Origin of the sequence: Lacrimispora sp. 38-1, assembly GCF_049890855.1 — a bacterium.
Taxonomy (GTDB): domain Bacteria; phylum Bacillota; class Clostridia; order Lachnospirales; family Lachnospiraceae; genus Lacrimispora.
Genome location: NZ_JBANEW010000001.1, coordinates 1 through 99,581 on the forward strand (window position 1 = coordinate 1; position 99,581 = coordinate 99,581).

The 99,581-nt window shown below is 40.0% G+C and carries 92 protein-coding genes; 74 read left to right on the forward strand and 18 right to left on the reverse strand.

Annotated elements, in window-relative coordinates; all coding sequences use genetic code 11:
* The first annotated feature begins 116 nt into the window (after positions 1-116).
* The 16 genes from add to V7D18_RS00080 all read left to right on the forward strand — a co-directional run bounded on the left by add (position 117) and on the right by V7D18_RS00080 (position 20,385).
* Positions 117-1,109, forward strand: a complete 993-nt coding sequence (gene add, locus V7D18_RS00005; protein ID WP_426150216.1) for an adenosine deaminase — start codon at positions 117-119, stop codon at positions 1,107-1,109.
* 72 nt (positions 1,110-1,181) lie between these two features.
* Positions 1,182-3,488, forward strand: a complete 2,307-nt coding sequence (locus V7D18_RS00010; RefSeq protein WP_426150367.1) for a RelA/SpoT family protein — start codon at positions 1,182-1,184, stop codon at positions 3,486-3,488.
* Positions 3,463-4,536, forward strand: coding sequence for a CatB-related O-acetyltransferase (locus tag V7D18_RS00015; protein WP_426150218.1), 1,074 nt, complete (start codon positions 3,463-3,465; stop codon positions 4,534-4,536). Before V7D18_RS00010 ends, V7D18_RS00015 begins: the two co-directional genes overlap by 26 nt.
* A gap of 41 nt (positions 4,537-4,577) precedes the next feature.
* Positions 4,578-5,222, forward strand: coding sequence for an MBL fold metallo-hydrolase (locus V7D18_RS00020; RefSeq protein ID WP_426150220.1), 645 nt, complete (start codon positions 4,578-4,580; stop codon positions 5,220-5,222).
* Positions 5,223-5,231: 9 nt separating this feature from the next.
* Complete coding sequence (hemZ, locus tag V7D18_RS00025) at positions 5,232-6,686, forward strand: coproporphyrinogen dehydrogenase HemZ (protein ID WP_426150222.1); 1,455 nt, start codon at positions 5,232-5,234, stop codon at positions 6,684-6,686.
* Between the two features lie 68 nt (positions 6,687-6,754).
* Positions 6,755-8,023 (forward strand): histidine--tRNA ligase, encoded by a 1,269-nt coding sequence (gene hisS, locus V7D18_RS00030; RefSeq protein ID WP_426150224.1) that lies wholly within the window; start codon positions 6,755-6,757, stop codon positions 8,021-8,023.
* A 9-nt stretch (positions 8,024-8,032) separates the two neighbouring features.
* On the forward strand, positions 8,033-9,826 hold the full coding sequence (gene aspS / locus V7D18_RS00035) for an aspartate--tRNA ligase (RefSeq protein WP_426150226.1): 1,794 nt from the start codon (positions 8,033-8,035) through the stop codon (positions 9,824-9,826).
* Between the two features lie 164 nt (positions 9,827-9,990).
* Positions 9,991-11,820, forward strand: coding sequence for a 5'-nucleotidase C-terminal domain-containing protein (locus V7D18_RS00040; protein WP_426150228.1), 1,830 nt, complete (start codon positions 9,991-9,993; stop codon positions 11,818-11,820).
* Between the two features lie 170 nt (positions 11,821-11,990).
* Positions 11,991-12,518 carry a GNAT family N-acetyltransferase gene (locus V7D18_RS00045; protein WP_426150230.1) on the forward strand — a complete coding sequence of 176 codons (528 nt, stop codon included), beginning with the start codon at positions 11,991-11,993 and terminating at the stop codon, positions 12,516-12,518.
* A 93-nt stretch (positions 12,519-12,611) separates the two neighbouring features.
* On the forward strand, positions 12,612-13,724 hold the full coding sequence (locus V7D18_RS00050; RefSeq protein ID WP_426150232.1) for a tetratricopeptide repeat-containing glycosyltransferase: 1,113 nt from the start codon (positions 12,612-12,614) through the stop codon (positions 13,722-13,724).
* Positions 13,721-14,833: a tetratricopeptide repeat-containing glycosyltransferase gene (locus tag V7D18_RS00055; protein ID WP_426150234.1), complete on the forward strand. Its 1,113-nt coding sequence runs from the start codon at positions 13,721-13,723 to the stop codon at positions 14,831-14,833. The genes V7D18_RS00050 and V7D18_RS00055 overlap by 4 nt, the downstream gene beginning before the upstream one ends.
* A gap of 200 nt (positions 14,834-15,033) precedes the next feature.
* Positions 15,034-16,776, forward strand: coding sequence for a cache domain-containing protein (locus V7D18_RS00060; protein WP_426150236.1), 1,743 nt, complete (start codon positions 15,034-15,036; stop codon positions 16,774-16,776).
* Between the two features lie 79 nt (positions 16,777-16,855).
* Complete coding sequence (kduI, locus tag V7D18_RS00065) at positions 16,856-17,698, forward strand: 5-dehydro-4-deoxy-D-glucuronate isomerase (RefSeq protein WP_117415650.1); 843 nt, start codon at positions 16,856-16,858, stop codon at positions 17,696-17,698.
* Between the two features lie 179 nt (positions 17,699-17,877).
* Positions 17,878-18,552 (forward strand): response regulator transcription factor, encoded by a 675-nt coding sequence (locus V7D18_RS00070; protein ID WP_117415651.1) that lies wholly within the window; start codon positions 17,878-17,880, stop codon positions 18,550-18,552.
* 17 nt (positions 18,553-18,569) lie between these two features.
* Positions 18,570-20,108 (forward strand): sensor histidine kinase, encoded by a 1,539-nt coding sequence (locus V7D18_RS00075; protein WP_426150239.1) that lies wholly within the window; start codon positions 18,570-18,572, stop codon positions 20,106-20,108.
* 85 nt (positions 20,109-20,193) lie between these two features.
* Positions 20,194-20,385, forward strand: a complete 192-nt coding sequence (locus V7D18_RS00080) for a YjfB family protein (protein WP_117415653.1) — start codon at positions 20,194-20,196, stop codon at positions 20,383-20,385.
* A 74-nt stretch (positions 20,386-20,459) separates the two neighbouring features.
* Here the strand turns inward: V7D18_RS00080 and V7D18_RS00085 are convergent, their stop codons facing one another.
* A complete protein-coding gene (locus tag V7D18_RS00085; RefSeq protein ID WP_426150240.1) occupies positions 20,460-22,274 on the reverse strand; it encodes a glycosyltransferase family 2 protein in 1,815 nt (604 codons plus the stop codon).
* A 418-nt stretch (positions 22,275-22,692) separates the two neighbouring features.
* Here V7D18_RS00085 and V7D18_RS00090 point away from each other — a divergent pair, with 418 nt between their 5' ends.
* The 17 genes from V7D18_RS00090 (at position 22,693) to V7D18_RS00170 (ending at position 44,180) form a co-directional block, all read left to right on the forward strand.
* On the forward strand, positions 22,693-23,961 hold the full coding sequence (locus tag V7D18_RS00090; protein ID WP_426150242.1) for a flagellin: 1,269 nt from the start codon (positions 22,693-22,695) through the stop codon (positions 23,959-23,961).
* 89 nt (positions 23,962-24,050) lie between these two features.
* Positions 24,051-25,373, forward strand: coding sequence for a glycosyltransferase (locus V7D18_RS00095; RefSeq protein ID WP_426150244.1), 1,323 nt, complete (start codon positions 24,051-24,053; stop codon positions 25,371-25,373).
* A 1,049-nt stretch (positions 25,374-26,422) separates the two neighbouring features.
* On the forward strand, positions 26,423-27,322 hold the full coding sequence (locus tag V7D18_RS00100) for a glycosyltransferase family 2 protein (protein WP_426150246.1): 900 nt from the start codon (positions 26,423-26,425) through the stop codon (positions 27,320-27,322).
* Between the two features lie 122 nt (positions 27,323-27,444).
* On the forward strand, positions 27,445-28,536 hold the full coding sequence (locus V7D18_RS00105; RefSeq protein WP_426150248.1) for an FkbM family methyltransferase: 1,092 nt from the start codon (positions 27,445-27,447) through the stop codon (positions 28,534-28,536).
* Between the two features lie 18 nt (positions 28,537-28,554).
* Complete coding sequence (locus V7D18_RS00110) at positions 28,555-29,565, forward strand: radical SAM protein (RefSeq protein ID WP_426150250.1); 1,011 nt, start codon at positions 28,555-28,557, stop codon at positions 29,563-29,565.
* 4 nt (positions 29,566-29,569) lie between these two features.
* Positions 29,570-30,775 carry a hypothetical protein gene (locus tag V7D18_RS00115; protein ID WP_426150252.1) on the forward strand — a complete coding sequence of 402 codons (1,206 nt, stop codon included), beginning with the start codon at positions 29,570-29,572 and terminating at the stop codon, positions 30,773-30,775.
* A gap of 40 nt (positions 30,776-30,815) precedes the next feature.
* Entirely contained in the window at positions 30,816-32,324 is a 1,509-nt protein-coding gene (locus tag V7D18_RS00120; protein WP_426150254.1) for an amino acid adenylation domain-containing protein, read from the forward strand.
* A complete protein-coding gene (locus V7D18_RS00125; RefSeq protein WP_426150256.1) occupies positions 32,321-33,148 on the forward strand; it encodes a radical SAM protein in 828 nt (275 codons plus the stop codon). Before V7D18_RS00120 ends, V7D18_RS00125 begins: the two co-directional genes overlap by 4 nt.
* Positions 33,141-34,211, forward strand: a complete 1,071-nt coding sequence (locus V7D18_RS00130; RefSeq protein WP_426150258.1) for a radical SAM protein — start codon at positions 33,141-33,143, stop codon at positions 34,209-34,211. Before V7D18_RS00125 ends, V7D18_RS00130 begins: the two co-directional genes overlap by 8 nt.
* Complete coding sequence (locus V7D18_RS00135; protein WP_426150260.1) at positions 34,201-35,064, forward strand: hypothetical protein; 864 nt, start codon at positions 34,201-34,203, stop codon at positions 35,062-35,064. Before V7D18_RS00130 ends, V7D18_RS00135 begins: the two co-directional genes overlap by 11 nt.
* Complete coding sequence (locus tag V7D18_RS00140) at positions 35,065-35,955, forward strand: hypothetical protein (protein WP_426150262.1); 891 nt, start codon at positions 35,065-35,067, stop codon at positions 35,953-35,955.
* A 25-nt stretch (positions 35,956-35,980) separates the two neighbouring features.
* Positions 35,981-36,850, forward strand: a complete 870-nt coding sequence (locus V7D18_RS00145; protein ID WP_314462281.1) for a hypothetical protein — start codon at positions 35,981-35,983, stop codon at positions 36,848-36,850.
* Between the two features lie 20 nt (positions 36,851-36,870).
* Complete coding sequence (locus V7D18_RS00150) at positions 36,871-37,719, forward strand: hypothetical protein (RefSeq protein WP_426150264.1); 849 nt, start codon at positions 36,871-36,873, stop codon at positions 37,717-37,719.
* A gap of 20 nt (positions 37,720-37,739) precedes the next feature.
* Complete coding sequence (locus V7D18_RS00155; RefSeq protein ID WP_426150266.1) at positions 37,740-38,588, forward strand: hypothetical protein; 849 nt, start codon at positions 37,740-37,742, stop codon at positions 38,586-38,588.
* A 10-nt stretch (positions 38,589-38,598) separates the two neighbouring features.
* Positions 38,599-39,939 (forward strand): hypothetical protein, encoded by a 1,341-nt coding sequence (locus V7D18_RS00160; protein ID WP_426150268.1) that lies wholly within the window; start codon positions 38,599-38,601, stop codon positions 39,937-39,939.
* Positions 39,936-41,639 carry a glycosyltransferase gene (locus V7D18_RS00165; RefSeq protein WP_426150270.1) on the forward strand — a complete coding sequence of 568 codons (1,704 nt, stop codon included), beginning with the start codon at positions 39,936-39,938 and terminating at the stop codon, positions 41,637-41,639. Before V7D18_RS00160 ends, V7D18_RS00165 begins: the two co-directional genes overlap by 4 nt.
* Before the next feature lie 141 nt (positions 41,640-41,780).
* Positions 41,781-44,180, forward strand: a complete 2,400-nt coding sequence (locus V7D18_RS00170; RefSeq protein ID WP_426150272.1) for a glycosyltransferase — start codon at positions 41,781-41,783, stop codon at positions 44,178-44,180.
* Between the two features lie 306 nt (positions 44,181-44,486).
* On the opposite strand, the gene V7D18_RS00175 is transcribed toward V7D18_RS00170, so the two are convergent.
* Entirely contained in the window at positions 44,487-46,496 is a 2,010-nt protein-coding gene (locus V7D18_RS00175; protein ID WP_426150274.1) for an adenylyltransferase/cytidyltransferase family protein, read from the reverse strand.
* 641 nt (positions 46,497-47,137) lie between these two features.
* Between V7D18_RS00175 and flgB the strand changes: the two genes are divergently transcribed.
* The 31 genes from flgB (at position 47,138) to V7D18_RS00330 (ending at position 73,495) form a co-directional block, all read left to right on the forward strand.
* Positions 47,138-47,518, forward strand: a complete 381-nt coding sequence (gene flgB / locus V7D18_RS00180) for a flagellar basal body rod protein FlgB (protein ID WP_117415666.1) — start codon at positions 47,138-47,140, stop codon at positions 47,516-47,518.
* 17 nt (positions 47,519-47,535) lie between these two features.
* Positions 47,536-47,847: a flagellar hook-basal body complex protein FliE gene (gene fliE, locus V7D18_RS00185; RefSeq protein ID WP_426150276.1), complete on the forward strand. Its 312-nt coding sequence runs from the start codon at positions 47,536-47,538 to the stop codon at positions 47,845-47,847.
* 26 nt (positions 47,848-47,873) lie between these two features.
* On the forward strand, positions 47,874-49,469 hold the full coding sequence (fliF, locus tag V7D18_RS00190) for a flagellar basal-body MS-ring/collar protein FliF (protein ID WP_426150278.1): 1,596 nt from the start codon (positions 47,874-47,876) through the stop codon (positions 49,467-49,469).
* The gene (gene fliG, locus V7D18_RS00195) at positions 49,459-50,463 is read left to right on the forward strand and encodes a flagellar motor switch protein FliG (RefSeq protein ID WP_426150280.1); all 1,005 of its coding nucleotides are present in this window, start codon (positions 49,459-49,461) and stop codon (positions 50,461-50,463) included. Before fliF ends, fliG begins: the two co-directional genes overlap by 11 nt.
* Entirely contained in the window at positions 50,456-51,217 is a 762-nt protein-coding gene (locus V7D18_RS00200) for a FliH/SctL family protein (protein ID WP_426150282.1), read from the forward strand. The genes fliG and V7D18_RS00200 overlap by 8 nt, the downstream gene beginning before the upstream one ends.
* A gap of 14 nt (positions 51,218-51,231) precedes the next feature.
* Positions 51,232-52,533 (forward strand): flagellar protein export ATPase FliI, encoded by a 1,302-nt coding sequence (fliI, locus tag V7D18_RS00205; protein WP_314462302.1) that lies wholly within the window; start codon positions 51,232-51,234, stop codon positions 52,531-52,533.
* 22 nt (positions 52,534-52,555) lie between these two features.
* Complete coding sequence (gene fliJ, locus V7D18_RS00210) at positions 52,556-53,005, forward strand: flagellar export protein FliJ (protein WP_426150284.1); 450 nt, start codon at positions 52,556-52,558, stop codon at positions 53,003-53,005.
* A gap of 74 nt (positions 53,006-53,079) precedes the next feature.
* Positions 53,080-54,330, forward strand: a complete 1,251-nt coding sequence (locus V7D18_RS00215; protein ID WP_426150286.1) for a flagellar hook-length control protein FliK — start codon at positions 53,080-53,082, stop codon at positions 54,328-54,330.
* Positions 54,331-54,351: 21 nt separating this feature from the next.
* Positions 54,352-54,918 carry a flagellar hook assembly protein FlgD gene (locus V7D18_RS00220; protein WP_426150288.1) on the forward strand — a complete coding sequence of 189 codons (567 nt, stop codon included), beginning with the start codon at positions 54,352-54,354 and terminating at the stop codon, positions 54,916-54,918.
* A 54-nt stretch (positions 54,919-54,972) separates the two neighbouring features.
* Positions 54,973-55,347 carry a TIGR02530 family flagellar biosynthesis protein gene (locus V7D18_RS00225; RefSeq protein ID WP_426150290.1) on the forward strand — a complete coding sequence of 125 codons (375 nt, stop codon included), beginning with the start codon at positions 54,973-54,975 and terminating at the stop codon, positions 55,345-55,347.
* An 83-nt stretch (positions 55,348-55,430) separates the two neighbouring features.
* Positions 55,431-57,029: a flagellar hook-basal body complex protein gene (locus V7D18_RS00230; protein WP_426150292.1), complete on the forward strand. Its 1,599-nt coding sequence runs from the start codon at positions 55,431-55,433 to the stop codon at positions 57,027-57,029.
* Between the two features lie 64 nt (positions 57,030-57,093).
* Entirely contained in the window at positions 57,094-57,297 is a 204-nt protein-coding gene (locus V7D18_RS00235) for a flagellar FlbD family protein (RefSeq protein ID WP_117415677.1), read from the forward strand.
* 33 nt (positions 57,298-57,330) lie between these two features.
* Positions 57,331-58,146 carry a motility protein A gene (locus tag V7D18_RS00240; RefSeq protein ID WP_426150294.1) on the forward strand — a complete coding sequence of 272 codons (816 nt, stop codon included), beginning with the start codon at positions 57,331-57,333 and terminating at the stop codon, positions 58,144-58,146.
* A 51-nt stretch (positions 58,147-58,197) separates the two neighbouring features.
* Entirely contained in the window at positions 58,198-58,983 is a 786-nt protein-coding gene (locus tag V7D18_RS00245) for an OmpA/MotB family protein (protein WP_426150296.1), read from the forward strand.
* 22 nt (positions 58,984-59,005) lie between these two features.
* Positions 59,006-60,046 (forward strand): flagellar motor switch protein FliM, encoded by a 1,041-nt coding sequence (gene fliM, locus V7D18_RS00250; protein ID WP_426150298.1) that lies wholly within the window; start codon positions 59,006-59,008, stop codon positions 60,044-60,046.
* Positions 60,047-60,094: 48 nt separating this feature from the next.
* Positions 60,095-60,454, forward strand: a complete 360-nt coding sequence (locus V7D18_RS00255) for a response regulator (protein ID WP_104438793.1) — start codon at positions 60,095-60,097, stop codon at positions 60,452-60,454.
* 24 nt (positions 60,455-60,478) lie between these two features.
* Positions 60,479-60,925, forward strand: a complete 447-nt coding sequence (gene flgC / locus V7D18_RS00260) for a flagellar basal body rod protein FlgC (RefSeq protein ID WP_117415681.1) — start codon at positions 60,479-60,481, stop codon at positions 60,923-60,925.
* Positions 60,926-60,975: 50 nt separating this feature from the next.
* The gene (gene fliN, locus V7D18_RS00265) at positions 60,976-62,346 is read left to right on the forward strand and encodes a flagellar motor switch protein FliN (protein ID WP_426150301.1); all 1,371 of its coding nucleotides are present in this window, start codon (positions 60,976-60,978) and stop codon (positions 62,344-62,346) included.
* A 17-nt stretch (positions 62,347-62,363) separates the two neighbouring features.
* Entirely contained in the window at positions 62,364-62,720 is a 357-nt protein-coding gene (locus V7D18_RS00270; protein ID WP_426150303.1) for a flagellar biosynthetic protein FliO, read from the forward strand.
* A gap of 10 nt (positions 62,721-62,730) precedes the next feature.
* Positions 62,731-63,390, forward strand: coding sequence for a flagellar type III secretion system pore protein FliP (gene fliP, locus V7D18_RS00275; RefSeq protein ID WP_426150305.1), 660 nt, complete (start codon positions 62,731-62,733; stop codon positions 63,388-63,390).
* Between the two features lie 17 nt (positions 63,391-63,407).
* Entirely contained in the window at positions 63,408-63,668 is a 261-nt protein-coding gene (locus V7D18_RS00280) for a flagellar biosynthetic protein FliQ (protein ID WP_426150307.1), read from the forward strand.
* A 27-nt stretch (positions 63,669-63,695) separates the two neighbouring features.
* On the forward strand, positions 63,696-64,457 hold the full coding sequence (gene fliR / locus V7D18_RS00285) for a flagellar biosynthetic protein FliR (protein WP_426150309.1): 762 nt from the start codon (positions 63,696-63,698) through the stop codon (positions 64,455-64,457).
* Positions 64,458-64,480: 23 nt separating this feature from the next.
* Positions 64,481-65,542 carry a flagellar biosynthesis protein FlhB gene (gene flhB, locus V7D18_RS00290; protein WP_117415687.1) on the forward strand — a complete coding sequence of 354 codons (1,062 nt, stop codon included), beginning with the start codon at positions 64,481-64,483 and terminating at the stop codon, positions 65,540-65,542.
* Positions 65,543-65,583: 41 nt separating this feature from the next.
* Positions 65,584-67,656 (forward strand): flagellar biosynthesis protein FlhA, encoded by a 2,073-nt coding sequence (gene flhA / locus V7D18_RS00295; RefSeq protein WP_426150312.1) that lies wholly within the window; start codon positions 65,584-65,586, stop codon positions 67,654-67,656.
* Complete coding sequence (locus V7D18_RS00300) at positions 67,653-68,468, forward strand: sigma-70 family RNA polymerase sigma factor (protein WP_242996381.1); 816 nt, start codon at positions 67,653-67,655, stop codon at positions 68,466-68,468. The genes flhA and V7D18_RS00300 overlap by 4 nt, the downstream gene beginning before the upstream one ends.
* A gap of 17 nt (positions 68,469-68,485) precedes the next feature.
* On the forward strand, positions 68,486-69,289 hold the full coding sequence (locus V7D18_RS00305) for a flagellar hook-basal body protein (protein ID WP_426150314.1): 804 nt from the start codon (positions 68,486-68,488) through the stop codon (positions 69,287-69,289).
* A 14-nt stretch (positions 69,290-69,303) separates the two neighbouring features.
* On the forward strand, positions 69,304-70,077 hold the full coding sequence (locus V7D18_RS00310) for a flagellar hook-basal body protein (RefSeq protein ID WP_426150316.1): 774 nt from the start codon (positions 69,304-69,306) through the stop codon (positions 70,075-70,077).
* 33 nt (positions 70,078-70,110) lie between these two features.
* Positions 70,111-70,737 carry a chemotaxis protein CheC gene (locus tag V7D18_RS00315; RefSeq protein WP_117415691.1) on the forward strand — a complete coding sequence of 209 codons (627 nt, stop codon included), beginning with the start codon at positions 70,111-70,113 and terminating at the stop codon, positions 70,735-70,737.
* Positions 70,730-71,212, forward strand: coding sequence for a chemotaxis protein CheD (locus tag V7D18_RS00320; RefSeq protein ID WP_288825990.1), 483 nt, complete (start codon positions 70,730-70,732; stop codon positions 71,210-71,212). Before V7D18_RS00315 ends, V7D18_RS00320 begins: the two co-directional genes overlap by 8 nt.
* An 83-nt stretch (positions 71,213-71,295) precedes the next feature.
* Entirely contained in the window at positions 71,296-72,216 is a 921-nt protein-coding gene (locus V7D18_RS00325; protein WP_117415693.1) for a chemotaxis protein, read from the forward strand.
* Complete coding sequence (locus V7D18_RS00330; RefSeq protein WP_426150319.1) at positions 72,209-73,495, forward strand: EAL and HDOD domain-containing protein; 1,287 nt, start codon at positions 72,209-72,211, stop codon at positions 73,493-73,495. The genes V7D18_RS00325 and V7D18_RS00330 overlap by 8 nt, the downstream gene beginning before the upstream one ends.
* Here V7D18_RS00330 and V7D18_RS00335 read toward each other — a convergent pair.
* Positions 73,492-74,442, reverse strand: a complete 951-nt coding sequence (locus V7D18_RS00335) for a late competence development ComFB family protein (RefSeq protein WP_426150321.1) — start codon at positions 74,440-74,442, stop codon at positions 73,492-73,494. The genes V7D18_RS00330 and V7D18_RS00335 overlap by 4 nt on opposite strands.
* Positions 74,443-74,468: 26 nt before the next feature.
* A complete protein-coding gene (locus V7D18_RS00340; protein ID WP_426150323.1) occupies positions 74,469-75,239 on the reverse strand; it encodes a ParA family protein in 771 nt (256 codons plus the stop codon).
* Between the two features lie 145 nt (positions 75,240-75,384).
* On the opposite strand from V7D18_RS00340, the gene fliD reads away from it, so the two are divergent.
* The 3 genes from fliD (at position 75,385) to V7D18_RS00355 (ending at position 78,923) form a co-directional block, all read left to right on the forward strand.
* Positions 75,385-78,072, forward strand: a complete 2,688-nt coding sequence (fliD, locus tag V7D18_RS00345; protein ID WP_426150325.1) for a flagellar filament capping protein FliD — start codon at positions 75,385-75,387, stop codon at positions 78,070-78,072.
* A 15-nt stretch (positions 78,073-78,087) separates the two neighbouring features.
* Positions 78,088-78,456, forward strand: a complete 369-nt coding sequence (gene fliS, locus V7D18_RS00350) for a flagellar export chaperone FliS (RefSeq protein ID WP_426150327.1) — start codon at positions 78,088-78,090, stop codon at positions 78,454-78,456.
* Between the two features lie 71 nt (positions 78,457-78,527).
* Positions 78,528-78,923: a hypothetical protein gene (locus tag V7D18_RS00355; protein WP_426150329.1), complete on the forward strand. Its 396-nt coding sequence runs from the start codon at positions 78,528-78,530 to the stop codon at positions 78,921-78,923.
* Between the two features lie 10 nt (positions 78,924-78,933).
* Here V7D18_RS00355 and V7D18_RS00360 read toward each other — a convergent pair whose 3' ends face one another.
* A complete protein-coding gene (locus V7D18_RS00360; protein WP_426150331.1) occupies positions 78,934-79,647 on the reverse strand; it encodes a C39 family peptidase in 714 nt (237 codons plus the stop codon).
* Between the two features lie 157 nt (positions 79,648-79,804).
* Here V7D18_RS00360 and V7D18_RS00365 point away from each other — a divergent pair, with 157 nt between their 5' ends.
* The gene (locus V7D18_RS00365; RefSeq protein WP_426150333.1) at positions 79,805-81,046 is read left to right on the forward strand and encodes a nucleotidyltransferase domain-containing protein; all 1,242 of its coding nucleotides are present in this window, start codon (positions 79,805-79,807) and stop codon (positions 81,044-81,046) included.
* A gap of 2 nt (positions 81,047-81,048) precedes the next feature.
* On the opposite strand, the gene V7D18_RS00370 is transcribed toward V7D18_RS00365, so the two are convergent.
* The 11 genes from V7D18_RS00370 to V7D18_RS00420 form a co-directional block, all read right to left on the reverse strand.
* Positions 81,049-81,303: a carbon storage regulator gene (locus tag V7D18_RS00370; protein WP_117415702.1), complete on the reverse strand. Its 255-nt coding sequence runs from the start codon at positions 81,301-81,303 to the stop codon at positions 81,049-81,051.
* A gap of 1 nt (position 81,304) precedes the next feature.
* Complete coding sequence (gene fliW / locus V7D18_RS00375) at positions 81,305-81,751, reverse strand: flagellar assembly protein FliW (RefSeq protein WP_117415703.1); 447 nt, start codon at positions 81,749-81,751, stop codon at positions 81,305-81,307.
* A gap of 20 nt (positions 81,752-81,771) precedes the next feature.
* Positions 81,772-82,380: a DUF6470 family protein gene (locus V7D18_RS00380; protein WP_426150335.1), complete on the reverse strand. Its 609-nt coding sequence runs from the start codon at positions 82,378-82,380 to the stop codon at positions 81,772-81,774.
* 21 nt (positions 82,381-82,401) lie between these two features.
* Complete coding sequence (locus V7D18_RS00385; RefSeq protein ID WP_426150337.1) at positions 82,402-83,412, reverse strand: flagellin; 1,011 nt, start codon at positions 83,410-83,412, stop codon at positions 82,402-82,404.
* A gap of 14 nt (positions 83,413-83,426) precedes the next feature.
* Complete coding sequence (locus tag V7D18_RS00390) at positions 83,427-85,469, reverse strand: flagellar hook-associated protein FlgK (RefSeq protein ID WP_426150339.1); 2,043 nt, start codon at positions 85,467-85,469, stop codon at positions 83,427-83,429.
* Positions 85,466-85,891, reverse strand: a complete 426-nt coding sequence (gene flgN / locus V7D18_RS00395; protein ID WP_426150341.1) for a flagellar export chaperone FlgN — start codon at positions 85,889-85,891, stop codon at positions 85,466-85,468. Before flgN ends, V7D18_RS00390 begins: the two co-directional genes overlap by 4 nt.
* Positions 85,884-86,204 (reverse strand): flagellar biosynthesis anti-sigma factor FlgM, encoded by a 321-nt coding sequence (locus V7D18_RS00400; protein WP_426150343.1) that lies wholly within the window; start codon positions 86,202-86,204, stop codon positions 85,884-85,886. The genes flgN and V7D18_RS00400 overlap by 8 nt, the downstream gene beginning before the upstream one ends.
* Before the next feature lie 106 nt (positions 86,205-86,310).
* A complete protein-coding gene (locus tag V7D18_RS00405; protein WP_426150345.1) occupies positions 86,311-87,357 on the reverse strand; it encodes a protein-glutamate methylesterase/protein-glutamine glutaminase in 1,047 nt (348 codons plus the stop codon).
* Positions 87,358-87,497: 140 nt separating this feature from the next.
* Positions 87,498-88,310 carry a CheR family methyltransferase gene (locus V7D18_RS00410; protein ID WP_117415710.1) on the reverse strand — a complete coding sequence of 271 codons (813 nt, stop codon included), beginning with the start codon at positions 88,308-88,310 and terminating at the stop codon, positions 87,498-87,500.
* A gap of 13 nt (positions 88,311-88,323) precedes the next feature.
* Positions 88,324-88,821, reverse strand: a complete 498-nt coding sequence (locus tag V7D18_RS00415) for a chemotaxis protein CheW (protein ID WP_426150347.1) — start codon at positions 88,819-88,821, stop codon at positions 88,324-88,326.
* Between the two features lie 26 nt (positions 88,822-88,847).
* Complete coding sequence (locus V7D18_RS00420; RefSeq protein ID WP_426150349.1) at positions 88,848-90,968, reverse strand: chemotaxis protein CheW; 2,121 nt, start codon at positions 90,966-90,968, stop codon at positions 88,848-88,850.
* A gap of 127 nt (positions 90,969-91,095) precedes the next feature.
* Between V7D18_RS00420 and V7D18_RS00425 the strand changes: the two genes are divergently transcribed.
* The 6 genes from V7D18_RS00425 (at position 91,096) to V7D18_RS00450 (ending at position 96,835) form a co-directional block, all read left to right on the forward strand.
* Entirely contained in the window at positions 91,096-92,517 is a 1,422-nt protein-coding gene (locus V7D18_RS00425) for a hypothetical protein (protein WP_426150351.1), read from the forward strand.
* Positions 92,504-92,851 (forward strand): EscU/YscU/HrcU family type III secretion system export apparatus switch protein, encoded by a 348-nt coding sequence (locus tag V7D18_RS00430; RefSeq protein WP_426150353.1) that lies wholly within the window; start codon positions 92,504-92,506, stop codon positions 92,849-92,851. Before V7D18_RS00425 ends, V7D18_RS00430 begins: the two co-directional genes overlap by 14 nt.
* A 3-nt stretch (positions 92,852-92,854) precedes the next feature.
* Positions 92,855-93,502 carry a PilZ domain-containing protein gene (locus tag V7D18_RS00435; RefSeq protein WP_426150355.1) on the forward strand — a complete coding sequence of 216 codons (648 nt, stop codon included), beginning with the start codon at positions 92,855-92,857 and terminating at the stop codon, positions 93,500-93,502.
* Positions 93,503-93,586: 84 nt separating this feature from the next.
* Positions 93,587-94,954, forward strand: coding sequence for an N-acetylmuramoyl-L-alanine amidase family protein (locus tag V7D18_RS00440; protein ID WP_426150357.1), 1,368 nt, complete (start codon positions 93,587-93,589; stop codon positions 94,952-94,954).
* On the forward strand, positions 94,942-96,012 hold the full coding sequence (locus tag V7D18_RS00445) for an N-acetylmuramoyl-L-alanine amidase family protein (RefSeq protein ID WP_426150359.1): 1,071 nt from the start codon (positions 94,942-94,944) through the stop codon (positions 96,010-96,012). The genes V7D18_RS00440 and V7D18_RS00445 overlap by 13 nt, the downstream gene beginning before the upstream one ends.
* A gap of 28 nt (positions 96,013-96,040) precedes the next feature.
* Positions 96,041-96,835: a lytic transglycosylase domain-containing protein gene (locus V7D18_RS00450; protein ID WP_426150361.1), complete on the forward strand. Its 795-nt coding sequence runs from the start codon at positions 96,041-96,043 to the stop codon at positions 96,833-96,835.
* Positions 96,836-96,960: 125 nt separating this feature from the next.
* Here the strand turns inward: V7D18_RS00450 and V7D18_RS00455 are convergent, their stop codons facing one another.
* Together V7D18_RS00455 and V7D18_RS00460 are read right to left on the reverse strand one after the other, a co-directional pair.
* The gene (locus V7D18_RS00455) at positions 96,961-97,362 is read right to left on the reverse strand and encodes a response regulator transcription factor (RefSeq protein WP_426150363.1); all 402 of its coding nucleotides are present in this window, start codon (positions 97,360-97,362) and stop codon (positions 96,961-96,963) included.
* Between the two features lie 20 nt (positions 97,363-97,382).
* Entirely contained in the window at positions 97,383-99,125 is a 1,743-nt protein-coding gene (locus V7D18_RS00460; protein ID WP_426150365.1) for a DUF342 domain-containing protein, read from the reverse strand.
* Between the last annotated feature and the right edge of the window lie 456 nt (positions 99,126-99,581).

Genomic DNA, 99,581 nt, shown 5'->3' on the forward strand with positions numbered 1-99,581 from the left:
TTCGGGCAGTTTTTTCTTTGCCGGCATCATAAAAGAATGCTAATGCCAAAATAAATAATTGTTGCTTTCCTTATTATATGGTAGAATGTTTCCATTGAATGAAGGAGGGATCAATTATGAAGCGACCGGAAACTGACCTCCATCTGCATCTTGACGGGTCTTTATCGATTGATGTGGTAAGACTTTTGGCAGCGCAGATTGGATATGATTTTGAAGGACAGGATATAAAGGATAGTGTATCAGTGGGGGAAAACTGTGAAAGCCTTGTGGATTATCTGAAATGTTTCGATTTACCAGGGCAGCTTCTGCAGACAGAGGAAGCTCTTACACTGGCATGTGAGGACTTAACCAGACGACTTGCTGACCAGGGACTTATTTACAGTGAAATCCGTTTTGCACCTCAGCTTCATATGAGAAAAGGACTTTCGAAAGAAAAGGTTTTGGAAGCCGTTATAAAGGGAATGAATAAAGGAATGGAAGGCACCGCACTGAAAGCAGGACTTCTGCTATGCGCTATGGTAAACGGATCGGATAAGGAAAATGAGGAGACCTTTGAGCTGGCTTCTTCCTATCTTGGCAAGGGCGTTGTGGGCGTTGATATCGCAGGACCGGAAGGCCTTGTCCCCATGGCTCATTTTGAACCTCTCTTTAAAAAAGCCGGGCAGAAGAATGTTCCATTTACCATACATGCAGGAGAATGCGGAGACTGTGAGAATATAATAAAAGCCGTATCCTATGGAGCAAAGAGAATCGGACACGGCTGTGCGGCAATTCAGTCCCAGTCCTGTATGGACCTCTTAAAAAAGGAAAAAATCACCTTAGAGATGTGTGTGATCAGCAACCTTCAGACGAAAGCGGTTCCCTCCATTGAAAAGCATCCGTTAAAAGCGTTTTATGACTATGGAATTCCGGTAACCTATAATACGGACAACATGACGGTATCGGACACGACTCTGGAAAAAGAGGCGGAGCTGATTCAGAAGTATATGGGATTTACGGAAGCAGACTTAAGGCAGATGAACCGCTATGCGCTGGAAGCCGCGTTTATGGGAGCGGAAGAGAAAGAAAAAATAATTGCTTTTTTCGACAATAATACGTATAATGTATGATAACTACGTTTAAAAATCGGTGAAAACAGGAATGTTACAAAAAGGTGACGGCATATGGCAGATAATCCAATGATGGAGAAACACAAGTTGACTGAATATGATAAAGAACATAAAGAAATGAAGAAAGTAGACATTGATCTGGAGGCGCCCGCTGATTTTACAAGTCCGCAAGCGCTTTATGAAGAACTGGTTGCGAGCATAAAGAGATATCATCCTTCCGATGATATTTCCATGATAGAAAAGGCGTATCATATCGCTGCCGATGCCCATAAAGACCAGGTGCGCAAATCCGGAGAGCCCTACATCATTCATCCTCTTTGTGTTGCTATTATTCTGGCTGACTTAGAGATGGACAAAGAGACCATAGCCGCTGGGATCCTCCATGATGTGGTAGAGGATACCATTATGTCCTTAGATGAACTGAAGGCGGAATTCGGGGAAGAGGTGGCTCTTCTGGTTGACGGAGTTACCAAGCTGACCCAGATTTCCTGGTCTATGGATAAGATGGAGATTCAGGCAGAGAACTTGAGAAAAATGTTCTTAGCGATGGCGAAGGACATTCGTGTCATTATCATCAAGCTGTCGGACCGCCTTCACAATATGCGGACGCTTCAGTACATGAGACCTGAAAAGCAAAAGGAAAAGGCCAAGGAGACCATGGAGATTTATGCTCCCATCGCCCACCGCCTTGGTATTTCCAAAATCAAGATTGAGCTTGACGATCTGTCTTTAAAATACTTAGAGCCGGACACCTATTATGAGCTGGCCGAAAAAATATCACTAAAAAAAGATGCCAGGGAATATTTTGTAAAGAGCATTGTTGATGAGGTGGAGGAACATTTAAAGGAAGCTGGAATTGAAGCAAGAGTGGACGGACGTGTCAAACATTTCTTCAGCATCTATAAAAAAATGGTCAACCAGAATAAAACACTGGATCAGATCTATGACTTGTTTGCAGTGCGCATTATTGTTGACAATGTAAAAGACTGTTATGCTGCCCTTGGTGTGATACATGAACTGTATAAGCCCATTCCGGGGCGTTTCAAGGATTATATCGCCATGCCAAAGCCCAACATGTATCAGTCTCTTCATACTACGCTCATCGGCAACAACGGTCAGCCCTTTGAGATTCAGATCCGTACGTATGAGATGCACCGTACTGCAGAATACGGAATTGCTGCACACTGGAAGTATAAAGAAAGCGGAAGCGGTCAGGTTGCTGCCGGCAAAGAGCAGGAGAAGCTAAGCTGGCTCCGTCAGATTTTAGAATGGCAGAAGGACATGTCCGACAACAAGGAATTCTTAAACATGGTTAAGGGTGACTTAGACTTGTTCTCCGACAGTGTTTACTGCTTTACTCCGTCTGGGGACGTGAAGAATCTTCCCAGCGGTTCAACCCCCATTGATTTTGCATACTCCATACACAGTGCAGTTGGTAACAAGATGGTGGGTGCCAGAGTCAATGGCAAGCTGGTGAACATTGAGTATGTCATCGAGAATGGCGACCAGGTGGAGATCATCACCTCCCAGAACAGCAAAGGCCCCAGCCGCGACTGGCTGAATGTGGTGAAAAGCACCCAGGCAAAAAATAAAATCAACCAATGGTTTAAGACAGAGCTGAAGGAAGACAATATTCTCCGCGGTAAGGAGATGGTGGACCGCTACTGTAAGGCCAAAGGAATTAATTATTCTGAGATCAACAAGCCGGAATATCAGGGTAAGGTTATGAAACGCTATGCCTTCCGCGACTGGGATTCTGTGCTTGCCTCCATCGGCCACGGCGGTTTAAAAGAAGGCCAGGTCATCAATAAGATGGTGGATGAAAAGGATAAGAAATTAAAGAAGGATGTAACCGACACCACCATATTAAATGACATTGAGGATATGGGCAGCAGACTGCCTATTAAGAGACGTTCCGGCAGCGGAATCGTTGTAAAAGGAATTCACGATCTCGCAGTTCGTTTTTCCAAATGCTGTTCTCCGGTACCGGGTGACGAGATTGTGGGATTTGTAACAAGGGGAAGAGGCATTTCCATTCACAGAACAGACTGTGTCAATGTTTTAAATCTGCCGGAAGATGAGAGAAACCGCTTAATCGATGCAGAGTGGCAGGAGTCGGAAGGCGACAGCACAAAAGAACGTTATTCTACGGAAATCAAAATTTTTGCCAATAACAGGATCGGTATGTTTGTTGACATTTCCAAGGTATTTACTGAGAGGCAGATTGATATCACTTCCATGAATTCCAGAACCAACAAACAGGGGAAAGCCACCATTACCATGACCTTTGAGACCCATGGAGTGGAAGAGCTTGGAAAACTGGTTGATAAACTGAGACAAATCGAAGGTGTAATTGACATTGAGAGGACTGCGGGATAACGCAGTTTTTCTCTTTTTTATCGGAAAGGTGTTGTGGATCGTGGTATATCCTGTAAAATATCTTCCACAGACAGTGAAAAGCTTAACCAGACTTACCATGCCTGTTACAGGCTCAGAGGATCGTTTTCCCTTTATGCAGATCGATAAAGACAGCTATATCGTGGGAGCGGAAATACAGTCAGGATTAAACTTTAACGTTGCGGAGGGTGTTCACTGTATTCAGATCGGGAAGTACTGCGCACTCGCTGATAAAATTACATTTCTTGTTAATTTAAATCATAATTACAAATCCATTTTTCAGGGGAGCCCTTCTTTTATGACGATGCCGGTTCCTGAAAGGACCAGAAGAAAAGGCTCCGTGCTGATTGGAAATGATGTGTGGATCGGCAATGGAGCAACGATTATGAGCGGTGCTGCCATCCATAACGGCGCTGTGATCGGGGCGGAGAGCGTGGTAACAAAATCAGTGCCTCCCTATGCCATGGCAGCAGGCAATCCGGCTAAAATCATCGGTTACCGGTTTGATGAGGAGCAGAGAAAGGCTTTAAACCGGATTGGCTGGTGGAACTGGCCGGAGGAAAAGCTGGTTGAAAATCAAAAGGAGTTTCTGCTGCCGGTGGAAGCTTTTATAGAAAAGTTTGACCGGAGAGAAGAATGGGATCATGTAGAACCGGTGATTCCCACAACTGACAGGAAGACTATTCTTCTTATTGCAGATCTTTTCAGACCATTTTCCCTCTGGAAGAAAATTTTAACGGAATATGCGGATTCAGATTCTGATGATACAAGGCTTTTTATTTATATCAGTCCGTCTGCCGGTGAAGAAGGATACCGGGAGGTTTCGGGAGTTCTTAAGAACCTAAAAGCAGGCGGTAAAGAGATTATGGTGAAATTGGGTTCAATGGAAGATGATGTAAGATGTCTGTTTGCAGCAGCCGATTATTTTGTCACCACAAGGAGTGAAGACAATATTCTTTTTATGGAGTATGCGGATTATTATCAGGCAACACTTTTGTATGGGACGGATATTCCGGTATTTACCATTTAACTGGCAGATTAGAATGAACGATTGAAACAGGAGATAAGAAAATGAGCGATTTCAGAATTAAAACATACCCGGTAGGGGAGATTGGAACCAACTGTTATATTATTTTCCGGGAACATTTAAATAAGGCGATCATTGTGGATCCCGGGGATGAGGGGGCATATATCCTGGATCAGTGCAGGAAGCTTTCTGTTACACCGGAAGTTATTTTATTAACCCATGGTCATTTTGACCATATTATGGCGGTTGAGGAAATCAAACAGGCATTTCCAGAGGTAGTTGTCTGTGCGGGAGAAAAGGAAAAGATGCTGCTTACAGATCCGTCTGTGAATCTTTCCGCCAACATGGGCAGAACGTGTTCTCTTGATGCAGACCGGTATGTAACTGACGGGGAGACTTTGGAATCAGCCGGGATTTTGGCTCATGTGATAGCCACTCCAGGTCATACGGAAGGCTGCGTCTGCTATTATATAAAAGAGGAAGATGTTTTAATCAGCGGTGACACACTGTTTCTGGGATCCCTTGGACGTACAGATCTGCCTACCGGAGACCAGTTTAAGATCATAAAATCCATTCGGCAAAAGCTGTTTCCTCTTCCCGGAGACACCATGGTTTATCCGGGACATGGGGACGTAACTACCATCGGTCATGAAAAATCGTATAATCCGGTGGCATCATACAGAGGATAGGGAATAAAAATGATAGGATTAATATTAGATGATCAATCCTTTGAACAGGACATCAGGGAACTGCTTATGGCATTTTATCCGGGAGAGCGGTTTTTACATGAGGAGAATCCGGATGAAGAATTCCGGCTTCTTGTACGTGGAGTGACGGGAGAGGATTTCTTCCGGCTGAGTCTTGAAGACAGGGAGCATGGAATAACGAAAACCTCCACAACAGAGGCAGACTTTTCAGACCGCTTTGAAACGAAAAACAGGATCAAGCGGATGCTTTATGGTATGGCAGGAGAACTGACTGGCAGGGAACTTCCCTGGGGAACCCTTACCGGAATCCGTCCGGTTAAAATAGCCATGACGAAGCTTCTTTCCGGCAGCAAAGAAGATGAAGTTTCCGGATATATGAAGAAGACGTATTTAACCAGTGATCAGAAAGTGGATTTAAGCCTTGAGATTGCAAAAAGAGAGTTAAATCTGCTGTCTTCCATTGACTATGAAAATGGATACAGCCTTTATATCGGAATTCCGTTCTGCCCCACCACCTGTCTGTATTGTTCTTTCACATCATTTCCCATCAGTCAGTGGGAAAAGCGAATGGATGATTATCTGGAAGCCTTGTTTAAAGAGATGGAGTTTACAGCCAGGCGAATGGCTGGAAAAATCCTGGACACGGTGTATGTGGGAGGCGGAACACCCACATCACTCAGTGCAGAACATTTGGAAAAGCTGATGGAAAGGCTGAAGGAAACCTTTGATTTTACAAATGTAAAGGAATTTACCGTGGAAGCGGGAAGGCCGGACAGCATTACAGAAGAGAAATTAAAGGTATTAAAGAAATACGGTGTGACACGTATTTCCATTAATCCCCAGACAATGAAAGAAGAGACACTTAAGATAATCGGCCGCCGCCACACGGTAGAGATGGTAAAGGACCGGTTTTGGTCAGCCAGGTCACTGGGATTTGATAATATCAATATGGATTTAATTATCGGACTGCCTGGAGAAGATTTAGAAGATGTGAGAAGGACCATGGAGGAAATTAAGTCTCTGGGACCTGACGGCATCACGGTTCACACTCTGGCGATTAAGCGGGCAGCACGTCTTAACATGTATAAGGAACAGTACGGAGATCTAAAAATAACGGGAACTCAGGATATGATTGATTTAACAGCTTCCTATGCCCGAAGCATGGGGCAGGAGCCCTATTATCTCTACCGACAGAAAAATATGGCCGGTAACTTTGAGAATGTGGGATACTCGGTTCCTGGTAAAGCCTGTATCTACAACATTCTGATTATGGAGGAAAAGCAGACCATCGCAGCCTGCGGAGCGGGAACTACGACGAAAGTGGTATTTCCTTCGGAGAATCGGTTAGAGAGGGTGGAAAATGTCAAGGATGTGGAACAGTACATCGCCCGAATCGATGAAATGATTGAAAGAAAAGAAAAAATGCTTGCAAAATCAGAAATGTAATTTAAAATAGAAAGCATGATTTGCGATTTCCATGAAAGATAGAAAATATAATAAACGGAGTGAAAAAAATGTCATTAAAAAAGAAACCGGTTACCGGAATGAAGGACATACTTCCTGCTGAAATGCAGGTGCGGGAATATGTAATGAACCAGATTCGGGAGACATACGGCGGATTTGGATTTAATTCAATTGAAACTCCCTGCGTGGAACACATCGAAAACCTGACCAGCAAGCAGGGCGGCGACAATGAAAAGCTGATTTTCAAGATTATGAAGCGTGGAGAAAAGCTGAATCTGGAAACAGCGCAGATGGAGAATGATCTGGTAGACAGCGGTCTGCGCTATGATCTTACCGTTCCCCTTTCCAGATATTATTCCAACAATGCGGCGGTTCTTCCGTCCCCATTTAAATCCCTTCAGATGGGAAGCGTCTGGAGAGCAGACCGCCCCCAGAGAGGGCGTTTCAGACAGTTCGTCCAGTGCGACATTGATATCCTGGGAGATCCCACCAGACTGGCGGAGATCGAACTGATTCTTGCGACGACCACCCTGCTTGGCAAGGTAGGATTTAAAGGATATACAGTGAGAATCAACGACCGGAACATTTTAAAGGGAATGGCAGCACACTGCGGATTTTCAGAAGAATCTTACGATCAGGTCTTTATTATTCTGGATAAGATGGACAAGATCGGCATGGATGGCGTGGCAGGAGAGTTAAAAGAAGCCGGTTATCCGGAAGAGAATATTAAAAAATATTTATCCCTGTTTGAGACAGTGACCAGGGATGCAGCCGGTGTAAGAAGTCTGAAGGAAGTATTAAAAGATGCCATGGATCCGGAGCAGGCAGAGAATCTGGCGGCTATCATTGACAGTGTAAGCGAGATTACCACCAGCCAGTTTAAGATCGAATTCGACCCCACTCTGGTGCGCGGAATGTCCTACTACACAGGAACCATCTTTGAGATTCTGGTAGACGGTTTCCCCGGTTCCGTCGGCGGAGGCGGCCGTTATGATAAGATGATCGGCAAATTTACCGGAATGGATACGCCTGCATGCGGTTTTTCCATTGGTTTTGAGCGGATTATCACCATTCTCATGGAAGAGGGCTTTACTGTACCGGGAAGTGAGGAGAGGCTTGCATTCCTGATTGAAAAGGGAGTGAGCGATGCGGTCATGAATGAGGCTGTGAAAGAGGCCATGAGTGAGCGTGCCAAGGGTAAGACAGTACTGGTATCCCAGATGAATAAAAATAAAAAGTTCCAGAAGGAAAGCCTTCAGAAAGAAGGATATACCCAGTTTAAGGAATTTTATAAAGAAGCACTGAAGGAAACATTTTAGGAGGAAATTATGGCAGAGTCAATGTTGGGTTTAAAAAGATCCCATAGATGTACGGAAGTTACAGCAGCCTGTGCAGGAAAAGAAGTCACAGTAATGGGCTGGGTTCAGAAAAGCAGAAACAAGGGCGGAATTATTTTCGTTGATTTAAGAGACCGTTCCGGTATTCTGCAGATTATCTTCGAAGAAAGCGACTGCGGAGCGGAGAATTTTGCAAAAGCGGAGAAACTGAGAAGTGAGTTTGTTATTGCTGTTACCGGTGTTGTGGAGAACAGAGCAGGCGGTGTCAACGAGAACCTGGCAACCGGCGCGATCGAAGTCCGTGCAAATGGTCTGCGTATTCTTTCCGAGTCTGAAACGCCTCCTTTCCCGGTTGAGGAAAACAGCAAGACAAAAGAAGAACTGAGATTAAAATACCGTTATCTGGATTTAAGAAGACCGGACATTCAGAAAAATATCATGATCAGAAGTCAGGTTGCCACATTAACAAGAGCATTTCTGGCAGAAGAGGGCTTTTTAGAGATCGAGACTCCTACCCTGATTAAGAGTACACCGGAAGGCGCAAGAGATTATCTGGTACCAAGCCGTGTTCATCCCGGTTCCTTTTATGCGCTTCCCCAGTCTCCCCAGCTCTTTAAGCAGCTTCTTATGTGCTCCGGTTATGACCGTTATTTCCAGCTGGCAAGATGTTACCGTGATGAAGATTTACGTGCAGACAGACAGCCGGAATTCACACAGATCGATATGGAGCTGTCCTTTGTAGACGTGGAAGATGTGCTGGCAGTGAATGAAAGACTGCTGAAAAAGCTGTTTAAGGAAATCTGCAACTACGACATTGAGCTGCCTATCACACGTATGACGTGGAGAGAGGCTATGGACCGTTTTGGTTCCGATAAACCGGATATGCGTTTTGGAATGGAACTGAAAAATGTATCGGACGTTGTAAAGGATACGGAGTTTGCAGTTTTTAAGGGAGCTTTGGAAAACGGCGGATCTGTCCGCGGCATTAATGCAAAGGGACAGGCAGCCATGCCAAGGAAAAAGATCGATGCTCTTGTGGAATATGCAAAGGGCTTCGGCGCAAAGGGTCTTGCTTATCTGGCAGTGAATGAAGACGGAACCTACAAATGTTCCTTCTCCAAATTTATGTCAGAGGAAGAACTTGAAACACTGGCAAAGGCCATGGATGGACAGCCGGGAGATCTCCTTTTATTTGCGGCAGACAGAGATAAGGTTGTCTTTGACGTACTTGGCAACCTTCGTCTGGAACTGGCAAGACAGCTGGAGCTTTTGAAGAAAGACGTATTTAAATTCTTATGGGTAACAGAATTCCCGTTGCTTGAGTATTCCGAGGAACAGGGACGTTTTACAGCCATGCACCACCCATTTACCATGCCGATGGAAGAAGACTGGGCGCTGATCGACACCGATCCGGGTGCTGTACGTGCAAAAGCTTACGATATCGTGCTAAACGGTACGGAGCTGGGCGGCGGATCTGTCCGTATCCATCAGGGCGATATTCAGTCCAAGATGTTTGAGGTACTGGGCTTTACCAAGGAGCAGGCAAACGAACAGTTCGGTTTCCTTTTGGATGCATTCCGTTTTGGTGTGCCTCCTCACGCAGGACTGGCTTATGGTCTTGACCGAGTCGTCATGCTTATGGTAGGAGCAGACAGCATCCGCGACGTAATAGCATTCCCCAAGGTAAAAGATGCCTCCTGCTTAATGTCTGAGGCACCGGCTCCTGTAGATCCAAGACAGCTGGAAGATCTTGGTATTAAAGTGACTGAAGAAGCAGAATCCTAATAAAAATAAGCAGACCTCTCTGTAAGCAGAAAAGCGAAAACAGAGAGGTTTTTTTATGAAATAAAGAATCAGATAAATGGAAAATATTAACAAAATAATATGGAAATTTTACATTGATCTGATATAATATAGGAAAAAGCACATGTTAAAGGAGGATTCAAGCAATGAAAGGAAGTACAAAAAGAAGGTTTCTGTCTCTTTGCCTGTCCATGCTCATGGTTTTGTCCCTTGTCACAGGTCTTTCGTTTCCGGCCAGGGCTGCAGATCAGGATATTGTGATTCTGTATACCAACGATGTTCACTGCGGAATTGATGACAAGATCGGGTATGCAGGCCTTTCTCTTTATAAAAAAGAGATGCAGGCCCAGACACCCTATGTAACTCTTGTTGATGCAGGTGATGCCATTCAGGGAGCCCCCATCGGAACACTTTCAGACGGCGGATATATCATTGACATCATGAATCAGGTGGGATATGACTTTGCCGTACCGGGCAATCATGAATATGACTACGGTATGCCACGCTTTTTAGAACTGGCAGGCAAATTAAGCTGCGGATATTATTCCAGCAACTTTATGGATTTAAAGACCAATACCCCTGTATTTGCTCCTTATAAGATGTTTACATACGGCAGCACAAAGGTTGCCCTGGTGGGAGCAACCACACCGGAAAGCTTTACCAAATCAACACCTGCCTATTTCCAGGACGGAAGCGGCAATTACATTTACGGCTTCTGTGAAGATGAAACCGGTAAGAAACTTTACGATCAGATCCAGCAGTCAGTAAACAGTGCCAGAACAGAGGGCGCCCAGTATGTAATTTTAGTGGGCCATTTAGGGGAGAACGGCACAACTGACCGATGGACCTCTGATCATGTAATTAAGAATACAAATGGAATTGATGCGTTAATTGACGGTCATTCTCATGAAGAATATACGAAATATTTAAAAAATAAGGATGGGAAGGACGTGCTCCTTACCCAGACCGGAACCAAGTTAAAGAACATCGGAAAGCTGACTATTCGTACAGATGGCACTCTTGCCAATGAGATGGTTGCCCAGGTGCCTGCGGCTTCAGTATCCAGTACCTACACCGTAAAAAAAGGCGATTCTCTCAGCCGCATTGCAAAGAGAGAATTAGGTTCCTATGACCGCTGGAGAGAAATCTATGATGCCAACCGGGACAAGATTAAAGATCCAAACGTTCTTACCCTGGGAAGCCAGCTTGTAATTCCGGGGAAAACTGCAGTATCAAAGGACGGAAAAGCCCTGGATTATGATACAGACCAGTTTATTAAAAATATCCAGGCTCAGTATAATGAATCCTTAAAAGTAGTGCTGGGTCATACAGATGTAGAACTGACCATTAACAATCCTGCAACCGGAGAGCGTGCAGTCAGAAACGGAGAAACCAACTTAGGCGATCTTTGTGCAGATGCATACCGTCAGGTGCTTGGAGCAGACATTGGTATTGTTAACGGCGGCGGTGTCCGTGCAGGTATTAAACCTGGAAATATTACATATAACGATACCCTTACTGTACATCCCTTTGGCAACATGGGCTGTGTCGTAGAGGCTACCGGACAGCAGATTAAGGATGCATTAGAGATGGCTTCCCGTAACTATCCAAAGGAAAACGGCGGATTTTTACAGGTGTCCGGTTTAAAATACACCATTAAGACTTCCGTTCCCTCCAGTGTACAGGTAGATGAAAAAGGCAATTTTGTAAAAGTGGCCGGAGCATACCGGGTAACAGATATTATGATAGGAGATTCTCCTCTTGATACTGCCAAAGTATATACCGTAGCTTCTCACAATTACATGTTAAAAATGGCTGGTGACGGTATGACAATGTTTAAAAACAGCAAGGTGATCCGTGATGATGTAATGACAGACGTGGATATTCTGTCAGCCTTTGTCCGCAGCAATTTAGGCGGCAATGTAGGTGCTGACTATGCAAATCCGTCAGGACAGGGAAGAATCACCATTCAGTAATTATAGGAAACAGCGAGTTTCAAAATCTGCGCCCTGCCCGGGTAATTTTCCTGTCTGAATACAGGAGAGACCCTGGCAGGGCGTTTTTGTCTGCAAATATGGAAAATCTATGATACAATTATAAGGTTAGTGTTAAAAAAAGTATTAAAAAAGAGCAATAGGAGATAAAAATGTTAATTACAAAACCACTGAAACACTTTGAAGAAATATATGCCATTTACGAGGAATCATTTCCAGACCAGGAAAGACGTACGAAGGAAGGTCAAAGGAATGTGTCTGGAAATCCAGCCTATCAGATCCGGGCAGTGGAAGAACAGGGGAAGATTTTGGCGTTTCTTGGATACTGGGATTTGCCAGGGTGCGTATTTTTTGAGCACCTGGCTACAGCAAAGGTTTCAAGGGGGAAGGGCTATGGCAGGCTTCTGATAGAAGAAGCAGTGAAAGAAACAGAAAAACCCATATTTCTGGAAATAGAGCCTGTGACGCAGGAAAACCCCATTACAGGCAAAAGGGCGTTATTTTATGAACGGTTGGGATTTTATGTCAATCATTTTTACTATGAGCAGATGCCCTTAAAGCCCCAGGACAGTCCTATGCAGTTATGGGTCACCAGCTATGGAGCTCCAATCTCCGAAGAGGCATTTCTGCCCTACAAGAAAGAAATCTATGAAATTGTATACGGAGTGAGTTTTTCATAAAGAAACCGGATTGTCTTATTTTTATCACGGGACAGGCTGTTTTTGCATATATTGTATCTAGCAATCAGAATATTCTAAAAGGAGTTGGTTTGATTGAACCCATATAAGATATGCGTTTATGCGATCAGCAAAAATGAGGAGCAGTTTGTGGACCGGTGGATGGATTCGGTATCTGAGGCTGATGAAGTAATTGTGACCGATACAGGCTCTACAGACGGCACGGTTGAAAAACTAAGAGCAAGAGGGGCAACTGTATATGAGGAAACTATTTCTCCGTGGAGGTTTGACACAGCCCGCAATATTGCTCTCAGTCATGTGCCGGAGGATGCGGATATCTGTGTATCCAATGATTTAGATGAAGTATTTATACCCGGCTGGAGGAAACTCTTAGAGTCTGTCTGGAAGCCGGACCAGACCCGGGCCAGATATTTATTCACATTTACCATGAATCCTGACGGAACACCAAAGAAGCAGTACCCCATGGAAAAGATTCATAAACGCCATGGTTACCGCTGGATTCATCCGGTTCATGAGATATTGGAATACAGCGGATCAGAGCCGGAAAAATCGGGATGGGTGAACGGGCTTGTATTAAATCATTACCCGGATAATTCAAAACCGAGAAGTCAGTATCTGCCCCTTCTGGAATTATCAGTAAAAGAAAATTCCTCTGATGACAGAGCCATGTTCTGGCTTGGAAGAGAATATGTATTCTACGGAAATTATGATCAGGCTATCGAGACACTAAAGAAACATCTTTCCATGCCGTCTGCCAGATGGGCAGAGGAACGAAGCGCCTCCATGCGTTTTATCGCTCACTCTTATGCAGAAAAGGGGAATAAGGAACAAGAGCTGGCCTGGCTGTACCGGGCTCTTGCAGAATGTCCGGAGGTGAGAGAGCCTTACCATGCATTAGCAAAATTCGGCTATCTGGAATCCAACTGGCCCTTATGCTTTGCCATGGCCCAAAAGGGGCTGCAAATTAAGGTAAGCACAGGAAGTTATCTGGTGGACGCTGCAAGCTGGGGATATGCATTATACGATTATGCCGCAATCAGCGCTTACCAGATGGGTATGTATGAAACAGCCAAAGATTACGCAGTCCAGGCGTTAAAGACAGATCCGGAAAATAAAAGGCTTCAAAGCAATCTTACGCTGATTCAGCAAAAAAGCAGGGAGCAGGCGGCTGAGGGGGAATCCTTATGAGCAGTCTGAAAATATGTGTTTATGCAATTTGTAAAAACGAAGCGCCATTTGTAGATAAATGGATAGATTCCATGAACGAGGCAGATCTCATAGTTGTCACAGACACCGGATCAGAGGATGATACGGTAGAAAAGCTGAAAGAGCGGGGGGCCGTAGTATATGTGGATGTTGTAAAGCCATGGCGGTTTGATGTGGCAAGAAATATCTCTCTGGACCACGTACCGGAAGATGTGGATATCTGTGTCTGCACAGATCTTGATGAAAGGTTTGAACCAGGCTGGAGAAGCCGCCTGGAAGAAGCATGGCTGAACCATAAACCCCGCAAGCAGGGAGCTGTTGCAAAAACCGGCCGTTATCTTTATAACTGGAGCTTAAAGGAGGACGGAACTCCGGACATACAGTTTAATTATTTTAAGGTGCATGAACGTAAGAATTTCCGGTGGAAATGCCCGGTTCATGAGTTTATCCAGTACTGCGGAAGTCTGCCTCTTGAGACCGTATATATTGATGGAATGGTATTAAACCATTACCCCGATCCCACCAAATCAAGAGGTTCTTATCTGCCTCTTCTGGAGCTGGCAGTAAAGGAAGCGCCGGGGGACGAACGGATGCGGTACTATCTGGGCAGAGAATATATGTATAAGAGCAAGTGGCTGGAAAGCATTAAAACCCTGAACGAGTACTTGCTGCTTCCAACTGCAAAATGGAGTGATGAACGTTGTGCAGCCATGCGCTGGATTGCCAGATCGTACTATAGACTGGGGAAAATAAAAGAGGCGTATCAGTGGTATTTCAAAGCAATTGCAGAGGTTCCCGGCATGCGGGATCCTTATGTGGAATTTGCCAAAATCTGCTATGAGCAGAGTGACTGGCCGATGGTTTATTATCTGACCCTGGAAGCTTTGAAGGTAAAAGAGAAGTCAAGGACCTTTGTTAATATGGGCTATTCATGGGATTATACACCGGATGACCTTTGTGCAATTGCGGCTTACCGGCTGGGTCTGCTTCATGAATCCCTGGAACATGCAAAAGCAGCTCTTCATTTTGCTCCTGGTCATGAACGGCTGAAAAGTAATTTAAAACTGATACAGGCAGCTCAGAAAGATTAAGAATAGAATTCCGGAAGAAAGATACAGGTTTCAAAATGCCAAATTTGTCTCTTTTTTCTGGAATTTTTTTAATTGTTTAAAATCTGACAAATATTTTACAAAAATTTAATAAACTTTCTGTAAACATCGGTTGCGGGATTTGAGATTACCGTGTATGCTAATCCATATTGAATTAATTTGCAATCAGAAAGGGGTATTACATGAAGAGACGAAAGAGTAAGAGATTGCAGGTAACTGGAAAGCTGGTTTTATTTGTGAGTGTTATGGTAATGCTGATTATATTCACACTGACAGCCATTTTTTATACCAGTCTGGATCGGGTTTATCAAAACTGGATTGATTCCAGCTACCAGAATTATGATTTAAATATCAAGACGGCTGCTGAAAATCTGGTAAGTGTTCTGAATGTTAATTATGAACGGTATCAGTCTGGTGAAATAACGGAAAAAGAGGCGCTTGACAATGCCAAAGCCATTGTTCGCAATACGCGGTATAGCGATGGAAACGGTTATTTCTGGGCGGACACTTCCACTGGTCTTTGCGCAGTTCATATGAATCCAGAATATGAAGGAAAAGAGCGTTACGATGAAAAGGATCTGGCAGGAGATTACTATATCCGTAATTTTATTAAAAACGGATCCCAGCCAGGCGGCGGATTTACCAATTACTATTTTACAAAGCCAGGGCAGGAAGGAACATTTGCAAAACGGGCCTATACCTTAAAATTTGAGCCTTATGACTGGTATATCAGTACAGGAAATTACATAGATGATATTGACCATGCTGTTGCAGGATATCAAAGGGAGAAAATACTTAATATTATACTGCTGGCGGTTGTATCCCTGGTAATATGTATGACAGGTCTGTTTATTCTTAACAGATTTCTGCACCGGATAACAGCGCCTTTAAGCCCCATTGCCGAAAGGCTGAGACTTCTGTCAGATGGAGATGTACATACGCCTCCCGTTGCAGTTGTTAAGACCGGAGACGAGATGCAGGTGCTCTCCCAGGCGACAGATGAACTGATTGGCCAGATGAAAGAAGTGGTAGGTGATATTACGGTACACTTAAAACGTATGGCTGAGGGAGACATGACACTTCCTGTAACCAGGGAGTATGCCGGTGATTTTTCCTCCATCCACGATTCTCTCATACTGATTTACAAGCAGTTAAACCGCACATTAGGCATGATCCGGGAGTCCGCCGAGCAGGTGAATGCAGGTTCCTCCCAGGTGGCAGATGCGGCATCTGCGCTGGCAGCAGGAGCGACGGAACAGGCGGGGACCATTGACCAGCTTTCTTCTGCCATAACAGAGATTACGGAGAAGGCGGAGCAAAGCTCAGCCCAGATTGGACAGGCCGCCGGGTATGCAGAACAGACTGTAGCGCGTGTGGAAGACAGCAACAAAAAGATGAAACAGATGCTTTTGGCTATGGATGAGATTAAGAATACTTCCGATGAAATCGGAAAGATCACAAAAGATGTAGATGCAATTGCCTCCCAGACGAATCTTCTGGCGCTGAATGCAGCTGTGGAAGCAGCCCGTGCAGGAGAAGCGGGCAAAGGATTTGCTGTGGTAGCAGACGAAGTCCGCAGCCTGGCGGCCAAATCCGCAGAAGCTGCTAAACGGACAGCCCTGCTTGTTGAAAATGCAGCCCGTGCAGTGACTGAGGGGATGGGGACTGCAAAAGAAAATGCGGAAATTCTGGCAGATGTCAGGGAGCAGGCAGATCGTGCCAGAGGACTCATGGAATCTGTGGAGCAGGCCTCCAGGGAGCAGACCATTGCCATGGTTAATGTCAGCGAGGGAATTAATGAAATCTCTTATGTTGTGCAAAGCAATGCGGCTACGGCAGAAGAAAGCTCCGCTTCCAGTGAGGAATTATCCGCTCAGGCAGCTCTTCTTAGGAAAGAAGTGGATAAATTTAAAATAATCCAATAAGATGTTGAATTAAAAACTGCCTTATGATACCATGGAGATGGTCAGTTATTTCAAATACAAATAAGGAGGCTTTTTATAAATGGATATTCGTTACTCTGCAAATCAGAAAGATTTCAAGCGTTACACAACAGAAGAAACCAGAAACGAATTTTTAATTGAGAACTTATACGTTGCCAATGAAGTGGTAGCTGTTTACTCCCATGTAGACCGTATGGTAACACTGGGCTGTATGCCAACAACAGAAACCGTTTCCATTGACAAGGGAATTGATATCTGGAAAAACTTTGGTACAGGCTTTTTCCTGGAGAGACGTGAGATCGGTATCTTCAACATCGGAGGATCAGGAAAGATCAAGGCTGATGGAGAAGAATTCACCATGGGTTATAAGGACTGCTTATACATCACAAAGGGAACCAAGGAAGTTTTATTCTCCAGCGATGATGCAAAGAACCCGGCTAAGTTTTATATGGTAAGTGCTCCGGCTCATAAGGCATGCAAGACAACCTTTATTCCGATTGAAAAGGCTGCCAAGAAGCCGCTGGGTGCAATGGAAACCTCTAATAAGCGTGTGATCAACCAGTTCATCCATCCGGATGTACTTGAGACCTGCCAGTTATCCATGGGAATGACAGTACTGGATCCGGGCAGTGTATGGAACACCATGCCTTCTCATACTCATGAGAGACGTATGGAAATCTATATGTACTTTGAGATTCCGGAGAACAATGTGGTATTCCACATGATGGGCGAAGGCAATGAGACCAGACACATCGTTATGCAGAATGAGCAGGCAGTCATCAGCCCATCCTGGAGCATCCATTCCGGAGCAGGTACAAGCAATTATACCTTCATCTGGGCAATGGGCGGTGAGAACCAGGCGTTTGATGATATGGACACCATTCCTACAACAGAATTAAGATAAGATTAGATTGGACAGGCAGATGCTTTTGTATGGGCAGCTGCCTGTTTTTTGCATTTTCGGAAGTAAATCGGGAAATGGTGTGAAATCTCTGTGAAAATGTAGATATCCTGCCTGCAATTTGGTACAATATGTTTCAGAAATATAGGAAAACAGTTGAGATCTGATTTCGGGAGGTTTTTATGGAACAGTTAAAAATATTAGTGGTAGATGACGAAGCAAGAATGAGAAAGCTGGTAAAGGATTTCCTCAGTGTAAAAGGATTTACCGTTGTGGAAGCATCAAACGGAGAGGAAGCAGTTGATTTATTTTTTGAGCAGAAAGATATTGTGCTGATTATACTGGATGTTATGATGCCGAAGATGGATGGATGGGAGACTTGTAAGACCATCCGCAAATACTCCCAGGTTCCGATTATAATGCTGACAGCCAGAACAGAAGAACGGGATGAGCTTCAGGGCTTCGATTTAGGCGTGGATGAATATATTGCAAAGCCATTCAGCCCCAAGATCCTGGTTGCACGTGTAGAAGCCATATTAAGACGCAGTAATGCCGTTAATACGGATTCCGTGGAGATCGGAGGTATCTGCATTGATAAGGTGGCACATCAGGTAACGATTGATGGAAAGGACATTGAATTAAGCTATAAAGAATTTGAGCTATTGGCATATTTCCTGGAAAATCAGGGAATAGCTCTTTCCAGAGAGAAAATTCTAAATAATGTATGGAATTATGATTATTTTGGTGATGCAAGAACCATTGACACTCATGTGAAGAAATTAAGGAGTAAGATGGGAGAAAAAGGAGATTACATCAGGACAATCTGGGGAATGGGATATAAATTTGAAGTGACATAATCGTTAGAGGTGAGTGAATGAAACATTCCATAAAGGCGCGTTTTGCCATAGTATTTGTCTGTCTGATGGCATTTGTTCTTCTGACTACCTGGTGCGTCAACAACTGGTTTTTAGAGGGATTTTATACCAGAGCCAAGGTCCATATACTGGAAATGGCCTATACAGAGATTGATCAGGTAGTCGCCCAGGCCAATGAAAGCGGAAAAGGAATTATCGAGTATTACCATGATTCCTATGATCCCGATTTTAAAAATGAGGGACCCGTGCAGAAAATGTTCCGGACAATGGGCGAAAAATATAATTTGATGATGATTTTAATCGACAGTTCAACTGACGAGTACCTGATGTCTACAAGCGGTGATCGGCAGTTCTTAAAAAACAGGGTGGAAGATTACATTTTCGGCAAAGATATGCCCCAGGCCAGCGTTTTGAAAAAGCATGACAATTATATTGTTCAGAAAACTTATGATAAACGTTCAGATTCCTATTATCTGGAAAGCTGGGGATATTTTTCTGATAATAAAACCATTTTTCTTATTTCAATTCCGTTGTCGAGCATCCGGGACAGTGTGGCTTTGTCAAACCGTTTCCTGGCATATGTAGGGTCTATGGCATTGTTTATAGGCAGTTTGTTTATCTATTTTACGACCAAGCGGATCACAACTCCAATCCTTCAGCTGGCAAATTTATCTGAGAAGATGTCCAGTCTGGACTTTGAGGCGAAATACACCGGTAATGAAAAAGATGAAATTGGTGTTTTGGGCAACAGCATGAATCAGCTGTCAGACAAACTTAAGGATACAATCGGACAGCTTCGTAGTGCTAATGAGGAATTGCAGAAGGATATTGCAGAAAAAGTAAAGATCGATGAGATGCGAAAGGATTTCATTGCAAATGTTTCCCATGAGTTAAAAACACCTATAGCTCTCATTCAGGGGTATGCGGAAGGTTTAACGGAGGGAATGGCAGAAGATCCGGAGAGCAGGGATTATTACTGTGAGGTGATAATGGATGAGGCCAATAAGATGAATAAAATGGTCCGGCAGCTGTTAAATCTCACTGCGCTGGAATTCGGAAATGATGATCTGCAGTTGGAAAGCTTTGATTTAACTGAACTCATTCGTGGAGTGATTGGATCTGCAGGCATTTTGATTCAGCAAAAGGAAGCGAATGTGAAATTGGAGACCTTTGATACCATCCGTGTCTATGCTGATGAATTTAAAATAGAAGAAGTGATTACCAATTATTTAAATAATGCACTTAATCATCTGGGCGGAGAGCGGGAGATTATTATTACCGCAGAAGAGAATGGAAAAGAGGCACTTGTAACTGTATTTAATACTGGACAGAGTATACCGGAAGAAGATTTACCAAAGCTGTGGACGAAGTTTTTCAAAGTGGATAAGGCGCATACACGGGAGTATGGAGGCAGCGGCATAGGTCTTTCCATTGTAAAAGCTATTATTGACTCTCACAATAAGTCCTGTGGAGTACGCAATGTAGAAGGCGGAGTCGAATTCTGGTTTACTCTGGATTGTTATCAGGAACAGGGATAACCACTTATGCGTTCAATGATAATAGCCGATATAAATAGTGTTGGACCATGATTTCTTATGACATGTTATGTGAAAGGAGAAAGATATGGATATTGCAGCAATGAGTATGCAGTTAAGTTCTGCTAAAATTCAACAGAGTGCCAGCTTAAGCGTTACCAAAAAGGCAATGGATAACCAGGAAGCACAGGCAGCCGATCTTTTAAAGATGATGGATGCGGCAGTGCCAAACCAGATTAAGACAACTGGTTTAGGACAGTATGTTGATGTAAGAGCGTAAGAAAAAAAGTTAAGGAGCTGAACCAGTTTATTGGTTTTGCTCCTTAACTTTTTTGTATGCATGGAAAGTGAAGGTTAGCTTTGTTTTTCGCAAATCAAAAAATAACGGTCCAGGTGTTCCGTATAACCGCCTTTTTGCTCAGCCGGTGGTGCAGTTTCCAGAATCGCTCTTAACTGTGGTTTTAAATTGAGACTGATAAGAAACGGCAAAAGTTCCTGTATATTAATAAGTGTGAGGGAAGCTTTCCCGTTCAGTATCCGTTCTTCGGAAAGTTCCCGCTTCAGATGGTAAGCATAGGGATTTGATACATAAAAATATATGAAACCTCCTGTTCTAAGATGTGCCGAGCATTCTTTAAGCAGTTCTTTGTAATCGGGATAAACGGATAAATCTTTACCCAGACTTATATAGTTGTAGGAGCCTTCCGGAATATGCTTATGTGTCTCTAAAACAGAAGGAGACACAATGACAGTGCTGTTAAACGGATTTAAGTCGTCTTTCAGACCAGCGTCATTGATCAGAAATGAAAATGAACTCTTTTTCTCCCGCCTTCTAAGCTGTGTTTTAAACTTCAGCACATCTGCACCAAATCCGGGATCAATGGCCAGCATGGAAACGTCCGCAGGCTGCTGTGGGATGGTAGGCTCAATGTGAGATAACTGGTAGGGATCATAACAAAAGTTATTTCCCCAGGGATCAATGCCATATTTTGTCTGAAACAGCACTCTGCCGTTGAAAATGGTCCTGTTTTTGATCTGGTCAGCCTTACCAGAAATACTTCCATAATGATAACACCAAGTATCCAGACAGAGAATCTGCTGAAAGCCAGCTCTTCTCGCACGCAGACTGAAATCATCATCCCAGAATTCCATAGTGTGGAAATAGCGGTCCGCGAATCCAAAGGTATTCACCTTCTCCACATCATACAATGCGATTACTGGCATGAGTCTGCACCGCTCTTCCCAAAGGTATGGACAGGGACGGTTATGGGCTTTTGCTACTTCCTCTGCGTTTTCCGGTGTAAATTCGGCAATCATGCCCTGACGGTTGCTGGTGTTTGGCGTACTGGGGACAGACATGACTGCGTTAGGGTAAAACTGTAGGCAGGTGAGCAGATTATCCAGCCAATGTTCTGTAAGAATGGTGTCGTTATTGACAAATGCTGTATATTTTCCTTCACAAACCCGGAATAAGAGTGAAAAGATCATTGCTTTTACATTTTCCTTCAGATTTATTACCTTCGTTATTCCCAGACTTTCAAAGTATTCTTCAGTCCCATCGGTGGAGCCGTCATTTAACAAAATCAGTTCACAGGGGTATTTGGTGAGGTCGGTATTTCGAAAGAGACTCTCCAGACATCTTTTGGTATATTCCAGTTTGTTGAAAACAGGTATCATAATGGAAATAAGATATTTTTCACCTCTGTTGCTGTAGGTGTTTTTGTGATTCTCCGCAAATTCAGTTTCATAGTATTCCTTCATTTTTTCTTTATCAGGATAGATGAGAGTCCAGAAGTAGGTGTCTTCCAGCCATTCCTGAAGAAATGGAATCAGCTGATATTCTGTCAGTGCGGCGGCTTTTTCCCGGTTGCTGCTTAAACTCAGTGATGTAAGCCGGTCAACAGTGCTGCTTACGTTGTGGTACATGGCCTGGAAAGAGATTGGTATATTTTGTATTGCAGGGTTGGTTATTGCAGGTTCTAAGTCAGCGATCAGGAATTCCATTATCTTTAGCTGACTGATCAGGAGGCGGTCTTCCTGATGGGGCAGCATGGGAAGCAGGGTTGTGGCTATATGCAGTAGGAAATTCTGGTTTTGAATTACCCGCTTCCAGAAATTTATTGGGTCATCGTAAGAAATTGTATCTATGTCTAAAAGTTTATGCGTCATAATAGATTCCTTCTTAAATATAAGGCGGCGTCAGGTAAGAAAAAAGGTTTAATGACGCTGCCTGGTATACAGGTTTCACTTTATTATATGGCTGTTGTCCGGGTTCTTTGAATTTTTAAAAAATATTTTAAATTTCTACAAAAAATGACTTAACTTTTTAAGCCTCCCACTCGATAAAGTATGTGAAAGGAAGATGATGATGATTTTCTTCTGCAAAGCGGTTTTAACCTGATTTTGCGGCGGCAGTTCATTGGACAGGCTTCTTGAAGACACAAGTGTCAGATTTTTACGAAACCCGCTAAGCGGCCGGTACCCCGCTGAGGTTTCAAACATCTTAACGCTTATCTGGAAAACCAGAAAGCGTCCTATCATCCAGGGAAAAGGATTTCCCTGATACATATTCAAGGAGGAAAAACACATGAGAATTCAGCACAATATCGCAGCATTAAACTCTTACAGACAGTTAGGAAGCAACAACGGTGCAGTATCTAAGAACCTTGAGAAATTATCTTCTGGTTACAGAATTAACCGCGCAGGTGATGACGCAGCTGGTCTTGCTATTTCTGAGAAGATGAGAGCACAGATCACAGGTCTTGAGACAGCTTCCAAGAACGCAAACGACGGCATTTCTTTAGTTCAGACAGCTGAAGGTGCTTTAACAGAAGTTCACTCTATGTTAAACCGTATGGTTGAGCTGGCTACACAGTCTGCAAACGGAACTTATCAGGATAACGTTGACCGTGAGAACCTTAAGAAAGAGGTTGACTCTTTAAAGAGCGAAATCGACCGTATTTCTGAAGGTACAAACTTCAATGGAATCAACCTGTTAGATGGCAGCCTTGGTAAGACAACAGGTGCACCAACTACTATGGTTGTGGTTGGAAGTACTCTTGGAGCTTCAATTGTAACAAGTGTAGCTGGTGCTTCTCTTGCTGTGGATGACCCAAATACAGTTACCCCCAATGAATCTCAGTCTGTTGGAATTACTGCTAACGCAGACACAATTATAGTTACAGTTACTAATAATATAGATGGTTCCTCAAAAACTTCAGTTCTTGATCTTAAGGATATAACTACAAGAACTAATGGAGCAAGTGCTGGAACTGCTTTAGCAGGTGGTACTCTGGCAGCAGGTGAGACAGCAAATATTGATTTAACAAGTGTAGGACTTGGTACAATTGGTATTACTGGAACAGGCGCAGGAGTGAATGCTGGTGCCCTTGCAGGTGCATTAGGATCTGGTACTGCAATTACTGGTCAGGGAACCAATCCTGGGGCAACTATAGGTAGTGGTTTGACATTGCAGATTGGAGACTCAGGAGAAAGCTTTAATAATCTGACTGTAAGTGTTGGCTCCATGAGTTCTAAAGCGCTTGGTCTTGACAGTGTAGATGTTCAGACTCAGAGCGGTGCACAAGCTGCTATTAAGACAATCAAGAGTGCAATTAATACTGTATCTTCAACCCGTGGTGACTTAGGTGCTTTACAGAACCGTCTTGAGCATACAATCAATAACTTAGGCGTAACAACTGAGAATATGTCTGCAGCTGAGAGCCGTATTCGCGACGTTGACATGGCGAAAGAGATGATGAACTATACTAAGAATAACATTCTGGTTCAGTCTTCTCAGGCTATGCTTGCTCAGGCAAATCAGCTTCCTCAGGGTGTATTACAGTTATTAAAATAATATAAGACTACTGGATTGTAAAAAAATTATCCCTCGAAAAGATTGGTTCTTTTCGAGGGATATTCTATAGAATTAGTGAGGTTCCTGACATGGTACATTCTGTACGGCTATCTCAATGTATGATAGTCAAAAATGAAGAAAAGAACATCAGGAGGGCATTAGAGTGGGGCAAAGGAACTGTTTTTGAGCAGATTGTTGTTGACACTGGCTCTAATGACCGTACTGTTGAAATAGCCAGGGAGATGGGGGCTACAGTTTATCATTTCACGTGGATTAATGATTTCTCTGCAGCAAAGAATTTTGCAATTAGTAAGGCAAAAGGTGATTGGATTGTGTTTTTGGATGCCGATGAATACTATTCACAGGATAGTACAGCAAAGATTATTCCCATACTGATGCGTATTGAAAACGGGTCTGATAAAAAAGCAAGGCCGCATGCAGTAAGAAGTTCACTGGTTAATTTAGATGATGACGGTCGAGCTTTTTCGACAGGAATACAGGACAGAATATTTCGTAATACTTCGTTACTGTGTTACCATAATCGAATTCATGAGACCTTGTATAATAAAGATGATAGTGATGTGATTGTAGTAGATGCATCAAAAGAACTAACAATATACCATACAGGATATACAAGACAGGTATATCGGGAATCAGATAAACTACAGCGTAATATTCGTATACTAAAAAACGAAGTTGCAGAACGTCCGGATGATTATAATGCATGGTCGTATCTGGGTGATGCTTTGTTTGCGGTATACTTGTTTGGTGAAGCAGAGCAGGCATATCGTTGTGTGATTGATAATGCAGACCGGGTTCTTTCGGAAGCTAGAAAAGAGGCGGCTTTCTGTAGTTTAATTAAGTTAAAATACATAAGCAATACAGGAACTGAAGAAGAACTATTGGATATATATGATAAAGCAAAGCTTTCAGGGTGTGTATCGCCTGATTTGGAGTATTGGTTAGGATATTGGCATTATAAAAATTATATTAAAGAGGGTGCTGTTTTATACTTTGAAAAAGCATTGCAGTTGCTTGACCAATATCAAGGTGGTAGCTTTTTAGATATAACAGGTGGTCTGGTGGAAGTGTATCAAATGTTATTTTGTACTTATCGGGAATTAGGACTGGTTTCTAACATGATTCGGTATGGTGTACTGGCTCTTAGATTAAACTTATATCAAATGCCCATCCTTCAGGATATTATACACCTTTTAGTGAAGGAGAATGGAGAGATACAATCCGCAAATCTTACATTTGATTTTCTGCAAAAACTTTATGATACTACTTCTTTGAAGAATAAATTATTTTTATTAAAAGCTTCTAAGATGGCAGACTTTCCTGCTTTAGAAAATAAAGTATATGAGTTATTTTCGGTTGAAGAAAAAGAAGCGTTGGAAAATATTGATTAATATCTTAATATAATTTTTTCATAGTTCGGGAGGAAGTCAGTTGGAAAAACACAATTTATTTTGAATATTACGGTTACACTTCGCTATAAACTTTATGTGACCGATATTGCTAAATAGATACTCCTCCACATTTTGAGAAGGAGTATTTATTTGATGTGATTGACCGTTGCTTTTCTATTGTTGAATGGTTTCAGTTAAGTGGAGGGGAACCTTTACTACATAAAGATTTTGGAGAAATTTTTGACAAGTCGATGCAGTATAGAGATTGTTTTCATAAATTAGGTATTTTTACAAATGGTGCTTTATTACCAAAACAAAATTTGATTAACCAGATTATTAGTTATGGCTGTAATTAAAAATTTATGATTATGAGAAAAATTCTCCTAAGGCTAAAGAATTTACAGCTACACTTGAAAATGCGGGAATACCGTATGATATTAAGGATTACAGCGGTCTAGCCCAACATGCAGGAGGCTGGGTTGATTATGGAGATTTTATAAACTAGTTATGGGTAATGGATCAAGTGACAACGTTTTGCTCATAATGATAAGCGGATTATACTTTTGCAAAATATCAGTAAGAATCAGTGGTTTGAGGGCAGTAAATGGCTTGATTTCTTATGGAATCATAATGAAGATGATTACTTTTGTATATTAGATGCAGATAACGAATATAAATTTTTTCATTTTATGAATTAACTGAATGCATTGTAAGGAAAAAATTGGATGAAGCATTCAATTTAATTTAGAAGTATGATAGAGAGAAGAAGATATTCCGGAAGTATATGTGGAACAATTTTTAGATCTGGGTCTCAGTCTATCTGCGAAATTAGAAAAAAATAAAGATTTTATTTACTTAAAAAAATAAATATCCAATATCTAATAAATGAATCAAAGCCTGAATTCGCATTAGAAGAACTTTCAGACTGGGATAAAATACTTCCAGAGGATGTTGACTTTGCGCTGTTCAGATCTTTATTAAACAAATAGCGAAAATGGTACAACGCCGGTAATCTTGTTGTTTCAGCAGCCGGCTGCCAGGGAGGATTTATGATCTCAGTAATAATGTTGACTTATAACAGAGAATTACTTGTTGGAAGAGCGATTGAAAGTATACTGACACAGAGCTTTCGGGATTTTGAATTTATCATAGTTGACAATGGTTCAACTGATCAAAGTGGTAAAATAGCAGACGAATATGCTCAAAAGGATTCTCGCATTCGTGTTATTCATCGGGAGAGAGGAAATATTGGAAGTGGCCGAAACGCAGGAATGAGTGTGGCTCAGGGGGATTATATCACGTTTATTGATGACGATGATTGGGCTGAGCCGGATTTTTTAGAGTTCTTGTTTAATTTGGCAATCGAAAATAGTGCAGATGTAGCTATTTGCGGAGCAGCAGATAAAAATTTTGATGAAAAGAGAGTCATGAGTGCGGAGGAAGCGCTTATTGAATTAATGTGGAGAAGACGTTATAATATGGCATTTCCTACAAAGCTATTTCATCGTGAGCTTGCTAAAAAACTCAGGTTTCCTGAATCTGGAAAGTATGATGATATTGCATTGATGTATAAATTACTTGCACTGGCAGGCAAGGTGGCATATCATGGTCTTCCTAAATATACTTTTTACCGGCATGATGGTAATATTTCGGCTTGGACCACCAATCATAGTCTCCTTACACCGGAAACTCTTGCGGAGTATCTAGACGCATATAGGACACGTACACAGTGGCTGTGTGAGTTGTTTCCTGAAAGTGCGCCTGCTTTTTGCTACTTTGAATGGTCTTTTATGATTTCTATGGTAGAAAAAATAAACCGGTTAGAGATAAGCGGCTGCGAAAAACTGCTTAATATAATGATTAAAGAGTTAAGAGAGAAACGAAGAGAGTTTATGGAAGGAAACTATATACTTGAGTTTGAGAAAGATTGGATGCAGAAATATGTTTAAAGGGTAAGAGTAAATTAAATGCGAATATCCTTCCTATAGATTTTGTTCCATAATTATAGATAAGAAATGCAAGAGTTGTGATTGATATAAGAATTTAATAGAGTGTAGGTGAATGAACACGTATGAGAGACTTTGCTGAGGAACTTTCAGAAATTAAAAAAATATGTAATAGTAAAGAATATAAATATGAAATTCAAAACACGATGAATATTTTATCCCAAAAGCCTATCGTTTTATACGGTGCGGGTGAATTAGGATATTCTGTTTATATAACTTTAAAACAGCATGGTGTTGATGTGTCTTGCTTTTGTGATAAAAATAAATATGGCGCACATGAAAAAACTGGATTACCCATTATTGCTCCAAAGGCACTTAAAAATGAGTATTCAGATACAAATATCATTATATGTTCCGTAAATTATGCAAATGAAATGAAACAAGAATTAAATATGCTCGGAATAAATCCTAAAAGGATATTTGAACGAGGTTTTTTGAATCTGCACGAAATGACTCCCAGGTCGATTGAACCATACCTTGAAGGTTATGAACGTGCATATTACTTATTAGATGATGAAAAATCAAGACAAGTTTTATTAAATAGAATAAGGCGTTGTCTCTTATCTTCTTCACTTTTACATTCGACCCCTATACTTCAGTATTTTGACCCTGAAATCATAACTCTTGGCTGTGACGAAGTTTTCGTCGATGGTGGTATGTATGTGGGGGATACTGCCGAGCAGTTTTTCAAATATGTTAACGGAAATTATAATCATTACTATGGTTTTGAACCAGATGTAGAAAATTCACATAAGGCAAAGAAAAGCCTGCAAGGAAAGAGCAATATAACTATTATTGAAAAAGGCTTGTGGAGTAACGAAACACAACTTTGTTTTAGTGGAAGTTTCGAAAGCAGTTCCAAATTAGATAATTGTGGTGCCAGTGTTGTCGAAGTGACATCACTTGACATATATTTCAAAGATAAAATTCCGCCTTCATTTATAAAAATGGATGTAGAAGGAGCAGAATTAGAATCACTGAAAGGTTCTCGTAATTTAATAATTGAAAACAAACCTAAACTGGCTATTTGTGCATATCACAAACCTGAAGATATTTATACATTGCCAGAGTTGATAAAAACTTATCGTGATGATTATAAATTCTTTCTTAGGCACTATTCTGATTCGATTTATGAAACTGTATTATATGCTATTTAATACGTGGAGGTTTTTAGCATGGCCCAAATAAAAGAATCATATAATACTGAACGGTTGTGTCTTGGTGAGAAATTACCTTTAGATACACCATTATCGGTTATTATTGATTTAAGTGAACGTTGCAATTTTAGATGTAATTATTGCTTTCGCTCTGGCGAAAAAAACGAAAGCTGGGGATATACGGTTAAAAATGAATTGATGACAATGGAAGTATTTGAAACTGTAGTCCAGCAGATTTCACAGTTTCCGCAACCAATAAAAGTAGTATCACTTTCAGGACATGGCGAGCCGCTTTGCAATCCTAATATAGCCAGAATGATTAATTTGTTGAGAGTATCTACAACGGTTGAGCGTATAGAAATGCACACAAATGCATCATTGCTTACGGAGGAAAGTATTGTAAAAATCCAGAAAGCGGGACTTTCCCGTATTGTTGTGTCGCTGCAAGGATTGGATTCAAGCACATATGAACATGTTTGTGGCGCAAAAATAAATTGGGAAAAATTTTATAATAACCTGAAGAGACTTTATGAAAATAAAGAAGAGTTGGAAATACACATTAAAATTTCAGAAGCAGCACTTGATAAAAATCAGTATTCCAGAGAGGAAGAAAAGTTTTACAAACTTTTTGGAGACATAGCGGATTCTATTTTTATTGAAAAAGTAACACCTCTTTGGAAAAATATTAAGTTTGATATGGATGAAACAAAGAACAAATTTGGAGGAGATCTTGGACAAATAAATTATTGTCCGATTGTGTTTTATAAAATTTGGATAGCACCGGATGGTGAAATATTTCCTTGTACAGCTTTACCGCCACCAATCAGTCTTGGTAACGTACGCGATACTTCATTACAAAATGCATGGAATAGCATAGAAAGACGTAATTTTTTAATAGAACATTTGCAATTAAATAGATATAATTATTCACTTTGTAAAGATTGCTTTGTTCCGGTTAATACTGTTGTTTCAAAAAAAGATATTATCGACTCGTATAAAGATGAAATACTAAGGCATTTGGAGGAATAAAATTATGACTGAAAAAATTAACTATGCATGGCCTGTCACTTCAGAAAATGCGAGTGTATATAATTATTTTTTGAAAAAAATCGAAAATATTAAAGGCCTTTTGTCAGATAAGAGAATTGGCATTTTTGGCTCAGGTATCCGTGGATGCTGCATCTTGAAAATATTAGAGATGAACGGGTTTAAAAATATTATTTTCATAGATAACAATACAGAAAAACAAAATAATTTGATAAATGATTATGATATTGTATCATTTGAAGAAGCACTAAATTATAAACAAGAACAAGTTTTTCTTGTATCTCCAGAAGGCTGTAATAAAATTCATGATCAATTAAGAGAGGCTGGGTTACAAGAAAATAAGGAGTGGTTTTCTTTTAGCGTATCAGCTTATGATAGTTATATTGAGGAATACAAACGACCGCTCCAAGATTACCTTTTGGTGATGGGAGATTGTGCATTCACACATATAGCTCTCGATGATAGTAATTTTGATTCGCTGGGCACTATGATTAGAAATAAAGCAGGTGAAGCTAGTTGCAAGGTTCTTGATATGCATGGCATGGGGCAACAAGCCTATTATCATATTGCACATTCTTTAATTGAATGTAATCAAAAGCCATCCGCATTTTTACTTTTATTAATGATAGAAACGATGGCACCAAAAGTTCCTATCATGCCTCGAACCCAACATCCTTGGTTAATTAAATCTCTTTCAGATATTTCAAATAACAGAGAATTTTCAGAATACGCAAAACTTACACAAGAGCGTTTTGAGCGTTTTCAAGTAGAAGCATTTTCCTCTTTTGATAATAAAATAGGAAAAGATACCGAAAAAGAAAAACTTTACATGAATATCAACTATTTATTTAAATTTAGAGAGACAACTGAAGGGGTTGTTTATCTAAAAAAAACCATAAGAATGATGAATGAAGAAAATATTCCTGTTATCCTCTACATCCCACCTGTTAATTATTTTCAGGGTGAGCGATTATTTGGGGCGGATTTCAAACAAAAATACGAAACAAACTTTATAAAGTTATATGAAACTTTGGAGAAAGACAATTTAAAATACGAAGTTGTCGATGCCAGCTATTTATTGGAATTGGAAGATTTTGCAGCACCGAATACTATAGACGAAACATGTAACTATAACGGAAGATTGAAATCAATTCAATATCTCAGTAAGTTTGCACCATTAAATAGATATTGATTGCAATTTGCAAAAAATTGAAGGTTAGGGATAGTGACATATGTTCAACAATATTATATTTTATTTAAAAAATTCAGCGAAGCGTTTTCCAGATAAAGTAGCGTTTAGAGATGGTGAAAAGGAAATTACTTTTTCTGAACTAGATAGAAATGCACGCCTGTTAGCCAGTAATATAAATTACAGGCTGAATGGTTTGGTAAAGCAGCCCATCGGTATATATCTGCCCAAAGGTGTTGATGCTGTTATCGCTTTTATGGCTACGATATACAGTGGCAATTTTTATACACCAATTGATCCAACTATGCCAAGGTTACGATTGGAAAAGTTGTTGGGAATTTTAAATCCTGCGATGATTATAACAAATAATAAATACAAAAATGATTTGTTATCTGAATCGATTTTAATTGATGAAATCAAACCAGAGGGCATGGATGATAATTTACTTGACAGTATTGCAAATGAGGTAATAGATACAGATATCCTTTATGTCATGTTCACATCTGGTTCAACAGGTGACCCCAAAGGCGTAATTATTAGCCATAGAGCTGTCATTGATTATATCGACTGGCTAACAGATGTTTTTGAATTTAACGAAAGTACTATATTTGGTAATCAGGCACCGTTTTCTTTTGATAATTCTGTTCTTGATCTATACAGTACTATTAAGAATGGGTGTGAAACAGTAATTATACCTGAGGAAATGTTTTTATCGAGTAGAAGATTATGTACATTTATCAATGAAAATAAGATAAATACTATTTTTTGGGTTCCATCTGCGATGATATTAGTGGCAAATTCACATATTTTAGAAAAAGTATCTATGAATCAACTAACTAAAATTATGTTTGCTGGAGAGGTTATGCCTACAAAACAGTTAAACGTATGGCGGCGTTTTGTACCTAACGCACTATATGCAAATCTTTATGGCCCCACTGAAATAGCAGTTGACTGTACATATTATATAGTAGACCGTGAGTTTGGTGATGAGGAAAGCCTGCCAATTGGAGCCGCTTGTAAAAACACTGATGTTTTAGTGTTAAATGAAAAAGATGAATTGGTTTCTGAGGGAGAAATAGGAGAGTTATGTGTACGAGGAAGTTGTCTCGCACATGGTTATTATGGGAATCCTCAGAAGACAAAAGAAGTATTCGTTCAAAATCCTCTTAATCATAAATATCCCGAAAGAATCTATCGAACTGGTGACCTGGTGAAATACAACGAGTATAAAGAAATAATTTATATTGGAAGAAAAGATACTCAAATAAAACATCGTGGATACAGAATTGAACTCGGTGAGATCGAAACAGCGGTATCGTCTGCCTTGGAAATTGAACAATGTTGTGCTATATATGACAACGCTAACAAGCAAATAGTTATCTTTGTAACGCCAGAAAATATTAATAAAAATGCACTGTATGCACATATAAAAAGCATGCTTCCCAATTATATGCTGCCAGGATTAATCGTATCTAGGGCATCAATGCCGCTAAATCTAAATGGTAAAATCGATAGATTAGCTTTAACATACAGTTTGAAGGAGATATTATGAAGAAACTAATAATGGATAGAGTTTCGTGCCATGTAACGGCTAAATGTAATCTTCGTTGTAAAAAATGTGCAGTTTATATCCCAAAACTTTATGAAAGCGGAAATGTACCAGAATACAGCATAGATGATATTAAGAAAAGCTTTAGAATTTATTTTAGTTTGGTTGAACAAGTAAGATTGATTTCTTTAACTGGTGGTGAACCGCTTTTATATCCTCATTTGTCTGAGTTAATAGAATATTTATTAGAATATGAGAAATCGTTTCAAAAATTGGAAGTGTTTACGAATGGAGCGACTGCTATTTCAGATATGCTTTTGAAGACTATGTCAAAATCTGAAAAGGTATCTCTTTTCATTGATAATTACGGACCTAAAATATCAACAAAAGTTGATGAAATTGAGCAAAATTGTAAAAAATTCAATGTCAAATATAATATTCGAAATTATTCTGGCGAGGACGTCTACTTGGGCGGCTGGGTAGACAGAAGTATATTATCTGAAAAATTAGACGATGAAATAGCAAAGGAACATTTTACTAAATGTGTTGTGGCAAAACCAGGTGGTCGATTATTTACCATTTTTGGCAGGTTGTTAGCGTTTTGTGCAACACCATATTGCGGTTACCGAGTAGGGAAAATACCTGAAAAAGATGTGTTGTGTATTGATTTGTGTGATGATAACACAACGCTTGAGGAAATGGGCAGTAAGTTATTTGAAATGGATAAGGTTGAATTTAATCCAGGCTGTGCTTGGTGCAATGGCTTAGGCATTTATAAAGACGTAGAAAGGTTTACTCCAGGAGAGCAGGTGGAAATTGATGGGTGATAGAATTCTTAATCGTTTAGCGATTCATCTTACATGGAAATGTACATTAAGATGTGAAAAATGTGGAGCATTTATACCGGAGTCATATGAAAAAAAACTTGATTATGATTATGATTATGATGAAATTATACAAAGTTTAACCACCATATTTGCAATAACCGATACAATAAATGTTATCACACTTACAGGTGGTGAGGCAATTCTACATAAAAATATTGTTGAAATTTGTGAGTTTTTACTTAAAAATGAAAACAAATTTAACCGTTTAGATTTTCAAACAAATGGAACTATACCTTTTTCCGAAAAGCTTTTGAAAGTCATGGCTAAGTCAAGTAAGTTTAATTTGTTTATTGACCATTACGGTCCTGATATTTCTACAAATGTTGAACAAAATACATTGCTTTGTTCAACATTAGGGGTGAAATATCAAGTACGTAAGTATTTTGGTGAAGATGCCCATATGAACGGTTGGATTGATTGGTCTCCTAGAAAAGAAAAGATTGATATGGAAACAGCAAAAAAACAGTTCCTAAAGTGTGCGAATGGGCAGCCAACGAAGCGTCCATTTGTTTTATATGGCACTAAATTGACATTATGTGCTATGCCATTTTGCAGATACCGTGTAGGCTGGCAGCCGTTAGAAGATATATTAATGCTGGATTTAGCAGACGAACAATTGTCATTAAAAGAGAAAGAAATCCGCTTGTTGGAAATGCACAATACAGAATTCAACCCAGGGTGTCAATATTGTTACGGATTAGGTGTTGATCCAAATGCAGAACGCTTTCAAGCAGGAAAGCAAATAGAAAATAATCATTACTTGAATATAGTAAAATTAATAAATCAAATTAGCCCATATGTTGAAATAAATAAAAACACACAATTGTTAGATGAGGGTATTTTAGATTCAATGGCAATCTTGGGATTTATTACACTATTGGAAGACGAGTTTGAAATTGATATTCCTGATGATGAAATAAAACGTGAAAATTTTGCATCTATTAAGAGCATAAGTACCTTAATTCGTAATTTGAAAATAAAAAGTGAAAAAAATGATAATTGAGCCTAGAGATTCAGCCCAATTAGTAGCCACTTTGAAAGCTGCTCCCCTTGTTTTATATGGAATGGGTGGTGCGAGTGTTCTCATTGCAAAGTGGTGCGACGAGAATAAAGTGGATTATGTTTTTGCCGATCAGGATATCCGCAAAAGACAAACGAGAGTAGATAAAATTGTTATTTCACCTGAAAGATTAAGAAAAGATTATCCTAATGCAAATATTGTGATATCTTCGATAATTTATTACGATGAAATCGAGAAAAAGCTATTAAGCTTAGGAATAGATCAAAAACATATTTTATCTTATGATTTATTTATGAAAGATAACGTTACATGGAAAGATTTGGAATATAAGATTCCATGGGGAGAACATATTGGTCGGGTAAAAATGATATCTGAGTGGGTCTCCGATGATGCACAATCTGTTGCAGACTACGGAGAAGGAAAACTAAGTTTAAAAAATTTTATAAACCCAGGTATAATATACTATCCTATTGATTATATTAAGCGTTCAAATGAAACGATTCTTTGTGACTTTAATAATGATGAATTTCCAAAACTACAAACAGATATTTCTGTTTGTACTGCAACATTAGTTTTTATTACGAAAGCAGACTCCTTGCTAAATCATATATGTAAAAATACATCTCGAATCATCATACTTTCATATGTTACAATTGATATTTTTTCTAATATAAAAGGCAGACGTGCCTCAGGATATGTTAATGATTTTACACAAGAAGACATTGTGAATATCTGTTTAGCACACGGATTTATTTTAAAAGAGAAACGCTCAGACCCCTCAAACAAAATTGACACTTTATTTTTATTTGAAAAAACTAAAGTAGGAGAAATTTAAATGATAATCAAACCTGAAAATCCCCAACATCTTATTAACTTCCTTAAAGCAGCCCCACTTGTCTTATATGGAATGGGTGGTGCCGGAATGCGTATTGCAAAATGGTGTGATGAAAATAAAATAGATTATATTTTTGCAGACCGTGATGCTGAAAAAAAACAACAATTGGTAAACAATGTAGTTGTGTCCCCGCAAGTACTAGAAGTAGAATACAAAAATGCAAATATTGTTATCTCTTCTATTATCTATTTTGATGAAATTAAAAAAGAACTATTAAAACTTGGGGTTAATGAAAAACGTATTGTGTCATATAATTTGTTTATGCCTCAAGATATTGTTTGGTCAGACTTAGATGAAAATATTGATTGGGATTTAATGCGTTTTCGTGTTGAAATGTTTTCGGAGTGGATTACATCAGAGATACGATCTGTTAGTGACTATGGTGCTGGGAAAATGTTTTTACAAGAATACTTGAATTCAGATGTTAAATATTTTCCTATAGATTATATAAGACGCAATGAACAGACAATTTTGTGTGACTTAAATTTAGGAGAGTTTCCAGAGATTCAAACGGATGCTACAGTTTGTTCTGGTGTCCTTGAATTTATCCATACTGCTGAAAAATTATTAGAACATGTATGCAGGAATACAAATAAAATGGTTATTCTTTCATATCTTACAGCAGATCAATTTCCAAATATCGAAGGAAGAAGAGCTTCTGCATATGTTAGCGATTTGACCGATAAACAAATTGTAGATTTAATGGAATCAAATAATTTCTACTTAGAAAAAAAACTTCCTGATCCGATCAACAAGGCATGTACCGTTTATTTGTTTAAGGCAAGACCCAATATGTTACTGAATTTTCTCAAAGAGCAAGAGAAGATGTAGTCTTATTATAAAGAGGAGAATTTAAATGATAATTAGACCGAATAATCCAGAAGAGCTTGTATGTTTTTTAAAGACAAAGCCACTTATTATATATGCAATGGGAGGTATAGGGCTTCGCATATCGAAGTGGTGTGATGAACAAGGTATTGACTATATATTTTCAGATAAAAATGCACTTGAATTACAGCCAACTTCAGAAAAGAAAATCATAACACCAGAAAGTATTCTCAATGAACACAAAGACGCTAATATTATTATTTCATCAATTGTATATTACAAAGAAATCATGGAAGAATTGTTACAAATAGGGATCGATAAGAAACAAATTTTTTCTTATTCTTTGTTCATGCCAGACGAAGTTTCATGGTTGGAGATGGAAGATAATAAACTTACTGACTGGGAAGTAATGAGCAAAAGATATGAGATGATTTCGGAATGGAATTGGATTCCATACGATGTAAAAACAGTGGCTGATTACGGTGCTGGCCAAAAGTATATTAAAAAACATCTTCCTGCATCTACGGAATATTATCCTATTGATTATATAGATCGGGGAGATAATACGATTATCTGTGATTTTAATGAAGGGTGTTTCCCGAATATTGTTACTGAACTTTCTGTTTGTACTGGCACATTGATGTATGTTAAACCCGCAAAAGAGTTGATTTCTCATATATGTAAACATACTTTACATACGGTTATTTTTTCCTATGTTGTACTGGAAGGATTCTCAGATCTTAATGCGCGTAGACACTTAAGTATGTGCAATGATTTCACCGCACAAGAAATCATTGATATGTTTTCTTCCAACCAGTTTGAGGTTCAAGATAGAAAAGATGACAATAAGAGCAATTTCCCCATGCCTTTATTCCTGTTTAAAAAAAAGGGAACGTGAAATGAATTTAGGAGACTTAAATGATAGTTAAACCCAATAATCCAGAAGAACTTATATGCTTTTTAAAGACAAGACCATTTATTATATATGGTATGGGGTATGTAGGTAAACTCATAGCAGAATGGTGCAATTTAAATGAAGTAACGTATACTTTTTGTGATATTAATGCATATAAGATGGAAAAACAAACGAACCAAGAAGTCATTTCACCAATTCAACTTATGGAAAGATATTCCGATGCAAATGTCGTCATAGCGTCAATCAATCATTATGAAGAAATCAAATTCAATTTAATGCAAATAGGATTTGATGACAACAACATATTTTCTTATTTACTTTTTTGGCCAAAAAAAATATCGTGGAAAGAATTGGAGGAAAGTGTCGATTGGAATGCAGTAAAAGAAAGAGCTAAGATTTTTGCAGGATGGGTTGATAAATCAGCTAAATCAGTTTTTGATTATAGTGCGGAAAGAAATTTTTTGAAAGAGTTTCTACCGGCAAACACTATATATTATGCTCCAGATTATATTAATTACAATGAGAATATGCTATTTGCTGACGTTGTTAGGGTAAATCAATCCATTCAAGCTGAAGTTTCATCATGCTTAGCGGTATTGATGAGTTTTGAAAACCCGGAAGAACTAATTGAACATATTTGTAATTCAACTTCAAAGTCAATTATACTGTCATATGTAACACTAGAAAAATTACCCGATACTAATTTTAGAAGAAGTATAAACTATGTCAATGATTTTACAGAGGATCAGCTAATAAATATGTTATTTGAAAAAGGTTTCTTGCTTAAAAAGAAGGCAGTTGATCCTTTTGACGAAGTACATACAGTCTATTTATTTGATCGAAAAAAGTAACTTTTAATTGGAGAAATCGTATGGTTATTAAAGTTGAAGATATAGAAGAATTGAAAAAAAAATTAACATTGAAACCACTTATCTTGTATGGAATGGGAACCATTGGAATGGAAATTTCATATTGGCTGGATTCACAACAAATTGAATATACCTTTGTAGACAGAAATGCCATAGAAAAGCAAAAGTTAGTTGACAAACCAGTTGTGACACCTGAAAGCTTAAAAACCGACTTTATGAATGCGAATATTATAGTTTCAACAAATATATACTTTGATGAAATTAAAACAAAATTGCTAGAAACTGGATTTAGTGAAAGCCAAATTATACCATATACTTTGTTTGTACCACAAAATATCGTTTGGCCAGACTTGGAAGATAATATAAACTGGGATTTAATGAAACCTAGTGTTGAGCTGTTTTCAAAATGGATTGATGAAAATATGAAGTCAGTTGTAGACTATGGTGCTGGACAAATGTATTTAAAGACTTTTCTATCGAAGGATGTAAAATACTATCCGATTGATTACATGAAACGTTTTGACGATACAATAGTATGTGATTTAAACAAGGGTAATTTTCCTGATTTGCAAGCAGATGTGGCCGTCCTTAATGGAGTGCTGGAATTTTTGATAACAGCTGAAGACTTAATAAAACATGTTTGTGAAAAAACTAAAAACATGATTATTATATCTTATATGACTGTCGATAAATTTCCCAATATAACTGGTCGACGTACCTCGGGATACCTCAGTGATTTGACTGAATTGAAAATCATTCATTTACTTGATGATGGCGGATTCAAATTAGTCAAAAAAGAATCAGATCCATTGGATAACACAGATACAATCTATCTATTTGAGAAAAAATAAGGGGTGCAAGATGAAATACGCCAACTTTTGCGATACAGGCAGAAATAATATAAATATTGGTGATTATTTGCAATTTTTGGCAACGGATTATTTATATAGCCTGTTAGATATATCACCAGATGAAATTGTTTATTTAGGTTTTAAAGAATTGGAGAATTACAATGGAGAGGAAGTTGTTTTTCCTTTTTGCTATTCAATTATTGATTTTGTAGTGAATGGAAAAATTGCTATTTCAGAGAAAATTAAACCTGTTTTTTTTTGTGTGACGTTATCAACAATAGATAAATTCATGGATTTAGATGAATTTCTTAGTGATGAGTACAATTTCAAATATCTTCTTGAACATTCACCAGTGGGGTGCAGAGATGAAATAACTTACAATATATTGACAAAATACTCCATACCTGCCTATATTAATGGGTGTATGACTGCAGTATTTCCAAAATATTCAGGTGATTCAGGTAAAAAAGTTATTTTCGTAGATGCACCTAAAGCTTTATTACCATTAGTGCCGGATTCTTTACTCGATGATTGTGAGTTTTCTACACAACAATATCATTTCAGTGACTCTGATATAACTGACTATCGTAAAATTTTTAACTTTGTAAAAACTAAATATGATTATTACAAAAAAAATGCAAAAATAGCTATTACTTCACGTTTGCATGTTGCACTCCCGCTAGCTGCATATGGAATCCCTGTTGTCTTAGCAAAAGATAATGTAGATGGAAGATTTTCTTTTATTGAAAAATATATTTCAATTTATGACAAAGATAACTACTATAAAATTGATTGGAATCCTAGTGTCCAAGATTTTGAAGGAGTAAAAGAACTGCTTATTCGACATGCTTTAGGACGAATTCAAAACAATATTGACAAGGTTGTTTTAGAAAGAATGGAGCAAGAATTAACAGACTTTTTTAAACAACGTACAATTACTACAGAATATAGAGAATCACATAAGATAACACATAAGAATGGGCATAAATTTGATGAATATGCAGAAGAATTTTGGAATAAAAACGCCCCTATAAAATATGCACTTTGGGGTGTAAGCGAGAATAATTCGCTATATTGGAAGAATCATATAGAATCAAATTACCCTAATGCAAAATTAGTGGCTGTGTTTGATAGTTTTCGAGAAGGTGAACTTTTTGGACTTAAATACCAACACCCTAAAAAAATCACAGAATATGCCGATGTTTGCGTAATAGTTTGTTCGGTAGGAGCAGGGGGAGCAGCAGTGCAGCTTTTTAAAAAGTTTAATGTTGATAAAAGTCGATATTGTGTGACATCTGATTGTTTTATAACCGAGAATGATATTAGGAAAGTGAGAATTATTGCAGAATGATTTATATACGAACAGTTGCTTATAACGCAGAGCAAACACTTAAACGTGCAGTAGACAGTATACTAAATCAGACATATGGTGATTTCAAATATTACTTGTGCGATAATGGTTCTACCGATAATGGCAAAACTCGAGAAATTATCGAAGAATACGCGAAGGCTGATAATCGAATCATACCATTTTATAATGAAAAGAATCATGTTTGGGACAATAATCTCGAAGTTATAACACTTGTCCATGATATTGATGATGAGGATATTTTTTGTATCCTTGATGCTGATGATGAGTATAGTGTAACGTTTTTGGAAGAAATGCTTGCATTTATGAATGAACAGGATTTGGATATTGCGGCTTGCGGAAATGATTTTATTAATGCTGGAGACAATAAATTAGTAGGATATAGAATTTTATCTCAAAATCTAATATTACAAGGAAATGATTTTGCAAACCACTTGCCAGTATACCATCAATTTATAAGGACTATATGGGGTAAATTATTTAAAGGTAAAACAACGAAAAAGACGATTTTAGGTATTGATCCTAATGAACTTATACCACGTACATATGGCAATGATACCTTTTTTACTATGTGTGCTTTAAAAGGTGCTAACCGAGTAGGTATTTTAGCTAAATCTTTACACAAATATTATATTTCAAATAAATCCACTTCTAGTAATTTTGATCCTGATCGTATAAAATGTGATATCATTCTTCATGAGGCCGCACTTGATCTGCTCAAACCTTATGGAGTAGTCAGCTTAGCAAATTTAAATTTTTTATATGCAGTTTATTATAATGCAACTAAGGATACATTGAATGTATTAGTTAATTCTAATCGGTCAATATTAGAAAAAATGCAATTTATTCGGGAAGTATTTGTAAGCAAATATATGAATACAGTGCTGATTTATGTTCTTAATAATGATAATTTGTTTCATTATAAATTGTTACGTAAAAATCTGCTAAAATTCTTGATCACTCAGAATGATGCTCGCGGCTCAAAATGTGCCCACTTAATTGCCGAAATTATCGGGTTGATGTACATAGATTTTCAAAAATCAATTAGCAACAATTGTTTTGAGTACTTGATAATGAAAATGCCTGAACAGGTTGAATGCCTAATTAATAAGGATTATTTTAGAGTATTGAAAAACCTTGATATATGGTATAAAAAGCATAATAAGCATAATAAGGACAACCATCTAATAACAGAATTAGAGCTTGTTGCATTATCATATTTGGATACTCCTGATGATGAATTTTTTGACTTTTTAATAGAAGTTCAAAAAAAACGACCTATTTCTAGCAAGGAATTACAAGTTGATGAGCAAATTATTAAACTGCTGTCAAAATATCCTTTATTGGAGAATCTAAGCCCCAGTTTAGCACGTGATTTCAATATTCCTGTCCGTTGGGTTATGAGAAATAATATACCTCAAGCATTTGATGCTTTTATTTCTATTGATAATGTGTATGTTAATAACGCTGATTTGGAATCTTATATTATGCTAGGACAAAATCTCTCTGCTTTTGCAGAAAATATGGACGCATTTATATACTTTAAGAAAATGATGATATCCTATTTTATAAATGATTCTCGCATTGAAGAAGCAACCCTAGAATTTGATGAATATGAATCACTCTTACCTAACGATAGTGACTTTGCAGAATTTAGAAAGAAATTGCGAAAAGATGAATGATAACTATTTCATAAAATTGTAACTAGACTACCTGATAAGTACATCTATTGTAGTAACCGCTTCAAAACAAGGTGAAGTCTCATGCTGAGTCATAATAAGTATATCAGTTAGAAATAGCCTTTCTAGAAAGAGGAAAATGAAATGATATATATAATTACAACAACCCATAACTCCCATAAAATGTTGAATCGAGCTGTCGATAGCGTACTTAGCCAATCATATAGTGATTTTGTGTATTACCTTATAGACTGTGCATCAACAGATGATACAAGGGAAATGATTTGTAACTATGCATTAAAGGACAACCGAATCCGAGTGTTTTATGATAATGATAGCTCAAATATAGAAAATATACTGCCGCGTACATTTTCTGAAAATGATTATATCTGCGCTCTTGATGTCAATCATGCATACGATCCAGCATTTCTAGAAACGATGTTGCAGTTTGCGTCTGAACATGATCTAGATATTGCATGTTGTGGTAGCGATAAGTTCGGTACTGCAGAAGAAGATAATTCCACAGTAAGTGTAGACAAAACACTTGTATTAAAAGCTGAAGAATTCTCCACGTTTTTCACAGAATACTTTGAGTTTATGAAGTTTACTGAAGGCAAGCTATACAGGGCGACGTTAGGGAGTAAATGTATTGAGAAAAATAAAGATTCACTAGGGAAATGTAAAGACTTTGATGATTTTGAAAGAGTATCATCTGCGTTTCAAAACTCACAACGTGTCGGATTTTTTTCAAAAATATTGCATTATGAATATGCTAACCCAGAAGTAATCACAAACACAAAAAAATTAGATTATTTTCAAAAAGATAATCGTCGCTATGAACAAGTTTATAAATATCTTATGCAGATTAAAGCCGATTGCCCACGTAATATTGAGTTTTTACTCTATCTATACATGAACGGGCTGGAAGAAACACTTCAAACATTGCTGACAAAAACTATTAAGGATTCCGGAAAAATTGACATTCTATTTGAAATTCTTATGTGTCCAGCCTCAATAAAATTAGTATCAGAATCACAATTAGGTTCGCATTTCGGTCAATATGAGCAATGGACCGCAAGACGTAAACAGATATTTCTTACTTTGAGTGATTGGTTGCTCTCGCGTGAGGAAGTGCCGGATGAGCAGGTTGAACGTTATTGTGCTATTGGAGAAATCGCAGCCGCAATAACGGAAACTTCAGATGCATGGGTATTGTTCAAAAAAATTCGTGTGCAATTTTTGATGGAAAATAAACGCTACGGGGAAGCAAATACATATATAAAAGAACTTAGAGAGTTAATACCGCAGGATTCTGAGGTGGCTTCCATTAACTATGAATTAGAATCAATTATGTCTAAACAGTCAAAAAAAGTAGCGATTATAGGCGTAAATAATCATGGAATGATCCTTAAACAGAGAATTGACCAAAGTGGTGATGAATATAAACTTATCGTTTTCTGTGATGAGACAGGGAAAAATATAGATAAGTATTTAGAAAATAAGAAAATAGTATCATTAGAAGTTCTCACTAGAATGTATAAAAATCTAGAAATTGACACTATTATTATTGCTAATGTTTGTTATGCATATCGAGCGATACAAAATGCGCTTCGTTTACTTGGAGTTCCGGAATTCTATGTAGTAAACCAGTTTTATTACATGAGGGACGTTGAAAAAGGTGACTTGGCAAGCGAACTGATTAGAGTAGATGTCAGTAAGCCGGATTTAAAATACTATGAGACACACGTTGCAGATCATTGCAACCTAAATTGTAAGGCCTGTAGTCACTATTGTAATTTGGTTAAAGAACCTAAAATGTGCGATTTGGAACAGTATCATAAGGATGTACGGAAGCTGGGTGATCTTTGGTGGAATGTATCAAGGTTAAGGCTCATGGGTGGTGAGCCATTACTGAATCCTGAGCTGCAAGAATGGATTAAGGTTACACGTGAGGTGTTTCCGGCAGCCGATATGTCGGTTGTTACTAATGGATTACTTCTTGGCGAGCATCTGGCTCCGTTATTTGAAGTTATGAGAAACTATCGCTGTGTATTTCATATCTCGGCATATCCTCCGATCTATGAAAAACGTGAACAAGTTACTGCCCTTCTAAAAAAGCATGGTGTATATGGGGAGTGGAGCGGTGATACTATCCCGATACAATCCTTCAACAAGTCCGTTATACTGAATGAATCGTATGTTGGAGATCCTGTTGATTCGTGGACACGTAGAAAATGCGGCTCAACTATATTATGTAATTTTTTGCGTGATGGTTACCTATATCCTTGTGGTTCTGGTCCACTAAATTACATATTTGAAGATTGCTATGGGGTAAAAACGAATCAGTTATCCGATACCGAAGTATCAAAGCTCAGGATTGACTTACATAATACTAAGCTTGATGGATGGGAGCTAAATAATATACTAGATAAACCGCATGAGGCATGCAGATACTGTAACCCTGATCGAAAAATTGAAACTGTCCCTTGGACAGCACGTGGAAAATTTGATGTACCAATGAGTGATTGGGTGATCGATTGCTAAGCAAAATGCGAAAAAGTGTGTAAGTGCTCCAAAAGATGGTGTCCTATTCGGTTTTCATTATACATGATAGTAAGTGCTTCAAAGATGACGTATAATTAAATTTGCGAAATTAATTATACGTCATCAATACTGATTTAGAAGTTCTGGGTGTTTGAGATGATGTAAATGGTAAATTTACCATTTACGTTTTTGACGGGGCTGTACCACACTTTTCACATGTAGATAGCATATTAATGATGGCGTCTGAGTCTTATTGTGTCTTGGTAGTAACTAAGGCACTGGAAAACTTCAGAATTTAGTGTTTCCCTAAACCTCTTCTATCATAAAACGTTTTTTTAGATATTCAAACGTTGTTGCTGGTACCAGAGAAGGTAGAACATCAAAGTTTTTTTCTTCTATTAATCTTCTAACACGAGAAGCACTGATTGCTATACCACCGGATTCTCTTCTCGGAATTTCTATAAACTCAATCCCATATTGCGGTAAAACCGCTCGCATGGCATCGTTATATTGTCGCGTTACATTATCAAAGGGCTCCTCACCTGCAAATCGAACAGATATATTCAAACAAGGTGCAATCTCACATGCAAAAAGAGTTAAATCAAGGGATGAATCAATAATGCGATCTTGTAATTCTGCTTTATTAAAATACTCAGAGAATGTTAATGATGAGATAATAAAATTCCCGCTAGGTATTACAGTGACATTTTTTAAATCCGATGTACCCTCATCAACTAGTTTAAGCCTGTCATTAAATGAAAAAATCGATTTATCCTCTTGAACAAGAAATATCATTAAGTGATCGCACTGTAAAAGAGCTTGTTCAATCAAATAACGATGTCCCAAGGTAAAAGGGTTACAATTCATTACGATAGCGCCAATTCTAATGTAGAACAATGAGTCATAAAATTCGTAAAGTATATTTTTATATTTCTCAAGTTTATCTAGATCACTGTTATTCAATCCGGCATATTTTTGCTTAAGTTTCGATTGATTGGTAGGTATAAAATATTCATTTTCTGTCATTCTACTAAAAAAATCATGATGATTGAGACAGTCGAATATTTTATCTGCAATTAAACAGTTCCCATCTTCAGTATAATGCATCATATCGAAGAATACTTCTCCATAATTATGTGGACGGGTTGCTGCGGTAGAAAGATCAAAGAAAGGAAAACCCTCCGTTTGTTCAAAAGGGAATAAAATTATATCACCTGGTTTAGTAGGTAAAGAATTAAGAATTAAAAATTCTTCTCCGGTAGCTAAACCTGTTAAATCAGAGAGGTAATAACCATAGTTATGAACAATAAACCCTAGTTCTTCCATATGTTTATTCAGTAGCGATTGCAATTGGGATGCAATAGTCCCATTATCAGATGAACCTACTCCGAAAATTGTGCATCCTCCCAAAATAAATATGGAACGTTTGTATTCCTGGGGTTGAGATGTTGTAATTCGAATGCCATTAGAAGTATTGACGTATTTGCCGTGTGTATCTTCAAAACGACGTATACCATAAATATCCAGATACGATTTGGGTGGACTTAACACCTCTGTAATGTCTTCTTTATTAGTAAAATATTTGTTTAACGCAAACACATGTTTTTCCAGATTATTCATAATTAATCCGATGGAAAGAGAATTTTGAGTTATAAAAGTCTCAATAATACTTAAATTTTCTTTTGGAAAATTAGGCATGTTAAAACAAACAACAGTAACATCAGGATGGTTTTTTTTATAATCCTTCAAAGCTTCTATCTTTTCTGATGGTCGATGACAATTAAAATGAGAATCATATGTATCAAAACAACAAGAATCTAGAATTGTTTTTGTTACAGAATCAAACAATACAAAATTAAATCCACGCAAATTTGGAGCATAGTCTTTACCATCAATACATAGAGTAGCAGTATTTGGATTTTTATTAGCATTCCAGCCAGAACTGAAAATTTCTACATTACATTCTCCTATACAGTTTTGCCATTCTACTGTATCAGCAGGTGAAGGTGACATGCACTCCATCAAAAGTTCACCTGCATCTATAACTGCTGCATAAGCATAACGAAAACGATTGAATAAGTTTATATTTAGACCTAAATCCATAATTTCAGCAGCGGTCTCTTGCGTAAAGTACGGACCGCAAGGAGTATTATTAACAGAAATTAAAAGTGTATATCTTTTTGAAAAAGTTTTCAACAATTTTAAGTACGAAATAAAATTCTTTTCTTTTCTTAATTCATTAATCGATAATCCTTTGCCACGTAAATCATAAAAATTATCGGTCTGTTCGTTTTCTATCATGTTATTTGATTTCATACCTTTACCTCCTCAGTGCGACACCATTTTGTGAAACAACAAAAATATTGGATAATCGTTAAAAATGATTTGTATTGGAATATTCATTAAGAACTGTCGAAAAACAACAAAATTACAAATAATTATTCATAAAATTATACTTGCAAAAGTAAAATAGGTCAAGCTTGATTTTCATTATGAAAGTTGACAAATTATCTATACAATTCCAAAGACTTATTATACGCGTAAAATTATCGTAATTTCAAAGTAAAAACGTTACATAAGTCAATATAATAATAATATAAAGCTAGAATCAGTAACTACAAACTGAATAAAATACGCAAAATTTGCCAAAGAATTAACCCATATTTACCCATCTGCAATAAAAAATATAGTAAAATTTAGCTCTCCCAATCCCCAAAAACCCCGTAAATACGGGGTTTTCTGCTATTTCCTAATTTTTCCTTACGAAAAACCGTGTCGAATTCTTAGAACTTTCTTGACAATAATTGTAATAAAATGTAAAATGGAGTAAGAAAATTACAAAAAATGAATGATTTTGCATCTGACTGTTAAAATTTAACTATTTTTTCCATTTTGTAACAGTCCGAATACGTCATAATGGCAGATTGCCGGTAGAAATGAAAGTGAGGAACAATCCGATGAATGCAATTTTTGGGAACAGCATTTCCATGGCGGAAAAATCTCTGGATTATTTGTGGTCAAAGCAGCAGACGACACTTAATAATATCGCGAATGGTGAAACCCCCGGCTATAAGGCCAAGTATGTGACCTTCGAAGACGAATTTCGCAACAGGCTGTCGGCAGCGAGGAGAGGTACTTCTGCGGAAATCGGTAAGATTATTAATGGCTCCAGATATTATGTACGAAACACCAACGATGAATCTGCAAGATTAGACGGCAATAATGTCAATACAGATGTAGAGAATGTGGAACTGGCAAGGACTACCCTGCAGTACCAATACGAACTGAATTCTTTAAACAGTGATATCAGCAGACTTCGTACAATTATTAAAGGTTAAAACGGGAGGCACATAAGATGGAACAGATGTTCATAACGCCCATTCGCTCATTGGATTCCATTGGGGATATAGGAGCAGCTAAAAAGGCAGTATCCGGACAGAATGGAGGCCCTTCATTTCAGGATATTTTTAAAGAGGCAGTTGAGAATGTAAATACAACGGAATCAGACTTAACCAGACAGCAGTATCTTCTGTCCACCGGACAGATTGATGACGCACATACAGTGCCAGCTGCAGCGGCAAAGGCCCAGTTATCCGTAGAACTTTTAACGGCACTTAGGAATAAGGCATTGGAAGCTTATACGGAAATAATTCGTATTAGTATTTAAAACAGATAGCAGGGCGGACGTACGCGATGATGGAAAAAATTAAAGATTTGTTGGGTAAACTAAGTGATAAGACGAAAAAGATTATTATTGCGGGAGTAATTGGCGTATTGGTGATCAGCGGTGCAGTCGTTGCAGCACTGTCCATGCGGCAGAAACCGTATGAAGTTATGTTTACCGGGGTGAGTAGTGAAGAAGCAAAACAGATTATTGGAAAACTGCAGGAAGATGGGGTCGATTATCAGTACGACAACGGTGATATAAAAGTTCCTACTGAGAAGATGGACACCACAAGAGCCAAGCTGGTGTCAGAAGGATATCCCAAGAGCGGTTTTACATATGACGTTTTCAGAAACAATGTTAATCTTATGACTACAGATTCAGATCGTCAGACATTTAAGCTGTATGATCTGGAGACAAGAATTGGATCTACGATTCAAATTTTTGATGGAGTAAAAGAAGCATACGTTACGATAGCCCTGGGAGAAACTTCTAAATATGCACTGTCCGAAGACAGCGCAAAGGAAGCGAGTGCCCAGGCTGTTGTCGTTATGAAGGACGGGGGATCGCCGACGGAAGAACAGGCGAAATCCATTCAGCTATTAATTTCAAAAAGTATTCCCGGAATGGTAATCGATAATGTTTCTGTCTTTGACGGCAACGGACGTGAGGTATCAACCAATTCCGATGACAGTGATGCAGATTCCGGAAAAGCAGCCGATGAGATATCTAAGCTGATCGAAGATCAGATCTCTGCAAAGGTTATGAATGTACTGGGACCGGTATACGGAAACGGCAATGTGCGGGTATCCGTTAAAGGCACAGTGAACATGGAAAAGCTGATCCGGGAAAGTATCGTCTATAATACACCGGAAAAGATTGATGAGAAGGATAAAACGGGTCTTACTTCTGAGGAATCCATTTTCAAGGAATATTCCGGAGATGGACAGACTGCATCAGGAGTTGCCGGCTCAGAGGCCAATGCGGATATTCCCCAGTATAATGCAGGCGGGCAAAACTCAGATAATGCATATGGATCCAGCAGCTTAAACAGAAAATACTTATTAAACCAGATCAAGGAACAGGGACAGGTTAATCCTGGAAGTATCGAGAACCTTACTGTTTCTGTAGTAGTCAATGGCAATGACTTTGGTTCACTGTCTGTAGATGATATACGCAATCTTGCGGGGAATGCTGCGGGAATTGCTCAGGCAGACCGGGCTGAAAAGATTACGGCTGTAGCAGCGCCATTCTACACAATTGATGTGCCGAAAGAACCGGATCAGCCTGCAGAGGCAAGCACCAATGGTATTCTTATTAATCAGTGGATTCTCATTGGAGCATTGGCTGGAGTACTGCTTCTTCTGGTTATTATTATTCTTATTATTCGGCGCAGAAGAAGGAAAAGAGCGCTTGCTGAAGAGCTGGAAGACAGTCAGGAAGATATGCCGATTCTTCCGCAGATGTCTGATACAGAGGAAAAGGAGATCGAGGTCCTTGCTCCTGAAGAGGACAAAGTTGCGGAACTGCGTGAAAGCGTCCGTGAATTTGCAGAACAGAATCCTGAAATTTCAGCACAGCTATTAAAGACCTGGTTAAATGGAGGAAACAATAATGACGACTAATCTAACGCCGGAACAGAAAGCGGCAACAGTTATTGTTTCACTCGGCGTGGATAAGGCTTCCAAAATATATAAGTATCTGAGTGAAGAGGAGATTGAAAAATTAACCGTCGAAGTTGCAAAGCTCGGACATGTTGAGTCAGAAACCACCCATGCCGTATTGGATGAGTTTTATAAAACCTGTTTAACACAGAAGGTGGTAACAGACGGCGGACTGGAATATGCAAGAACCGTTTTGGAAAAGGCATTTGGAGAGAGCACAGCCAACAGCCTGCTTCAGAAAGTAACCCAGTCCCTTAAATCCAGATCCTTTGGCTTTATCCGGAAGAGTGATTCCAAGAATCTTTTCTCTATTCTTCAGCATGAGAGAGCACAGACCATCGCGCTGGTTTTATCCTATACCAATGAAGAGATGACAGCACAGCTCATCTCTGAGCTTCCTCCTGAGAAGCGCCTTCAGGTAGTGGAATCCATTGCCAGAATGGAAAGTGCTTCTCCGGAAGCCATTAAGATTGTAGAGAATGAGATTAAGAAGAAATTCTCCGGTATACTTACAACGGATTACACAACCGTTGGCGGTATCGATTACATAGCAAACGTAATGAACCATATGGACAGAGGAAACGAAAAACTTATCTTCGACGAATTGGGAAGAAAAGATGCAGAACTGGCAGATACCATCCGCAAGAAGATGTTCGTTTTCGAAGACATTATTACAATGGACGACAGATCCATTCAGCGTTTTATCCGCGAATGCGATATGAAGGATATGGTTTATGCGCTTAAGAATGCAAATAAGCAGATTACAGATGTTATTTTCAACAATATGTCAACCCGTATGAAAGAAAGCATTCAGTCCGACATGGAAGTTACGGTTAATGTACGTCTGAAAGATGTAGAAGAGGCACAGCAGAGAATTGTTGGCATTATCAGACGTCTGGAAGAAGAGGGCGAGCTGATAATCAGCAAGGGCGGAAAGGATGATATCATTGCCTAATATTATCAAGGGTCCTGAGGCTGCGGATCGGGTACTGGAATATGGATTTAAAGAAAAATTCGAAGATATAATGGTGAAAAAAGAAGTAGCCGGTCCGGAAGCAGAACAGTTTGAGACGGATGAAGAAGATGAGTATCTTCAGGTCGCTGAGATTTTTGAAAAAGCATCTGAACGGGCCGAGGAGATTGTAAGGCAGGCAAAGGAAGAAGCGGAAAAGATACTCACAGATGCCAGAGAAAACGGTTATCAGGACGGCTATGAAGCCGGATTGCAGGAAGGACGCACGGCTGCGTACGAAGAGCATAAGGAAGAACTGGATTTGCGGATGAAGGAATTCCGTGAAACCATTAAATCAACCATCGAAAGTGTTACAGAAGAAAAAAACAGGATTCTGGAAACCTACATTGATGATTTAAAACGGGTCACTTTAACCATAGCGGAAAAGGTGATACAGACCAGCTTGAAATCAAGCGGTGAGATTATTAAAAGAATGATAGTCGCTGCTGCAGGAAAACTGAAAAAAACTCAGTGGGTGAAAATTTACGTGTCCCAAAAGGATGCAGGAATGATGATCCAGGGAGATGTGGGACTGTTAAATGAACTCTCCCATATATCCGGAAATATCAAGATTATTGCCATGGACCATTCAGAAGAAGGGACCTGCATTATCGAACTTCCGGAAGAGATTATTGATGTCAGCGTAAATACCCAGATAGAAAATATTAAGGGAATTCTCAATAACGCAAGACTGTAGCAGGAGGAATCCGTATGTTCAAAGATTTATCGGACTTAATCATGAAAACAGAGACCATAGACCATATCGGCAAGATTGAAAATATTGTTGGTATGTCTATGGAAGCATCCGGAGGAAAGGCCAGCATTGGGGATATCGCTTATATTTACAATGAGGACAGGAAAGAACAGATCCCTGTGGAAGTGGTTGGATTTAAAGATGATAAGATTCAGCTCATGGCCTATGAAAACATGAGCGGAATAGCAGCAGGAAGTTTTGTAAGAAATACAAGAAGACGTTTGAAGATCCCTGTGGGAGATTTTTTAAGAGGCCGGATTATAGATGCCAAGGGAGAACCCATGGATGGGAAAGGACCTTTTGAAAATCCCAAGTATTATTATGTTGAGAATCCTTATATCAATCCCATGACCCGCCCCCCCATTACGGATCCGCTGGAATTCGGTGTCAAGGCAATCGATGGTATGAATACCATCGGTAAGGGCCAGCGTATCGGTATCTTTGCAGGCAGCGGTGTTGGAAAAAGTACATTGCTTGGAATGATCGCCAGAAATGTCAAGGCAGATATCAATGTTGTGGCACTGGTTGGAGAGCGAGGCCGTGAGGTAAGAGAGTTTATTGAAAAGGACTTGGGTCCGGAAGGAATGAAACGATCTGTTTTGATTGTGGCGACTTCGGATCAGCCGGCCATGCTTCGTATGAAATGCCCGCTGGTCGCTACCACGATCGCAGAGTATTTCAAAAACCAGGGAAAAGATGTACTCCTTATGATGGATTCTCTGACCCGTTTTGCCATGGCTCAGAGAGAGATTGGTCTTGCCATCGGTGAACCTCCGGTAGCGAGAGGGTATACACCCTCCATATATGCTGAATTTCCAAAACTTCTGGAAAGAAGCGGTAATTTTAAAGAAGGCTCCATTACCGGAATTTACACAGTTCTGGTGGAAGGTGATGACACCAACGAACCCATTGCCGATACCGTGCGCGGTATTGTAGACGGCCATATTGTACTGAGCAGAAAACTGGCCAATGCCAACCATTTTCCGGCAATCGATGTAAGTGCCAGTATATCCCGTCTTATGACCAATATTGTATCAGACGAGCACAGAAAGATGGCATCTGAAATCAGGGATATTTTGAGCCTGTATGAAAAGAATGAAGATTTAATTTCCATTGGCGCCTACAAGTCGGGAACCAACCCGAAACTGGATGTTGCCATAGCAAAGATAGAGAAGATTAACCGGTTTTTATGCCAGGGGATCAATGAGAATGACAGCTATGAAGAAATACTTGAGAAGATGAGAGCAATTTTAAAGTAAACTCTGTGAAAGAAGGCTGAAGATGAAAAAATTCAATTTTCCTCTTGATACTGTTTTAAATTATAAAGACCAGGTGCTTGAGAATCTCAAAACGGAACATGCGCAGATTCTTGCCGGTGTAGCACAGCAGGAAAGGCGGATCGAGGAATTGATGGAGAAGAGCCAGAGTGCGGCTGTCCGTTACAGGGAAGATACCCTATGCGGTGTTACTGTCAATATTATGAGAGAATACGAACGCTATATAACATTCATTCAGCAAAGAATTGTTACGGAACAGGGGATACTCTTAAAGCTTAAGAAAAAAGAGGAACAAAAGCGCATCGAAGTGATTGAGGCTAAAAAAGAAAAAGCCTCCATTGACAAGTTAAAAGAGAAAAAACTGGATCAATACAACAAAGATGTGTTAAAAAGTGAAGAACTGTTTATCGAAGAGTTTGTTTCCAATACGATGTCAGTTCGCAGCAGCAGGTAGTCCTGTCGGATCAAAAGCCGGCAGTTACCATAAAATCAATGCCTGACGGCAGAATAGAGAAAGGAGGGAAAACAATGGAGATGAAAACAAACAGTGTGGAAGTTTTAATCAGGCAGATGCCAAAATCTCAGAAAACGGAAGATACATCAGTTTATAATAGTTCCGGTTTTAAGAAAATGATGAGAGAAAAAGATTTAAAGAAAGACACTGGAAGCAAGGACAAGAAGGATTTGAATAAGGATCTTGAGACTGCAGCTTCAAACGCAGGGGTACCCCAGGCTCAGCAGGATGGAAAGACCCGTGAAATGGTTGATACTCCTGATCAGCAGAAAAAAGATGCACTGATTGCAGGTCTGGAATCTTTAAAAGGTCAGATGCCAGTTTCCTTAGATTCAAAGGAAGAATCCGGGGATACGAAATCTATGGATTCATTTCAGCTGCTTAAAGAATTTCGCCTTAAGAACTGGAATCCGAAGGATGACAGTACTTTGATTAAGGAAAAGGAAGACTTCAATGCATTAAACAGTCTGATGCCCAAAAAGACGGTGCCGGATTCCCAAATCGGGCTGGCAGCACAGGAAGAAAATGCTGCTCCGCTCAAAGATGGAAAAAAGGAAGAAGTAAAGGGACCTGGAGAAGCACTTTTAAAAATGAGCGGACAGGAAAATACTGTGTCAGAGAAGGTTATTACAGAGTATGGCCCCGGTGTGACAGAGAAAAAACTGGCGCGGGCTGATGGACCAGGCTATCGGTTGAAAACAGCTGAAAAGGACCGTCTAAATGACGAAGATACCGCACAGGATAAGATCCCTGGTATGTTTCAGGAGAAGCTCATTGCACCGAGACAAATGTCTGAATTAAGTACCCACAAAGCTGAAACAGCTGATACTACCTTACCGGTTCAGAATCTGGAAGAACTGAATGCAAAGCTTTCAGAAAAAATTATATCACAGATTGAAACAGGCAGGAAGAGTCTGGAAGTGCAGCTGGAACCACATAACCTGGGAAAGATTCTTATTAAAGTTGCATATGAGAAAGATCAGGTGAGTGTATCTGTTGTCTGTACGGAAAGCAAGACCTTAAAGATGCTGTCCCAGTCAGCCGGAGAATTAGGAAATATCCTGGAAAACAACTTAGAACGTCCCATTCATGTGATTGTAGACAAACAGCAGCCGGATTACTTAAATAATAACCAGGAACATCAGGGCAATGGGAGAGAACAGCAGGAACACCGGAAAAATCAATCCGATGATTTTGGAGATGATTTTATCCAAAAGCTGAGACTTGGTATATCAGACCTTGATTCTGATGAAATGAGTGAATAATTTACGATAAGGAGATAAAAGATGGCTAGTACGGATGCAATAGGCGGCACAGGTAATCTGTTATATAACTCGGCTGCGACCGATACCGATTCCAAGGTCAGTACGAAAAAAAACAGTGAACTGTCTACGGAGGGATTTTTTAAGCTTTTAGCAGCACAGCTTGAGAACCAGGATATGTCAAGCCCCATGGATAACTCTGAGATGATGACACAGATGACACAGATTGCCATGATGCAGGCAATGGATAACTTCTCCACATCAATGGATGATTTTGCGCAGGTAAACACAATCAATTACGGAACTTCCATGATGGGAAAGTCGGTTTTAGTGGGCGTTCTTGACAAAAACGGTAATGTGGAAAAGCATAACGGAACGGTAACCCGTGTGGATATTTATAATGGAATACCTACCCTTTATCTTGATGACGACGTGAAGACAGGATATCCGGTGTCTGGAGTAATGTCTGTTTACGAAAAGGGGCATGAGCCGGTTGATGAAACTAAAACGGATACAAACACTGAGAATACAGAGAACAACGCTGCAAACAGTACTGACAAGGATAAAACGGATAATAAACAGTCGGTATAAACAAGCAATATGGCTGAGAATTTTAGGCCAGTAAGATATGGTTGGTGATTGAAAATGATAGGAAAAATAAACCAATTTGAAGATGTCCGGCAGCTGAAACTTCGCAGTGCGGCAGGGGTAACGGAATGCGGCAGCAGCTTCAGTGATGTTCTTAACAGCCGGATTGGAGAAGAAGAAAAGCTTCACTTTTCCAAGCATGCGACAGAACGGGCGAATCAGCGGGGGATCGACGTGACACCATCATTTTTAGATGATCTGCAATCTGCTGTGGAAAAAGCTCGTTTAAAAGGTGCAAAAGATGTTGTTATTATCAGTGAGCGGGGAGCGTTTATTGTAAATGTTCCTAATAACACAGTGGTAACAACCATGTCGGGAAATGAAATGAAAGAGAACATTTTTACCAATATTGACAGTGCCGTTTTATTATAGCCGGACCATTTATGGGGGCTTAACCTGGATGTCTGACTGACATCGGGAGGCGGCAGTTTCAAAAAGAGAAAGGATTAAAAAATATGGTCAGATCAATGTTCGCTGGTGTTGCAGGACTTAGGGCACATCAGTCAAAGATGGATGTTATCGGTAATAATATAGCAAACGTAAATACATGGGGATATAAAGCTGCGAGTATGTCTTTTAAGGATGCTATGTATCAGAACAGCAGTTCCGGATCTGGTGGTAACACCGAAACCGGAGGGATCGGTGCTGTAAATGCGAACCAAATTGGTTATGGAGTTAATACTGGCGCAATTACTTACGATTTTTCAACCGGAAGCATGTCACCTTCTTCAAATGGACTGGATTGTATGATTGATGGAACCGGATTTTTCATTGTTGGTCCTATGTTAAATGGCGGATCCCTGTCATTAGAGGGGGATGATGCAGTGAAGTCAAGTGGCCTTTATTTATCGCGAGTTGGTAAATTTAAAGTGGATCCCAATGGTTACCTAACAGATGACAGTGGTAGTTACGTATATGGATTCGGTTATGATCAGGACAGTAAGGAATATGCAACGGGATCACTGGTTCCATTAAAGCTGCCTAATCAATCGGTGCTTAATAAGATGAAAAATGATAAAAACAGCGCTGATGTGACTGCAGCTAAGAAAGCTTTGAGTGATGCACAGGCTGCATATAATAGTCAGAATGCGATTTTGTCAGCAGCAAGACAGGCATATGTTACAGCCCAGACTAATTATCAGACTCAATATGATGCGTTGGGCATTGGAGCCAAGGAAACAGCATTAGCCACTTTAAATACTGATATGGTAAATGCTTATAATGCCTGGAAGAATGCCACAACTGACCCGAGTAATACTTTGAGAGATGCTTATTATGCAAAACTTAAGGATTATGAACAGGCTGATTATGATTTAATCAAGCTGAAGGCTAAGCTGGTAGCACCTACTGCAGAGCAAACCATCCCATCTCCTGATAATCATTTTTCGGACTATCAGACCAAATTAGAGGCTTTTCGGACTGCTGATGAAACTCTAGCAAGTTATGCTACTATAAAGCAAGAATATGAAGATGCAAAAAAAGCACTGGTTGATTTTAAAAACAAATTGAGTACATTGGAAGATGGTTCTCTTCAAAGTGTACGCGATGCAGCTAAAATTACTGTGAGTACAGAAGAGACAAAACTTGAAGCAGCCAAGAATGCTGTTACGAAGGCACAGGCTAATTTGACCACAGCTCAGACCACTGCAGCATCTTCAAGCACCAGTACAAGCAGTGGAACATCTACAGACGATGCTCTTGCTGAGTTTGCAAGCTATAAGATTCAGACGGATGGAACTATTGTTGGTACTACCGCAAATTCTCAGCCAGTTAATATCGGTAAGATAGCGCTGGGAAGTGTTCAGAACATGGGCGGTCTGGAAAAAGATTCCGGCTATTATTACACTGTCGGTGCCAGTGCCGGTAATGTTAGCGTATTTCAGGGCGGTGGTTCAGAAGGCCGTATCATGGGCAATTACTTAGAAATGGCCAAAGTAGACCTCGCCACAGAAATGACAGATATGATTACCACACAGAGAGGTTTCCAGGCGAACTCCAAAATCATAACTGTAACCGATCAGATGCTGGAAGAATTAGTTAATATGAAACGATAATTGGTTTCACAACAATCCGGGGAGGTATTAATTCCGCCTTCCCGGACTTAAGGAGAGGTAATATATGATTCGTCTTACAAGACTGAATGATGAGGAATTCATTATAAACTGCGCACAGATTGAGCGGGTGGAATCAATACCGGAATCCAATGTTATCCTGGTAAGCGGGAAGCATTATGTAGTGAAGGAAAGTGTTGAGGAAATTATAGACCGGGCGATCGATTACAATGCCCGAATCTATGCCCGCGGGAAGAATATGAAAGATTAATCCGGGAAATGCCTGGACAGTTGGAGGTTATTCATGGACATATCGTTGATTGTAGGCTGGGTAGTTGGTATCGCTCTGATAATAAATGGAATTGGCATGGATAAGCTGGGAAATTTTATAGACATGCCCAGTGTACTTATTGTAGTTGGTGGTACGATTGCTGCTCTGATAGCAAGTTTTCCGTTTAAAACGTTGGCGCAGATTCCAAAGCACATTGCAATCATGCTCAATCCCAAGAGATACGATGCTGAAAAAGTAATTGATACTATGGTTGACATGGCAAAGACAGCCAGAAAAAAGGGATTACTGGTTTTGGAGGAGCAGGCTAACGGCATTAAGGATCCCTTTTTGAAACAGAGCATTATGCTGATCGTGGATGCGATGGATGCGGAAAAAATAAGAGAAATGCTGGAAAGTGAAGTTTCAGCTATGTCAGAGCGTCATGATCAGGACGTCAGCGTGTATGAAAAAGGAAGCTCACTGGCACCTGCATTTGGTATGATTGGAACCCTGGTGGGACTGGTAAACATGCTGAAAGGTATGAATATGGATGGCAACGGATCCAACAGTATAGGAAAGGATATGTCGGTAGCCCTGATCACCACTTTCTACGGCAGTGTTTTATCAAACTTGTTATTTGTTCCTATGGCAAAGAAACTCCGGCTTCGGAATGATGAGGAATTATTGTACAAGCAGATAATAATAGAAGGGGTTTTGTCCATTCAGGCTGGAGACAATCCGAAATACCTGGAAGAAAAGCTATTATCTTATCTTTCCCAGGCACAGCAGAACAAGATCCTGAAGAAACGGTCAGGCGGAGGCAGTTCAGGCAATAATGCAGATTCCTGATGAGCAGTAAATTTACAGCATTTATTTTAACAGGGAAACAGGTGGTTAATGATGAAGAAAAATAAAAAGCCGGAAGAGCTTGGAAGCTGGATGGATACATATGGAGACATGGTTACATTGTTGCTGTGCTTTTTTGTTCTTCTGTATTCAATGTCCTCCATTGACCAGTCGAAATGGAAGATTCTGGTGCAGAGTTTTAATCCCAGTGCTGTTGAATCATCGGATCAGATTGTGTTGGATGCCAATGCGAAAGATGGTGAGGGGGAATTAAAAGGAAATCCACCTGCGGAAGGCGGAGAGAGTACAGATTTTGACGAATTGTATCTGATGCTGAAAAAAATAATTGATGATCGGAATATGCAGGATTCTGTCGAAATTACACGTGGAGATGGCTTCACATTTATCTCATTTCGTGATAAAGTATTTTTTGATGGAGACAGTTCTGTACTCAGGCAGGAAGGCAAGGATGTCCTGAGTGAGTTTGCAGCTGCCATGGCACAGGCCAATAGCAATATTAAGGAAGTTCAGGTGTTGGGACATACCTCACAGGGGAATCCGGACAAACCAAATAACATACGTAATGACCGTATGTTGTCTGCGCAGCGTTCCGCAGAGGTCATTATCTATCTGCAGAGTCAGAATGCTGTTGCACCGGAAAAACTGGTAGGGATGAGTTTTGGACAGTTTCGCCCTATCGCACCGTTTGATACCAATGAAGGATGTGCAAAAAACCGCCGTGTGGAGATCTTAATAACTAAAAATGATACCGTTGAAAAGTCCCTGGAAGAGTATTACAATCAGGTGTATCACAATAGTGAGAACAATACGGGCAATTAAATAATAAGCGGGAGTGAAACAAATGGCTGAAGTATTATCCCAAAGTCAAATCGATGCGCTTCTCAATTCCCTGAGTGGAACTGATGAGCCAATTGATGAGATTGAGAAAAAGGAAAATGAAGTAAAATACCGGAAATATGATTTTTACAGTCCGAAGAAATTTACCAAGGACAGACTGAAAATTTTAAAGAGTATATTCGACAATTATTCCAGAATAGCAGGCTCCCAGATCAGCAGTATATTTCGGACTACCAGCGAATTGTCCGTATTTACCGTTGAGGAACAGAGATATTATGAGTTTGGTAACGCACTTAGTGATAATGATGTTCTTACTGTAGTCAACGTAACACTGCCCAACAACAGTAAAAATCCTCCGCTTCTTATTAATGCAAGTATGACGCTGATGCTCAATTTAATTGACCGCATGCTGGGAGGTGTGGGGGCTGATATTAATGTAGATGAATCCTATACATATACAGAGATCGAAATGGCTCTGTATCACAGAGTAATTCAATATATAATCGGTGCATTAAGGGATTCCTGGTCCAGCTATATTAATTTAAATTTTGAACTGACAAGGCTGGAAGAAAATCCAAGTATGTTTCAGGAAATTGGTGTGGATGAAACCATTGTTATTGTAGTGATAGATGTAGATATGAAGGAGTGCTCAGGAAGACTGAATGTATGCATTCCAGGGTCTCTTCTTATGAATATTTTTGACATCATGGACAAGCGCAAACATAGTGCGCTGGGTGAAGAAGCCAACAGCCAGGACAACAGGAGAGAGATTATGCATAGTATTAAATCCTCAGATTTACTTGTCAGGGCCCAGCTTGATGATACCTCAATTTCACTCGATGATGTATATAATCTTCATGTTGGAGATGTAATCAATTTGAATACGCCAAAAGATTCTGATGTAAAGCTTTTTGTAGAAGGCCAGCCATGGTTTAAAGGTCAGCTGGGCGTTCACAAGCGGAATGTAGCTGTTAAAATTGATGATATGGCTGTTAAAATTGATGAGCAGGATGAAAATGGAAATTACCAGACCAGTGAAAGCTGAGTCAGGGATTACATAAAGAATTATAGGATAATAAAGGAGATGTAAAAAATGGCAAAAATATTATTAGTAGATGATGCAGCATTTATGAGAATGATGATTAAGGACACGCTGACAAAGAACGGATATACCGATCTGTATGAAGCAGCTGACGGAGCTCAGGCTGTTCAGATGTTTACAGAGATAAGCCCTGATCTTATCATCATGGATATTACCATGCCTAATATGGATGGACTGGAAGCGTTAAAAGCGATTAAAGCAAAGGATCCCAATGCAGTCGTTGTTATGTGCTCCGCCATGGGACAGGAAAGTATGGTAATTGAAGCTATTAAATCAGGAGCAAAGGATTTTATTGTTAAGCCATTCAAACCGGACAGAATTTTAAAGACAGTTACTGGTATAATCGGTTAAGCTGATTCATTGAGGAGGGTACAAATGTCGTTTTTAAGTTCGATGAATATCAGTGCGTCTGCTATGACTGCCCAGCGTCTCAGACTTGATATTGCATCACAAAATATCGCGAATATCGATACTACCAAAACGGCTTCCGGCGGCCCATACCGAAGAAGAATGGTGGTCCTTGAAGCGCAGAATGAAAACAATTTCCGCAGAACCTTAATGAATGCAGCAGGAAAAAGCCGCCAGCAGAGCGCAGGCGGAGTCAGGGTATCACAGATAGTGGAAGATACCAGTCCTTTGAAATCCGTTTACGACCCGGAGCATCCGGATGCAGATGAGAACGGCTATGTTCAGATGCCTAATGTGGATCTGATAAAGGAAACAGTAGACAGCATGTCTGCAACCAGGTCCTATGAAGCCAATATAACCGCATTTAATGCCATAAAGATGATGGCTTCCAAGGCTTTGGAGATTGGGAAATAAGGTAAAATATGGCATAGAGGGCTAAATGAGTATAAAGGGAGAAAAGTTGTATGGATTCGAATAATTTTAGCGCATTTGAGATTGATGCCATAGGTGAAATTCTAAACATAAGCCTGGGTGCCTCAGCCACTGCAGTATCTACCATGCTCAATGCCAGAGTTGATATCACCACACCAGTAGTAAGGGTTTTGACTAAAAGTGAGTTCGAAATATCAAACCTGGAACCGGCAGTGGGTGTGGAGATTACTTACATTGCGGGTCTTAGCGGAAGCAATATTATGCTCCTGAAAAAGCATGATGTTAAGGTTATCGTAGATATGCTGATGGGAACGGAAACCCCGGAAGAGGATTTTGAATTAAATGAATTAAATATCAGTGCTATCTGTGAAGTAATGAATCAGATGATGGGTGCTTCTGCAACCGCTCTCAGCGAATTTTTAAGCAAGGCGGTCAATATTTCAACCCCTACTTCTTTTGAGATTGAAGATGTGGGAGATTTTAAAGAAAAATACTATCATGACGAAGATTTAATGGTTGTTGTTGGCTTTAATTTAAAGATAGCCGATCAGATGGCCAGTGAGTTTATTAACGTGATGCCTCCCGCTCTTGCAAAAGAACTGGTAGCAGGATTCTTTCCTCAGGCAGAAAGCGAACCGGAAGTAGAAACTGCTCCTGCAAAAGCTCCGGAACCTGTTTCTGAACCGGCTTCATCAGGCGGCATATTATCCCAGGAAGAAATTGAAAAACTTCTTGCAGGCAGTTCAGCTCCAGAACCACAGCCCCAGCCGCAGACACCTCCAAAGCAGGAGTCTTCAGGTGGTATCTTGTCCCAGGAGGAAATTGAGATGCTGTTAAACGGAAGCAAGGCAACGGACGCAGCGCCGGCACCTGCACCTACACCAGTCCCAACACCTGCACCTGCTGCACAGCCGGTATTTTCCATGCCGACAATGCCAACCCAGATGCCGGATACAGACAATTCTGCCATGCAGCAGATGATGAATCAGATGCAGATGCAGCAGCAAATGATTAACCAGATGCAGCAGATGATTCTGCAGATGCAGAATTCACAGATGAATATGCCGAAGAAAGAAGCTCCGGAGCCAAAGACCATCAATGTGAAGCCTGTACCTCAGAATAACCTTACAGATGGACAGGTAAGCTTCGAGGAGCAGGAAGAAAACCGTGAGCTGATTATGGGAGTGCCTTTAGAGGTATCTGTGGAAATCGGAAGAACCAGAAAACTGGTCAAAGAAATACTGGAATTTACAAAGGGTTCCCTTGTTATTTTAGACAAGCTGGCTGGAGAACAGGTTGATCTGTATGTAAATGGAAGATGTATTGCAAAAGGTGACGTAGTGGTTGTTGATGATAATTTTGGTATTCGTATCTCGGAGATAATCAAAAGGAACGTTGAATAGAGAGGAAGTGCCTGTAGATGAACAGTGTGATCAGTCTGTTGTCGGTACTGATTATTACCATTCTCATTCTGTACTTAAGCTATATATTTACGAAAAGTATCGGAAAAGGAATGGGCTTAAAACGCGGGGGAAATTATATGCAGATGCTGGACCGGCTTCCCCTTGGGCAGGATAAGTCTATTGCGGTAGTTCGTGCAGGCAGCCATTATTTTCTTATTGGTATTGCTTCTTCACAGATTACGATTCTTGCAGAACTGACGGAGGAGGATATTCAAAAAGGTCTGGATATCCCAAATCCTCAAGTGAGAGAGGGATACCCTGATTTCATCAGCATTCTGAAAAAATATACGGACAAAAACCGGAAAGACATGTAGGAGGAACAGAATGAATACAGATGCCTTAGTTAACATTAATGGAGGCAGGGTGCCTACCCTGGAACTTTTCCTCATTCTGACCATTATATCGCTGATGCCTTCTATTCTGGTTATGATGACTTCCTTTACCAGAATCATCATTATCCTTTCTTTTACCAGGAATGCTCTTGGAGTACAGCAGACGCCGCCCAATATTGTTCTGGTAGGTATTGCGTTGTTTTTAACACTGTTTATTATGGATCCGGTTATAAAAGATATCAATACGGAGGCTTACCAGCCATACATTAAAGAAGAAATAAACCAGTCGGAGGCACTCAAACGGGCTCAGGTACCAATGAAGCGTTTTATGCTGAAGCAGACGGAAACAAGTACGTTAAATCTGTTTGTAGATCTTTCCAATACAGAAAAAGCGGAAAAAATTGAAGATTTACCAATGACAGTAATCATTCCATCATTTATGACATCGGAGTTAAAACGTGCATTCACTGCAGGCTTTATGATTTTTCTTCCATTTATGCTGGTGGATATTGTTGTTTCCAGTACACTGATGTCAATGGGTATGGTAATGCTGCCGCCCGCCATGATATCGCTTCCATTTAAGCTGCTTTTGTTTGTTACAGTTAATGGCTGGGAGTTATTATTCACAAATCTCGTTAAAAGCTTTCACTAATGACAGGAGGAAACTTTATGACAGAAGTTGCACTCAGCACCCTGATGTACGAAATGTTCGGAGCGGCCGTTAAACTGGCAGGGCCGGTTCTGGTGGTCAGTATGATTATTGGTATTCTTATTTCCATACTGCAGGCTGCAACCCAGATCCATGAACAGACCATTACCTTTGTGCCCAAGCTGCTTGTTGTGGGACTGATGCTTTTGATGATGGGCAGTAATATGATGAAGACGCTCAGTGATTTTACCGTACATATATTCAATACCATGCTGGGGTAGATTTGGATACACGAAAGGAAGAGTTAAATGCCGGATATAGGACAGATGATGCTTTTCTCCCTGATTTTCATGCGGATGTCAGGTTTTATACTTCTGAATCCCATTTTAGGAAGACGGAATATACCCGGTTATGTGAAGGGCGGTACGATTATGGTATTTACCCTTCTGCTGTATTCGTTTTCTTCTTCTCAGGTGCCGGAGCCAGTTACTTCCATCGAATATGCGGTGCTTCTTATTAAAGAATTTGCGATGGGTTATGCGATTGGATTTGTTATGGAACTGTTTGTCATGATAATCACATATGCTGGAACGATTATAGACTTTCAGATGGGACTATCCATGGCCACCGTATTTGATCCTCAGAGCAACGCGCAGGTTGCGGTTACAGGCAGTATCTTTCATGCATATTTCATATTATTGTTTTTTGCAGTAGACGGTCATCTGGCCCTGTTTAAGCTTCTGATCCAGTCGTCTGAAATTGTGCCTTACGGACAGGCTGTGATTGGGACAAAAGTTGCATGGGCCATTCTTGAAGTATTTATTCAATGTATTGTTATGGCACTTAAATTTGCTTTTCCTATAATGGCAATTGAGTTTATAACGGAAATAGCGGTAGGAATTTTGATGAAGATTATCCCACAGATCAATGTATTTGTAGTTAATATTCAGGCAAAGGTTTTAATTGGTTTATTAATGCTTATATTCTTATTTTCACCTATGTCTGATTATGTAGGTGTCATTATCAGTCAGATGCTTCTGGCAGTGGAGAATATGATCAGGATTTTATAGCGCAAAGGATGTGATGAACGGAAATGGCAGATGATTCCAAAACCGAGAAGGCCACACCGAAAAAACGGCGGGATGAACGTAAAAAGGGTCATGTTGCAGTTAGTAAGGATGTGGTTATGATCGCTACTCTTCTTGGAACTTTCGTGATGCTGAAAGCGTTGCTTCCGCTCATGTATCGGACCATGCGGGATTATATGATCAAATATGTCAGTCTGGCTCCGGCAGCAGATACACTGTCAGATTATACAACAGGGGTTTTCTGGGATACGGTAATTGCTATTTCAAAAGCAGCGATTCCAATCATTCTTGTTTCCACCTCTCTGGCGATTCTTGGAACAGGAATACAGACAGGATTTTTATTTACAAAAAGTAATATGGCTCCCAAGTTTGAACGACTGAATCCCATTAAAGGGATTAAAAATCTACTTTCTTTAAAAAGTCTGGTGGAGCTTATCAAGAATATGGTTAAAATTACCATTCTTTCAGTAATTTTATATCAGATTATAAAAAGTGATTTAAGAGCAGTGGCAAGAACCATTGATATGAATTTAATGGATTCGGCAGTATACGTTCTGGATGCCATTATGGATATGGTGATAAAGGTATCGATTGTATTTATGGCAATAGCCGGCTTTGACTATTTCTACCAGTGGTGGGATTATGAACGTCAGATTAAGATGTCAAAGCAGGAGATGAAAGAGGAATACAAGCAGACGGAAGGAAATCCGGAAATTAAAGGGCGTATCCGAAACTTACAAAGAGAAAGAGCCCGCAGCAGGATGATGCAGTCAGTTCCTACTGCAGATGTAATTATTCGTAACCCGACCCATTATGCGGTAGCACTGCGTTATGACATAGAAAAAGATAATGCACCTGTTCTGCTTGCCAAGGGTCAGGATGAACTTGCTTTAAGGATTGTAGCCATAGGCGAGGAAAATGGAATCTATGTGCTGGAAAACAAACCTCTTGCAAGAGGAATTTTTGCCAGTACCAAAGTGGGGGAACAAATCCCTCCGGAATATTATGGTATGGTCGCTGAGATTCTGGTATACGTATACCGTATGAATAACAAGATCATAGAGTAGAAAATGCGGCATAGATACTTGAAAGAAATGGTGTAAAAAGAATGAAGACTTTACTTAAAAATTCCGTTGTAGTATTTGTCATTACAATTGTGCTTCTTTTGATCATCCCATTGCCTCCATTTTTTATGGATGTAATGATTATAATAAATATTTCCCTATCCATGATTATCCTGTTGATAACCATGAACATTAAGGAGCCTCTGGAATTTTCCATATTTCCATCGCTTCTGTTAATAACCACACTGTTGCGGCTTGGACTTAACGTATCTTCCACCCGTAATATTTTAACCAGAATGGGATCATCCGGTCTTGTCATTAAAGCCTTTGGTGATTTCGTTTTACAGGGAAATGTTGTAGTTGGTTTTATTATATTCCTTATTATTGTTTTAGTAAACTTTCTGGTTATTACAAAAGGTACAGAGCGTGTATCTGAGGTTGCAGCCAGATTTACCCTGGATGCCATGCCAGGTAAGCAGATGGCGATTGATGCAGATTTAAGTTCCGGTCTGATCAATGAACAGGAAGCAAAGCTGAGACGATATAAAATCCAGAAGGAAGCAGACTTCTATGGCGCCATGGATGGTGCCACCAAATTTGTTAAGGGCGATGCAATTGTTTCTCTGATTATTACCGCTATCAATTTTATCGGCGGTGCCATCATTGGTATTGTTCAGTCAAATATGCCCTTTAATGAGGTTCTGACTGTATATAGTATTGCTACGGTAGGTGATGGACTGGTATCCCAGCTTCCTTCCCTTATGATAGCGGTAGCTACCGGTATGGTTGTTACCAGAGCCGTATCAGACGGCAGTTTGAACGAAGATGTATCAGCACAGTTTTTGGCCCAGCCAAGAGCCATTATGTTAACCGGTTTCGTAATGGTTGTGTTGATGCTTGTACCGGGAATGCCTAAACTCCAGCTTGGTCTTATGGCGGTCCTGCTTATGGGAACCGGCTATCAGCTGGAACGTAAGGTAAAGCAGGCTGCCTTTAAAGAGGTGGAGCAGCATCAGAATCCGTTCATGGAGGATACCAGCCAGCAGACACCTTCCGACGAAGAATCCTATTACAGGGATGTAAACAATGTTTATTCCCTTATTAGTGTAGAACCCATAGAACTGGAATTTGGCTACAGTCTCATTCCTCTGATTGATGAAGGCAGCGGAGGAAAAATGATTAACCGTATCGTCATTTTCCGCAGACAGTATGCTCAGGACATGGGATTTGTCATTCCATCAGTCAGACTGAGAGACAGTTCCAGCTTGAATACAAACCAGTATGTGATTAAAATCAGAGGCGAAGAAGTAGCAAAGGGTGAAATCCTTGTAGACTACTACCTTGCACTGGAGCCCCAGGTCCTTTCCGGGGAAGTGGATGGAATTGAAACGATAGAGCCGGCTTATGGAATTCCAAGTAAATGGATCCGTCCCGAAAATAAAGAAATGGCCGAAATTTATGGTTATACAGTTATTGATCCCCTGTCAGTTATGCTGACCCATTTGTCGGAGACTATCAAACAGCATGCATATGAGCTGCTTGGAAGGCAGGAAGTTATGCAGCTACTGGATAATGTTAAGAAGCATTCGGCAGAACTTGTTGAAGAGCTGTTTCCAGGCCAGCTGTCTTACGGCAACTTTCAGAAAATACTCAACAGCCTGTTGAAGGAAGGTGTGCCGATTAAAGATATGGAGACCATTTTAGAGACCATTGTCGATGCTCTTTCTACAACCAGAGACATTGATCTCATAACTGAGAATATCAGAATTGCTTTAAAGAGAACCATTACCAGAATGTTCTGTGATGGAGGTCAGATGAAAGTTCTGACTCTGGATGCAGATCTGGAGAAAAATATTATCAGCAGCATGGCCAAGGGTGAACAGGGTGTATATCTGGCGCTCAGCCCTGATGTGATGCAGTCGGTGATCGGTCAGCTGGGAGAACAGATAAAGAAGTTCAATGACCTGGAACAAAAACCTGTGGTTCTTACAAGTCAGGTAGTAAGGTTGTATTTTTACCGGCTGATTGAGCAATTCTATCCTAATGTATATGTTCTTTCATTTAATGAAATTGCAAATAATATTCAGATCCAGGCAGTCGGAAATATTACCGTTTGACAGGGTTTAATGTCAGAAAGGCAGTGTTAATCGGAATGGAGCAGGAGTTAAGCCAATATACCAATGAAGATTTACTAATTAAATATAAGCGTACTAAGGATATTAAAATCAAGCACGAGCTGGTAATGCGTTACATGTATATGGTGAAGAGCATTTCTATTCAAATGCGTGATGTCTATTTAAGCTTTGCTCAAATAGAGGATATCGTTAATGAAGGTGTATTGACGATCATGAATGGGATTGAAAAATTTGATCCTGATATGAATGTGAAGTTTGAAACGTATATTTCCAAGCGAATTCGTGGTATGATTATAGATATGGCAAGAAAGCAGGACTGGATACCAAGAAGTGTCAGGAAAAATGCCAAGGAGCTGGATAATACGGTTATGGAATTATGCAACCGTCTGGGACGTTTTCCATCTTCAAAAGAAACTGCTGATTATTTAAATGTATCCCTGGATAAATATCAGGAAGCATTGGGAAAGACGAATGTTTACAGTGTGATATCCCTTGACATGGTTTTGGAGGGAAGCAATGATAACAAGAAGACAGTCCAGCTGCCATCCATCAGTGAGAATGACCAGCCGGAATCTCACTATCTTCAGGAGGAATTTAAACAGATTCTGGTATCTGCCATAAATAATCTTAAAGAAAATGAACAAAAGGTTATTTCTTTATATTATATGGACGAATTAAATATGAAAGAGATTGCCAGGATCATGAATGTCAGTGAACCAAGAATTTCACAGATCCACTCGAATGCGATTCAAAAGCTGAGACTGAATCTGACTAATTTTATAAATGGGAAATAGGAAAGGGGAATAGCGGGATGTTTCAAGGATTTTATAATCTGGCTTCCGGAATGCTTTATCAAAACCGGAATTTAAATACCATCAGTAATAATATGGTAAATGTTAGTACTCCTGGTTTTAAATCAGACCGAATGACCAGCACCACATTTAAAGATGAGATGCTTTACAGGAGCGGGAATGTCAATAAAAGCAATCCCGTTCAGATTGGTACTGCATCCATGATGCGTACCGTAGCGGGTGTGAAGACCAGTTTTAATCAGGGGAATGTGGAAGAGACCGGAGGAAATTTAGACTTTGCTTTAACAAAGCCTGGATTTTTTACGATTGAGGGTGCTGACGGAAATCGTCTCTATACAAGGAACGGTTCTTTTGATATTGATCAGGAAGGGTATCTTTGCTTATCAAATCTGGGCAGAGTACTTGGCGAAGACGGAAATCCCATTGAAATGACCTCCAATCACATTACAGTTGATCAGTCGGGGAATATATATGAAGTACCGTTAAAAGGACTTAAAACCGATGAAGACAACGCTGACTCTGAGGAGGAAGAGCCAACCCTTCTCGGAAAAATCGGAGTGGTAAATTTCGATGACGAAACCCAGCTTGTAAAAGGGGATAACGGAACCTTCACTTCCCAGGCAGAAGCGAAAACTGTTGACGGAGGACTTATGTGGAAGTCTGTAGAACGGTCAAACATTGATCCAATTGAACAGATGACAGCCATGATGACCAGTCAGAGAGCTTCCCAGAGTGCAGCACAGGTGCTTAAGATGTATGATCAGCTGATGGGAAAAATAGTAACTGATATTGGCAGAGTATAAGGGAGGAACAGCGGATGAATCAATCCTTTTACATAGGCGCGCTGGGCGCCATGAATCAACAGACGAAATTGAATGTGGTATCTAATAACATTGCCAATGTCAACACAGTCGGTTTTAAACCAGAATACAGTGTGTTTTCCGATCTTATCTATACGCAGACAAGGAATTCGCTTGAGAGCCCCAATGTAAAAACCGGCAGCGGGACTAAAATTGACCAGGTAAAAACCAATATGACAGCAATGCCGTATCAGTCAACAGGAGAGGAACATGATTATGCGGTGGAAGGCGATGGATTTTTCATGCTGAAAGATCCTGTAACCGGGGAAATTACATATAGCAGAGACGGACGTTTCCAGCTTGCAAAGACAACGGATAAATTTTATCTTGTGAATGTGGATGGTAAAAGAGTTCTTAATATGGATCAGGAAGAAATCTCCTATGATGTAAAACCGGCATCCTACCCTTCCGAAGAAAACGAAGATGAGGAAGAAGAAACGGAAGAGCTGCAGGAAGATGAACATGATCCTCATGCCATTGGAATTTATACCTTTGCAAATACCAATGGTCTGAAACCCATAGGAGATAATGTTTTTGCTGCAACAGCAGCCAATGGCACCCCCATTCTGCTGGAGAACGCAAAAGTGGTATCTGGTTCGCTGGAGCAGTCCGGCACAGATTTTGCATTGGAGATGACAAGAATGATGGAGGCCCAGAGAGCATATTCCTATGCTCTTAAAATGGTACAGACTTCCGATGAAGTTGAGTCGACAATAAATTCTCTGCGGTAAATATGGCAGAGTTCGATGAAAGAGGGCGATCATATGAAAATAACACGTTATGATGAAATGAATGGGCTTGGACTTGATCTGATACGGGAAATAGGCAGTATTGGTACAGGCAATGCGGCTACTGCACTTTCTTCCATGCTGAACAAGACAGTTCGAATGACACTTCCCGATGTTCAGATTCTTGGATACAACGAAGCCATAAAATTTCTGGGAGATCCGGAGGAAATTGTGGCGGCTATCCTGGTAAAGATGACAGGAGAAATCAATGGTTTAATGCTGTTCATTTTAAAAATGGATTTTATTAATGAAGTCTTATCCAGTGTCATGCAGGAGGAGATTGAAGATTATTACCAGCTCAATGTTTTAGAGACTTCCGCATTGGAAGAGATTGGTAATATTATTATTTCATCTTATGTAAATGCAATGTCAACACTCAGTGAGGTTACAATTAATCTTTCTGTACCGGATATTGCAGTTAATATGCTGGGAGGGATCTTAAGCGTTCCCATGGTGGAATTCGGATATCAGACAGATAAGATGATGATGATAAGCGGACAGTTTATAATAGGAGGAAAAGTCCTTCACAGTGACTTACTAATGATGCCGGATATCATGTCATTGAACTTTTTAATGGAAAAGTTGGGGATTGTAAATGGATAAACAGATAACAGTAGGAATTGCGGACATGAAATTTGCCAGACAGGAGGGGACACTGATCACCTATGCGCTGGGGTCCTGCATTGGCATCTGTTTGTACGATCCTATGATAAAGCTGGGGGCGCTTGTACATATTATGCTTCCGGAAGTATATGGATCAGGAGACGGAAATATATTTAAGTATGCAGATACGGGACTGGCTGAGACATTTAGAAAAATAGAGATTCTGGGAGCCAGAAAACCAAGGCTGATCGCAAAGATTGCAGGGGGGGCAAAGATGTTCGAGCTGCAGGGAAACAGTACCCTCGGTAATATTGGTGCCCGAAATATTGTAAGTGTAAAACAGATTCTTCAAAAAGAGGGGATCCGTCTGGCAGCTTTGGACGTCGGAGAGAATTATGCACGTACGATGTCCATGGATGTAAGCACGGGGCAGGTTAAAATCAGAACTTACGGCAGAGCAGAAATTGTTTTGTAAACATTATGAACTTGCAGAAATCTGCCGATAAATGAACAGGCAGTTGTTTTTGCTGGATTATATTGGGATAAAGGAGAAAAAGTATGGCAGAAACAGAGATTTTATTAGAATCAGGGACGAATGAAATTGAAATAATGGAATTTACCATTTACGGTGAGTTGTATGGAATTAACGTTGCTAAAGTACGTGAGATTATGATGTCAGATAAGGTGAAGCCTATCCCCCATGCCCACCCAGCCGTAGAGGGTATTTTTAAACCAAGGGATCTTCTTCTTACCGTAATCGATCTCCCTTATTACCTGACTGGAAATAAAGGTGAAAAACAAGGCAAGGATCTGTTTATTATCACCAATTTCAACAAGCTGCACATTGCTTTCCGCGTTCACAGCGTAGTGGGGATCAGCCGCATTTCATGGAAGAATATTCAAAAGCCGGATGATACCATAAGCCGTGGAGATGAAGGAGTAGCGACTGGAATCGCTCAGTGTGGAACTGATCTTGTTACGATCCTTGACTTTGAAAAAATTGTTGCTGACATTGCTCCTGAGACCGGAATCCAGCTGGATGATATTAATAAGCTTGGAAAGAGAGCATCTGTTGCCAATCCAATTCTGATTGCAGAAGATTCCATACTTTTAACTAAAATGATTGAGGCTGCTCTTAAGAAAGCCGGTTATGAAAATCTTACTTTTAAGAATAATGGTCAGGAAGCCTGGAATTATTTAAGCCAGATAAGAGACGATTCAGATTTAGATGAAAAAGTGAGCCTTATTATTACAGATATTGAGATGCCTGAGATGGATGGACACCGGCTTACAAAGCTGGTAAAAGAAGATAAGAAACTAAAACACATTCCTTTGGTAATATTCTCTTCCATGATTAATCAGGAACTGATGATAAAAGGAAAACAGTTGGGAGCGGATGAACAGCTGAGCAAGCCGGAAATCGCCCATCTGGTGGAAGTAATTGATCATTTACTTCAGAGGAGGAAGACGAATGGATAAGTATGTCACCCGGCAGCCTATAAAGGCATTGAAGGAGGACAGGATTATCGGCTATGAAGTATTGTTTCAGAAGGACTATGATTCTCTTTACAGCAGCTCCGATGTAGCAGCTGCTGACACAATTGCAGGATTCCTGATGCAGAATACAGAAAGCATTTTTCATGATAAGCTTACTTTTGTTACATTTACTCCTTCCTTGTTGTTTCGGAATACACCGAAGATTTTTGATAAGGAGAAGATGGTGATTCAGATAGAAGATCACGTCATGATTCATCCTTTGTCTCCAACCATCATAAGAAAATACAGAGCAGAGGGGTATGTATTTGCCATCAATGACTTCCAGTTTTCTCCCAAATATTTCTCCATGCTGGATTATGTTACCTACATAAAGATTGATATCAGAAACAAGCAGGAAGGGAAAGAGCGGATCTCTCTTAAAAATCTCATTAATACGATGAAGGGATTTGATAAGAAGTGTATTGTGACAGGGGTCAGCTCCATGGCAGATTATGATCTTGCGATTGAGGTAGGCGCAGATTATGCGGAGGGAAGTTATGTCGCGGAAGCCATGGCCGGTAAAGTGAACCGCATGGAATTTTTAGAGGGTAACTTCTTCCAGCTGGTAGTCGAAGTATCCAAAGATGAACCGGATATAGAAAAGATTGAAGAAATTATAAACAGAGATGCCGCTTTAAGCTATGCTCTTCTTAAGATTGTTAATTCCGCATACTTTGCTCTTCGCCGCAGGGTTTCCTCTATACGTCAGGCTTTGGTTACCATGGGTATCAGTCAGTTGAAGCAATGGGTATATTTGTTAAGCTTCAATAATGACATTGATAATGAGGAGTCTCTGGAAGCGATGATGAAGCTGTCTTTCCTCAGAGCAAATTTTGCAATGACTATTTCGGATCATATTGAGAACCTTCCCATTATACGGTCGGAAGTATATATGATGGGTATGTTTTCTACTCTTCAATACATGATCAGCGCACCTTTGGAAGAGATCCTTGAAGAAGTTCCGGTTGCCCAGGAAATAAAAGATGCTCTTATCCGTAAGGAAGGAGTCTGCGGTGATTTATACGAATTGATTCTTAGCTATGAAAGCGCAGAATGGAAAAAAGTCAAGCAGCTTTCCGATAAGCTGAATATACCTTCCGGACAGCTGGCACAGACTTATATGGATTGTGTAGAAGCAGTGAATGAGATCTGGAACGGTTTAACAAGCAGCAATACAGAGCAGGAAGCTGAAATACCTGTAAGTAAAAAAACCCGCACTTAATGGTGTGGGTTTTCTTTTACTGTAAAGCAGGATTTTGTCACCTCTACAATTACATGAGGAGCGAAACGGCTGGAATAAAAATTCAGCAGAGGTGAAGCAGCCGGAGGTTCTACAACCACATATTTGGGAGGAAGTTTTGTCAATGTCAGTGCAATGACATCAGCAATACAGCGCTCACAGGTACAGCCACCAAGCCGCTCCATATAATCCTTTGCAATATTCTCCACTACATGTTCCATAACATTTAAATATTTAAAATTAGGAGTGGCAGGAGCGGAAGGATTTTCAGTGACCGGCAGATCTTTTGGAATCTGTTCTTCTGCGTCCGGCAGGTCATCTGAAAGCTGCTCATTAATGTTCGATATATCCGCTGGAATCTGTTCATCTGCGTCCGGCAGATCCGCTGGAATCTGCACATCAGTGTCCGAAAAATCCGTTGATACACCGTCATCAGTATCCAATCCATCTGAATTACTATGTTCATTTCCCATGTTTGCCGGATTGTCAGATAGCTCAGTGAATGGCTCTGCGACTGGCAATTCTTCTGTGACTGTTGCTGGTTCCTCATCACTGTCCGGTTCCTCTAAGTCAGATACAGATTCATCTTCATGTTCAACAATTGCATTATCTTCTCCGTCCTGATGGAAGTCCGTCTGGTTCTCTTTCTTTTCATCTTCCTCAAGCTGCTGCCGGATTAATTCGGCTACCGGGTCCTGAACGGAAGAAGAAAGGTCAATAATAGAAATTGGGCTGGGAGACAAGGGTCCCTCCTGCATTTGTATTGAGGCCTGCTGAGCCAATACTGTCAATTCTTTAATTGTTCCCTTTGACTCGGCTGCCTGGCTGGCAGCAAGATTTTCCTTAGCAGCTTCTGATTTCGAAGATTCAGCCTCACCTCCGGCCAGAAGATTCATGACATGAGCTGTTTTGCTGCTTTTCCTAGCCATGTTTATATGCTCCTCTCAAGATAAAATTAGTTTGATTTCTTAATTAATTCAAGAACTTCCGTTACCAAAGCTTTGTAATCCTGAGCAGGATTGGATCTTGGGGCATAATCCAGCAGGCTTTCTCCCTGAGCGGGGGCTTCCGCGACACTGACACTGGATCTTATATGCGTTTCAAAAACACGTGTCCCGATCTGAGAAGCAATGCTTTGAGCCATCTCCTTCACTTCTCTGGACAGCAGTGTTCTGGGATTAAATTTATTCAGCAGAATTCCCAGTACGACCAGATTTGGGTTTACAGAAGCACGGACGGTATTAATGGTATCCTTGATCTGGGAAACTCCAAGAAGACTAAGAATCTCAGGAACCATGGGAATAATCAGATAATCCGCAGCAGCATAGGCATTAACTGTTAAAATATTCAGAGCGGGGGGAGTATCAATAATAATATAATCGTAATAACCGGCAACAGTAGACAGTAAATTCTTTAACATACTCTCTCTCTGCTTTCCAGTAAATTCCAGCTCAGCGCCGCTTAAAAGAATATTAGATGATATCACATCGCAATATTTTGCAGGACGGATAGCCTCCTGCAGAGTGGCAGAACCCTGAAATACCTCGTAGATTGTTGCACAGTTTTCAATTTCCAGTCCCAGACTAAATCCCAGATTACCCTGAGGGTCTAAATCAACGGCCAGTACTCTTTTATTGTTCATGGCAAGACCGCAGGCAAGGGAACAGGAAGTGGTGGTTTTGCCTACGCCGCCCTTTTGATTTGTAATAGTAATTACAGTTGACAAATTGTATTCCTCCATTCGTAAATTAAGATAATACTATTATCTTTAGTATACAATATGACGATAAATAAGTATAGCCAAAACATAAAAAAAACCGATTTTTGACGAAAAATGGATTATTTAGATAGTTAAGAAAGGAGTTATTCGTATGGCAACAGCATTGAATAGTATCAAAAACAGTACAGCCTCTTCCTTAAGGGGTTACGGTGGTCTGGCAAGTGGTCTGGACAGAGATACTCTGATTGAGGGAATGACAGCATCCACAAAGGCAAAGATTGCAAAACAGCAGAAGAAGAAACAGACCTATGCATGGCAACAGGAGTCGTATCGTTCCATCAGCTCAAAGCTTGTGGAGTTCTCCAAAAAATACACCTCTTATACGAATCAGTCTACCAATTTATCCAGTCCCAGCTTTTGGGCTAAAAGCAGTATTACACCTGTGGGCGCTAACAGTAATTATGTCAGCGTATCCGGCAGTTCAGCCCTATCAGACTCAATGTCTGTAGTAGGGGTGAAACAGCTTGCCAAGAATGCATCCATGACCTCTAAAACAGTAGTATCTGATAATAGTCTTACAACTGGCAGCATTGATCTGGGAGAAAGCCAGGTTAGTAATCTGGAAGGACAGTATCTGTATTTTAAGTATGGGACCAAATCATATTCTGTCTCTTTGAAAAGCGGTACTACAACAGATGGTTATACCTATGATTACTCCAACGGTAAAAATGCTCAGGATTCCATTACAAGGTCTTTAAAAGAGGTATCCATTGGTAACGGACAGACATTGGCAGATGTGATTAAAGTAACGGCTGATCCAGCGAATGCCGCAGATCCCGAAGGTACCCCTTTTAAACTTAATTTCAAATCTGCTGATACAGCGGGTAATACAATTCTTTTCGACGGTGGAAGTGAAACCGCAATTAAAGCTCTTGGATTTACAAATTTTAATAGTTTAAGTACTGAAGCACGAACCATGACCAGTACAGGTTTTACAGCTGATTTTATGAATAATCAGAAATTTTTTGAACCGAAGACATTTGCCCAGCGTGTTGGCGATATGAATATCAGCTTTACTTATAACGGTACAACTAAGTCCATTCAGTTTGCCAGTGCTGCAGATATCCAGCAGATGGTAACAGATGCAGGAGGCAATGACGAAACAGCGCTCAAGTCTGTTGCTGCTGATCTGCAGGGAAAACTGGACAATCAGTTTGGTACTGGAAGAATAAAAGTCGATACTCAGCTGAATTCTGTTGACGGAAAATATCAGCTTGTATTTAAGACAAAAGATGCAGCTACAGGTTTGGATGATACATCATCAATTCTGTCTTTATCAAGTGCAGATAACGGTGTACTTGGTAAATATGGTGCATTAAGAGTTTCAAGCGGCGAATCAAACCGCCTGAATACGAGTGCATCTTTAGCAGACTCAGGTTTAAAAAATATTGAGCAAAACCTGATCACAAAAGGTAAACTGGATCAGGACACTACCTATTTTTCAGGATCCATAAAGGCTCAGGCTGCGATTAAGGAACTTGGAAGCCTGGTAAATGACAGTACATCTATTGCCGATTTAAAACAGTTGATCGCTACAAAAAATCCTAATATGTCAGATCAGGATTTAAGCAGTATTAATGATGCTATAGATTATGAGTCAGCAGCCAATGTTGGTGATTTGAACACCAAGCTGAATTCTTACGTAGACAGCCGGGAGATGAAATTAAAAATTAATGGTGTGGACATAAAAGGCTTAACGTATAATTCCACAATTACCGACATTATGAACAAGATAAATAGTTCGGATGCCAAAGTTTCAATCAGCTATATGAAGAATGCAGATAAATTTTTGATTCAGTCTACCGTTGGCGGGGTAGCCGGTGATGTTAAAATCGAGGGTTCTGATGCAGAAATGCTGTTTGGTGTAAAGGATACAGACTATACTGTAACCAAGGGACAAGACGCTATTGTTAGTGTTAAATACGCCGGATCCGATGATGTGGTAAATCTGACGCGTGAAAGTAACACATTCAATATGGATGGCCTGAATATTACACTGAATGGTACATTCGGTTATAGCGGAGATACATTTATTGAAGGAACAGAACCTGTTAAATTTAATGCCAAGACTGATTCTGACAGTATTGTGAAAGCTGTCACGGATATGATTAAAGATTACAATGATATGATTGAGCTGGTGAACAAAGAGGTTTCTACCAAACCAAACCGCAATTATGAGCCGCTTACGGATGATCAGAAAGCGGATATGACAGAGGACCAGATTAAAAAATGGGAAGAAAAGGCTAAAACAGGCTTGCTTTTTAATGATTCAGATTTACGTGGCCTTTCTGACAGTATGAGGTTTATTTTTGAAAGTGGCTCTGAAGATACAGCTGCTTTGGCTTCTTTCGGAATATCGACAAGCACAAATTACGGTGATAACGGTAAGCTTGTTCTTGATGAAACAAAATTCAGGGCATCACTGGAATCGAATTCGGCAGATTTACAGAAATTGTTCACAAGAGCTGCAGATTCATCAACAGGTGACAAAGGCGGAGTTATGGCCAGAATGACTGAGATTACTGAAAAGTATGCTAGTACAACTGGTGCAACGAAGGGTATTCTCATTGAGAAAGCTGGTTCCGTTTATGCTCCTACGAGTATTCTCAAGAATTCCTTACAGAGTTCCATGGACAGTCTGGATACCGTAATTAGCCGGCTTAATACTCAGCTTAAAACAGAAACAGACCGGTACATCAAGCAATTTACCAATTTGGAAACATTGATTTCCCAGATGAATTCTCAAAGCAGCTGGTTGAGTCAATCCTTTGGTTCATAAGGAACGGAGTGTAAGATGGCAGTAAATGGATATCAACATTACAAGGAACAGACCGTGAATACAATGACTCCGGGTGAAATGCTTAATCTTTTATATGATGAATTATTAAAGAGGCTGACCAGATCAGAATTGGCATTGGAAAATAAAGATTATGAACTTTTCGAGCAGTCCATACAACGGTCTATGGATATAGTTACATACTTAAGAGATACTCTTAATTTTCAATATGAAATAAGTAATGAATTAAAACGTCTTTATGAATTTTTCCTTTATGAATTAGTTCGTATTAAAGCAGGCAGGAATTCTGCAGTAATAGGAGAGATAAGACCATTGATTATGGATCTGAGGGATTCCTTTAGAGAGGCACAGCGCATCGGCGGTTGATTTTATTCAGGCTGGAGAGGAACGTTCTCTCCAGCCATTTATCAATAAGCTGCAAACAGGAGGAAGTACAAATGGAAGAATCCATGCTGTTGGAGATTCTAAAAGAGATGCAGAAAAAATATCAGTGTATGGCAGAAATAGAGAGGATAACCCGTGAAATTGGTGAATTCCTTTCCCGCAATGACCAGACTTCAGTACAGATGCTTTTGGGAATGCGCCAGGAGGAGATGGATAAGGCTGATATGTTTACTAAAAATATAAACTGTCTTATATCGGTTCTGCCTCCGGAAGAAGCTGCCAAAGTGGATAATTTGGTGAAGGGGCAGGAAAACTGGAATCCAAATGAACAGATATCAGAAAAAATAATGGAAAAAGGAAAGAATATCCAGCATATACTGAAACGTACTATTGAAATCGACAGACACATCAGTACGCGTATCGCAGGTACCCATTCCTTTTATAATTAAATATAGCTTTTTATTTTGGAGGAGAAATAGCCCAAAGTGGTCCTCCATTGGATGCTCGGTAATTCAGTTCATGCAGTATCACAGAAGGATCCCAATTGCACTTTGTATTATCATAATTATTAGAATCCGCGATACGAAAGGAACCGTCAGCGGTATAACTTGTTATGATTATAAAATGTCCCTGCTGAGTAAAATGTCCCTTTCTCATTAAGGCAATAACCAGTTGTCCGGAATCCAATGCATTCCTAATCCCCTCTACGGTACGGTTTTTAATCGGTGAAACTAAAAGACCATATGCTGACGCACTGTCAGGAATGAGGCGGTGATAAGAACCCTGTCCGGGGCACCAGCTGTTATTGACTGCTGCCCAGTTTGCCATATCGGTTGGAAGGACCTGATTACCAGTCAGACTGGTTATGACCATGGCCATAACAGTAGGTCCGCATCCATAGGTAACCAGAGGATCTCTTCCCCCCCACAGATAATTTCCCCACCTGGCATCAGCCTGATTATAATAAGTAAGAGGACCGCAAACGCTGTCTAGCATTACATCGTATTTGCCTTCCTGAGGGATATCTGCATCAACTATCTCAGGCAGTAGCGCGGTTGTAGGTTGAGAGACATCAGCGGCTGATCCGTCAATCTGATAATTAGAAGAAAAAATCGCAAACGGGATGACGATTACGAACAGGGTCTTGAATAGTGTTTTAAATAATCTGTTCATACGGCTCACCTTTATCTTTAATATTATATGTTATTTATCGGATAGACACTCCATAAAGTTAAGATTGAGATGAAAAGTCCGATATATATATTATAGACCTGTATGATATTGCAGGCGGTGTGCGGCACATGGGATTTAATTAAGGATGGAAAAATGAATGATTAAAGGTTATGAAGAGCGGTATTTACTAATATTACTATCTGCAGTGATGAATCAGAAACCTTCACCAGAGCCCATACGTTCACTTGATTGGGAAAAGATGTTTCGGTTAGCTGATTACCATGGTGTGGCACATGCTGTACATTATGGTATTCTGGGGCTTGACCAGGAGATATCCCAAGCGATAAGACAACAGTTTTTTGATAAATATTTAGAATCAGTTTATCGGGTAGGACGTTTACAGAAAAGCGAGACGCAGCTGGTGGCTTTGCTGGAACGTGAAAAAATCAACTGCTTTTATCTCAGTTATTCAGATATAGTAAAAAATTATCCCATCGAAGAGATGTGCTGCCGTGAGTCAATTGAGATTGGGTCCAGTAGAAAATGTACCAGTGTGATATGGGGGATTCTGGAAAAGGTAGATTTCGAAGAACGTAGAACAGATGAGGCTGGAAGGTTGTATTATCGTATTCCTGGAGTAAGAGTGTTGAATTTTGACTATACACTTTTTTTCAGTACCTCCATGCGCAGGTTTTTTAGGAGCCTGCTTAAATTATCTCCACTACAGGCTGGCAGCAGGTATATTCGTGAACTGCCTCTTGATGACAGATACCTGTTTTTGATGTGCAGACTGACTGATAGTTATGCGAGGGGGAATATCAGTTTAAGCCAGATTATGGATTTTTGGATTTTTTATAAGACTTATGGTGAAAGTTTTAATTGGCCTTATATATATGGCAGACTAAAAAAATTGAAAATCGCTGATTTTGCAGAGCGCCTGGAACATTTGATCCTGCGATGGTTTGGAACTGGTGCAGTTATTGAAAATGTTGAAATCTATGAAGCCATGGAGTCTTATATCCTGTCAAAGGGAACAGATGGAAGAGAGATCAGCTCAAAGCTTCTGCCTTTGATTAAGACGGTTGCAGATTGCTATGCAAGGAACCGAAGATTGGAAGAAATGAGAAAGATGGTTGCCTGGCTTTTTCCTGATCGAAGATACATGGAAACGATATATCCTTTATTAGGGAAGATTAGAATTTTATTGCCGTTATTTTGGATAATACGGTTATTGCGATATTTAAGCAGAATATGCACAAACCCTTTACGGAACAACGTGTTTCCAAAGTTAAAAAGCTTGTTTCAGAAGGCAGTAAAAAGGCTCCCAATTATTAATAGGAAAGCAAAGAGTGAGAATACAGAGGAAGAATCAAAAGAAACAGCGGAAATACCTAAGTAATATCAGGTATTTTCGCTGTTTTTGTGTTGCTCTGAAAAAAACTCTTTTATCTTAGAAATTGATCCGGCATTCAGAGGAATAGAAACTGCTTCCTGATTAGCAGAAACTGCTTCTACCAATTCGGATCTTAATATAGATACATCTCTGGGAGCATCAATTGCTAATTTGACCCAATCATTACCGATTTCCAGTACAGTAATCGAAATGTTATCGCCAATGTTTAGAGCCTGTTCCTTTTTTCTCTGAAGTATCAGCATATTATTTCCCCCTTTTCATAAAGTCTTTGATTGGATGACGGAATTTATAAAGAGGGTTATCTAAAATTATCTGTTTTGCTTCTCTGGTATCTGTATTAACTGCGATGGGGGCCTTTAAATTAACAGTACTTTCTTCCATCTGGTCATGTATGACACAGATCACATAATAAGAAATATTTTTTTCATCATAGGAAGCTTTTAATAAATTGCTGTCTTCTGCAGATAAAACAGGAGCGTATTCGGAATATAGCTGAAACGGATTCATAAGTATAAATGATATTCTACAATCATCAATAGATTGCAGAGATATCAGGGCATCACTATTATCCTGAAATGCAAGGGGTACATAATTTTTTAATTCTGAGAATCCAAATAAACCGTCAGAAAAATGAATCAGTTCCTCCTCAGAACAGGGAATTGAACCAAAATATTGCGTTTTTATTTCCATGTGTACCTCCAAATATAAATTTAAGCCAGGACATCAATCGGGGTGTGATCAAAGTATTTAGCAGCACTGGGAGGAACATACATCGGCTTGCCAATATATTCTATTTCTACATCTGGCATTTGAGTGATGGAAATTTCAATGCTGCCGGGTATGAATTCAAAATCCCCCTTAGCGGCCCTGATGTCAAAACTAATCTTATCCATTTGATACTTAATATTCAGATCAGGGGCAGACCATTCGAGATCGGGACCTGTAGTTGGGATAAAAGCTAAACCAAACTCTCCTGTGGGCATTTGAGCACGCTGACGGAAAATCTGATCAAGGGGATTAGAAACTTTGGCGTCTAACAATAGTGCAGCCTCCTCTGTATAAGTAGCAGTAGCTTCTGATGCAGCCTCCAATCCGGAAGCAGCGGCCTGGCGGACGCTTTCCATGGTGGTTGGAGAAATTGAACTGCGGGCATCGTAAGTATCAAGGAACAGCTTAATCGGTTTGCTGTTAATATCCAGGCCACCGCGTTCATTATTCATTAATACATCGGTCTTCGATTTTGTATATCTGAGTTCGGCCTTCTGTATCTTCATTTCATATTTTATTGGTATGGTTTTTATCTGAAGCAATGGTTCCATATAAAATCCCTCCTGTAAACCTTAGCGCATGAAATCAATGAATGACGAGGACAAAATGCTGGTTCCAACCTTCAAAGCAGCATTATAAGCGTATTGATCCCAAGAGTAATTGGTAATAGCCTCCGCCATGTCAACGCCTTCCACACTTGACATCTGTTCCTGAATCGATATTTCTGCATTATCAAGCCGGTCTTTTGTAGTGGTTAAAAATTCGGATTTAACACCTAACTCTGTAATTTGATTTGACAGACTGGTATTGAGAGTGTCAAACTTGACCATGAGATCACGGTACTGATCTGCATCAAAAGTCTCAGCTTCCAATGCATCTGCAAGCTTACCGGCCATTACAATTATGTTATTGCTCATTCCTTTGTCATCAACGCCGTATCCAATCGCATTGATTCCTGGGAGAGACATGTTAAAGGCACTGGAAGAAACAACCTGATCAAAATCATCCATTGATAATCCCATTCCAAGATCAACATACAGGTTTTCATTTGACAAAGTCTTTAATTTTTCATAGTCAGCAGATCCTTTGGGTGCATTGACGTCAATTCCACGATAGTTAAGAGTACCATCAGATGTCAGTTCAAAGGGCGGGTTCTTTCCATCGGAGCCCGCAAAAAGAAACGTGTCCTCATAAGATGAATTCAGACTAAGTACCATGGACTGCTGAAACTGTCGGATAGCAGAAGCATAACTCTGACGTACTTCCTTAGTCTGATTGGTTCCATTCAATGCCTGAATATTATAATTTTTACTAATCGTTTTAACCATATCAGAAACCTGTCTCAGTGAATCTTCCTGACCATCCTGTCTGGACTGCACTTCTTCCAGCATTTTTAAGTTATCCTGGTTCTTGTAATATTTCCGGTGAAGCTGTGAGGCTCTGGCGGCAGAAGCAGGATCCTCAGCGGCACTATTAAAACTTCGCTGAGTCATAACATGAGTTCGTGAAATATTTAAGTTATTGATTGATGTTGAAAGATTGGTTTTGTAATCTCTTATAATCGCATTTGTGGTGATTCTCATTTACTTACCTCCTTTTATCTGCCAACTACTCCAGTATTGTTGATTAGAGTATCGAGTGCCTGGTCCAGAGTTGTCATAAAACGGGCAGCTGCACTGAAGGATTTCTGATAATGCATCAAATTTATACCTTCCTCATCTAAAGATACACCGGATACTCCATCCTTATTATTGGCAGTCTGCTTTACAACTGAAACATGATTATCCAGTATTGCCTTGTTTGTTGAACTGTCAATACCCTGATTATTCTCCAGCGTCGAATAGCACTGAGAAAAGTTTCCCGTATAAAATGATATATAATTCGTTGTTTTATTGCCTCCACTGTCCAATGTAGTATATTCATATTTGAATTCTCTGCTGTCAGTTAATGATTTCAACATTTTCAGAATATTGTCATTAGCTGTAGATCCAGCATTCGGATCGTGGGAAGAAATAATATGAATGGAGTTATTCATCCAGTCATCGTTAATTTTAATATTTGATGCTGTAAATTTCTTACTGCCGTCAGATGTCTTGAATAAATCAAAATTTTTAACGTTGTAAGGGTTTGCTTTGTACAAAAAGCTGATTGTGTTATTGTCTGTAAACTTAATGCTGTCTTTTGTGATGACTGTTCCGGAAGCCATGGGTGAATCACTGGTCCAAACCAGTTTTTTACCACTTACGCTATATTTCCACTGACCAGGTACAGATGAGCCATTCACATTTAAGCTGGCAAAACCTGTATTAAGCTTATCTGCCAGATTTTCAAGGCTTTTATCCAGGGTGTCACCAATTTCAATGGTACCTGCTGAACCGTCACCAAAGGTGTATTCAGTACCATTAAAATTAATTGTTTCACCAGTTAAAAAGTTGCCGATGGTATTGGAAAATCCGAATGCAAATTCTGCTTTCTGTGTTCCATTGGTTGTCATGGCATTGGCTGCACCGGAAGATGGCATGACATTGGCTCCTGTGTAAGGCTGCATGTTACCATTTAAATCATTAAAGGTCTTTGCAAAGGTCTGAACAAAGGAATCCAGGGTTTTTTCGTAATATCCAAATCCTCTGAAATCCGTAGCAGGATCATCCAGTTCGCCGGATTTATTTAGCAAATCCACTGTACCTTTTATAGAACCATCTTTTAAATAATCGGTAACATCTGTCTTCAGAGAAGAAGTATCCACACCCTTGGGATAATTGGTGGCTGGAATCATAGAAATGCGAACGGTTCCATCAGGGTTTCCGTCTGAGTCCTTATGCTCCTCCATGGAAAAGGAAGCAAAATTTTCTCCATGCTCTCCAGCTGTCAGTTCATAGCTCAGCCCATTGGATCCATTAAATGTAACAACAGGGTAATTATATTTTTCATTGGAGCCAATAGTAACCTCTTTGTAGCTTACACTGATAGGAAGATAACCAGCAAGCTCATCCAGCTTGCTATTTCTCTGATCCATCAGTTCCAGAGATGGGTTACCCAATATCTGACCATTCCAAATAGTATCGTTTAATTCACCAATATCAGAGAGAAGGCCGTTAACGGTTTTTATATCTGTGTTCTCCAGACCGTATATTGTCTCTTCCCGGGTGGTCTTTAAATCTGTAGCCTTTTGATGAATATAGTTTAAAAGAACCTGAGATCTGGAACGCACGATACTGTCAAATTCGCTGTTGTTTGCATTAGAGGATAACTGGTCTAAACTGCTGCTTAAATTACTGAGAGCCGTTTTTAAAGCATCTCTGTCTGTTTCGTCAAAGATATCTGCCAGCTGGTCCAGACCTGCCTGGCGGGCATCAGCAGTACCTACCTTTGCAATCTGGTTACGATACTGTACATCGAGAAACGGATCTCTGACCTGGGAGATTCCTGTGATCTCAACACCATAACCAATCTTTGATGACGGGTTACTGCTGGTGGGGTCGGCCCCCCTTAAATTAAGGCTGACAAGGTCGACCTGCTGTCTTGTATACCCCTTCGTGTTAATATTGGCAATATTCTGTCCGGTAACATCAAGGGCTCGCTGACTGGCGGTCATAGCAAGCTGGGCAATCGTAAAGCCGGAAAATGTAGATCGTGTCATATGAGACCCTCCCAATTCTTTTTATCTTTTGAGTTATTCTGATGTGTGCGTATGATGGCTTTGTTAATATTATGTAAGCTTATTTCAAGCATGGCCCGGGCACTTTCGTTTGTATCCTGAAAAAGGCTGACATGGTGGGAGAGTGTGTCAAACAGTATCTGGAGCCGGCTGTGTTCTTCTCCTGATGTGCTGTCTAATATCTGCTTAAAGGTATATCCTTCGAAACCCATGTTCTTCTGGCAGGCTTCCCGTTTTTTCTCCAGACCTCTCAGCTTTAACACTGCAGCCTGTTCCCTGTTCATGCAGTCCTCCACATAAGTGACCATGTTCTTCTTTACCGCTTCTATTTTTATCTGTTCAATCTCGATCAACTCTTCGAAGAGTTTAACCAGATCTTCAACTACAGCTGTAAACTCATTCATTACTATCTGCTCCTTTGTACCAGAGAATCTTCTCTGCGATCTTATTGGCATCTACCTGATAGGTACCGCTTTCCATTCGTTCCTTTAACTGATTCAGCTTTTCGTCGGACGCCGGATTCTTGATTTCATTCATGAGCATATTCTTTAGCGTGGCAGCAAATTTGGAATCCATATCTTCCAGGGAAGCGGAACGTATGGTGATTTCATCGTAATTGGTTTTTGCTGATTCGTTAGCCGGGCTGCTGGAGTCCTGATTTTGTCGTATCATGGATGTATTATACAGCGTATTAAGATAATTCGATGAGATACGCATGAAATTACTCCTTTCTGAGAGCTTCTAAATAACTTTACTTTTATATCACAGTTATATTATCGTCAATTTATAAGAAATATTAACTTTTTCTCTTGGATTTTCTTTATTAAAGTGAGTATAAATGCTTTAAAAGCACATTGGAAATGTTAGAACAGGAAACCTGGGTCTTCACAGCACCTATGTTGTAGGCGACCATGGGCATTCCGTACACCACACAGCTTTCCGCATCCTGTCCGATGGTGAAAGCACCTTTCTTCTTCATACTAAGAAGTCCGTCTGCTCCGTCACGGCCCATACCGGTCATAATAATACCAACGGAGGAAGCGCCTGCCGTGTCTGCAACGGACTGAAACAGTACATCTACAGAAGGGCGGTGACCGCTTACCTTTTCACCGGAATAGCAGCTTACACTGTAACGGTTTCCTATTCGTACCACTTTCATCTGATAATCACCGGGAGCAATCAGTACCTGGCCACGTTCAATCGCATCACCGCTTTGTGCCTCTTTCACTTTCATATGGCAGAGACGGTTTAAACGGTCTGCGTACATCTTGGTAAATCCCTCTGGCATGTGCTGAGTAACTACGATGCCGGGCGTGTCTGCTGGAAGATCTTTTAAAACCTGGAGCGTGGCCTCAGTCCCTCCGGTTGAAGCGCCGATCGCAATAACTGTATTATAGGCATTCAGGCCGAAAGGCTTATTTCCTCCTAATGCAGCCACAGGAACCGCAGGGGGAACCACTTTTGCAGGCACCTTGATTTTTGCACGGGAGGCTATAAATATCTTGCTCATTAATGTATTAAGAAATGTATTGGCGTTAATGCTCATAGACATATCCGGTTTTCTTACAAAGTCTACAGCTCCTGCAGAAAGAGCCTCAAATACATTTAAATTCAGGGAAGAAACTAAAATCACGGGAACCGCATAGATCGGAAGCAGTTTTTTTACAAAATCAATCCCGTTCAAACGCGGCATTTCTACATCTACCGTAACAACATCAGGCTTTACTGCTGGGATTTTGCGCTCTGCATCAAATGCATCAATGGCATACCCGACTACTTCTATGTTTGGATTCTGTGAGAGATTGTCAATTAAAACCTTGCGAAAAAGCATGGAATCATCTACTATAAAAACTTTAATTTTCTCATTCATAATATACTCCATTCTTTATACTGAAATTATACAGTCAGAAAATGATTTTATGGTCATCCATATTATATGGATAAATCTGTGTAATATAAAATCCATTTACCGGATTTTAACACCAGTAAATAGATTTTATATTAGGCAGATTATTCTTTTCGGTATGTAGCTGGCATGAGATATTTATAAGGTGTTTTTTCTTTGTTTATCGTCTCCGAATGTCCAATCAGTAAATAGCCGCCTGGAGCAGTCGCATCATAGAAACGCTGGATTAAAGCGTCTTTGGTGTTCTGGTCAAAATAAATCATTACATTTCTGCAGAAAATGACATCAAATTTCAATCGGAACCGAATGGGATCCATTAAATTAAATGTCTGGAAAATAACATTGGACTTAATGGAAGGTGCTACAGCATAGATCCCCTTTTCTGCTGTTTTAACAAAATATTTGGATATCCATGCAGGTGATAAATTTTTGAGGGAGTCCTCGTCGTACACGGCCTCCTTTGCAGCCCGCAAGGCGTTCTGGGATATATCGGTAGCCAGAACCCGGGTATCCCAGAGGGCGGCCTGCGCCCCCAGGGTTTCCTTTATGATCATTGAAATTGTATAGGGTTCCTCACCAGAAGAACAGCCTGCACTCCATATACTTAAAACCTTGTTTTTCTTGGTGGCTAACAAATATGGGAGAATGGTATCCCGGAAGAAATTAAAATGGGCCTCTTCCCTCATAAAATAAGTATAATTTGTTGTAAGCTTATTCAGCATTACTTCAAGGTCGGCTGGGTTTCTTGATGAGGTGATCTGATCTATATAATCCGTAAAGGAGGTGTATCCCATTGAGATAATGGTATTGGATAACCGCCCCATAATCAGCTGCATCTTTTTAGAAAGATCGATCCCGTAATTTTTTTTCACGAACTGAACCAGCCGCGTGAAGTCTTGCTGTGAGAGTGTTAACATAGATAGCCGTCCTTTATGAGTTATTAACTAATGTTTCGCAATCCAGAAGCAGAACAACTTTGTTGTCCGGCATGGATATCATGCCGCTGACCAGTTCTTCCCGGTTGCTTGCAGGAACAGAGGAAATTCTGGAATAATCGATATCCAGAACCTGCTCCACTGCATCTACAATGATGCCGATGAACACAGAATCAACATTCAGCACGATGACACAGGTAGTGCTGGTGTATTCAATGGCGGGTTTTCCAAGCCTGAGCCGTATATCAATAATCGGTACGATCTGGCCTCTTAAATTGATAATGCCCTTTACGTAATTTGGCATCATGGGCATGGCAGTAATGACATGATTGGTAATGATTTCTATTATATAGTTTGTGCTTACACCAAAAATTAAATTGTCGGTGCGAAAGGTGAGATAACGCTCCATGGCTTCCGTTGCGCCAGAAATAAAATCGTCATGTGATAAATTATCTGCACCATCCATAGCTGTATTAGTACTTTCTGCTGACATTTGTATTCCTCCATTTCTAATTAAAATTAATTATGAGCTGCAGCATACAGATTTAAAACGTCTAATATGATGCTGATATTGCCGTCACCAAGAATGGTACATCCGCTGATACCGGAATCTTTGATATTAAAGCTGTTTAAGTATACCGGCAGAGGCTTCACAACAACCTGCTGTTCGCCCAGAAGGTCATCTACAAAAAGACAATAGGATTTATCACCGGATTCAACCCATACCAGGATACCGTCTTCAATATTGGTGATTTCTGTCTCAATATTGTAGAGTCTGTGAATCCGGATAATGGGATAGAACTGGTTCATGCATCTGATAATTTCATTTCCTTCTGTATCATAAATAACTTCTTCGTTTTTCACCTTGAATGACTGACGGATATTGGCAATCGGAATAGTAAATACTGATTTACCAACGGAGATTTCCATACCGTCAACAATTGCCATGGTAAGCGGGATCTTTAAGGTGGTGCACATTCCCTTTCCGAGATCGCTTGTAATGGTAACGGTTCCGCCGATTGCTTCCACGTTCTTCTTCACTACATCCATACCCACGCCGCGGCCTGAAAACTCGGTTACAGTTTCGTTGGTGGAAAAGCCCGGAGCTAACAGGAGAGCAAGAATCTCTTTCTGAGTATATTCGCTTTCCGGCTTTGTAAGAATTCCGTTTCTCTTTGCTTTTGCAAGAACACCGACAGGATTCACGCCCCGTCCGTCATCGCGTATGGAAATAATGACTTCATTGGTCGTATGGCTGGCAGAAAGAATGATTTCACCCTGAGGATTTTTTCCAACCCTGATACGTTCTTCTGCAGTCTCTTCAATTCCATGATCCATAGAGTTACGTACAATATGCATAATCGGATCACCGATACTGTCCACAATGGATTTGTCCACTTCTGTATTCTCGCCCACAATTGTAAGGCGTACATCTTTTTTCAGTTTCTGCTTCATATCTCTTACAATACGGTTCATTTTCTGGAATACACCGGAAACAGGTACCATGCGCAGAGACATAACAATATCCTGCAGATCATCAGTCAGCTTGCGAAGCTGTCTGGTGGCCTTTAAGAAACTGTCCAGATTCTTCAGATTCTGGATTTCAGGTGAAGAGGTTACCATGGATTCCGTTATGACGATCTCTCCAACAATTGCAACGAGGTTGTCAAGCTTTGCTAAATTAACACTGATCAGATTCTGTTTGCTGGGCATCTGATGACTGGTGTTTGCGGCGGGTGTGCTGGCGGGTGCGGTGCTTTCACGGTTAACGGGGGCAGCGGCTGTCTCTGCAGTCTTTTCTTCAACTGCACTCTTTGCCCGTACATTCTGAATCAGCTCATAAGAGCGGAGGTTATTCATATTGTTAATCTGGGAGATTGCTGCATCTGCAGTCTCACGGGAGTCAAGAGCGAGATAGAATCCCTTTTCAATAATGGATGAACTGCTCTGACTGTTGGTTTCCACATCGCTGGGATAAAAATTAAATTCCAGACCGGATTCCTTTAATGAGCTGATGAGCATAAATGCGCGGAGGTTCTCCATTCCACAGCCTTCGTCAAAAAAGATACGGAGAAAATAGGGGGAATTATCATCCGGGCACTCTGCAAGATCCATGCGGACTTCGTCCAGATCCACAGCTGTAACGGGAGAAGCGGCTACCGGCTTCCCGCTTTCTTTTACTGCCGGCTTTTCCGTTTTCTTTGCTTCTGCGGGAGCATCTTTATTATCCTTACTGATTTTTTTTAGGAAACTATTAATTTCCTCGGTCAGATTGTCGACATTATCACTAAGTGGTTCATTGTTTTGAATCTTTGAAACTTCAGCACGAAGTAAATCGGTAGAGCGGAACATTAAATCAAAAAGGGTGCTTTTGTGAGAACTTTCAAGTGAATCCAAACCGTTCTCACGGATAAAAAAGAATAAATCTTCAATGTGATGAGCGATCTGCATCAAAGAATTAAACTCCATCATTGCAGAAGAACCCTTAACGGTATGCATGATACGAAAAATTTCATTCACATCGTCCACCGTAAAATCTCCTGCTTTTTCGGCTTCTATCAGGAGTTCATCCAATTGCTCCAGTAGGGAATTGGTTTCAAAGAGATACATATCAAGCATATTATCCATGCCGTTATCCATAATATTTACACCGCCTTGTCTAGTATAGTATATAATTATTTATCGGTATGGCTGGAAAAAAAATAATAGTAAATCAAACAACCTTTTGAAAAAAATATATGAAACACAACTTGTATGGAGGCATAATATGGCAGATATTCTGAAAGTAACAACTCCAATGTCCGGCTATGATAATTCGACGATTAAAAATAACCCCCAGGCAGGCCAGGGACCGCAGATACAGAATCCGGTAGATCCGTCGAAAGTGATGCGGGGGGATAACCGGACTGATTCCGGAGGAAATCAGGAACAGCAGCTGGCATTTCAGTATCGTTCCAATTTTGGTACATTTCTCAATATGATAAAAAATTCACCGGATATTTCCCGGATATTTTCCGATATTTTTTTCCAGGGAGAAGAGATGTTAACCGGAGGGGTGATGGGAGAAGAAGCAGCCAGACAGATCGCTTCTTTTTTTAAAGCCACCCAGATGCAGGAGGAAGATGTCCTGGGCTTTTTAAAAGAGCAGGCAGAATCATCGGTCCGCTTCAATGGGGGGATTTTTGACCAGTTAAGGCAGGTTATGGCTGAGACAGGTTCTGTGGATTTAAAAGCAGATATTTTAAATTTTATAAAAAAGTTTAACGATATGTCTTCCGGAAAGCATATTCTTCATGATATATTTAATACAGTGAAAGATATGGAAGGGTACGTATTTAAACAGACAGCTGCCCAGATCGATGAGCTGCTGAAGGAACTGGATACATCTGCAGCAGAAGGAGACACAGACGGAAACAGTGCTCTGCTGAAAGAAAAGATACTTCCGTTTTTAGGCCGTTACATTGCTGCAAACCATGATATGGGTACCATACGTGACAAGATCTCCCTTTTGACGGTGCTTATGGCCAGATATGAAAACGGAAACAGGCAGGAAGTCCTCCAGGCATTTGCAAAACTTACGGGCTATCAGGGATTTCGCAAGCATTTTGGTACGACGACTGCAGAAGAGTTTGGAGAGCTGCTTGGCCAGGTAGATATGGATCAGGCAGCAGGAAAAAATCAGTGGTCAGACAAATTTGTTGATTTTTTAAGAACCGGGGTCAGCGGAGGAGCAGGACTTGAAAACAGACAGACGTTTCTGAATATAATCCAGTCACTTGTAATGAATGAAAGTGTATATATGCCGCTTCTTCACCTGGCATTTCCTATGGATATTAATGGCAGAAAACTGTTCACCGAGATGTGGATTGATCCGGATGAAGAGGGCAGCAGTACTCAGGCAGGCGTGGAACGGGTTGCAAGAATTTTCATTAAATTCGAAATAGCAGAGCTTGGCCAGTTCAGACTGTTAATGCTTTATGGTGAAAACACTTCATCCTTCCAGCTCTATTATCCCGAGAAGATGAAAAAATCAGAAGCCAGTATCCAGAGGGGAATTAAGGGGATTCTTGAAAAAAATCACCTCAGGGCTGATCGTGTAATCCTGCAGGCGGGAGAGGGGCCTTCTTCTCTTGTATCGGTATTTCCTAAAATACAGGAAAGGAAGAATTCAGTCGATGTCAGAATTTAAAAGTACACTCAATAAAAAAGCGGTTGCCTTAAAATACGATGACTCAAAAAATCCGTCTCCGGTTATCGTTGCATCCGGAATGGGTTATACGGCAGAAAAAATTGTGGAGGTGGCCAATGAGAACGGAATTCCTGTTTATGAGGACAATTCCCTTGCTACCATACTCACGCAGCTTGAATTAGGGAGTCAGATCCCGGAAGAATTGTACCAGGCTATTGTAGACATCTACCTTTATTTTCTGGATTATGTACCTGGTAAACAAAAAGACATAGTAAAAGAAGATTTGGAAGAGACAGAGGAAGAGGAAACAATAATAGAAGAAACGGTGGAATAATTTATGTTAAGGGAATGTGATAAGGCTTGTATTTATTCATTTGATGGCGTTTTTCTTGCAGAGGTAAAAGTGGTTGATTCCGAGAAGGATAGTATGGCACTGATCTTTGAGGAAGAAGACATGGATAAGGTCAATACGGAATCGGTTATTGTATTCTATGATGGCTTACAGGGACTTGTAACATGCAAATGCAGTCTGTCTGCAAGAGTCAAAGTTGTTGGAACTGAGAGCGGAGACTTAGGAACAGCCATTTATAAGGTTCCCTGCAGAATTGATGAGCTCATTGGGGTGGAGCAAAGAAGAAGAGACTTAAAGGTAAGAGTTTCAATTCCTGTTATGATTGAAACTGCTGACGAACAGGGAAAAGTAATTCACTTACCAGCGAAGTTAAAAGACATCAGTGCAGGAGGAATCGGATTTGAATCCCCGGAAAAGTTAAAGGAGAATCAGATTTTTTCCTTTATGTTTGAGACAGATGCCGGAGATACCAGATTAAAGGCAAGCGTTTTGTGGGTCAGAGAAATCGCAGAGAATGGAGAAGAACCATTTTACCGCTATGGAAGCCGATATTTCGGTTTATCCGCTTATCAGGAGTCCATGGTTCGTAAATTCACGTTTCAGGAACAGCTGAAAAGGAGAAAAATCGAGTAATTGCTTATGATTGTTTCAATTTATGCCGATACATTACTTATAGGCTTTATTATCCTATAAGGTTAAAAGTAAAGGAGCGATTGAATGAAACAACAGAGGAAAGCTTTGGCGGTGGGCATTCTAAGCGCACTTTGTCTTTGTCTGACAGCTCAGAAGGTAACAGCGACGGAGTCCATAGACAGAGTAAGTATCAAAGTATCAATGAATATTGAAGCCGGTGACCGGCTGCCCAACATTCAGATTAATAAGACTGATGGTGAATGTTATGTAAATTCCGGTGATAAGAAATATACAATCAGGGAAGCGGAGTGGGTGACCTCTACCTCCAAGGATATGACAATCGGGGAAGAACCTAAGATGAATGTTACACTGACACCTTCCGATGAATATGATGCTTACTTTAAATCCAACTATGAGGCATCAAAGATTAAGATAAGCGGCGGATCCTATGTAAGCGCCAAACGAAGCGGCAGTGATCTGGTTGTCACACTGAGAGCCAAGGCGATTAAGGGACTGTATGCGGAACCGGAAGATATTGGCTGGAAGGATACGAGACTGGGGCAGGCTGTCTGGTCCAAGGGAGATAACACTTCAGGAGCTTATGAAATATGGCTGTACCTCGGTAAAAAAGTGATTTTTAAGAAAGAACAGGTAAAAGCAACCACCTATAATTTTTATCCATATATGACGGAGGAAGGCACGTATTCCTTTAAGATCCGATCAGTTCCATTTAAAGCAGATGAACTCAAGAACGGAAAGAAAAGCGGCTGGGTTGAGTCAGATGAACTGGTCATCAGGGACAGGGATGTTTCAGATGGGACAGGAAAAGAGTCTGATACGACTGCGGGAACCACAGCCAATCCGGAAAAGAAGACCGGCTGGGAAGAGCAGTCCGGAGTCTGGTATTACCGGTATGCGGATGGAAGCGTTCAGGCCAATTCCTGGCTTATGCTGGATGATGTTTACTACCGCTTTGACCAGAATGGAAAGATGATAACAGGCTGGTTTGTATCAGACTCCGATATTTATTATATGGACTCAAAGGGTGCCATGGTAAAAGGCTGGAATAAGATCGACAACAGCTGGTATTATTTCTATCCGGATAATGGCTATGAAGCACCAATGGGTGCGGCTGCAACCGGCTGGCAGATTGTTGATGGTTATTATCACTATTTTAATAATCAGGGTGCCATGCAGAAAGGCTGGATCAATCAGGCCGGAAGATGGTATTATCTGAATACGATACAGGGTAACTTAGAGGGGGCTATGTTAAAGGGGCTGTTTACCCGTGATGGCAAGACATACTATACTGGAGAAGACGGAGTAATGCTGACCGGCTGGCAAAAGGTGGACGGAGTATGGCGTTATTTTAACCAGCAGGATGGTGTTATGGCTGTCAGTACGGTAATTGATGGCTATCACATAGATGAGGATGGAGTATGGCAACAATGATAAGTATGAAAAGAAGATATTTCAACAGTCTGATATCAGCTGTTCTTATAGCATTGCTGCTGTCAGGAATAGCAGCGATCAGGATTCATGCCGCGGAATCAGTGGTAATCCGAAGTCTGAATTTAAAATTTACCAGTCAGTTTGGAGACCAGGAGATTCTCATGCCGGAGATATCCACAACAACAGCAGATGTTAGCATTCAGGATACCCTGTGGAAGCGTGATATTGACAAATGGAAAGCAGCCAAACAGGAGCGGGTTAGTGTTATTTTAACCTCTTCCAATATGGCCTTTGCAGAGACATACAACCGTACAGAATGTAAGATCACAGGTGCTAAATTTGTATCTGCGAAAGCTTTGGACAATCATACTCTGGAAGTGAAAGTAGATTATACTCCGGTGGTAAAACTGGGTAATACGGCACGTGCAGGCTGGGCTGACAGTAAAAAGACAAAAGCAGTATGGGATAAAGTGGAATTTGCAACAGGTTATCAGGTTGCCCTTTATGCAGATGATAAATTAAAAAAGAGAATATCAGTAGAAACCAATACGGCAGATCTTTCCGATCTTATGGATAAGAACGCAGTTTATTATTATGAAGTTAAAGCAATTGGTTTTACAGCAGATGACCGTAAGTACTTAAAAGAGGGAGACTATGTAACCTCACAGGATATAACTATGGAGTATGAAGGAAGTACCTCCGGTGAATGGAAAGGCAGCAGCTATGTAGAAGAAGACGGGGGTACGCCGAGAAACAGCTGGAAGCAGATTTTGAATGACTGGTACTATTTTGATGGTAACGGAGTACGCCGGACCGGCTGGGTTCAAACGGGAGTCAGGTGGTATTATTTAAATCCGGCTGATGGGAAGCTTCTTACAGGCTGGCAGTTTGTTAACGGAAAATGGTATTATCTGAATCCGGCAGGCGGAGAGATGCTGACAGGCTGGATTCAACCCCAGCCGGGAATCTGGTACTACATGAATACGGATGGAAGTATGGCAAGCAGCACCAATGTTGGCGGTTATCGGATTGGTGCTGACGGAAGATGGACACAGTAGAGGTTAAGAGCAGCAGGAGGATGAAAAAGTGGCGACGATAGATCAGTTGCAGATGATGGCGTTAGGGAGAACGCAGTCATTGGAAAAAGGAAAGACTGCAGGAAGCTCAGCAGGTGATTTTAAAAAGGTTCTGAAGTCAGTCATGGATGTGCCCCAAAACCTGGAAACTTTTTTTTCAGAGGCTTCCAGGACATATGGGGTTTCAAAAAAACTGCTGAAAGCAGTCGCCAAGGCTGAGTCTAATTATAACCCGGCGGCCACATCTCCCAAAGGTGCAGCAGGAGTGATGCAGTTGATGCCGGCTACAGCCAGATCATTGGGAGTTTCAGACCCCTATGATGCACGCAGCAATATACTGGGAGGCGCCAAATACTTAAGAGAAAAACTGGATAAGTATAATGGAGATGTAACGCTGGCTCTTGCAGCATACAATGCAGGAAGCAACAATGTGAAAAAGTATGGAGGGATTCCTCCATTTAAAGAGACTCAGGAATATGTTAAGAAGATCATGAAAGATATGGGAGTGTCAGATGATCAGGAAGATACAGCCGTATACGCATCAGGCTATTCTGAAAATACTGTTTCCGACCTATCCGATTATTTTTCAGATCAGGGATCCATTAATGGCTATGGGGCATCTCAGTGGCTGGATGTGCTGAAATCAATAGCCGGAAATGCAGATGGAACTGATGTAGATCTTGCATCTCAGAAAACGAATTCCTTATATCTGATTGAACTTATGAAGCTTCGGATGCAGATGGCTTCAAGCGGAGTATCCGGTCAGTTTGATGTAGATGATTCCAGCGGCGGAAGTTTATTATAATATTGTGTTTGTTATTGATCTTAAGATCAGATAATGGCGGAAAAAATACACCATCAATTGCAGCATATACAATTGATGGTGTATTTTTTTTGCACTGGCATATACTGGCTTAATCCTGACCAACCTTACTGCGTGCTATGTATTTGTGATGATGATTCTAAATTAATGCTCACCTTTTTAAGAGATTCAATAAAAAATGGTTTATTAATGGGCTTAAAGACAAAAGGAATTGCCGGACCCAGTTCCTTAACAACCTGCAGTGTCTTATCATACACGAGAGAACTGATAATAACAATGCCTGCCTTCGGGTGCTTATTCAGAATGCGTTTGGAAGTCTCTAATCCGTCTATTCCTGGTAAAATTATATCCATAGTGACGATATCCGGCATTATTTTCTCGTATGTTTCCAACGCCTCTTCTCCGCTACGGCACTGGCAGACCACTTCGTAATCTGTCCCCTCAAGAATTTTTCCAATTTCATTCCTTATTAAAATGGAATCATCAACAATCATAATCGTCTTTTTCATAATCTTTCCCTTTCTAAGAACTAATTAGTTCCTATAGTAATCTCGCCTTCGCTGTTTTTGTAAATAATACTGCTGGAACATTCCTCCTGAATTAAAAGACTGGAAGAACCCATTCGCACACGGACTACCGGTAAAAGCTGCCTGCATTTTATCAGACCGACCTGTTCTGAATCTTTTGAAGCAATTTCATTTAAACGATTATTTATTTCCTGTTCTCTGATATTTAAATAATCTGCAGCCTGCTTTAAGCTTTCAAGCAGCTGTTGCTTATCTGGTCTTTGTACTGATTCAAGATAATTGATATTTTTCCTGATTTCCGACAGATTGTGATGAAGCTGTTCCATCTCTCTGGTGAGACGGGACGATTCTTCTACGTTTTTTGGAACATTTGCAATTATTAATTCTGTAATCAGACGGCGCACTTTTGAACCGATAATGTTTGCATTGATATTGCTTCCAGCGAGGAGAGAACCTCCAATAATGACACCGATTCCTGAAGTTACTACAATGTCTTCACCGCTTTGTATTTTAGAGTTGATAATACTTTCTGCATAGACATTGCCCTCGGCTTTTACGGTACAATGTTCCAGATAACGGCATTTGATATATGATTCAGAAGTAAGGGTCCCCTTTCCGTTTCCAGACATTCCGCTGGCGATTGTAATGGGTCCCTGTGCTGAAATCTCAGCTCCTTCTACAGATCCGCGAATATCAATGCCTCCGGTGGCCTTTACAGAGAATCCGTTTCTTACATCTCCTGAAATAAAAATATCTCCGTCATAATCTACGTTTCCTGTACTATTATCGATATTACCATTAATCTTCAACAGTGGATCAACCTGAAACTTACCATTTGAAAAGGTAACATGCCCGGTTTTCTGAGAGATCAGGAGAGTACCATCCTCTGTTAGCTGCGTGTTGCGTCCAGCGGGGGCCGCTATGGGTGTCCCTTTTACGGTACAGGGATAAACCTGACCCTCTATGGTCATTCCGTTTTCTCCGGGAACAGCTGTAGTGATTTCACAAATGATCTCACCCTCTTTGACAGCCTGTATATTATTCAGGTTTTTATAATCGACAGAACCATTTTCATCCTCTTCGAACTCCAGCTGTACTACACGTTCAAAGTGGTCTTTTATCGAACCATCGATTCCATTCCTTGCAAGAACACCTCTGGCAATCAATAATACCTGATCATAGATATGTTCCTTTGCAATTGATTTTACCGTCTCATCCAATATTCCTGTTTTTATATGGTCCTGCGCAAGAAGAGACCGCAGATTCTCTTCGGTGATATCAGGACCGCCGTTTAAAGGCGGAATAACATATACCCATGCAGCCATACAGTCTCTGGAAATAAGTAATTGTGGTTGAGCCGCTTTTGGTTCTGGTTCACCAGCTGGTTCAGCAATGGTTTCTGCATTTTTCTTATAAATATTGGACAGGGTTTTCATTTTCATGGCAAATTGTCTGCGTTCAACATCCAGAAGATCTTCATTGACACGAAGAACCAGAGGATCATCAGAAGGTTCCCATATTAATACGGGCTCAACAGTTTCTTTGACATCTGGTTCGTCTGACGGATCAGGACTTGGGGGCAAACTGGAACTTGTTGATGTATTATTATCGATAACCCCGCTTTCTTCACTTTCTGGTAATTCGACTGGTTCAGAATGCGGTGTTTCGGTTTCTTCCAAAGACTCTGAAGTTCGTTTTGCATTTTGAAAAAGGCCAAAGAATCCTTTTCTGTTCTTATCTTTCATTTTTTTCTCCCCTAACATATGGACTACCAGACATATCTTATCCGGTGTCGGCAAATAGAGTATAATATAATCCCCATAATTGCGCTCTTATAAGGAAAGCAATCACACGTAAGACTGCAATACCTTAGTTACTTCATATTACATTCGCCGGTTAAATAAATATATAGATTGTTTATGGTTTCGTATTTGCCTGGATTGGTTTACTGAAAACGGAATACAGACGTACTGCATAATGATCAAAAACTACAAAATAATCCAATCAAACAGGCAGCAGAGAACACCTCCTTTTGTTTATAGTTATGAATATATATTTATATCGGCAGTTTGTAACAATAATATAACACAAATGATTGGTTTTTGGTTACTTTAATGATAAAAAACATAGTTTGAAACCTTAAAAAGTTATCGACAAAATATTCATAATAAGTGTTGACTTTTGTCGAAAGCTTTGGTATG

What these genes read in the sequence shown, in the direction of transcription:
- V7D18_RS00100 (WP_426150246.1), top strand. Translation starts at nt 26,423, where the DNA reads ATGATCTCAGTAATAATGTTGACTTATAACAGAGAATTACTTGTTGGA.
- fliG (WP_426150280.1), top strand. Translation starts at nt 49,459, where the DNA reads ATGACGACTAATCTAACGCCGGAACAGAAAGCGGCAACAGTTATTGTT.
- V7D18_RS00405 (WP_426150345.1), bottom strand. Translation starts at nt 87,357, where the DNA reads ATGAATGAGAAAATTAAAGTTTTTATAGTAGATGATTCCATGCTTTTT.
- fliM (WP_426150298.1), top strand. Translation starts at nt 59,006, where the DNA reads ATGGCTGAAGTATTATCCCAAAGTCAAATCGATGCGCTTCTCAATTCC.
- V7D18_RS00455 (WP_426150363.1), bottom strand. Translation starts at nt 97,362, where the DNA reads ATGAAAAAGACGATTATGATTGTTGATGATTCCATTTTAATAAGGAAT.
- flgN (WP_426150341.1), bottom strand. Translation starts at nt 85,891, where the DNA reads ATGAATGAGTTTACAGCTGTAGTTGAAGATCTGGTTAAACTCTTCGAA.
- V7D18_RS00385 (WP_426150337.1), bottom strand. Translation starts at nt 83,412, where the DNA reads ATGAGAATCACCACAAATGCGATTATAAGAGATTACAAAACCAATCTT.
- V7D18_RS00155 (WP_426150266.1), top strand. Translation starts at nt 37,740, where the DNA reads ATGGTTATTAAAGTTGAAGATATAGAAGAATTGAAAAAAAAATTAACA.
- V7D18_RS00245 (WP_426150296.1), top strand. Translation starts at nt 58,198, where the DNA reads ATGAAGAAAAATAAAAAGCCGGAAGAGCTTGGAAGCTGGATGGATACA.
- V7D18_RS00055 (WP_426150234.1), top strand. Translation starts at nt 13,721, where the DNA reads ATGAGCAGTCTGAAAATATGTGTTTATGCAATTTGTAAAAACGAAGCG.
- V7D18_RS00175 (WP_426150274.1), bottom strand. Translation starts at nt 46,496, where the DNA reads ATGAAATCAAATAACATGATAGAAAACGAACAGACCGATAATTTTTAT.
- fliJ (WP_426150284.1), top strand. Translation starts at nt 52,556, where the DNA reads ATGAAAAAATTCAATTTTCCTCTTGATACTGTTTTAAATTATAAAGAC.
- hisS (WP_426150224.1), top strand. Translation starts at nt 6,755, where the DNA reads ATGTCATTAAAAAAGAAACCGGTTACCGGAATGAAGGACATACTTCCT.
- V7D18_RS00230 (WP_426150292.1), top strand. Translation starts at nt 55,431, where the DNA reads ATGGTCAGATCAATGTTCGCTGGTGTTGCAGGACTTAGGGCACATCAG.
- V7D18_RS00085 (WP_426150240.1), bottom strand. Translation starts at nt 22,274, where the DNA reads ATGACGCATAAACTTTTAGACATAGATACAATTTCTTACGATGACCCA.
- V7D18_RS00080 (WP_117415653.1), top strand. Translation starts at nt 20,194, where the DNA reads ATGGATATTGCAGCAATGAGTATGCAGTTAAGTTCTGCTAAAATTCAA.
- V7D18_RS00415 (WP_426150347.1), bottom strand. Translation starts at nt 88,821, where the DNA reads ATGTCAGCAGAAAGTACTAATACAGCTATGGATGGTGCAGATAATTTA.
- V7D18_RS00045 (WP_426150230.1), top strand. Translation starts at nt 11,991, where the DNA reads ATGTTAATTACAAAACCACTGAAACACTTTGAAGAAATATATGCCATT.
- V7D18_RS00425 (WP_426150351.1), top strand. Translation starts at nt 91,096, where the DNA reads ATGGCAGATATTCTGAAAGTAACAACTCCAATGTCCGGCTATGATAAT.
- V7D18_RS00335 (WP_426150321.1), bottom strand. Translation starts at nt 74,442, where the DNA reads ATGGCTAGGAAAAGCAGCAAAACAGCTCATGTCATGAATCTTCTGGCC.
- V7D18_RS00105 (WP_426150248.1), top strand. Translation starts at nt 27,445, where the DNA reads ATGAGAGACTTTGCTGAGGAACTTTCAGAAATTAAAAAAATATGTAAT.
- fliD (WP_426150325.1), top strand. Translation starts at nt 75,385, where the DNA reads ATGGCAACAGCATTGAATAGTATCAAAAACAGTACAGCCTCTTCCTTA.
- V7D18_RS00090 (WP_426150242.1), top strand. Translation starts at nt 22,693, where the DNA reads ATGAGAATTCAGCACAATATCGCAGCATTAAACTCTTACAGACAGTTA.
- V7D18_RS00120 (WP_426150254.1), top strand. Translation starts at nt 30,816, where the DNA reads ATGTTCAACAATATTATATTTTATTTAAAAAATTCAGCGAAGCGTTTT.
- V7D18_RS00325 (WP_117415693.1), top strand. Translation starts at nt 71,296, where the DNA reads ATGGCAGAAACAGAGATTTTATTAGAATCAGGGACGAATGAAATTGAA.
- fliP (WP_426150305.1), top strand. Translation starts at nt 62,731, where the DNA reads ATGAATACAGATGCCTTAGTTAACATTAATGGAGGCAGGGTGCCTACC.
- fliW (WP_117415703.1), bottom strand. Translation starts at nt 81,751, where the DNA reads ATGGAAATAAAAACGCAATATTTTGGTTCAATTCCCTGTTCTGAGGAG.
- V7D18_RS00430 (WP_426150353.1), top strand. Translation starts at nt 92,504, where the DNA reads ATGTCAGAATTTAAAAGTACACTCAATAAAAAAGCGGTTGCCTTAAAA.
- V7D18_RS00270 (WP_426150303.1), top strand. Translation starts at nt 62,364, where the DNA reads ATGAACAGTGTGATCAGTCTGTTGTCGGTACTGATTATTACCATTCTC.
- V7D18_RS00330 (WP_426150319.1), top strand. Translation starts at nt 72,209, where the DNA reads ATGGATAAGTATGTCACCCGGCAGCCTATAAAGGCATTGAAGGAGGAC.
- fliS (WP_426150327.1), top strand. Translation starts at nt 78,088, where the DNA reads ATGGCAGTAAATGGATATCAACATTACAAGGAACAGACCGTGAATACA.
- V7D18_RS00170 (WP_426150272.1), top strand. Translation starts at nt 41,781, where the DNA reads ATGATATATATAATTACAACAACCCATAACTCCCATAAAATGTTGAAT.
- V7D18_RS00445 (WP_426150359.1), top strand. Translation starts at nt 94,942, where the DNA reads ATGGCAACAATGATAAGTATGAAAAGAAGATATTTCAACAGTCTGATA.
- add (WP_426150216.1), top strand. Translation starts at nt 117, where the DNA reads ATGAAGCGACCGGAAACTGACCTCCATCTGCATCTTGACGGGTCTTTA.
- V7D18_RS00240 (WP_426150294.1), top strand. Translation starts at nt 57,331, where the DNA reads ATGGACATATCGTTGATTGTAGGCTGGGTAGTTGGTATCGCTCTGATA.
- aspS (WP_426150226.1), top strand. Translation starts at nt 8,033, where the DNA reads ATGGCAGAGTCAATGTTGGGTTTAAAAAGATCCCATAGATGTACGGAA.
- V7D18_RS00220 (WP_426150288.1), top strand. Translation starts at nt 54,352, where the DNA reads ATGGCTAGTACGGATGCAATAGGCGGCACAGGTAATCTGTTATATAAC.
- fliI (WP_314462302.1), top strand. Translation starts at nt 51,232, where the DNA reads ATGTTCAAAGATTTATCGGACTTAATCATGAAAACAGAGACCATAGAC.
- V7D18_RS00355 (WP_426150329.1), top strand. Translation starts at nt 78,528, where the DNA reads ATGGAAGAATCCATGCTGTTGGAGATTCTAAAAGAGATGCAGAAAAAA.
- V7D18_RS00150 (WP_426150264.1), top strand. Translation starts at nt 36,871, where the DNA reads ATGATAGTTAAACCCAATAATCCAGAAGAACTTATATGCTTTTTAAAG.
- V7D18_RS00410 (WP_117415710.1), bottom strand. Translation starts at nt 88,310, where the DNA reads ATGTTAACACTCTCACAGCAAGACTTCACGCGGCTGGTTCAGTTCGTG.
- V7D18_RS00365 (WP_426150333.1), top strand. Translation starts at nt 79,805, where the DNA reads ATGATTAAAGGTTATGAAGAGCGGTATTTACTAATATTACTATCTGCA.
- V7D18_RS00390 (WP_426150339.1), bottom strand. Translation starts at nt 85,469, where the DNA reads ATGACACGATCTACATTTTCCGGCTTTACGATTGCCCAGCTTGCTATG.
- V7D18_RS00215 (WP_426150286.1), top strand. Translation starts at nt 53,080, where the DNA reads ATGGAGATGAAAACAAACAGTGTGGAAGTTTTAATCAGGCAGATGCCA.
- fliF (WP_426150278.1), top strand. Translation starts at nt 47,874, where the DNA reads ATGATGGAAAAAATTAAAGATTTGTTGGGTAAACTAAGTGATAAGACG.
- V7D18_RS00130 (WP_426150258.1), top strand. Translation starts at nt 33,141, where the DNA reads ATGGGTGATAGAATTCTTAATCGTTTAGCGATTCATCTTACATGGAAA.
- V7D18_RS00110 (WP_426150250.1), top strand. Translation starts at nt 28,555, where the DNA reads ATGGCCCAAATAAAAGAATCATATAATACTGAACGGTTGTGTCTTGGT.
- fliE (WP_426150276.1), top strand. Translation starts at nt 47,536, where the DNA reads ATGGAACAGATGTTCATAACGCCCATTCGCTCATTGGATTCCATTGGG.
- fliN (WP_426150301.1), top strand. Translation starts at nt 60,976, where the DNA reads ATGGATTCGAATAATTTTAGCGCATTTGAGATTGATGCCATAGGTGAA.
- V7D18_RS00435 (WP_426150355.1), top strand. Translation starts at nt 92,855, where the DNA reads ATGTTAAGGGAATGTGATAAGGCTTGTATTTATTCATTTGATGGCGTT.
- V7D18_RS00135 (WP_426150260.1), top strand. Translation starts at nt 34,201, where the DNA reads ATGATAATTGAGCCTAGAGATTCAGCCCAATTAGTAGCCACTTTGAAA.
- V7D18_RS00255 (WP_104438793.1), top strand. Translation starts at nt 60,095, where the DNA reads ATGGCAAAAATATTATTAGTAGATGATGCAGCATTTATGAGAATGATG.
- hemZ (WP_426150222.1), top strand. Translation starts at nt 5,232, where the DNA reads ATGATAGGATTAATATTAGATGATCAATCCTTTGAACAGGACATCAGG.
- V7D18_RS00370 (WP_117415702.1), bottom strand. Translation starts at nt 81,303, where the DNA reads ATGCTGATACTTCAGAGAAAAAAGGAACAGGCTCTAAACATTGGCGAT.
- V7D18_RS00460 (WP_426150365.1), bottom strand. Translation starts at nt 99,125, where the DNA reads ATGAAAGATAAGAACAGAAAAGGATTCTTTGGCCTTTTTCAAAATGCA.
- V7D18_RS00315 (WP_117415691.1), top strand. Translation starts at nt 70,111, where the DNA reads ATGAAAATAACACGTTATGATGAAATGAATGGGCTTGGACTTGATCTG.
- flgB (WP_117415666.1), top strand. Translation starts at nt 47,138, where the DNA reads ATGAATGCAATTTTTGGGAACAGCATTTCCATGGCGGAAAAATCTCTG.
- V7D18_RS00360 (WP_426150331.1), bottom strand. Translation starts at nt 79,647, where the DNA reads ATGAACAGATTATTTAAAACACTATTCAAGACCCTGTTCGTAATCGTC.
- V7D18_RS00280 (WP_426150307.1), top strand. Translation starts at nt 63,408, where the DNA reads ATGACAGAAGTTGCACTCAGCACCCTGATGTACGAAATGTTCGGAGCG.
- V7D18_RS00070 (WP_117415651.1), top strand. Translation starts at nt 17,878, where the DNA reads ATGGAACAGTTAAAAATATTAGTGGTAGATGACGAAGCAAGAATGAGA.
- flgC (WP_117415681.1), top strand. Translation starts at nt 60,479, where the DNA reads ATGTCGTTTTTAAGTTCGATGAATATCAGTGCGTCTGCTATGACTGCC.
- V7D18_RS00420 (WP_426150349.1), bottom strand. Translation starts at nt 90,968, where the DNA reads ATGGATAACGGCATGGATAATATGCTTGATATGTATCTCTTTGAAACC.
- V7D18_RS00400 (WP_426150343.1), bottom strand. Translation starts at nt 86,204, where the DNA reads ATGCGTATCTCATCGAATTATCTTAATACGCTGTATAATACATCCATG.
- V7D18_RS00160 (WP_426150268.1), top strand. Translation starts at nt 38,599, where the DNA reads ATGAAATACGCCAACTTTTGCGATACAGGCAGAAATAATATAAATATT.
- V7D18_RS00305 (WP_426150314.1), top strand. Translation starts at nt 68,486, where the DNA reads ATGTTTCAAGGATTTTATAATCTGGCTTCCGGAATGCTTTATCAAAAC.
- V7D18_RS00010 (WP_426150367.1), top strand. Translation starts at nt 1,182, where the DNA reads ATGGAGAAACACAAGTTGACTGAATATGATAAAGAACATAAAGAAATG.
- V7D18_RS00225 (WP_426150290.1), top strand. Translation starts at nt 54,973, where the DNA reads ATGATAGGAAAAATAAACCAATTTGAAGATGTCCGGCAGCTGAAACTT.
- fliR (WP_426150309.1), top strand. Translation starts at nt 63,696, where the DNA reads ATGCCGGATATAGGACAGATGATGCTTTTCTCCCTGATTTTCATGCGG.
- V7D18_RS00095 (WP_426150244.1), top strand. Translation starts at nt 24,051, where the DNA reads ATGGTACATTCTGTACGGCTATCTCAATGTATGATAGTCAAAAATGAA.
- V7D18_RS00165 (WP_426150270.1), top strand. Translation starts at nt 39,936, where the DNA reads ATGATTTATATACGAACAGTTGCTTATAACGCAGAGCAAACACTTAAA.
- V7D18_RS00140 (WP_426150262.1), top strand. Translation starts at nt 35,065, where the DNA reads ATGATAATCAAACCTGAAAATCCCCAACATCTTATTAACTTCCTTAAA.
- V7D18_RS00075 (WP_426150239.1), top strand. Translation starts at nt 18,570, where the DNA reads ATGAAACATTCCATAAAGGCGCGTTTTGCCATAGTATTTGTCTGTCTG.
- V7D18_RS00380 (WP_426150335.1), bottom strand. Translation starts at nt 82,380, where the DNA reads ATGGAACCATTGCTTCAGATAAAAACCATACCAATAAAATATGAAATG.
- V7D18_RS00020 (WP_426150220.1), top strand. Translation starts at nt 4,578, where the DNA reads ATGAGCGATTTCAGAATTAAAACATACCCGGTAGGGGAGATTGGAACC.
- V7D18_RS00310 (WP_426150316.1), top strand. Translation starts at nt 69,304, where the DNA reads ATGAATCAATCCTTTTACATAGGCGCGCTGGGCGCCATGAATCAACAG.
- V7D18_RS00440 (WP_426150357.1), top strand. Translation starts at nt 93,587, where the DNA reads ATGAAACAACAGAGGAAAGCTTTGGCGGTGGGCATTCTAAGCGCACTT.
- V7D18_RS00115 (WP_426150252.1), top strand. Translation starts at nt 29,570, where the DNA reads ATGACTGAAAAAATTAACTATGCATGGCCTGTCACTTCAGAAAATGCG.
- V7D18_RS00040 (WP_426150228.1), top strand. Translation starts at nt 9,991, where the DNA reads ATGAAAGGAAGTACAAAAAGAAGGTTTCTGTCTCTTTGCCTGTCCATG.
- V7D18_RS00060 (WP_426150236.1), top strand. Translation starts at nt 15,034, where the DNA reads ATGAAGAGACGAAAGAGTAAGAGATTGCAGGTAACTGGAAAGCTGGTT.
- V7D18_RS00235 (WP_117415677.1), top strand. Translation starts at nt 57,094, where the DNA reads ATGATTCGTCTTACAAGACTGAATGATGAGGAATTCATTATAAACTGC.
- V7D18_RS00125 (WP_426150256.1), top strand. Translation starts at nt 32,321, where the DNA reads ATGAAGAAACTAATAATGGATAGAGTTTCGTGCCATGTAACGGCTAAA.
- kduI (WP_117415650.1), top strand. Translation starts at nt 16,856, where the DNA reads ATGGATATTCGTTACTCTGCAAATCAGAAAGATTTCAAGCGTTACACA.
- flhA (WP_426150312.1), top strand. Translation starts at nt 65,584, where the DNA reads ATGAAGACTTTACTTAAAAATTCCGTTGTAGTATTTGTCATTACAATT.
- V7D18_RS00145 (WP_314462281.1), top strand. Translation starts at nt 35,981, where the DNA reads ATGATAATTAGACCGAATAATCCAGAAGAGCTTGTATGTTTTTTAAAG.
- flhB (WP_117415687.1), top strand. Translation starts at nt 64,481, where the DNA reads ATGGCAGATGATTCCAAAACCGAGAAGGCCACACCGAAAAAACGGCGG.
- V7D18_RS00320 (WP_288825990.1), top strand. Translation starts at nt 70,730, where the DNA reads ATGGATAAACAGATAACAGTAGGAATTGCGGACATGAAATTTGCCAGA.